General features: G+C 62.7%; 121 protein-coding genes (1 of these 121 only partly in view). 36 read left to right on the top strand and 85 right to left on the bottom strand.

Annotation, left to right across the window (positions count from 1 at the left end; genetic code table 11):
• The 14 genes from Q0603_RS17170 to argS form a co-directional block, all read right to left on the bottom strand.
• Positions 1–129: the beginning of a LysM peptidoglycan-binding domain-containing M23 family metallopeptidase gene (locus tag Q0603_RS17170; protein WP_298727979.1), read on the bottom strand. It extends 1,113 nt beyond the left edge of the window; the window shows 129 of its 1,242 coding nt (coding positions 1–129); the start codon lies at positions 127–129; its stop codon lies beyond the left edge, outside the window.
• 63 nt (positions 130–192) lie between these two features.
• Complete coding sequence (locus Q0603_RS17165) at positions 193–837, bottom strand: protein-L-isoaspartate(D-aspartate) O-methyltransferase (RefSeq protein WP_298727977.1); 645 nt, start codon at positions 835–837, stop codon at positions 193–195.
• Between the two features lie 3 nt (positions 838–840).
• Complete coding sequence (gene surE / locus Q0603_RS17160) at positions 841–1,596, bottom strand: 5'/3'-nucleotidase SurE (RefSeq protein WP_298727975.1); 756 nt, start codon at positions 1,594–1,596, stop codon at positions 841–843.
• Positions 1,597–1,598: 2 nt separating this feature from the next.
• Entirely contained in the window at positions 1,599–2,882 is a 1,284-nt protein-coding gene (gene serS, locus Q0603_RS17155; RefSeq protein ID WP_298727973.1) for a serine--tRNA ligase, read from the bottom strand.
• A gap of 26 nt (positions 2,883–2,908) precedes the next feature.
• On the bottom strand, positions 2,909–3,754 hold the full coding sequence (gene tatC / locus Q0603_RS17150; protein WP_298727971.1) for a twin-arginine translocase subunit TatC: 846 nt from the start codon (positions 3,752–3,754) through the stop codon (positions 2,909–2,911).
• Positions 3,751–4,182, bottom strand: coding sequence for a Sec-independent protein translocase protein TatB (gene tatB / locus Q0603_RS17145; protein WP_298727969.1), 432 nt, complete (start codon positions 4,180–4,182; stop codon positions 3,751–3,753). Before tatB ends, tatC begins: the two co-directional genes overlap by 4 nt.
• A gap of 67 nt (positions 4,183–4,249) precedes the next feature.
• Entirely contained in the window at positions 4,250–4,495 is a 246-nt protein-coding gene (locus tag Q0603_RS17140; protein ID WP_298727967.1) for a twin-arginine translocase TatA/TatE family subunit, read from the bottom strand.
• 107 nt (positions 4,496–4,602) lie between these two features.
• Positions 4,603–5,652 (bottom strand): ABC transporter ATP-binding protein, encoded by a 1,050-nt coding sequence (locus tag Q0603_RS17135; protein ID WP_298727966.1) that lies wholly within the window; start codon positions 5,650–5,652, stop codon positions 4,603–4,605.
• An 8-nt stretch (positions 5,653–5,660) separates the two neighbouring features.
• On the bottom strand, positions 5,661–6,773 hold the full coding sequence (gene scpB, locus Q0603_RS17130; RefSeq protein ID WP_298728057.1) for an SMC-Scp complex subunit ScpB: 1,113 nt from the start codon (positions 6,771–6,773) through the stop codon (positions 5,661–5,663).
• 3 nt (positions 6,774–6,776) lie between these two features.
• The gene (locus Q0603_RS17125; protein WP_298727964.1) at positions 6,777–7,664 is read right to left on the bottom strand and encodes a ScpA family protein; all 888 of its coding nucleotides are present in this window, start codon (positions 7,662–7,664) and stop codon (positions 6,777–6,779) included.
• A 30-nt stretch (positions 7,665–7,694) separates the two neighbouring features.
• Positions 7,695–8,390, bottom strand: a complete 696-nt coding sequence (locus Q0603_RS17120; RefSeq protein WP_298727961.1) for a site-2 protease family protein — start codon at positions 8,388–8,390, stop codon at positions 7,695–7,697.
• A complete protein-coding gene (gene nagZ / locus Q0603_RS17115; RefSeq protein WP_298727959.1) occupies positions 8,387–9,433 on the bottom strand; it encodes a beta-N-acetylhexosaminidase in 1,047 nt (348 codons plus the stop codon). Before nagZ ends, Q0603_RS17120 begins: the two co-directional genes overlap by 4 nt.
• Entirely contained in the window at positions 9,420–10,319 is a 900-nt protein-coding gene (locus tag Q0603_RS17110; protein ID WP_298727957.1) for an SPOR domain-containing protein, read from the bottom strand. The genes nagZ and Q0603_RS17110 overlap by 14 nt, the downstream gene beginning before the upstream one ends.
• A 3-nt stretch (positions 10,320–10,322) precedes the next feature.
• Positions 10,323–12,074, bottom strand: coding sequence for an arginine--tRNA ligase (argS, locus tag Q0603_RS17105; RefSeq protein ID WP_298727955.1), 1,752 nt, complete (start codon positions 12,072–12,074; stop codon positions 10,323–10,325).
• 157 nt (positions 12,075–12,231) lie between these two features.
• Here argS and erpA point away from each other — a divergent pair, with 157 nt between their 5' ends.
• From erpA to Q0603_RS17090, 3 genes are all read left to right on the top strand, one after another.
• Positions 12,232–12,621 carry an iron-sulfur cluster insertion protein ErpA gene (erpA, locus tag Q0603_RS17100; protein WP_298727953.1) on the top strand — a complete coding sequence of 130 codons (390 nt, stop codon included), beginning with the start codon at positions 12,232–12,234 and terminating at the stop codon, positions 12,619–12,621.
• Positions 12,622–12,783: 162 nt separating this feature from the next.
• A complete protein-coding gene (gene xth, locus Q0603_RS17095; protein ID WP_298727951.1) occupies positions 12,784–13,560 on the top strand; it encodes an exodeoxyribonuclease III in 777 nt (258 codons plus the stop codon).
• A 30-nt stretch (positions 13,561–13,590) separates the two neighbouring features.
• Positions 13,591–14,493, top strand: coding sequence for an alpha/beta hydrolase (locus tag Q0603_RS17090; RefSeq protein WP_298727949.1), 903 nt, complete (start codon positions 13,591–13,593; stop codon positions 14,491–14,493).
• Here Q0603_RS17090 and Q0603_RS17085 read toward each other — a convergent pair.
• A complete protein-coding gene (locus tag Q0603_RS17085) occupies positions 14,490–15,464 on the bottom strand; it encodes a glycosyltransferase family A protein (protein ID WP_298727947.1) in 975 nt (324 codons plus the stop codon). The genes Q0603_RS17090 and Q0603_RS17085 overlap by 4 nt on opposite strands.
• A 370-nt stretch (positions 15,465–15,834) precedes the next feature.
• Here Q0603_RS17085 and Q0603_RS17080 point away from each other — a divergent pair, with 370 nt between their 5' ends.
• Entirely contained in the window at positions 15,835–16,968 is a 1,134-nt protein-coding gene (locus tag Q0603_RS17080) for a hypothetical protein (protein ID WP_298727945.1), read from the top strand.
• A gap of 18 nt (positions 16,969–16,986) precedes the next feature.
• On the opposite strand, the gene recQ is transcribed toward Q0603_RS17080, so the two are convergent.
• The 3 genes from recQ to Q0603_RS17065 all read right to left on the bottom strand — a co-directional run bounded on the left by recQ (position 16,987) and on the right by Q0603_RS17065 (position 19,822).
• Positions 16,987–18,837 (bottom strand): DNA helicase RecQ, encoded by a 1,851-nt coding sequence (recQ, locus tag Q0603_RS17075; protein ID WP_298727943.1) that lies wholly within the window; start codon positions 18,835–18,837, stop codon positions 16,987–16,989.
• A gap of 136 nt (positions 18,838–18,973) precedes the next feature.
• Complete coding sequence (locus Q0603_RS17070) at positions 18,974–19,369, bottom strand: DUF427 domain-containing protein (RefSeq protein WP_298727941.1); 396 nt, start codon at positions 19,367–19,369, stop codon at positions 18,974–18,976.
• Between the two features lie 27 nt (positions 19,370–19,396).
• Positions 19,397–19,822 carry a hypothetical protein gene (locus Q0603_RS17065; protein WP_298727939.1) on the bottom strand — a complete coding sequence of 142 codons (426 nt, stop codon included), beginning with the start codon at positions 19,820–19,822 and terminating at the stop codon, positions 19,397–19,399.
• A 19-nt stretch (positions 19,823–19,841) separates the two neighbouring features.
• Here Q0603_RS17065 and Q0603_RS17060 point away from each other — a divergent pair, with 19 nt between their 5' ends.
• On the top strand, positions 19,842–20,729 hold the full coding sequence (locus Q0603_RS17060; RefSeq protein WP_298727937.1) for a LysR family transcriptional regulator: 888 nt from the start codon (positions 19,842–19,844) through the stop codon (positions 20,727–20,729).
• Between the two features lie 415 nt (positions 20,730–21,144).
• On the opposite strand, the gene Q0603_RS17055 is transcribed toward Q0603_RS17060, so the two are convergent.
• Positions 21,145–21,672, bottom strand: a complete 528-nt coding sequence (locus Q0603_RS17055) for a DUF4760 domain-containing protein (RefSeq protein ID WP_298727935.1) — start codon at positions 21,670–21,672, stop codon at positions 21,145–21,147.
• Between the two features lie 311 nt (positions 21,673–21,983).
• On the opposite strand from Q0603_RS17055, the gene Q0603_RS17050 reads away from it, so the two are divergent.
• Positions 21,984–22,292 (top strand): SemiSWEET transporter, encoded by a 309-nt coding sequence (locus tag Q0603_RS17050; RefSeq protein WP_298727933.1) that lies wholly within the window; start codon positions 21,984–21,986, stop codon positions 22,290–22,292.
• A gap of 326 nt (positions 22,293–22,618) precedes the next feature.
• Here Q0603_RS17050 and Q0603_RS17045 read toward each other — a convergent pair whose 3' ends face one another.
• The 4 genes from Q0603_RS17045 to Q0603_RS17030 form a co-directional block, all read right to left on the bottom strand.
• Positions 22,619–24,145, bottom strand: a complete 1,527-nt coding sequence (locus tag Q0603_RS17045) for a M81 family metallopeptidase (RefSeq protein WP_298727931.1) — start codon at positions 24,143–24,145, stop codon at positions 22,619–22,621.
• 148 nt (positions 24,146–24,293) lie between these two features.
• A complete protein-coding gene (ilvD, locus tag Q0603_RS17040; protein WP_298727929.1) occupies positions 24,294–26,051 on the bottom strand; it encodes a dihydroxy-acid dehydratase in 1,758 nt (585 codons plus the stop codon).
• A gap of 93 nt (positions 26,052–26,144) precedes the next feature.
• A complete protein-coding gene (locus tag Q0603_RS17035) occupies positions 26,145–26,999 on the bottom strand; it encodes a YihY/virulence factor BrkB family protein (RefSeq protein WP_298727927.1) in 855 nt (284 codons plus the stop codon).
• A complete protein-coding gene (locus tag Q0603_RS17030; protein WP_298727925.1) occupies positions 26,996–29,029 on the bottom strand; it encodes an AsmA family protein in 2,034 nt (677 codons plus the stop codon). Before Q0603_RS17030 ends, Q0603_RS17035 begins: the two co-directional genes overlap by 4 nt.
• 124 nt (positions 29,030–29,153) lie before the next feature.
• Here Q0603_RS17030 and Q0603_RS17025 point away from each other — a divergent pair, with 124 nt between their 5' ends.
• Positions 29,154–29,552 (top strand): hypothetical protein, encoded by a 399-nt coding sequence (locus Q0603_RS17025; protein WP_298727924.1) that lies wholly within the window; start codon positions 29,154–29,156, stop codon positions 29,550–29,552.
• Positions 29,553–29,621: 69 nt separating this feature from the next.
• Complete coding sequence (locus Q0603_RS17020; RefSeq protein WP_298727922.1) at positions 29,622–30,542, top strand: AEC family transporter; 921 nt, start codon at positions 29,622–29,624, stop codon at positions 30,540–30,542.
• 15 nt (positions 30,543–30,557) lie between these two features.
• Here the strand turns inward: Q0603_RS17020 and era are convergent, their stop codons facing one another.
• The 9 genes from era to folK all read right to left on the bottom strand — a co-directional run bounded on the left by era (position 30,558) and on the right by folK (position 38,181).
• Positions 30,558–31,484, bottom strand: coding sequence for a GTPase Era (gene era / locus Q0603_RS17015; protein WP_298727921.1), 927 nt, complete (start codon positions 31,482–31,484; stop codon positions 30,558–30,560).
• Positions 31,481–32,230: a ribonuclease III gene (gene rnc, locus Q0603_RS17010; RefSeq protein WP_298727919.1), complete on the bottom strand. Its 750-nt coding sequence runs from the start codon at positions 32,228–32,230 to the stop codon at positions 31,481–31,483. Before rnc ends, era begins: the two co-directional genes overlap by 4 nt.
• A gap of 8 nt (positions 32,231–32,238) precedes the next feature.
• Positions 32,239–33,021 (bottom strand): signal peptidase I, encoded by a 783-nt coding sequence (lepB, locus tag Q0603_RS17005; protein ID WP_298727917.1) that lies wholly within the window; start codon positions 33,019–33,021, stop codon positions 32,239–32,241.
• A gap of 69 nt (positions 33,022–33,090) precedes the next feature.
• Positions 33,091–33,525, bottom strand: coding sequence for a holo-ACP synthase (acpS, locus tag Q0603_RS17000; protein ID WP_298727914.1), 435 nt, complete (start codon positions 33,523–33,525; stop codon positions 33,091–33,093).
• 2 nt (positions 33,526–33,527) lie between these two features.
• Positions 33,528–34,280: a pyridoxine 5'-phosphate synthase gene (locus Q0603_RS16995; RefSeq protein ID WP_298727911.1), complete on the bottom strand. Its 753-nt coding sequence runs from the start codon at positions 34,278–34,280 to the stop codon at positions 33,528–33,530.
• A gap of 8 nt (positions 34,281–34,288) precedes the next feature.
• A complete protein-coding gene (pyrE, locus tag Q0603_RS16990) occupies positions 34,289–34,876 on the bottom strand; it encodes an orotate phosphoribosyltransferase (RefSeq protein WP_298727908.1) in 588 nt (195 codons plus the stop codon).
• A gap of 33 nt (positions 34,877–34,909) precedes the next feature.
• Complete coding sequence (locus tag Q0603_RS16985; protein ID WP_298727905.1) at positions 34,910–37,066, bottom strand: bifunctional (p)ppGpp synthetase/guanosine-3',5'-bis(diphosphate) 3'-pyrophosphohydrolase; 2,157 nt, start codon at positions 37,064–37,066, stop codon at positions 34,910–34,912.
• Positions 37,067–37,183: 117 nt separating this feature from the next.
• Complete coding sequence (gene rpoZ, locus Q0603_RS16980) at positions 37,184–37,570, bottom strand: DNA-directed RNA polymerase subunit omega (RefSeq protein ID WP_298727902.1); 387 nt, start codon at positions 37,568–37,570, stop codon at positions 37,184–37,186.
• A gap of 104 nt (positions 37,571–37,674) precedes the next feature.
• Positions 37,675–38,181: a 2-amino-4-hydroxy-6-hydroxymethyldihydropteridine diphosphokinase gene (folK, locus tag Q0603_RS16975; RefSeq protein ID WP_298727899.1), complete on the bottom strand. Its 507-nt coding sequence runs from the start codon at positions 38,179–38,181 to the stop codon at positions 37,675–37,677.
• 90 nt (positions 38,182–38,271) lie between these two features.
• Between folK and Q0603_RS16970 the strand changes: the two genes are divergently transcribed.
• Together Q0603_RS16970 and Q0603_RS16965 are read left to right on the top strand one after the other, a co-directional pair.
• Positions 38,272–38,934 carry an NYN domain-containing protein gene (locus Q0603_RS16970; RefSeq protein ID WP_298727896.1) on the top strand — a complete coding sequence of 221 codons (663 nt, stop codon included), beginning with the start codon at positions 38,272–38,274 and terminating at the stop codon, positions 38,932–38,934.
• A gap of 11 nt (positions 38,935–38,945) precedes the next feature.
• The gene (locus Q0603_RS16965) at positions 38,946–39,614 is read left to right on the top strand and encodes a uracil-DNA glycosylase (protein WP_298727893.1); all 669 of its coding nucleotides are present in this window, start codon (positions 38,946–38,948) and stop codon (positions 39,612–39,614) included.
• On the opposite strand, the gene Q0603_RS16960 is transcribed toward Q0603_RS16965, so the two are convergent.
• Positions 39,611–41,197, bottom strand: a complete 1,587-nt coding sequence (locus Q0603_RS16960; protein WP_298727891.1) for an ABC transporter substrate-binding protein — start codon at positions 41,195–41,197, stop codon at positions 39,611–39,613. The two genes, Q0603_RS16965 and Q0603_RS16960, sit on opposite strands and share 4 nt — an antisense overlap.
• A gap of 72 nt (positions 41,198–41,269) precedes the next feature.
• Between Q0603_RS16960 and Q0603_RS16955 the strand changes: the two genes are divergently transcribed.
• On the top strand, positions 41,270–42,811 hold the full coding sequence (locus Q0603_RS16955) for a M81 family metallopeptidase (protein WP_298727888.1): 1,542 nt from the start codon (positions 41,270–41,272) through the stop codon (positions 42,809–42,811).
• Between the two features lie 4 nt (positions 42,812–42,815).
• Here Q0603_RS16955 and Q0603_RS16950 read toward each other — a convergent pair whose 3' ends face one another.
• Genes Q0603_RS16950 through dapA form a run of 3 tightly spaced genes read right to left on the bottom strand, consistent with a single transcriptional unit; the run spans position 42,816 to position 44,901 of the window.
• A complete protein-coding gene (locus tag Q0603_RS16950) occupies positions 42,816–43,487 on the bottom strand; it encodes a sulfite oxidase-like oxidoreductase (RefSeq protein ID WP_298727883.1) in 672 nt (223 codons plus the stop codon).
• A 28-nt stretch (positions 43,488–43,515) separates the two neighbouring features.
• Positions 43,516–43,977, bottom strand: a complete 462-nt coding sequence (gene smpB / locus Q0603_RS16945) for an SsrA-binding protein SmpB (RefSeq protein ID WP_298727881.1) — start codon at positions 43,975–43,977, stop codon at positions 43,516–43,518.
• Positions 43,978–43,983: 6 nt separating this feature from the next.
• Positions 43,984–44,901, bottom strand: coding sequence for a 4-hydroxy-tetrahydrodipicolinate synthase (gene dapA / locus Q0603_RS16940; RefSeq protein WP_298727878.1), 918 nt, complete (start codon positions 44,899–44,901; stop codon positions 43,984–43,986).
• A 144-nt stretch (positions 44,902–45,045) separates the two neighbouring features.
• Here dapA and Q0603_RS16935 point away from each other — a divergent pair, with 144 nt between their 5' ends.
• Genes Q0603_RS16935 through pcaF form a run of 6 tightly spaced genes read left to right on the top strand, consistent with a single transcriptional unit; the run spans position 45,046 to position 52,781 of the window.
• Positions 45,046–47,232 carry a lytic transglycosylase domain-containing protein gene (locus Q0603_RS16935; protein WP_298727876.1) on the top strand — a complete coding sequence of 729 codons (2,187 nt, stop codon included), beginning with the start codon at positions 45,046–45,048 and terminating at the stop codon, positions 47,230–47,232.
• 19 nt (positions 47,233–47,251) lie between these two features.
• Positions 47,252–47,938, top strand: a complete 687-nt coding sequence (locus Q0603_RS16930; protein ID WP_298727873.1) for a haloacid dehalogenase type II — start codon at positions 47,252–47,254, stop codon at positions 47,936–47,938.
• Positions 47,935–48,795 (top strand): alpha/beta hydrolase, encoded by an 861-nt coding sequence (locus tag Q0603_RS16925; RefSeq protein ID WP_298727870.1) that lies wholly within the window; start codon positions 47,935–47,937, stop codon positions 48,793–48,795. The genes Q0603_RS16930 and Q0603_RS16925 overlap by 4 nt, the downstream gene beginning before the upstream one ends.
• Positions 48,792–50,525: a gamma-glutamyltransferase gene (gene ggt, locus Q0603_RS16920; RefSeq protein WP_298727868.1), complete on the top strand. Its 1,734-nt coding sequence runs from the start codon at positions 48,792–48,794 to the stop codon at positions 50,523–50,525. The genes Q0603_RS16925 and ggt overlap by 4 nt, the downstream gene beginning before the upstream one ends.
• 3 nt (positions 50,526–50,528) lie before the next feature.
• Positions 50,529–51,536 (top strand): threonine/serine dehydratase, encoded by a 1,008-nt coding sequence (locus Q0603_RS16915; RefSeq protein WP_298727865.1) that lies wholly within the window; start codon positions 50,529–50,531, stop codon positions 51,534–51,536.
• 42 nt (positions 51,537–51,578) lie between these two features.
• Positions 51,579–52,781 (top strand): 3-oxoadipyl-CoA thiolase, encoded by a 1,203-nt coding sequence (gene pcaF, locus Q0603_RS16910; protein ID WP_298727862.1) that lies wholly within the window; start codon positions 51,579–51,581, stop codon positions 52,779–52,781.
• 15 nt (positions 52,782–52,796) lie between these two features.
• On the opposite strand, the gene Q0603_RS16905 is transcribed toward pcaF, so the two are convergent.
• On the bottom strand, positions 52,797–54,614 hold the full coding sequence (locus Q0603_RS16905) for a methyl-accepting chemotaxis protein (protein ID WP_298727860.1): 1,818 nt from the start codon (positions 54,612–54,614) through the stop codon (positions 52,797–52,799).
• 453 nt (positions 54,615–55,067) lie between these two features.
• Here Q0603_RS16905 and Q0603_RS16900 point away from each other — a divergent pair, with 453 nt between their 5' ends.
• Positions 55,068–55,277 (top strand): hypothetical protein, encoded by a 210-nt coding sequence (locus Q0603_RS16900; protein WP_298727858.1) that lies wholly within the window; start codon positions 55,068–55,070, stop codon positions 55,275–55,277.
• On the opposite strand, the gene Q0603_RS16895 is transcribed toward Q0603_RS16900, so the two are convergent.
• The 4 genes from Q0603_RS16895 to Q0603_RS16880 form a co-directional block, all read right to left on the bottom strand.
• Entirely contained in the window at positions 55,278–56,258 is a 981-nt protein-coding gene (locus Q0603_RS16895; protein ID WP_298727856.1) for a pentapeptide repeat-containing protein, read from the bottom strand.
• A gap of 68 nt (positions 56,259–56,326) precedes the next feature.
• Entirely contained in the window at positions 56,327–56,860 is a 534-nt protein-coding gene (locus tag Q0603_RS16890; RefSeq protein ID WP_298727854.1) for a gamma carbonic anhydrase family protein, read from the bottom strand.
• Positions 56,857–57,906 carry an N-acetyl-gamma-glutamyl-phosphate reductase gene (gene argC, locus Q0603_RS16885; protein ID WP_298727852.1) on the bottom strand — a complete coding sequence of 350 codons (1,050 nt, stop codon included), beginning with the start codon at positions 57,904–57,906 and terminating at the stop codon, positions 56,857–56,859. Before argC ends, Q0603_RS16890 begins: the two co-directional genes overlap by 4 nt.
• Positions 57,907–57,980: 74 nt before the next feature.
• Entirely contained in the window at positions 57,981–60,323 is a 2,343-nt protein-coding gene (locus tag Q0603_RS16880; RefSeq protein ID WP_298727850.1) for a methyl-accepting chemotaxis protein, read from the bottom strand.
• A 187-nt stretch (positions 60,324–60,510) separates the two neighbouring features.
• Here Q0603_RS16880 and Q0603_RS16875 point away from each other — a divergent pair, with 187 nt between their 5' ends.
• The 12 genes from Q0603_RS16875 to Q0603_RS16820 all read left to right on the top strand — a co-directional run bounded on the left by Q0603_RS16875 (position 60,511) and on the right by Q0603_RS16820 (position 72,675).
• Positions 60,511–61,122 carry an aminodeoxychorismate/anthranilate synthase component II gene (locus Q0603_RS16875; RefSeq protein WP_298727848.1) on the top strand — a complete coding sequence of 204 codons (612 nt, stop codon included), beginning with the start codon at positions 60,511–60,513 and terminating at the stop codon, positions 61,120–61,122.
• On the top strand, positions 61,119–62,189 hold the full coding sequence (trpD, locus tag Q0603_RS16870; protein WP_298727846.1) for an anthranilate phosphoribosyltransferase: 1,071 nt from the start codon (positions 61,119–61,121) through the stop codon (positions 62,187–62,189). The genes Q0603_RS16875 and trpD overlap by 4 nt, the downstream gene beginning before the upstream one ends.
• Positions 62,186–62,992, top strand: a complete 807-nt coding sequence (trpC, locus tag Q0603_RS16865; RefSeq protein WP_298727845.1) for an indole-3-glycerol phosphate synthase TrpC — start codon at positions 62,186–62,188, stop codon at positions 62,990–62,992. Before trpD ends, trpC begins: the two co-directional genes overlap by 4 nt.
• Complete coding sequence (gene moaC, locus Q0603_RS16860) at positions 62,989–63,474, top strand: cyclic pyranopterin monophosphate synthase MoaC (protein ID WP_298727843.1); 486 nt, start codon at positions 62,989–62,991, stop codon at positions 63,472–63,474. The genes trpC and moaC overlap by 4 nt, the downstream gene beginning before the upstream one ends.
• 12 nt (positions 63,475–63,486) lie before the next feature.
• Positions 63,487–64,698, top strand: a complete 1,212-nt coding sequence (gene glp, locus Q0603_RS16855; protein WP_298727841.1) for a gephyrin-like molybdotransferase Glp — start codon at positions 63,487–63,489, stop codon at positions 64,696–64,698.
• Positions 64,699–64,730: 32 nt separating this feature from the next.
• The gene (locus tag Q0603_RS16850; RefSeq protein ID WP_298727839.1) at positions 64,731–65,180 is read left to right on the top strand and encodes an N-acetyltransferase; all 450 of its coding nucleotides are present in this window, start codon (positions 64,731–64,733) and stop codon (positions 65,178–65,180) included.
• 36 nt (positions 65,181–65,216) lie between these two features.
• A complete protein-coding gene (locus Q0603_RS16845) occupies positions 65,217–66,938 on the top strand; it encodes a RimK family protein (RefSeq protein WP_298727837.1) in 1,722 nt (573 codons plus the stop codon).
• A gap of 134 nt (positions 66,939–67,072) precedes the next feature.
• A complete protein-coding gene (dctP, locus tag Q0603_RS16840; protein ID WP_298727835.1) occupies positions 67,073–68,074 on the top strand; it encodes a TRAP transporter substrate-binding protein DctP in 1,002 nt (333 codons plus the stop codon).
• 9 nt (positions 68,075–68,083) lie between these two features.
• Positions 68,084–68,602: a TRAP transporter small permease gene (locus Q0603_RS16835; RefSeq protein ID WP_298727833.1), complete on the top strand. Its 519-nt coding sequence runs from the start codon at positions 68,084–68,086 to the stop codon at positions 68,600–68,602.
• A 32-nt stretch (positions 68,603–68,634) separates the two neighbouring features.
• Positions 68,635–69,909 carry a TRAP transporter large permease gene (locus Q0603_RS16830; protein ID WP_298727831.1) on the top strand — a complete coding sequence of 425 codons (1,275 nt, stop codon included), beginning with the start codon at positions 68,635–68,637 and terminating at the stop codon, positions 69,907–69,909.
• 10 nt (positions 69,910–69,919) lie between these two features.
• The gene (locus Q0603_RS16825) at positions 69,920–71,155 is read left to right on the top strand and encodes an MFS transporter (protein WP_298727829.1); all 1,236 of its coding nucleotides are present in this window, start codon (positions 69,920–69,922) and stop codon (positions 71,153–71,155) included.
• The gene (locus tag Q0603_RS16820; RefSeq protein ID WP_298727827.1) at positions 71,152–72,675 is read left to right on the top strand and encodes an AMP-binding protein; all 1,524 of its coding nucleotides are present in this window, start codon (positions 71,152–71,154) and stop codon (positions 72,673–72,675) included. The genes Q0603_RS16825 and Q0603_RS16820 overlap by 4 nt, the downstream gene beginning before the upstream one ends.
• Positions 72,676–72,879: 204 nt before the next feature.
• On the opposite strand, the gene Q0603_RS16815 is transcribed toward Q0603_RS16820, so the two are convergent.
• On the bottom strand, positions 72,880–73,641 hold the full coding sequence (locus Q0603_RS16815; RefSeq protein WP_298727824.1) for an SDR family oxidoreductase: 762 nt from the start codon (positions 73,639–73,641) through the stop codon (positions 72,880–72,882).
• 96 nt (positions 73,642–73,737) lie between these two features.
• Here Q0603_RS16815 and Q0603_RS16810 point away from each other — a divergent pair, with 96 nt between their 5' ends.
• A complete protein-coding gene (locus tag Q0603_RS16810; protein ID WP_298727822.1) occupies positions 73,738–74,388 on the top strand; it encodes a DsbA family oxidoreductase in 651 nt (216 codons plus the stop codon).
• 3 nt (positions 74,389–74,391) lie between these two features.
• Here the strand turns inward: Q0603_RS16810 and mfd are convergent, their stop codons facing one another.
• Positions 74,392–77,931 (bottom strand): transcription-repair coupling factor, encoded by a 3,540-nt coding sequence (gene mfd / locus Q0603_RS16805; protein ID WP_298727821.1) that lies wholly within the window; start codon positions 77,929–77,931, stop codon positions 74,392–74,394.
• Positions 77,932–77,935: 4 nt separating this feature from the next.
• On the bottom strand, positions 77,936–78,214 hold the full coding sequence (locus Q0603_RS16800) for a succinate dehydrogenase assembly factor 2 (protein ID WP_298727819.1): 279 nt from the start codon (positions 78,212–78,214) through the stop codon (positions 77,936–77,938).
• 81 nt (positions 78,215–78,295) lie between these two features.
• On the opposite strand from Q0603_RS16800, the gene recG reads away from it, so the two are divergent.
• Positions 78,296–80,404 carry an ATP-dependent DNA helicase RecG gene (recG, locus tag Q0603_RS16795; RefSeq protein WP_298727817.1) on the top strand — a complete coding sequence of 703 codons (2,109 nt, stop codon included), beginning with the start codon at positions 78,296–78,298 and terminating at the stop codon, positions 80,402–80,404.
• A 71-nt stretch (positions 80,405–80,475) separates the two neighbouring features.
• Here the strand turns inward: recG and Q0603_RS16790 are convergent, their stop codons facing one another.
• The gene (locus Q0603_RS16790) at positions 80,476–81,102 is read right to left on the bottom strand and encodes a TetR/AcrR family transcriptional regulator (protein ID WP_298727815.1); all 627 of its coding nucleotides are present in this window, start codon (positions 81,100–81,102) and stop codon (positions 80,476–80,478) included.
• 63 nt (positions 81,103–81,165) lie between these two features.
• On the opposite strand from Q0603_RS16790, the gene Q0603_RS16785 reads away from it, so the two are divergent.
• Positions 81,166–81,684, top strand: a complete 519-nt coding sequence (locus Q0603_RS16785) for a DoxX family protein (RefSeq protein WP_298727813.1) — start codon at positions 81,166–81,168, stop codon at positions 81,682–81,684.
• A 12-nt stretch (positions 81,685–81,696) separates the two neighbouring features.
• On the opposite strand, the gene Q0603_RS16780 is transcribed toward Q0603_RS16785, so the two are convergent.
• The 7 genes from Q0603_RS16780 to Q0603_RS16750 all read right to left on the bottom strand — a co-directional run bounded on the left by Q0603_RS16780 (position 81,697) and on the right by Q0603_RS16750 (position 90,609).
• A complete protein-coding gene (locus tag Q0603_RS16780) occupies positions 81,697–82,860 on the bottom strand; it encodes a benzoate/H(+) symporter BenE family transporter (protein WP_298727811.1) in 1,164 nt (387 codons plus the stop codon).
• A gap of 22 nt (positions 82,861–82,882) precedes the next feature.
• Entirely contained in the window at positions 82,883–84,886 is a 2,004-nt protein-coding gene (locus tag Q0603_RS16775) for an acetyl/propionyl/methylcrotonyl-CoA carboxylase subunit alpha (RefSeq protein ID WP_298727809.1), read from the bottom strand.
• A 14-nt stretch (positions 84,887–84,900) separates the two neighbouring features.
• The gene (locus tag Q0603_RS16770) at positions 84,901–86,433 is read right to left on the bottom strand and encodes an acyl-CoA carboxylase subunit beta (RefSeq protein ID WP_298727807.1); all 1,533 of its coding nucleotides are present in this window, start codon (positions 86,431–86,433) and stop codon (positions 84,901–84,903) included.
• Positions 86,434–86,685: 252 nt separating this feature from the next.
• Complete coding sequence (locus Q0603_RS16765) at positions 86,686–87,384, bottom strand: ATP12 family protein (protein WP_298727806.1); 699 nt, start codon at positions 87,382–87,384, stop codon at positions 86,686–86,688.
• Positions 87,385–87,458: 74 nt separating this feature from the next.
• Complete coding sequence (locus Q0603_RS16760) at positions 87,459–89,528, bottom strand: AsmA family protein (RefSeq protein WP_298727805.1); 2,070 nt, start codon at positions 89,526–89,528, stop codon at positions 87,459–87,461.
• Entirely contained in the window at positions 89,516–90,220 is a 705-nt protein-coding gene (locus Q0603_RS16755) for an HAD-IA family hydrolase (RefSeq protein ID WP_298727804.1), read from the bottom strand. Before Q0603_RS16755 ends, Q0603_RS16760 begins: the two co-directional genes overlap by 13 nt.
• A gap of 68 nt (positions 90,221–90,288) precedes the next feature.
• Complete coding sequence (locus Q0603_RS16750; RefSeq protein WP_298727802.1) at positions 90,289–90,609, bottom strand: hypothetical protein; 321 nt, start codon at positions 90,607–90,609, stop codon at positions 90,289–90,291.
• A 74-nt stretch (positions 90,610–90,683) separates the two neighbouring features.
• On the opposite strand from Q0603_RS16750, the gene queF reads away from it, so the two are divergent.
• Both queF and Q0603_RS16740 read left to right on the top strand, forming a co-directional pair.
• The gene (queF, locus tag Q0603_RS16745) at positions 90,684–91,163 is read left to right on the top strand and encodes a preQ(1) synthase (protein ID WP_298727800.1); all 480 of its coding nucleotides are present in this window, start codon (positions 90,684–90,686) and stop codon (positions 91,161–91,163) included.
• A gap of 6 nt (positions 91,164–91,169) precedes the next feature.
• Positions 91,170–91,925: a hypothetical protein gene (locus Q0603_RS16740; RefSeq protein WP_298727797.1), complete on the top strand. Its 756-nt coding sequence runs from the start codon at positions 91,170–91,172 to the stop codon at positions 91,923–91,925.
• Here the strand turns inward: Q0603_RS16740 and Q0603_RS16735 are convergent.
• Positions 91,900–92,520 (bottom strand): cysteine hydrolase family protein, encoded by a 621-nt coding sequence (locus Q0603_RS16735; protein WP_298727795.1) that lies wholly within the window; start codon positions 92,518–92,520, stop codon positions 91,900–91,902. The genes Q0603_RS16740 and Q0603_RS16735 overlap by 26 nt on opposite strands.
• A 71-nt stretch (positions 92,521–92,591) precedes the next feature.
• Here Q0603_RS16735 and Q0603_RS16730 point away from each other — a divergent pair, with 71 nt between their 5' ends.
• On the top strand, positions 92,592–93,455 hold the full coding sequence (locus Q0603_RS16730; RefSeq protein WP_298727794.1) for a LysR family transcriptional regulator: 864 nt from the start codon (positions 92,592–92,594) through the stop codon (positions 93,453–93,455).
• 30 nt (positions 93,456–93,485) lie between these two features.
• Here the strand turns inward: Q0603_RS16730 and Q0603_RS16725 are convergent, their stop codons facing one another.
• From Q0603_RS16725 to Q0603_RS16570, 32 genes are all read right to left on the bottom strand, one after another.
• Complete coding sequence (locus Q0603_RS16725; RefSeq protein ID WP_298727793.1) at positions 93,486–94,472, bottom strand: RluA family pseudouridine synthase; 987 nt, start codon at positions 94,470–94,472, stop codon at positions 93,486–93,488.
• Positions 94,473–94,503: 31 nt separating this feature from the next.
• Positions 94,504–94,848: a hypothetical protein gene (locus Q0603_RS16720; protein WP_298727790.1), complete on the bottom strand. Its 345-nt coding sequence runs from the start codon at positions 94,846–94,848 to the stop codon at positions 94,504–94,506.
• A gap of 132 nt (positions 94,849–94,980) precedes the next feature.
• On the bottom strand, positions 94,981–96,267 hold the full coding sequence (locus tag Q0603_RS16715; RefSeq protein WP_298728056.1) for a replication-associated recombination protein A: 1,287 nt from the start codon (positions 96,265–96,267) through the stop codon (positions 94,981–94,983).
• A 53-nt stretch (positions 96,268–96,320) separates the two neighbouring features.
• Positions 96,321–97,712, bottom strand: a complete 1,392-nt coding sequence (locus tag Q0603_RS16710; RefSeq protein ID WP_298727788.1) for a DegQ family serine endoprotease — start codon at positions 97,710–97,712, stop codon at positions 96,321–96,323.
• 173 nt (positions 97,713–97,885) lie between these two features.
• Complete coding sequence (gene rplQ / locus Q0603_RS16705; protein WP_298727786.1) at positions 97,886–98,308, bottom strand: 50S ribosomal protein L17; 423 nt, start codon at positions 98,306–98,308, stop codon at positions 97,886–97,888.
• Between the two features lie 36 nt (positions 98,309–98,344).
• Positions 98,345–99,361 (bottom strand): DNA-directed RNA polymerase subunit alpha, encoded by a 1,017-nt coding sequence (locus Q0603_RS16700; protein ID WP_298727784.1) that lies wholly within the window; start codon positions 99,359–99,361, stop codon positions 98,345–98,347.
• Positions 99,362–99,499: 138 nt separating this feature from the next.
• Complete coding sequence (gene rpsK / locus Q0603_RS16695; RefSeq protein WP_298727782.1) at positions 99,500–99,892, bottom strand: 30S ribosomal protein S11; 393 nt, start codon at positions 99,890–99,892, stop codon at positions 99,500–99,502.
• Between the two features lie 36 nt (positions 99,893–99,928).
• On the bottom strand, positions 99,929–100,306 hold the full coding sequence (gene rpsM, locus Q0603_RS16690) for a 30S ribosomal protein S13 (protein ID WP_298727780.1): 378 nt from the start codon (positions 100,304–100,306) through the stop codon (positions 99,929–99,931).
• Between the two features lie 189 nt (positions 100,307–100,495).
• A complete protein-coding gene (locus Q0603_RS16685) occupies positions 100,496–101,146 on the bottom strand; it encodes an adenylate kinase (protein ID WP_298727778.1) in 651 nt (216 codons plus the stop codon).
• Positions 101,143–102,489, bottom strand: coding sequence for a preprotein translocase subunit SecY (gene secY / locus Q0603_RS16680; RefSeq protein ID WP_298727776.1), 1,347 nt, complete (start codon positions 102,487–102,489; stop codon positions 101,143–101,145). The genes Q0603_RS16685 and secY overlap by 4 nt, the downstream gene beginning before the upstream one ends.
• A gap of 84 nt (positions 102,490–102,573) precedes the next feature.
• Positions 102,574–103,086, bottom strand: a complete 513-nt coding sequence (gene rplO, locus Q0603_RS16675) for a 50S ribosomal protein L15 (RefSeq protein ID WP_298727774.1) — start codon at positions 103,084–103,086, stop codon at positions 102,574–102,576.
• Positions 103,087–103,133: 47 nt separating this feature from the next.
• Entirely contained in the window at positions 103,134–103,340 is a 207-nt protein-coding gene (rpmD, locus tag Q0603_RS16670; protein ID WP_298727773.1) for a 50S ribosomal protein L30, read from the bottom strand.
• 5 nt (positions 103,341–103,345) lie between these two features.
• Entirely contained in the window at positions 103,346–103,927 is a 582-nt protein-coding gene (gene rpsE, locus Q0603_RS16665) for a 30S ribosomal protein S5 (RefSeq protein WP_298727771.1), read from the bottom strand.
• A gap of 16 nt (positions 103,928–103,943) precedes the next feature.
• Positions 103,944–104,297 carry a 50S ribosomal protein L18 gene (gene rplR / locus Q0603_RS16660; protein WP_298728055.1) on the bottom strand — a complete coding sequence of 118 codons (354 nt, stop codon included), beginning with the start codon at positions 104,295–104,297 and terminating at the stop codon, positions 103,944–103,946.
• Between the two features lie 29 nt (positions 104,298–104,326).
• A complete protein-coding gene (gene rplF, locus Q0603_RS16655) occupies positions 104,327–104,860 on the bottom strand; it encodes a 50S ribosomal protein L6 (RefSeq protein WP_298727769.1) in 534 nt (177 codons plus the stop codon).
• Between the two features lie 11 nt (positions 104,861–104,871).
• Entirely contained in the window at positions 104,872–105,267 is a 396-nt protein-coding gene (rpsH, locus tag Q0603_RS16650; protein ID WP_298727767.1) for a 30S ribosomal protein S8, read from the bottom strand.
• 13 nt (positions 105,268–105,280) lie between these two features.
• On the bottom strand, positions 105,281–105,586 hold the full coding sequence (rpsN, locus tag Q0603_RS16645) for a 30S ribosomal protein S14 (protein ID WP_298727765.1): 306 nt from the start codon (positions 105,584–105,586) through the stop codon (positions 105,281–105,283).
• A gap of 21 nt (positions 105,587–105,607) precedes the next feature.
• The gene (gene rplE, locus Q0603_RS16640; RefSeq protein ID WP_298727763.1) at positions 105,608–106,153 is read right to left on the bottom strand and encodes a 50S ribosomal protein L5; all 546 of its coding nucleotides are present in this window, start codon (positions 106,151–106,153) and stop codon (positions 105,608–105,610) included.
• A 14-nt stretch (positions 106,154–106,167) separates the two neighbouring features.
• Entirely contained in the window at positions 106,168–106,491 is a 324-nt protein-coding gene (gene rplX, locus Q0603_RS16635) for a 50S ribosomal protein L24 (RefSeq protein ID WP_298727761.1), read from the bottom strand.
• Positions 106,492–106,494: 3 nt separating this feature from the next.
• A complete protein-coding gene (gene rplN / locus Q0603_RS16630; protein WP_298727759.1) occupies positions 106,495–106,863 on the bottom strand; it encodes a 50S ribosomal protein L14 in 369 nt (122 codons plus the stop codon).
• 33 nt (positions 106,864–106,896) lie between these two features.
• The gene (gene rpsQ / locus Q0603_RS16625) at positions 106,897–107,133 is read right to left on the bottom strand and encodes a 30S ribosomal protein S17 (protein WP_298727757.1); all 237 of its coding nucleotides are present in this window, start codon (positions 107,131–107,133) and stop codon (positions 106,897–106,899) included.
• Positions 107,134–107,143: 10 nt separating this feature from the next.
• A complete protein-coding gene (gene rpmC, locus Q0603_RS16620) occupies positions 107,144–107,344 on the bottom strand; it encodes a 50S ribosomal protein L29 (protein WP_298727755.1) in 201 nt (66 codons plus the stop codon).
• 3 nt (positions 107,345–107,347) lie between these two features.
• Complete coding sequence (rplP, locus tag Q0603_RS16615) at positions 107,348–107,767, bottom strand: 50S ribosomal protein L16 (protein ID WP_298727753.1); 420 nt, start codon at positions 107,765–107,767, stop codon at positions 107,348–107,350.
• A 17-nt stretch (positions 107,768–107,784) separates the two neighbouring features.
• The gene (gene rpsC / locus Q0603_RS16610) at positions 107,785–108,483 is read right to left on the bottom strand and encodes a 30S ribosomal protein S3 (protein ID WP_298727751.1); all 699 of its coding nucleotides are present in this window, start codon (positions 108,481–108,483) and stop codon (positions 107,785–107,787) included.
• Positions 108,483–108,947 (bottom strand): 50S ribosomal protein L22, encoded by a 465-nt coding sequence (rplV, locus tag Q0603_RS16605; RefSeq protein ID WP_298727749.1) that lies wholly within the window; start codon positions 108,945–108,947, stop codon positions 108,483–108,485. The genes rpsC and rplV overlap by 1 nt, the downstream gene beginning before the upstream one ends.
• A 2-nt stretch (positions 108,948–108,949) precedes the next feature.
• Positions 108,950–109,225, bottom strand: coding sequence for a 30S ribosomal protein S19 (gene rpsS, locus Q0603_RS16600; RefSeq protein WP_298727747.1), 276 nt, complete (start codon positions 109,223–109,225; stop codon positions 108,950–108,952).
• Between the two features lie 19 nt (positions 109,226–109,244).
• Entirely contained in the window at positions 109,245–110,081 is an 837-nt protein-coding gene (rplB, locus tag Q0603_RS16595) for a 50S ribosomal protein L2 (protein WP_298727745.1), read from the bottom strand.
• A gap of 1 nt (position 110,082) precedes the next feature.
• Positions 110,083–110,376: a 50S ribosomal protein L23 gene (locus Q0603_RS16590; RefSeq protein ID WP_298727743.1), complete on the bottom strand. Its 294-nt coding sequence runs from the start codon at positions 110,374–110,376 to the stop codon at positions 110,083–110,085.
• A complete protein-coding gene (gene rplD, locus Q0603_RS16585) occupies positions 110,373–110,993 on the bottom strand; it encodes a 50S ribosomal protein L4 (protein ID WP_298728054.1) in 621 nt (206 codons plus the stop codon). Before rplD ends, Q0603_RS16590 begins: the two co-directional genes overlap by 4 nt.
• A 24-nt stretch (positions 110,994–111,017) precedes the next feature.
• Positions 111,018–111,701: a 50S ribosomal protein L3 gene (rplC, locus tag Q0603_RS16580; RefSeq protein WP_298727741.1), complete on the bottom strand. Its 684-nt coding sequence runs from the start codon at positions 111,699–111,701 to the stop codon at positions 111,018–111,020.
• 13 nt (positions 111,702–111,714) lie between these two features.
• On the bottom strand, positions 111,715–112,023 hold the full coding sequence (rpsJ, locus tag Q0603_RS16575) for a 30S ribosomal protein S10 (RefSeq protein ID WP_144257943.1): 309 nt from the start codon (positions 112,021–112,023) through the stop codon (positions 111,715–111,717).
• A 29-nt stretch (positions 112,024–112,052) separates the two neighbouring features.
• The coding region (locus Q0603_RS16570) for a hypothetical protein (RefSeq protein WP_198552046.1) at positions 112,053–112,122 on the bottom strand (70 nt) is incomplete at its 5' end.

Raw genomic sequence — 112,122 nt, 5'->3', positions numbered from 1 at the left:
TGGCGACGGACGGGAACCCGCCTGGTGGTTGAACACCACCGGTGCCGGCGCCTGCTGCCCGCAGGCGGCCAGCACACCGGCCATGGCCACCACGACCAGTCTCTGTCCTATCGCACGAATCCAACGCATCGTCTTGAAGTCTAAGCCCCTTCGGCATGGGGCTCAATCGCAGGCGGATCGCGGTTTCCCGCGTCAGCCTGCCGCTTCGCGTGCGATCCCAGGCAGCAGCGGTACGAAGCGGACTGGGATCAGGCGCTCCTCCTCCACGTCATTGCCACGCCGGGTATAGCGGATGATGTCCTGCTCGGTCGCCGACACGCTGACCGGCGCCACCATGATGCCGCCCTCAGGCGACAACTGCTCGATCAAGCTGTCCGGCCGGTGATCGGCCGCGGCCGTCACCAGGATGCGGTCGAAGGGCGCCTGCTCGGGCCAGCCCTTGATGCCGTCGCCGAGTTTGGTGGTGATGTTGGTGATCTTGAGATCCGCCAGCCGCTTTTCGGCCGACTGCAAGAGAGAGCGGTAGCGCTCAATGGTGTAGACCCGGCGCGACAGCTTGGCCAGCACTGCCGTCTGGTAGCCTGAGCCGGTGCCGATCTCCAGCACCTTCATGCGGTCGCCGATCCGCAACGCCTCGGTCATATAGGCGACGACAAAAGGCTGGCTGATCGTCTGGCCCTGCGTGATCGGCAGGGCGATGTTGTCGTAAGCGTGCTTGAGGAACTGATCGGCCACGAAACGGTCTCGCGGCACCCGCTCAAGCGCAGCCAGCACGCGCGTATCGGCAATGCCTTGCCGGCGCAGCTCCATGATCAGTTGGATGACGCGGGTATCCACGACTTAAGAGAGAGCGGACTTGAGCGCCTTCATGGTCGCCGTATGAGTCAAGTCGAGCTGCAGCGGCGTGACCGAGATCGCGCCACTATCGGTGGCGCCCAGGTCGGTCTGCCGCTTGGCCTTGTTCTTCATCCGGCGGAAACCGATCCAGTAATAAGGCACGCCGCGCGCGTCCACACGGCCGTCCAGCAAAAGATCAGTCAGATCGCGCTGGCCCTGCTTGACGACCTCCACGCCGGTGACCGATTCCGCCACCACGTCGGGGAAATTGATGTTGATCAGGATGCCCTTCGGCCAACCGGCCTTGAGCAGCTTCTTGATCAGCCCCGGCGCATGATATTCGGCAGTCGCCCATTTCACCGGATGGCCATACTGAAAGCACTGGCTCATTGCGATCGATGGCACGCCCAGCAGCGTGCCTTCCATCGCCACGGCCACGGTGCCGGAATAGGTCACGTCCTCACCCAGATTGGCGCCGCGATTGACCCCCGACAGCAGCAGATCCGGCTTCTTGTCCTTGAAGATCTCGTGCATCGCGATCATCACGCAATCGGTCGGCGTGCCGCGCACCGCGAATTTGCGTGCGTTGACCTTGCGAAGCCGTAAAGGCTGGGTCAGCGTCAGCGAGTGCGACGCGCCCGATTGCTCGAATTCCGGAGCCACCACCCAGACGTCGTTCGACAAGGTCTTGGCGATTTTCTCCAACACCTTGAGGCCCGGCGCGTGAATGCCGTCGTCGTTGGAGACCAGAATGCGCATGATCAGCTTGCCTTTTCGATCTTCTTCAAACCGCCCATATAGGGCTGCAACGCATCCGGCACGCTGATGCTGCCATCCTCGTTCTGGTAATTCTCCATCACCGCGATCAAGGTGCGGCCGACCGCGAGGCCAGAGCCATTGAGCGTATGGACGAAACGGGTCTGCTTCTCACCCGGCGCACGGCAGCGGGCGTTCATGCGCCGCGCCTGCCAGTCCCAGCAATTCGAACAGGACGAAATCTCGCGATACTGATTCTGGCCCGGCAGCCAGACTTCGATGTCATAGGTCTTGCGCGCCGCACCGCCCATATCGCCGGCGCAGAGCAGCATGGTGCGGAATGGCAGGCCAAGCCGCTTGAGCACGGTCTCGGCGGCATCGGTCATCCGCTCATGCTCTTCCACCGACTTCTCCGGCGCAACGATGCTGACGAGTTCGACCTTGTCGAACTGATGCTGGCGGATCATGCCTCGCGTATCGCGGCCGGCCGCGCCCGCTTCGGAGCGGAAACACGACGTCAGCGCAGTCATGCGCCAGGGCAACTCGCTCTCGTCGATGATCAGATCGCGCGCCAGATTAGTCAGCGGCACTTCCGCCGTCGGGATCAGCCAATAGCCGACCGTCGTGCGGAACAGGTCGTCGCCGAATTTTGGCAACTGGCCGGTGCCATAGGCGGTGGCGTCGTTGACCAGAAGCGGCGGTTGCATCTCGGTATAGCCGAATTCGGTGGTGTGCAGGTCGAGCATGAACTGCCCGAGCGCACGCTCCAGCCGCGCGAGCTGGCTCTTCAGCACCGTGAAGCGCGCACCCGCCAGCTTCACGCCGGCGGCGAAATCCATGTAGCCCAGCGCCTCGCCGAGATCGAAATGCTCCTTCGGCTTGAAACCGAAAGCCTTCGGTTCGCCATAACGGCGCAGCTCGACATTTGATTTCTCGTCCAGTCCATCGGGCACGTCATCGCCGGGCAGATTGGGGATGCGCGACAGCGCATCGTTCAGCGCTGCCTCATGCTCTTTCTGCTCGGCTTCCAGGGCGGCCAGGCGATCCTTGAGCGCGCCGACCTCGGTCATCAGCTCCTGCGCCCGGGCCTCGTCCTTCTTGGCCTTGGCGGCGCCGATCTCCTTGGACAGCGAATTGCGCTTGGCCTGCACCTGGTCGAATTCGGCCTGCGCCGCGCGGCGCTTCCTGTCGAGTTCGATCAGCGCAGCCGATTGCGGTGCCAAACCGCGCCGGGCGATCGCCTTGTCGAAGGCCTCCGGATTCTCCCGGATGAACTTGATGTCATGCATTGCAAACTACCACTCAGAACCGGTCATCAGGACGCAGAAGAGGATTGCGCCCCCTCCTTAGCCTCGTCCTTTTCGGCCTCCGCCTTCTCCGCCGCCTCTTTCTTGGCGCGATCCTTCTCGATCATTTTCACGGAGAGGATGGAAATTTCGTAAAGCAGGATCAGCGGAAGCGCGAGGCCGATCTGGCTGATCACATCCGGCGGCGTCACGATGGCCGCGAAGATGAACATGCCGACGATGGCGTATTTGCGCTTCGCGGCGAGCCCGGCCGATGTCGCGATGCCGACCCGGCCCAGCAGGGTCAGCAGCACCGGCAGTTCGAAAGCAATGCCGAAGGCAAAGATCAGCGTCATCACCAGCGACAGATACTCGCTGACCTTCGTTTCAAGCTGGATCGGAATTGTGCCGTCGCCGCCCGGCGCCTCGAAGCCGATGAAGAACTTCAGCGCCAGCGGCATGATGAAGAAATAAACGAAGGCGCCGCCAATGGCGAACAACACCGGCGTGGCGACCAGGAACGGCAGAAACGCCTTGCGCTCGTGCTTGTAGAGGCCCGGCGCGACGAACATCCAGATCTGGCTGGCGATCACCGGAAAGCTGACCAGCGCCGCCGCCCAGAAGGCCAGACGGATATAGGTGAAGAAGGCTTCCTGCGGCGCCGTGAAGATCATGCGCCGGCCTTCGGTGCCGGTCGCCTCGATCAGCGGATACATCAGGATGTTGTAGATATACGGCGCGAAGAAATAGCAGGCGACGAAGGCGACGAAGATCGCCCCGATAGAATACATCAGCCGGTTGCGCAGCTCGATCAGATGATCGAGCAGCGGCATGCGAGAGGCTTCGACCTCGTCCTCCGGTTTCTGTTCACTCACGATTTCGTCTCATCCTTGGCAGGCACGGGCGCGGCCGCGACATCGGCCGGTACTTCCGCGGCTGTCGTCGCCTCAGCGGCCTTCTCCTCAGCCGGAGGCTCCATCACCGGCTGGGGCTCGGCGAATGGATCGTCGATCTTGGTGGTCTCCTGGAAGCTCTTTTCCAGCGAGCCATCGGGGTCGATGGTCTTCTTGACTTCCTTCTCCAGCGAAAAGTCGCTGACCTGCTTGGCGGCCTTGCGCAGCTCGTCCAGCTCCGCCTCGCGCACCATGTCGTCGATGCCGCTCTGGAACTCACGCGCCATGGCCCGCGCCTTGGCCGTCCACTGGCCAACCGTGCGCAGGACTTTGGGCAAGTCCCTCGGGCCGATGACCACGAGGGCGACCACCGCGATGATACCGAGTTCTGACCAGGCAATGTCGAACATCGCCGCCTACGCCGTCCGCTGGGTTATGCCGCGGCGGTTGCACGCTCCGCCGCGCATGCTGATTCAGTCAGTTCTGCGCAGACTTGTCGGCCGGTGCGCCGGTATTGGCGGCTCCGCCGGTCGGCTGGCTCTGCTGATTGATCACCGGCGGCTGACCGGCCGGCTTCTCGTCGACGTCTTCCTTCATGCCCTTGCGGAAGTTCTTGATGCCGGAGGCAAGATCGCCGGCGACTTTCGGCAATTTGCCGGCGCCGAAGATGATCAGAATCACCAGCAGGACGATTAGCCAGTGCCAAAAACTAAAGCTACCCATACCCTTATCTCCTCCTACGAGAGGCCTGCCCGGCTTCCGCGGGGCGCCTGCCGACGCAGGGCCGCACTATGGCAGAGGTAGCGCGGGGAAGGCAATCTTTCACCCCCTCACGAGGCGGGAAAAACGAAGCAGAACTCTGGGTTAAGACCAAACCGTATTGTCGCACCCAGCGGGGGCAGCGGCCCCGCGGGCAATCGTGCCGCCAGTCTCATTCCGGCGCCTGTGATTTCCAGGCGACGATAGGCCCCCAAGGCCGTCGCACGCTCCACCGTCAGCGCCACTCCGCCTTCGTCCTGCTCCTGCAGCGCCTCGGGGCGGAACATCAGAATGGCGGAACTGCCCTCGCCCAGTTGCGGCGCCGCTACGGCGCCGAAAGGTGTATGCACCCTGCCGCCTTCAACCCGTCCCGGGATTTCATTGGTTTCGCTTAGAAAACGTGCAACGAACGGCGTGGCCGGCGCGGCGTAGACGCGATCCGGCGTGTCGATCTGCTCGATCCGGCCTGCGCGCATGATGGCAATCCGGTCGCTCATCCGCATTGCCTCTTCCGGATCATGAGTGACCAGCAGAGTCGCCGTGCCGGCCTGTTTTAGCACCGCCACGGTCTCGTCGCGGATCTGGTCGCGCAGGCGGCTGTCGAGGCTTGAGAACGGCTCGTCCAGCAGCATCACGCGCGGCTCCGGCGCCATTGCGCGGGCCAGGGCGACGCGCTGCTGCTCGCCACCGGAAAGCTGATGCGGATAGGCATCGAAATGACCGCCCAGGCCGAGCCGGTCGGCCCAGAGCTTGGCCCGCGCCCGCCGTTCGGCCTGCGGCAGGCGGCTCAGGCCGAAGGCGATATTGTCGGCCACGCTCAGATGCGGGAACAGGGCATGATCCTGGAACACCATGCCGATATGGCGGCGCTCGGTCGGGATATTGACGCCGCGGCCCGCCACCACCTCGCCGCCGATGCGCACCTCGCCCTGCTGCAGATCCTCAAGACCGGCCGCCAGGCGCAATGTCGTGGATTTGCCGCAGCCGGACGGCCCCAGAAGGCCGAGGATTTCGCCGGGCTTTACGCTTAGACTGACCTGCTCGACGGCGCGGCGACTGCCGTAACGATGGCTGACCGCGATCAGGTCCAGGCCGCTGGCTTGTCCCACCGGTTCAGCCATGGCGGAACTCAGTCATTCTGGCGGTTGGGCACGTCGTCGTCTTTGTCGGACTCGTCGTCTTTATCGGACTCGTCATCATCGTCCGCGTCATCATCGTCCGAATCATCATCGTCCGAATCATCGTCGTCCGAGTCATCGTCGTCCGAGTCATCGTCGTCGTCGGAATCCTCGTCCGCATCCTGGTCATCGGACTCGTCTTCGTCGTCCGCGCCGTCATCCTCATCGGAGGCCGCTTCCGCCTTCGGCGTCTCTTCCTCGGGGATCAGCGGCTCGAGGAATTCGCGGCCGTCATCGTCCTCATCCAGTGGATCTTCCGGCGCGACATCCAGGGCCTCTCCTGGCATCGGGATACCGCCGCTCGCCGGCAGGGCTTCCAGCAGGCCGGAAGCGCGCAGTTCCTCAAGGCCCGGCAGCGCATCGATGCTCTCAAGCCCGAAATGCACCAGGAATTCGTCGGTCGTGCCGTAGGTGACCGGGCGGCCAGGCACGCGGCGGCGGCCGCGCACCTTCACCCACTCGGCTTCCATCAGTACGTCCAGCGTGCCCTTGCTGAGGCTGACGCCGCGGATCTCCTCGATCTCGGCGCGGGTGCAGGGCTGGTGATAGGCGATGATCGCCAGGGTCTCGATGGCGGCGCGCGACAGCTTGCGCTGCACCTGACGGTGTTCTTCCAGCAGATACTGCAGGTCCGGCGCGGTCATGAAGGCCCAGCGGCCGGCGACCTTCTTCAGGATCACGCCACGGCTGCGATACTGATCCTCCAGTGCGGCCAGCACGGCCGGCACGCGGGTGCCCTTCGGCAGGCGCTTGCGCAGCGTGGCCTCGTCCAGCGGCTCGGCCGCGGCGAACAGCAGGGCTTCGGCCATGCGCACGGCGGCGGTGAAGGCCTCTTCCTTGTCGGCCTCGCTCTTCTCGCCATTCTCGTCGTCGCCGTCGCCGTTTTCTTCGTTCTGGTTATCGCTCGCGCCGGCCTCGTCGGCGCCGCTCTCACCATCTGCAGCATCGGCCTCGGCCGCAGGCGTCTCGTCGCCCTGCTCGGCTTCCGTCATTGCTTCGACGGCCACAGCTTCGTTTTCCTCTTCCGGCCGTTCGTCGACCGGCAGCGCATCATTCGACTGCATCACTTACTCTTCCGAAGGGGCCGCCGGCTGCGCATTGGCCTGGCGGCGGATGTAGATGGGACCGAAGGTTTGCACCTGCTTCAGTTCGATCAGGCCCTGCTTGGCCATTTCGAGGCTGGCGTTGAACGTCGAGGCGAGCGCCGAGCGCACGGTGAACGGATCGTCCAGCTCGGCCGGCAGGAAGGCCTGCAGGGTCGCCCAGTCGGGGATCTGCCCGATCATGTTACGCAGCCGCGCCAGCGCCTCCTCCACCGAGACGATGCGACGGCGCGCCATCTTCATGGTCAGCGCTTCGGTCGAGCCCTTGGAGGCACGGAACTCGGCATAGGCTTTCAGCAGCTCGTAGAGCGTGGCGTTGTAGACCGACTTGCGAATGACGCGCACACCTTCCGGCTTGCCGCGCAGGAACATCGCCAGGCCGACCTGGTCGCGCTGCATCAGCTGGTCGGCAACCTTGCGCATGGCCTCCAGGCGCTGCAGCTGCAGCTGCAGGCGGGCCGCCATGTCGGCACCCGACGGCTCGCCTTCCTTCTCAGGCTCGGGCACCAAGAGGCGCGACTTCAGATAGGCCAGCCAGGCCGCCATCACGAGATAGTCGGCGGCGATCTCGATGCGCACCTTGCGCAGTTCCTGGATGAAGGCGAGATACTGCTCGGCCAGCGCCAGGATGGAGATGCGCCGCAGGTCGACCTTCTGCTCGCGCGCCAGCGTCAGCAGGACGTCGAGAGGACCTTCGAAGACATCCAGATTAAGAACGAGCTGCTCGCCGACGCGAACGCCGCCTGCCCCTTCCAGGCCATCGCGCTGCGCCTGCTCGAACGGCTCGGAGGCCTGTACCTCAGCCGGAACGGCCTCAGGCGCGGAATCGGGGGTATTCGCGGGTTCGGTCACAGCGTTAAATCCAGCTTCGGGGCAGCGGTGTTAACCGCTGTGCCCGGACAACACAAGCAGGATATCCCGCAGGCCGGCAATGATCGGCATAATCAGCTCGAACAACGGGTTCCAGGCACTGCCGAATTGGCTGGCCGCAAAGGGGACGACCAACAGCAGAATCAGCAAAATGACCATGCCATAGCGCTCCAGCCGGGCCAAGGGCCGTGCCAGCACCAGCGGCAGCCAGCCAACCGCCACCCGCCCGCCATCCAGCGGCGGCAAAGGTATCATATTAAAAACGCACAATATCAGGTTGATAAGAATAGCATTTTGAAGATTCATCGCGATCCAGGTGCCAAGCGTCTCACTGAAATACGGCACCAGATGGAACAGCAGCATGGCCGCATAGGCCTGCCCCAGATTGACCAGCGGCCCGGCAATCGCCACCACCGCCATGTCGCGGCGCGGCGACGGCAGGTTCCAGAAGTTCACCGGCACCGGCTTGGCCCAGCCGAACAGGAACGGTGCCCGCAGCAGCAGCAGCATGCCCGGGATCAGGATCGTGCCGACCGGATCGACATGGCGCAGCGGATTGAAGCTGACCCGCCCCTGCCGCAGGGCCGTGTCATCACCCAGTTTCCAGGCGACCCAGCCATGGGCGGCCTCATGCAGGGTGATCGCCAGCAGAACCGGCAGCACCCAGGCCGAGGCTTCGAAGATGAACCCGACGATATCGCCGCTCACGCGCCTGCCTGCTCCATCAGCCGGCCATAGCGCTCGCGCTCGGCAGCGCCAAACGGCGCGGGCTTGGCCGGCAGGCTGGCACGGGCGCGTCCGATCCGCTCCGCCGCCGCTTGCGTCATCGCCGGCAGAGCCGCCAGCAGCGCCTGCATCTCAGCGAGGTCGCCCGAGCAATGCAGCACCAGATCGCAGCCTGCCGCCAGCGAGGCAGCACCCGTTTCGGCCGGCGCGCCCTTCAGCGCCTTCATGTTGAGGTCGTCGGAAATCAGTACGCCGTCGAAGCCGATATGGCCGCGCACGATCTCGGCGATCACCTTCGGTGACATGGTTGCGGGCTGCGCCGGATCAATGGCGCTGTAGACGATATGCGCCGTCATCGCCCAGGGCGCGTCCTTCAGGGCCTTGAAGGGGCGGAAATCGCTGTGCTGCATGGTGGTGATATCGGTATCTACCACCGGCAAGTCCAGATGGCTGTCGATATGCGAGCGGCCATGACCCGGAATATGCTTGATCACCGGCAATACGCCGGCATCCGTCAGGCCGCGCATCACCGCCCGGCCGATCGCCGCGACGGTTTCCGGATCGCGGCCATAGGCGCGGTCACCGATTACGTCATGCGCACCTTCGATCGGCAGGTCGGCCACTGGCGCGCAATCGACATCGATGCCCAAAGCCGCCAGTTCCGCGCCGATCCAGCGCGAATTCAGATAGGCCGCTTCTTCGCCAGCCTGACGGTCGCGTTCGAACAGCGCGCCGAACACTGCACCTGGCGGGAATTTCGGCCAATGCGGCGGTTTCAGCCGGGCGACGCGGCCGCCCTCCTGATCGATCAGCACCGGGGCTTTATCGTTGCCGACAATGCCGCGGAAATCGCTAATCAGCGCTTTGACTTGCGCGGGATTGTCGATGTTGCGGGCGAACACGATCAGGCCGAGCGGCTTGCGCACGCCGAACAGCACGCGCTCTTCCGCCGTCAGTTGCAGGCCCTGACAGCCGACGATGACGGGCGCGTAGGCGCTCCAGTCGGTGCGGTCAGCGGCCGACAACGATGCAGCCCTGGTTCTTGGCAGCGAGCTGCTGGCACACCGCCTGCGCCGCAGCACGGTCCTTCAGCGGCCCGGCCTGCAGGCGAATGAAGGTCCCCTTGTTCGGAATCTCGACACGCTCATAGGAGGGCGACAGATCGCCCAGGATATCGGGATATTTCTTCTGCAACTGGCTCCAGGTCGACTGCGCCGCAGCCTGATCCTTCAGCGAGGCGAGCTGGACCTTCGCCGTGCCGCCTGGCGAAGCGACTCTTGCCGCCGGCTTCGGCGCGGCAGCAGTCTGCGTGCTGGCCGGCTTCTCAGTTGCCTTCTCTGCTGTCTTTTCAGCTGCCGTCTCAGCAGACTGGTCAGCGGACTTGGTCTCTGTCGAGCCAACAACGCTCGGGCTCGGCACTGGACTCGGGGCCGTGGTCTGGTTCGGCACGCCGTTGGTCGGCCGCATCGGGATCGTTATCCCACCATTCGCAGCGCCATTGCCCGTGGGCGCAACGGCCACGTTGGGCTGCGGCGCGGACGGAGCTGCAGTCGGCGCGGGCGGCGCAATGGGACGCTCAGGCGGCGGCAGCAGACGCTCGGTCTGCGGCCCCTGCTGATTGGTGTTGCCGGTGATGCGCTCGTAGATCTGCTTGTCCTGATTGGGCACCTGCATGCCACCGGGATTTTCCGGCGCCACCTTGGTCGGGCCCTGATCGGCGCGGATCAGCGGCGGCGCGCCGCTGGCGCCGCGCTTCACGCCTTGGTCATAGGCGAACCAGATGCCGATACCGAAGGCGGCCACCGCGCCCAGCGCAATCGCCGCAGTGATCATCTTCTTCGGATTGCCGGGAGCCTGTTCCGTTTCGCTCGGAACCGGCCGCGCATTCCGATCGGTACGCAGATCACTCATCACTCACCTCATTTCCTCGACGGGCGTCACACCCATCACCGACAAGCCGGAGGCGATCACCAGCGCAACGGCGCGCAGCATCGCCAGGCGCGCACGGGTCAGGTTCAGATCGTCCGGCAGAAGGAAGCGCACGCTGGTATCGTCGCGCCCCACATTCCACAGGCCATGGAAGGCCGCCGCCACATCCTGCAGATAGAAGGCAACGCGGTGCGGCTCATGCGCCTCGGCGGCGCTTTCCACCAACCGAGGCCAGTTGGCTAGCAGCTTGATCAGGGCCAGTTCCGAAGGATGATTGAGCAGGCTCATATCCGCCTGCGCCAGCGCACCGTCTCCGGTGTCGATCTGCGGCACTTCGCCGGCCGCATTGCGCAGCACCGAGCAGATGCGCGCATGGGCGTACTGCACGTAGAAGACCGGATTGTCCTTCGACTGTTCGGTCACCTTCTTGAAGTCGAAATCGAGCTGCGCGTCGTTCTTTCGCGTCAGCATGATGAAGCGCACGACATCTTTGCCGACTTCATCCACAACGTCGCGAAGGGTTACGAAAGTACCGGCCCGCTTGGACATTTTCACCGGCTGGCCGCCATCCAGCAGATTGACCATCTGCACCAGCTTGACGTCCAGATCGGCCTCGCCGTTGGAAATCGCTTTTACGGCGGCCTTCATGCGCTTCACATAGCCGCCATGATCGGCGCCCCAGACGTCGATCATCTTCTTGAAGCCGCGCCGGTACTTGTCGTCGTGATAGGCGATATCGGCGCCGAAATAGGTCCACGAGCCGTCCGATTTCTTCAGCGGGCGGTCCGTGTCGTCGCCGAATTCGCTGGCCTTGAACAGTTCCTGCGGCCGCGGCTCGTAATCGTCGGGCACCTTGCCCTTCGGCGGTTCCAGCACGCCGGTATAGATCAGGCCACGCTGCTTCAGCCGGTCGAAGGCATGCTGCACCGCGCCGGAATCATGCAGCGCCTTTTCCGACGTGAAGATCTCGTGATGGATGTTCAGTGCGGCGAGATCCTCGCGGATCACCGCCATCATGGCGTCGGTCGCTTCCTGGCGGAAAAGCTGCAGCCATTCCTGCTCGGGTGCGGTCTTGAACTTGTCGCCGTATTTCTTGGCCAGGGCCTCGCCCACCGGCTTCAGATAGTCGCCGGGATAAAGCCCTTCCGGGATCTCGATGGTCTCGCCCAGCGCCTCGCGGTAGCGCAGATGCGTCGAGCGGGCCAGCACGTCTACCTGCGCGCCGGCATCGTTGATGTAATATTCGCGGGCAACCTGATAGCCGGCCTTGGCCAGCAGCGCCGCCAGGGCATCGCCAAACACCGCGCCGCGGCAATGGCCGACATGCATCGGGCCGGTCGGATTGGCCGAGACATATTCCACATTCACCGGCTCGCCCGCGCCCAGGTCGCTGTCGCCATAGGCCGTGCCTGCCTTGAGGATCACGCCCACCTGGCGCTGCCAATAAGCCGTGTTGAGCCGCAGGTTGATGAAGCCGGGACCGGCTATCTCCACCGCCTCGACCGCCTCATGGGCTTCCAGCAGCGGCTTGATCTGCTCGGCCAGCGCCCGCGGCGCCATCTTGGCCGGCTTGCCCAGCACCATGGCCACGTTGGTCGCCAGATCGCCATGCGACGGATCGCGCGGGGGCTCGACGGTGATGGCGGACAGCGGCAGTTCACCGGCCAGCACACCCTGTTCGGAAAGACGCTGCACGGCCGCCATGATGGCGCGGCGGAATTCAGTAAAAACGTTCATTTCGGAAGGCTTTTTCTTAATCGTCCTGATTCGGGGCGGACACTACCGACTGCCTGCCTGAGCCGCAACACGCCCCGGTTAAATTGACTTCCGCGCGCGGTTCCCTAAATTGCTGATAGAGTGTGGCAAATTATTGGTAAACCGAGTGTAAATGCCGATGACCGAGACAGCACAACCTGAAGCCAAAACGGCATCTGCCGCGCCGGCCACCTTCAACGGTGACCCGGTGGGTCTGACGGCTTCGGCTGCGCGTCGCATCCGCAAGGTGGCCGAGGCCGAGGGCAACCCGGCGCTGGCGCTGCGGATCAGCGTTTCCGGCGGCGGCTGCTCCGGCTTCCAATACGCCTTCTCGCTCGACGAGACGGAGACCCAGGACGACATCGTCATCGAACGCGACGGCGCCAAGGTCTATATCGACAGCATTTCGCTGGAATACCTGCGCGGCGCTGAGATCGATTTCGTCGAAGACCTGTCCGGCGCCGGCTTTCAGATCCGCAACCCGCTGGCTTCCTCGTCCTGCGGCTGCGGCAATTCGTTTTCGATCTGATCTGCCCCGCCCAGCCTATACCAACCTATAAACGTCATGCTCGGGCTTGGCCCGAGCATCCCCGAGTTCTTTTTCTATCCAAAGAATAAAACTCGGGGATGGCACGCCCAGGGCGTGCCATGACAATTTGTGTTGTCTGGTATTTCCCCTGATACTCCTGCCATGCGAATCACCACCTGGAACGTCAATTCGATCAAGGCGCGGCTGAACAACGTGACCGAATGGGTCCGGGCGGCCAGGCCGGATGTCATCATCTTCCAGGAGATCAAATGCCAGGATGCCGACTTCCCCTCGCTGGAATTCCAGTCGATGGGCTACAGCGTCCATGTGCATGGCCAGAAGAGCTATAACGGCGTCGCCATCCTGAGCCTGCAGAAACCCGATGCCGTGCGCAACCGCCTCGACGGCGACGAAACCGATGAGCAGTCCCGCTATATCGAAGCCGATATCGCCGGCATGACGATCTGCGGCCTGTATCTGCCGAACGGCAATCCGCGGCCTGGCGAAAAATATGAATACAAGCTGCGCTGGATGCAGCGCCTTTATCGTCGTGCCCAAAAGCTGCTCGAAGACGAGCGGCCTTTCCTGATGGCGGGCGATTACAACGTCTGCCCCACCGATATCGACGTCTACGATCCGGAAGCCTTTGCCGAAGATGCGCTTTGCTGGCCGGATACGCGGCGCGCTTTCCGCAGCCTGATCAATCTCGGCCTCACCGAAGCCTGGCGGGCGCTGCATCCCACCATTCAGGACTATACCTTCTGGGATTACCAGGGCGGCTGCTGGCCGAAGAACCAGGGCCTGCGCATCGATCATTTCCTGCTATCGCCGCAACTGGCGGACAGGCTGGTGAGCTGCGAGATCGACCGCAATCCGCGCGCCAAGGAAAAAGCCTCGGATCACGTGCCGGTCACCTGCGAGATCGCCGACGCCGCATGATCTCATAAGGCGGCAGAGAAAAACGACCCGATGCCGAACCTGCCGCTCTTCCTCGTCATCCTGCTGCTGCGGCTGGCTGGCCGCACCCGCAAATTCCGCAGTGCTGAAGACCTGCATCGCGAGGTTGCCAAGGAACGCCGCGTCCATAATCCCGTGCCCCCGGCGGATATCGCCAGGCGTTTCGCCGTCACGCATCGGGAAATTCATGGCCGCAGCGTCTATACGCTGGCGCCGCGTGGCGCTTCCTCCGGCGTATATGTCTTCTATCTGCATGGCGGCGCCTATGTCTCCGGGATCACGCCGTTTCACTGGCGCTTCCTGGCGCGGCTGATCGAGGACACGGGCTGCACCGTCACTGCGCCGCTTTATCCTCTGGCACCGGAAGCCAGTCACCGCGACGCGCATCCCTTCGCGCTTGAAGCCTACCGGCAGCTCGCGGCCCAGGCGCCGCCCGACAAACTCATTTTGATGGGAGACTCCTCCGGTGGCGGGTTCGCCTTGGCTCTGGCGCAGACGCTGCTCGAACAGGGCCTGCCGCAGCCGCGCAACATCGTGCTGATCTCGCCCTGGCTCGACATTACCGCAAAGAATCCCGATATCGCCAAGGTGCAGCCGCATGATCCCTGGCTGCGCGTGCCTGGCGCATTGGAAGCCGCGCGGCTCTGGGCCGCCGGAGCCGATCCAAACGATCCGAAACTCAGCCCGATCAACGGTCCCCTCAAGGGCCTCGGCCACCTGACCTTGTTCATCGGCACGCGCGACATCCTGCTGCCCGATTGCCGCAAACTGCGCGACCGCGCAAAAGCTGAAGGCGTGCCGCTGTGTTATGTCGAAGCGCCCGGCATGATCCATGTCTGGCCGATCCTGCCGGTCCGCGAGGCCAATGCGGCGATCCGCCAGATCGCGGGCATCGTCAAAGGTAATTGCGATTAAGCCGCTGTACGGCGATCGGAAGCACGGGGTGCCGGCCGTCGCATCACTGCGACTTCGTGCCTGCCTGCATCGCTCAGCATGTATTTGAGCTGCGCCCGCGCGCGCTGCAGCTTGAACGACCAGGCCATCAGATACAGCAACGGCTTCAGCCGCACCGCACGCGGCCCGAATTCCTCTATTGTATGCGTGAGGAAATGCAGCTCGCGCGGCGGCATCAGGTTGCGCAGGACGCCTTCCAGGCTGACCCGCAATTCGGGAAAGCGGTCCGGGTAATAGCGGCCCAGATCGCACTGGCCCTTGGTCACGCGCAGGATCTTGGTCAACTGCTCGCGATAACTGCGCGGCAGGTGATAGACCATCTGTTCCGGCGAATAGCGCTGGCGGAACCCGGCCGCATGGACGCGCCCGCCAAATTCCACATCGCCGCCGGAGCGCAGCCTTGGGTCAAAACCGCCGACATGCTCGATCACCGCGCGGCGGACGAACAGATTGGCCGTGGGACCGAAACGCGCGTGGCGGAAATGGCCTTCGACGGGAAAGGCGTTCAGCCAGTCGAAGACATGGCCGGGTGTCTCCACCGTATGCCGCGGGATCACAACCGGCCCGCAGACGTAATCGGCCTCGCGCAAGGCAGCGATGCCGGCTTCGATCCAGCCCGGCTCAACCATCGCATCGGCATCGACGAAGCCGATCCACTCGCCCTTCGTCAGCACCAGTGCGCAGTTGCGCGCCATGTAGGAGCCGCCATTGGGCATAACGGCCGCCTCTTCCACGTCGTAAGCCGCGGCGATGGCGGATGCATCGGGATCGGCGCCGTCATTGCCGACAACGATCTGCACAGGTATCTGCTGCCGGGCCGCCTTCAGCGAGGCGAGCGTGCGCCGCAGGCCTTCGGCATCCTTGCCGACCGGCACGACGATGCTGAGCAGTCCGGGCATCGCCGCATGCTGAAATGCTACCGGCGCACTCATGGCAGACGCCAATGGAGGACGAGGACCTGGGGAGTCCGGAAAAACATGCCGACCACGTTTTTTTAAGTTTCAGATTTGAGGTTCAGATGATTCGTTCCTGCAGTATGGCGGATCGGCGGAACGCCGTGTTCTGATCATTTGGTGACTAGGATGAGCGCAAGCATTGCGGCGGTTTCAGCGGTTGAATTCAACTGTCCCGCGACAGCGATCGGCGCATCGCCGGAAAACCGCGCATTCTGAAAAACGCAGGAAGAAGAATATTTTACCGAGGCTCCGCGGCATAAACGGTTAGTAACTTTTTTCGCGTCATGCTTCTCCCACATCATCCCGCTCAAGAGACGACGCGGCAGCAGCAAGAAAGAGGGAAGCTATGCTGTCCAGATTCTTGCTCATCGCCGCCTTGCTCGTCGCCCTCTTCGGCGTCATCGCTCCCCTGTCCGCTCAGCACCTCCCGCACGTCCCGGCGCGCGCGAAAGTCTGCCCGCTTTTCCTCACTCTCGACGATCCGGCCTATTGCAGCCTCGGGATTTCGCCTTCCGGCCTTGCCGCCACCTCGCGGCCGGCGAAGTTCCTCGCCGATGGCTCGCGGCTCATCGCGCTCGATCAGGCGATCCTCGATTCTGCCAGCCCCACGCCGCTGCTGACCTCAGGCCCGCAGCAGCCCTTCACCTATCATCCGCTGGGCCTTACCGTGATCCGCTCGGAAGCAACTGCCTGGGACAATCCCGGCCCGGTCAGCGTCTTCCGCGCCTCCAACAGCATGACAGCCTCCTACGATCTGCCGGCGCTGGAAAAGATCCCGCTGTTCAGCGGCCTGCGCGTGACAACCGACAGCAACATGAGCAAAGCCGCAGATGAGTTCAGCGCCGAGACCAAGACCAATTCCGCCACCAGCCGCATCGGCCTGACTTACGAAGACCGTGGCGTGACCATCGCCGTCAATCCGGATGTCGCCTTCAACTGGGGCGATGCGATCGCGGATGAGACCCGCTTCGGCCTCACCAACCTGATCTCAGCCCAGCTTGCGCCCGATCTAACGCTGACGCTGATCAGCGGCTATGACAGCTTCTCCTACAGCGGCGATCCGCTGCGCAACTACAACGCCATGCGCAACCGCATTGCCGTCAGCTACCGCTATCCCGGCGGCACCCGGATCGGCGCCTTCGCCCGCATCCGCAACGAGCAGGCCTACGATGAGGACCGCACCCTGATCGGGCCGGGCCTTTCGGTGACCGCGCCGCTAGGCACGACGCTCGATCTCACCACCACCACGGAACTGAACCTGACCGAGCGCGAGATGCGCGGGGACACCGATGTCTCGGTTTCGGAAGACGGCCATCTGCACAGCTTCGGCCTGCGGCTTGACTGGCGGCCGCTGGCTCTGGCCAGCCGCGCCGTCACCATCATGGCCGCCTATACGGTGAATTACGACAGCACGCTGCGCGACACGGACGCCGAGTCCGTGCAGAATCTCGCGCGCCTTGGTCTGGCAATGAAGTTCTGAAGCCTAGTCGGCCTAGAACTAGTCGGCAGCGTCCCGCGCCGGCTCATGCGCCAGCACCACATCCAGGAAAATCTGCCCGAAGCGTTCCAGCTTGGCGGCACCGATGCCGTGGATGGTGCTCATCCGGTAGAGATTGGTCGGCCGCTTCACGGCGAGTTCCAGCAGCGTGCGGTCGGAGAAGATGAGATAGGCCGGCTGCTGCAGTTCTGACGCCAGCCGCCGCCGCAGATCCTTCAGCGCCGCCAGCAGGCGCTGATCCTCGCCCGAGAGCAGCACTTCCGCCGCCGCCGAGGCCGAGCCGCCGCGCGCAGCCTTGCCGGAGCGTCTGCCCGCCTGCAGGCTGTCGCGCCGCAGCTCCACCTTCGCCTTGCCGCGCAATACCTCACGGCCCGCCTCGGTAATGAACCAAGCGCCATGGCCGGCAATGTCGAGATCGATCAGGCCTGCGCCGTAAAGCTGGCGGAAAATCGAGCGCCAGGCATTGGCGTGATGCTCCTTGCCGACGCCGAAGGTCGGCAGCCTGTCATGCTCCAGCCGCAGGATCGCATCGGTCGCATTGCCCAGCAGGATCTGCACCAGATGCTCGGTGCCGAAACGCTGGCCGGTGCGCATCATGGCCGACATCGCCTTCTGCGCCTCGACCGTGCCGTCGAACAGTGCCACCCCTTCCTGGCAGAGATCGCAATGACCGCAGGGCTCGGCCTGCTCGCCGAAATAGGCGAGCAAGGTCTGCCGGCGGCAGCGCGGGCTTTCGCACAAAGCCACCAGCGCGTTGAAGCGCTGACGCTGCACCCGCTTGCGCTCGTCGCTCGCCTCGCCCTCCTCGATCTGCAGCCGCCGCAGCCGCATGTCGTCCAGGCCATAGAGCGTCAGCGTCTCGGCCGGCAATCCGTCGCGTCCCGCGCGGCCGATCTCCTGGTAATAGGCTTCCACATTGGCCGGCATGTCGGCATGGCAGACGAAGCGCACATCGGGCTTGTCGATGCCCATGCCGAAGGCGACAGTCGCCACCATCACCACGCCGTCCTCGCGCAGGAAGATGTCCTGGTTCTCGTCGCGCTGCGCCTTGTCCATTCCGGCGTGATAGGGCAGCGCGCGATGCCCCATGGCGGCGAGATCGGCCGCCATCTGCTCGGTGCGCTTCTTCGACAGGCAATAGACGATGCCGCTCAAACCCCGCCGCGCGGCGATGAAATCGCCGATCTGCTTGCGCGCATTGGCCTTGGGCTGCATCGCCAGATGCAGGTTGGGCCGGTCGAAACTGCGGATGAAGGTCTTCGGCTGGCTGGCGCCGAACAGCTTGGCGACGATATCGGCCCGCGTCGGCGCATCGGCCGTCGCCGTCAGCGCAATCGTCGGCACGTTTCCCAGAGCCGCCCGCACCTCGCCCAGAGCCAGATATTCCGGCCGGAAGTCATGGCCCCATTGCGAGACGCAATGCGCCTCGTCGATCGCCAGCAGGCAGGGCTTCACCCCCGCCAGCAGCGCGAGCGTGCCATCACGCACCAGCCGCTCCGGCGCGATATACAGAAGCCGCAGGCTGCCCTCGCGCACAGCGCGCAGCACCCGCGCATTCTCTTCTTCGCTGTTGGAGGAATTGAGGCTCGCGGCGCTGACGCCATAGCCCTGGAGCTGCCGCACCTGATCGCGCATCAGCGCGATCAGCGGCGAGACCACGACGGTCAGGCCGCCGCGCACAATGGCCGGAAGCTGATAGCAGAGCGACTTGCCCGAGCCAGTCGGCATCACCGCCAGCACGTCTTCGCCATTCAGCAAGGCGGCAACGATCTCCGCCTGGCCGGCACGGAAACTCTCGAACCCGAAAACCTGATGAAGCGCGGCCTCGGCCGCGGCGAAGCTGGATGACATCCCGACCGCATCTGCGGCACCGATTCGCCGCGTGTCATCCTGGATAGCAAAATTCGCCCCTTGCCGCGACCGCTGCAGCGGCTTTGCTCCGCCTCACAGGCATCAATGCGGCGCGATTTGGCGAACAACCGCCGATTTACAGCTCTTCGATCCTGTCGATGCGGTCCGGATAGAAGGCCAGATGATTCCTGATCGCCGCCATGGCGGGATAAGGCTCTTCGTAGCTCCAGACGGCATTCTCCGCCTCTGCCCCATCCGCCACCAGGCTGTAATAGGCGGCATCGCCCTTATAGGGGCAATGCGTGGCATGATCGGTGCGGCGCAACGCCGTCATGTCGGCATCCTCGCGCGGAATGTAGAGAACGGCCGGATAGCTCGCCTCCTTCAGGCTCAGCGCGCGCGTGCTGTCGGCCACGACGCGGCCCCTGAAATGCACGCGCACGTGCTTGGGATGCGGCGTGATCGCGATCGGATGGTCGGACCCCGGTTCTTTATGCTCGGGTTCTCTATGTTCTGCATGCTTTGCACTCATGGCTTGCGCTCCTGGGGTTGGCCTCCGCTACTCAGCGCAGGTAGAGCGCGCGGCATGCAAATCCAGAGCCTCCTGTCTCTTTGATCGCCTTCCGAACAGCCACGAGAATCCGGCGCGGATCATTCGGACCATCCGAGCAAAGGCCGCATCGATAGCCTGCGCACGCAAGGCCAGCGCGCGGTCGCGGTAGTAATCCATCTCGGCGGCGGGAATGCCGCGCATCAGGCCGTAGCGTCCTGCCATGCCGGCGCCTGACATACTGGCGCCTGGCATACCGGCACCTGGCTCGCTGCCGCCCGGATAACCGCTCCTCAAATGACGTCTGCCCGCATGGCCGCAATATTGGTCAGGCTGCTTCATGGCGCCCTCCGCTTCATGCCGCTTGTTGGCGATTGCATGAAGGGAATATTGCGCAGCCACCCCAATCACGTAAAATGAATAATAATGATGCAATCCATCAGAAATTGAGAATATGGAACTCTCCGACCTGCATGTCTTCCGCACCGTTGTCGAAGCCGGCGGCATCACCCATGCGGCCAAGCGCCTGCACCGCGTGCAATCCAACGTCACCGCACGCATCCGCAAGCTGGAAGAGGATCTGCAGGTGCAGCTTTTCGTGCGCGAAAGCCGCCGGCTGCAGCTCACGCCGGCCGGACGCACCCTGCTCGGCTATGCCGATCAGCTTCTTGGCCTCGCCGCACGCGCCCGCGAGGCGCTGCACGACACGACGCCGCGAGGCCTGTTGCGCATCGGCACGATGGAAAGCACCGCCGGTGTGCGGCTGCCGGCGCCGCTGGCGGAATATCACCGCCGCTATCCCGAGGTGCAGATCGAACTGGAGATCGGCTCGCCGCGCACTCTGATCCCGCGCCTGCTCGACGGTACGATGGATGTCGCACTGCTGGCCGAGCCTTTCGAAGGCGGCATCGCGGCGCTGGATGCGCGCTTCGATCACCGCGTTGTTTTCGTGGAAAACCTGGTGCTGGTTTCGGCCGCCAATCATCCGCCGATCCGGCGGCCGCAGGATGTGAAGGTCGGCACGGTGCTCGCCTTTCATCCTGGCTGCTCTCACCGCGAAAGGCTGCTCGCCTGGTTCACGCGCGGCGGCGCCAATCCTGGCCGCGTGGTGGAGCTCTCTTCCTATCATACGATGCTCGGCTGCATCGCGGCGGGCATGGGCGTGGGCCTGATGCCAGCCAGCGTGCTGCAGAATTTCAGCGGTAGCGACCGCCTGCGCACGCACAAGCTCCCGCCGCCCTTTCACAAGGCGCAGACCGTGATGCTCTGGCGCAAGGAAATGCCAACGCCGAAAGTGCTGGCGCTGGCGGAGATACTGGAGAAGGGGCGGGCAAGTGCGTAAAGAATGGTGAACGATTGGTCGGGCTGTTGACTGAAAGGAAACAACAGGTAGCCATCACTTAGCTTCCGGCCATACAATCTCACACATCTTGTCGAACCCCGCACAACACGCACGTCTTAAAGCCAAATTGATCGACGTATATGTAGGCAGATCTACATCGAGCAACCTGACATTTTCCCAAGCTCAATGACCTTAAGTTTCCGCAGGTACTATGCCAAAGTCGATTGACTTGCTTTGTAATACGCTTGCCTAGCTTTCTGATCGCCGTCCCATTCGTCCACACCCGATGATGCAAGCGTCATCGGAACGTACAAGGCCGTCAACCACGCTTGATTGAAAAGATCTAGACTTGCTTGTTCCAAACTCTCGGAAGCAGGGGCATCTATTATATCATAATTCAATTGTTCTCGTGTTATCAGCTTTTCCAATTCGCATCTTCTCTCCGACGCCTTTCAAATTTGTCACAAACTTTGTTGTATTCGATAAAATCTGTTGTCAGGCATTCATAATATTCTTTGAAAATTCTGTTATCGACATTTCTCAATTCCTTCCGTCGATTAATCATTATGGATCCGAGATGCTCGTATATGATGTCCTCGTCATACATTCCTTGCTTTAGGCCGATACTAATAGCCTCAAAAAAATTCAGCACAGTGCGCACAGAATCCCCTAGCTCTTGCTCCCTACTTGGATCAAAAGAGATTCGTTTTTCACTTATATTGTAGAAGATTCGCGCAGAAGCACTGATCACTGGATCGCTATCGTAGCGATCGCATGCCTGCAACGTTGCCCACAGTTTCTGCTGTCGAATTGCATTGCGCAGCTGCTGCCATGCGACTACTACCAGCAAAGCTGTAAAGAAAGTTGTCAATAAGGCGACATAGAAATTTCCGATGTCAACGGCGAAGCAATAACCGAAAAGGCATTCTTCTCTCGTCGGCATGCTTTCCCCGCCAGACGGTTAGTTTGTACTTTTCTTATTCCCTAGGGCATCAATCTAATATCGATCCCGTTATCTCCGCCAGCTTGTAGTGATTCCTATTGCGATCACACGATCTACGCACATACGCCTTCAGCCAATGAATACAATGTTATGTGGGGCAAGCTGTGGGGGATGTACTGGAAATACAAGAGTAACGCGCGGACGCCCGGTAACGGATTTAGTATCGCCCTAGGCACGCCTTTCCCTTGGAACGCGCCTCCTTTCCCCGCGTTGCTGTGAGGCATGTCCACGCTCAGCATTCGAGGGAAGCCTTGCCCATAGACATCGTCACCCTGCTCGGCGCGCTGGCCGGAACGGCTTCCACCATCAGCTTCGCGCCGCAGGCCTGGAAGGTGATCAAGTCGCGCCAGACCGCCGACCTGTCGCTGCGCATGTATCTGATCACCGTGACCAGCTTCGCGCTCTGGCTCGCCTACGGCATCTCGCTCGGCGAATGGCCGCTGATCGTCAGCAATGGACTGTGCCTGCTGATGTCGGGTTTCATCCTAGTGATGAAGCTGGCGCCGCAGAAGGTGAAGCACGAGATCGCCGACACGGTCGATCCGGCGGCGAGGGACTGAACGGCCCGGGCATGACGCCTTTCACAGACGACGCCTTGCCTGTGACCTTGTACTCGGCGCCACCCTCACCCTCCCGCCGCTGCGCGGCGGGTCCTCCCTCTCCCGCAAGCGGGAGAGGGTAATGGCGCGCTTCATTCCCTCTCCCTGGGAGATGAAGGGAGAGGGTCTTGCGCTCCCTCTTGCCACCCGGCCGCCTATCGCTGGTTGCATGCGCGCCGCGGCTTAGGGTGGCCCAGCGCATCACACCAGCCTGCCCCGCGCAAACACGGCCCCGGCGTCCCGCTCCCGGGCCGCCGCCGCCTTTGCTCCAGCCGTGAAGCCCGCCGTTATGCCGGCTGGTGCACCCGCCCCTTTGGGCTCAGCCGCATGCCGGCCCGCAGCCGCTTGTAGGGCAAGGTCTCGGCCCGCTCGATGAAGGCGCCGGGGCTTTCCACGGTCAGGATCTCCTCGGCGATATCGGTGAAGTCGCCGCGGAAATGCACCGTGCTCTTGACGCCGACGATCTGGCGCTGGCCCGGCTCGATGCCGAGATGGCGATACATCTCCTTGTCGGCCGCCTGCACGCGAATCGAGTTGACTACGAGGTCAACGCCGCCCCCATTCGGTGTCGGGCACTGCAGCCGCGCCATCGGGCCGAGCGCCATGCGCGTGCCCTTGTAGAAAGGCCCCGTGCAGAGGAATTTGCCGTCGCCGAGCTTCGCCACCTTGAAGCGGTTGCGATAGGGCTGCGCGCCGTCGAACATTTTGCCGCCGACGGCGATCTCGATCTCGCTGCCCTCGCCCGCCTGATGCGCGATCTTGGCCGCTTCCGGGTCGCAGAGCAGGCCAAGCGTCGCATCCGGCACGCCCTGCCTGATCAGCGCAGCCAAGAGGCCCGTGGTGTCCGAAGTCGCGCCGGCGCCGGGATTATCCTGCACGTCGGCCAGCACGATGGACTTGCGCGCGCCGCCGACGATCAGCCGGCGCGCCTCCTCGATGGCCTCGTCCGGCGACAGCAGCCGTGTCCTGAACTCCGCCTCACGCTCGGTGATATGGCGCGCGAGATCGTCGGCGGCCTTGTCGGCGGCTTCCTGCGTGTCGGCATAGGCGACCACCGTCGGCCCGCATTCGGCGATATCGGCCGGATGGAAGCCGGGCGAAAAACTGAGCGAGCTGACCGCGCCGCGCTCCATGTCGCCCAGCAGTTCGTAGATGCTCCTGCACGGCTCGATGAAACTGCACTGCGCCGTCAGCGGGATCAGGAACGGCAGGCGGCGGTGCGCTTTGGCCTGGCGCTTGCGCTCGCCGGTCAGCAGCTTCTCAAGCTGCCGCGCAACCCGGCCGCCAGTTACCGCCATGTCCAAATGCGGATAGGTGCGGTAGGCGATCAGCACGTCCGCATGGCGCACCATCGCCTCGGTGACGTTGGCGTGCAGGTCGAGGCTGACACCGATCGGCAGGTCCGGGCCGACGACCGCGCGGATACGGCGCAAGAGCTCGCCCTCGCCATCCTCATGGCCCTCGGTGACCATGGCGCCGTGCAGGTCGAGATAGATCGCGTCGATGCGGCCCTTCAGCGCCGCGATGCCGTCGACGATCTTCTTGGCCACGTATTCGAAGGCTTCGGTGGTGACGTAGGAAGAAGGCTGCGCCGCCGCCCAGACGATCGGCTCAAGCTGCCAGCCCTTGGGCTTGGCGCTGGTGATGAAGCCGCCGATGGGAATGTTCATCGGCTCGAAGACCTCGAAGATCGCCTTGCCCTCGGTCAGCGGCGGCCAGCCCTCGCCTTCGATGAACTTGTCAAGCGTCGCGCGGTGCGGCGCAAAGGTGTTGGTCTCGTGCTGGAAGCCGGCAATGGCAATGCGGAAGGTCATGGAGTGTCAGCCTGGTATTTTGTTGTTTGGATCAAGCTTAGACAGGATGCCGAAATGCTGTCCATGCAAAAAAGAAAGGCGCCCGAAGGCGCCTCTCATGCAAAACCCGTCATGCCCGGGCTCGACCCGGGCATGACCAATGGGTGGCTCAGATATCCGCGTAGCAATGCGTCTCCGCCTTGCCGCCCGGATGGGTCACGGCGCCGTCATGGGCATCGCCCACGGTCTGCGCGTATTTCCACAGCGCGCCGGACTGGTAGTCGGTCTTGCGCGGCTTCCACTTCTTGCGGCGACGCGCGAATTCGGCGGCGCTGACATCGACGTTGAGAATGCCCTTCTCCGCGTCGATGGTGATGATGTCGCCGTTCTTGATCAGGCCGATCGGGCCGCCGACCGCCGCTTCCGGGCCGACATGGCCGATGCAGAAGCCGCGCGTGCCGCCGGAGAAACGCCCGTCGGTGATCAGCGCGACCTTCTCGCCCATGCCCTGGCCGTAGATGGCCGAGGTGGTGGACAGCATCTCGCGCATGCCCGGACCGCCCTTCGGGCCCTCGTAGCGGATGACGATGACGTCGCCTTCCTTGTACTTGCGGGCCTGCACGGCGGCGAAGGCCTCTTCCTCGCTGTCGAACACCCGCGCCGGGCCGACATGGCGCAGGCGGGTCATGCCGGCGACTTTGACGATGGCGCCGCGCGGCGCGAGGTTGCCCTTCAGGCCGACAACGCCGCCGGTCGGCGTGATCGGATTGGTGATCGGACGCACGACATCCTGGTTCTTCGGGAACTTCACGCCCTTCAGGTTCTGCTCGATGGTCTTGCCGGTCACGGTCAGGCAGTCGCCGTGGATGTAGCCGCCCTTGAACAGCTCCTTCAGCACCACCTGCACGCCGCCGATCTCGTAGAGATCCTTGGCGACGTAGCGCCCGCCGGGCTTGAGGTCGGCGATGTAGGGCGTCGACTTGAAGATCTTTGCCACGTCGTCAAGGTCGAACTTGATGCCGGCCTCATGGGCGATGGCCGGCAGGTGCAGCGCGCCGTTGGTCGAGCCGCCGGTCGCGGCCACCACGCGGGCGGCATTCTCCAGCGACTTGCGGGTGACGATGTCGCGCGGACGGATGCCGAGCTTGAGCAGCTCCATGATCTGCCGGCCCGAGGCTTCGGCATACTGGTCGCGGGTCTCATACGGCGCCGGCGCGCCGGCCGAACCGGGCAGCGCCAGGCCAATGGCTTCCGAGACGCAGGCCATGGTGTTGGCGGTGAACTGGCCGCCGCAGGAGCCGGCAGACGGGCATGCGACGCATTCCAGCTCGTGCAGGTCGCGGTCGTTCATCTTGCCAGCGGCATGCTGGCCGACCCCCTCGAAGACGTCGACCACGGTGACATCCTTGCCGCGGAAGCGGCCCGGCAGGATCGAGCCGCCATACATGAAGATCGAGGGAATGTTGAGCCGCACCATGGCCATCATCAGGCCCGGCAGCGACTTGTCGCAGCCCGCAAGGCCGACGAGGGCGTCATAGCAATGGCCGCGCACGGTGAGCTCGGTGGAGTCGGCGATCACCTCGCGGCTGATCAGCGACGACTTCATGCCCTGGTGGCCCATGGCGATGCCGTCGGTCACGGTGATGGTGGTGAATTCGCGCGGCGTGCCGCCGGCCGCCTTCACGCCCTTCTTCACCCACTGGGCCTGGCGGCCGAGCGTGATGTTGCAGGGGGCGGCCTCGTTCCAGGTGGTGACCACGCCGACGAAGGGCTGATGGATTTCCTTCTCGGTCAGACCCATCGCGTAGTAGTAGCTGCGATGCGGTGCCCGCTCGGGACCTTCGGTCACATGGCGGCTGGGCAGCTGGGACTTGTCGATCTTCCCACCTTTTTTCACGGCCGCTTTCTTGGCTGCCTTCTTCTTCATGGCGCTGGTCACTCCCTCACAAGGCTCAAAACCGGGCCCGGAGCATACCCAGACATGACGCAGCCGACCAGTGCCAGCTTGGCCACAGCCGCCCTATTCCGGCACCAAAGGCGGCTTCCTGATCCCTTGTAGCCGCAGCAGGGCGGCATTCAGCTCGGCGCCGAAGATGAACAGCACGGCCGAGACATAGAAGAACAGCAGGGTGATGATCACGCCGCCGAGACTGCCATAGGTGGCACGGTAATCCCCAAGATTGGCCAGATAGAGCGAGAACAGGCTGGCGACTGCGATCCAGAGGAGTGTGGTCGCCAGCACCCCCGGCAGCAGCGCCCGCCATCGCAGGCAGCGGCCCGGCAGCCAGCGGTGCAGCGCCATCAGCGCCAGAATCACCACCACCACGGCGATGCTGTAGCGCAGCATGCTGTAGGCCCAGACATCCTCGGGACTGAGCGGGCTGATCCACAGGATGCCGCGCCAGATCACCGGCCCAAACACCACCAGGAGGGACAGCACCAGGAAGGCGATGCCGCCGATCACCACTGCGCCGATGCTGCGCGCCTTGCGCTGCCACCAGGGCCGCGGCTCGTCCACCCGGTAGGCATTGTTCAGCGCGATCCGCAGCGCGTCGAAGCCGTTCGACGCCACCCACAGCGCGCCCACAAGGCCCAGCGTCAGCAGCCCGCCATCGCGAGATCGCAGCACCTCGTCGATGACCGGCCGCAAGGTCTCCGCCACATCGGGCGGCAGCATGTCGAAAGCGGCATCGACCGACGCCATCCCGTCGCCATAGGTGCCAATGAACCCGGCCAGGGCGGCGAGGAAAATCAGGAACGGGAAGATCGCCAGCAGGCCGGTAAAGGCGATATGGCCGGCCAGCTCCATCGCCAGGGTATTCACCATGGCCATCCCGGCCTGCCAGACCGCTTGCAGAAAACGCCGGCCGATCATCGCCGCTGCTTCTGCTCCTGCTCATGCAGGAGCGCGGTGCAATCGCTGTCCTGCTCCAGGCCCGGCTCGATGAAGGCCAGGATGGATGCCAATGGCGTCAGCAGCACGCCGAGTGCAATCGCGCCAGCCACGCGGGCGCCAAGCGGTGCGGCCTCCACCCCAACTGCAGGCCGGCTGAACGGCCCTTTCACCGTGATCGGCGTCCGGGCACTGAACAGGCTCGGGTCTTTCGGATGGGCGGACAAGGTCAATCCCAGCTGTTCGTCCTTCAGGCTGACCCGCCCGTCCGCCGTCACGGTCGTATCCGTGGTGTCGAGCACGAATATCTGCGGAGCTATGATGCCATCGCGGATCTGGAGATCAACGACGAAGCAGCGTATGGGAACGGTCTTGTCACCGGCCGCCCAGAAACCAGCCGCTTCCTGGATATCGATACCGACGAGTTCGAGGGCCAGGTTGGACAGCGCGCCTTCGTTCATCGACAGGCGGATATCGCCATTGGCGCTGCCCAGCGACTTGCGGATCGTGTCGCCTGTCCCGCTCATGCCGATGCGGCCTTCGATCTGGCCGCGGCCGGCATCCGGCAAGCCAAGTTCGGCCAGCACGCGCTGGAGATCGAAGCGGCGCAGGCGTATGTCGTAATCCGTGCGAACCGGATCGCGCTTGGCATCGATGCGGATATCGGCATTCAGGAAACCGCCCGAGATGCCAAGACGCAGCGGGTGGATGTGCAGAACGCCATCCTGCATATCGAGCGTGAGATCCACTGCAGTCAGCGGCACGCCCGGCGCTTCCACCTTGTCGCCATGGAACCTGACCTTGGCATCGGTTTCGCGGATCTGCTGCGTCGCCAGTGGCGCATCCGGTAACACGCGCGGCGGCGGGGCTGAGGCCTGCTGCGTGCGGCCTTGCGGTGCTTCCTGCGCATCGGACGAGCGTTGCTGCCGTGCCGCTGGAGACGGCTTCGGCTCGTCCTTGATGCCGATCAGCGGGCCGATATCGCGGTAGTCCAATCGCTTCGACTTCAAGTCCGCCTCGATGCGCAAGCGTTCGCCGCCAATGTCTAGGCTGACACGCCCGCTGAGATCGCTTTGGCCCACTTTGCCGTTGAGGCTTTCGATGATCCAAATCGGACCGTCCCGCTGCAGCCGTCCTTTCAACTCGTATCGCGGCGTAGCGGGAACCGGCACGCTGGTCAGGCGCGTGAGCAATCCCATATCCGGCCCCGCCAGCAGCACGTCCAGATCGGTGCCCTCGAACTTGATGGGATCATCCAGAGTGCCTGAAATGCGCGCCCGCGTTTCGCCGGCGATCATTTCAATGGTCAATGGATACGGCTCCTCGCCCTCGCGCAGCGCCAGCAGCGACCCGCCTCTTACATTCAATGTAAACGGTTCGCCGCGGAGATTGCCCCGTCCAGTCAGACGCAGTTCCTCGCGGCCTTCCGAGCCATCGCCAACTGCGGTGGAAATTTTCGAGTTGATATCCAGCTCGGCTTTTTCATCGCGATAGATCAGCACACCTTCGTCAATTACCAGCAGACCAATCAGGGGCATTTCATCGCGCTCATCCGGTGCGGCGGCATCGGCCGCTTCTTCGGCGCCGAAGGTCCAGTTGGAAGCGCCGTCCTTCCGGCGCTCGAGCGACAGCTTGGGCTTGATCAGGTGGATTTCCGGCAGCACAGTGCGCCCGCGCAGCAATTCCGGCAGCGAGACAACGACCTCCACCTTTTCGGCGGCCAGCAATTCCGGCTCGCGCCCCCATTCGGCATTGGCGATATGGATTTCCTTGACGACGATCCGCGGCCGCAGAGTCTTCTCGCCGGAGATTGCACCGATCTGCACCTTGCGGCCCGTCTGCTCGCTCAAAATCCGCTCTGCGGGGCCATGCAGCCAGTCCCACGAGAACGCCCAGACCAGGATAGCCAAGACAAGGATCAAAAGAGCCAGAGCGATCAGGATCCAGTGCCACCACCTTCGTGGCCAGTGCCCTGTTTTGTCTGCATTGCCGTCAGCTTCAGACGCGGACATCCGCCCTGTTCCCGTAGAATTGAACCTGTCGTTATGGTTAACCCGGGAATGGGCGGGTGGGTTGCTCAGAAAAATTAACTGCCATTTAAGAAACGTTAACGGTGTCTGATGACATTTCTGGTATATGGGTGCCCATGCTGAAATCGTTGTCCCCCGCTACGTCGTCCTGACTAGGCTGGCGGATAGCTGGATTCCGCGGGCTTCCCATGCCAATCCCGAGACTGCCGAGGCCGAAGCATTCCGCTGGCGCCGCATCTACGGCCCCGCGCATACCCGCGTAGCCGAATACTGGGTACCGGAACGGCCGCATCATCGCGTGGCCACTGCTGCTCCGACCACCCTTCCCGCGCCGTTGAATCTGTCCGCGACAGACCTTCCGGTGGTTTCCGCCACAGTGCTTCCTGTGGCCGCGAAATGCGATTGCCTCCCCTGGCGTGAAACCGCCCTGCGCGCCTTCGGCCTCTATCTTGGCTTCTGCCTCGCCGACCGGGCGCTCGAACTGCTGATCCTGCTGGCCGGCTAAACAATTACGGTATCGGGACGCATCGGTTAAAGTGCGGGATCGTTTTTCGATTCCCACCGGTTTCCTCCCATGCTTTCGGTCGTTTTCGCCATCGTTCCGATCTTCCTGCTGATCGCCATCGGTACGGTGATGAAGCGAGGCAATTTCCCCGGCGATGCCTTCTGGCCGCTGGCCGACAAGACCACCTACTTCCTCTTCTTCCCCGCCCTTCTGATCGACAATCTTTCGAACGCAAAGCTTGGCGATCTGGACCCTACCGGCATGCTCGGCGCGCTGTTCATCGCGCTGCTGCTGCAGGCTGGACTGGTCTATCTGCTGCGGCCTCTGGCCAAGGTGGATGGACCAGGCTTTACCTCCGTCTTTCAGGGCGCGGTACGCTTCAACACCTTCGTCGGTCTTGGTGCAGTGGCCGCACTGGAGGGCGGCGCAGGCATCACGCTTTTTGCTGTTGCCATCTCGCTCGCGATCCCGGTGATCAATGTCATGTGCGTGCTGACTTTGGCCCGCTACGGCGCCCATGGTCAGGGCAGCAGCCTGAAGGATCAGGTCCTCTTCCTGATTAAAAACCCGCTGATTATTGCGTGTCTAATTGGCATTGCGCTCAACGTCCTGGATTTATCGCTGCCGCCCGGCATCGCGCCTGTGTTCAAAATGCTGGGCAGCATGGCTGCGCCGATGGGTCTGCTGACGGTCGGCGCCGGCCTGCAATGGGAAGCGGCGCGAGCCGGCGGACGCGCGGTCGGGCTTGCCTGTGCCTTGAAGCTGCTGATCTACCCGGTGGTGCTCTACGCCTTGAGCCGCGTCTGGGGACTTGGCTCTTTGGAAACCAAGGTGCTTGTCCTGTGGGGCACCATGCCGACGGCGAGCGCCAGCTATATCCTGGCGCGGCAGATGGGCGGCGACGCGCCTCTGGCGGCAGCGATCATCACGGTGAGCACGATCCTTGCCTTCATCACCGTGCCGATCTTCATGCTGATGATCGGGGTCTGAGCGCCTTCTGGAAAATCAAGCTTTGGGGAAATCGAGCCCCATGGCCTCGTAGCGCTCCGGATCGTCGCCCCAATCCTCGCGGACCTTGACGAACAGGAAGAGATGGACGCGGCGCTCGAACTGCTTCTCCATCTCCAGGCGGGCCGCGGCGCCGATACGCTTGATCATCGAGCCCTTCTCGCCGAGGACGATTTTCTTCTGTCCTTCACGTTCGACGAAGATCACCTGTTCGATGCGGGCCGAGCCGTCCTTCTGATCCTTCCAGTTTTCCGTCTCGACGGTGGTGGCGTAAGGCAGCTCGTCATGCAGGGCACGATAGACCTGCTCGCGGGTAATCTCCGCCGCCAGGAAACGCATCGGCACATCGGCCAGCTGATCTTCCGGGTAAAGCCACGGTCCCGCCGGCATCAGCTTCGCAAGCGCACGCCGCACGTCATCCACGCCGCTACCTTTTGACGCCGAAATCATGAAGGTCTGCTCGAAGGGATAGGCATCATTCAGTGTCTTCGCCAATCCGAGCAGCTTCTCACGCGCGATAGTGTCGATCTTGTTCAACGCCAGAAGAACGTTCTTCCGCTTGCGCTCGTTCAACGCATCGACGATGGCGCGGCTTTCGTCATCAAATCCCTTCGCGGCATCGATCAGAAGCAAGACAGCGTCGGCTTCGTCGATCCCGCTCCAGGCTGCCGCCACCATGGCGCGATCCAGACGGCGCTTCGGCTTGAAGATGCCCGGCGTGTCGACGAAGACGATCTGCGTTTCGCCTTCCATGGCGATAGCAGTAATGCGTGCCCGCGTGGTCTGTACCTTCGAGGACACGATCGAGACCTTGGCGCCGACAAGCTGGTTCAGCAGCGTCGATTTCCCGGCATTCGGCGCGCCGACAATGGCGACGTAACCGCAATGGGGCGACGTCGGAGAACTGGGTGTCTCGCTATTCATGTTTTTGAGATATCAAGCTTGCTCAACAAACGCCCGGCGGCTTCCTGCTCGGCAGCACGCTTCGAGCCGCCTTTGCCGGTTTCAGGCTCGCCATTGCCTAGGCGCACGGATACGGTGAAATGCGGCTCGTGCGGCGGGCCTTCCTGGCTGACCACCTCGTAGCGCGGCGCGGCCATGCCGCGCGCGGCCGCCCATTCCTGCAGCGCGGTCTTGGCGTCTTTCGCCGCGCCCGCAGAGAAATCGCCCAGCATCGGCTCCATGTAGCGGCGCACAAAGCGCTCGGCCACTTTCAGCCCGCCATCGAGATACAGCGCCGCTACCACAGCCTCGCAGGCATCCGCCAGGATGGCCGGCTTGCCCGCGCCGCCGGAATCGCGCTCGGACCGCGAAAGCTGAATGAAATCGCCAAGACCAAGGGACTGGGCAAAGCGGGCAAGACTGTCCTGCTTCACCAGCGCGTTGTAACGCAGCGCCAGTTCACCCGCTTCGGCCTGCGGGAAACGCTCGGCCAGCAAGGTGGCGACGATCAGCCCCAGCACCCGATCGCCGATGAATTCCAGGCGGTTGTAGTCGCGCATCGGCGGGATCGCGTCGGCGTTTTTCTGCCGGGCGGATTTCGATCGGCTGCGCCGCGGATTGGCGGACGGATGGACCAATGCCTCTTCCAGCAGCTTGGGATCGTTGAAGCGATGGCCAAGCGTCCGCTGCAGGTTCTCAAGAGCCGTTATACGAAGATCAGCAGTCACGCAGCGCCTCAGTCGATGCCGGTGAACATGCGGTTCCAACGCAACGCGCCGAACCATGTCCAAGGCTTCAACAGCGAGGCGCTGGGCTCGATGGAAATCCAGCGCACTTCAGCACGGCCAATCAGCAGCTCGGCTGGTACATATCCGACACCGGCGGGATTTGCGCTTGCCGATACGCGGCTATCCAGCGAATTGTCGCGGTTGTCGCCCATTACGAAATAATGGCCGGGCGGAACGGTGAAGACGCCGGTATTGTCTTCCCGGCTGAAGCTGTAGAGGTTGAGGGTGCGGTAGGTTACGCCGTTGGGAAGCGTCTCTTCCCATTGCTCGTTGCGCTCGATCACATTGCCGAAACGGTCGCGGCGCTCAAAATCCTCGACGCGGCGGCGCTTCACCGGCTCGCCGTTGAGATACAAAACGCCATCGCGCATCTGCAGCTTATCACCGGGCAGGCCCACCACGCGCTTGATGTAATCCACCGAGGTATCGAGCGGGAAGCGGAACACCACCACATCGCCGCGCTTGGGCTCGGAGCCGAGGATGCGGCCTTCGAAAAGCGGCGGGCTGAACAGCAGCGAATAGCGGCTGTAGCCATAGGCGTATTTCGAAACGAAGACGTAGTCGCCGACCAGCAGCGTCGGCAGCATGGACTCTGACGGGATATGGAACGGCTCGTAGGCAAAGGTGCGGATGCCGAGCGCGATCAGAATGGCATAAACCAGCGTACGCAGGCTCTCCCACAGATCCCCGCCACGCGTCTTCGCCTTCGCCACAGTCTGCTCCTGGTCCATATAAATCAATCCTTTAGGTCCGGGACCGGCCCGGACGGGCAGCATCAAGCGGGCAACCGCCGGGCAAAGTCAAGCACCCGTCCCCGCCGGTCCCTCCGACAGCGATTTAGGCCGTGCGGAGATGATGACGATGGCCTGGGCCAGCGGCGGCTCATCGGTCAGGGAGACATCGATCTGCGCCTCGTAGCCGGGTGGCAGCAGGGTCTGCAGCCGGGCCAGCGCCCCGCCGGTCAGGGCCATGGAGGGCTTGCCACTGGTCAGGTTGACCACCCCCATATCGCGCCAGAAAACCCCCTTGCGGAACCCGGTGCCCAGCGCCTTGGAACAGGCCTCCTTGGCGGCGAAGCGTTTGGCATAGGACTCGATCCGGGTCAGGCTGCGGCGCTCGGAGCGGGATTTCTCGACCGGCGTGAAGACGCGGTCCAGGAACCGGTCGCCAAAGCGCGCGATGGTCTTTTCTATGCGCCGGATGTCGATCAGATCAGAGCCGATGCCGATGATCATGTTCAGGCGCTCAATGCCTTCGCGCCGCGCGCATCATCCATCAGCGCCCGCATGCGCCGGATCGCGCCATCCAGCCCGCCGAAGATCGCCTCGCCGATCAGGAAATGGCCGATGTTGAGTTCGACGATGGTGGGAATGGCTGCAATTGGCCCGACCGTCTCAAAGCTGAGGCCGTGGCCGGCATGGCATTCCAGGCCGATCTCAGCCGCATAGGCGGCGGCCTCGCGGATACGCTCCAGTTCCCCCTGCCGGGCCGCGCCATCCACTTCGCAATAGCGGCCGGTATGCAGCTCGACCACCGGCGCGCCCAGCGCCTTGGCGGCATCGAGCTGCTGCTTCGAGGGCTCGATGAAAAGCGATACCCGAATGCCAGCAGCAGAAAGCTGGCGGATCATCGGTGCCAGATGATCATATTGGCCGGCGGCATCAAGGCCGCCTTCCGTGGTGCGCTCCTCGCGGCGCTCAGGCACGATGCAGGCAGCATGAGGCTTGTGCCGCAAGGCGATGCCAAGCATCTCGTCGGTGGCAGCCATTTCCAGGTTCAGCGGCAGATCGATTTCCGCCATCAGGCGGTCGATATCCGCATCCGAGATATGCCGGCGATCCTCGCGCAGATGCGCCGTGATGCCATCGGCACCGGCGGCAGCGGCCATCTTCGCGGCGCGGATCGGATCGGGATGCCTGCCGCCACGCGCATTCCTGATCGTGGCGACGTGGTCGATATTGACGCCCAGTCGAAGCGGCAGCGGTTTCATGGCGCCCCCTATTTCAGCCCGCGGGAACCGGGTTTCACGGCAGGCAACTTCCGCAGTTCCGGCGGCAGTTCATCCTCGCGGTAGGACGGAACCTTGAAGCCACAGAGAGTGAAGAGCGGCACGCCGAGTTGCACCTCACCATCGGAACGGTCGACGATGCAGGATGCGGCTACCACCTTGCCGCCATTGGCCTCGATGCATTCGATGCATTCGCGACTGGACTTGCCGGTGGTGACGACGTCTTCGGCCATCAGTACCCGCGCGCCCTGCGGAATTTCAAAACCGCGGCGCAGCGCAAAAACACCTTCCACGCGCTCGGTGAAGATGGACGGCACGCCAAGTTGCCGCGCCAGCTCATATCCCACCACCACGCCACCCATGGCGGGAGAGCAGACCAGATCAACCGGTTTCGGTCCCATCGCGGCGCAGATCTTGGCGGCCAGCGCCTTGCACAGCGCCTCCGCGCGCTCTGGGTGCATCAGGACGCGGGCCGACTGCATATAGACCGGGCTGTGCAAGCCGGAGGTCAGCAGGAAATGCCCCTCGAGCAATGCGCCGGACTCACGGTAATGCTGCAGAACTTCCTCACGGGTCATAGTCGGCTCGGCCTCGTTGTCAGGGATCATTATTCAACCGCGCGCACGCTCCACCGAACTGATTACGGAGGTTGCGCGCAGGGCGGCGATGATATTGGACAGGTGTTTTACATCCCGCACTTCGATATCGACGAACATCTCGAAGAATTCCGGGCTGCGGTTTGTGATCTTCAGGTTGGTGATATTGCCTTTGTGCTTGGCAATCACGGTGGTAACCGTGCTCAGCGCGCCGGTTTCATTGTTGATGACAAGGCTGATGCGGCCCACATGACCTTGCGCCTTCTCGCCGTCGGAGGGCGCATCCCAGGCGAGATCAAGCCAGCGTTCGGGCTGTTCGGCGAACTGCTCCAGCGCATCGCAGTCGATGGTATGGATGGTCACACCCTTGCCGGTGGTGACGATGCCGACGATGCGGTCGCCGGGCAGCGGATGGCAGCAGCCCGCGAAATGCATCGCCATGCCGGGAATGAGGCCACGGATGGGAATGCCGCCGGATTTTGCTTCCGACTGGCGGGGGCGCGGCTGGATCGGCAGTTTGTCGGCTGTGTCTTCCTCTTTCTGGCCGGGGAAGACGATGTGGATCACCTGCCGCGCGGTGATATTGCCCTCGCCGACGCCGACATAAACGTCGTCGGCATTGCGCAGCTTGAGCACCTTGACGACTGGCCCGAGTGCCTTCTCCGAAACCGACGCGTCATGCTCGCGGAAGGCTTTTTGCAGGATCGCCTTGCCGAGCTCAAGATACTGTCCGCGCTGCTGCTGGCGGATGAAACGGTTGATGCAGGACTTGGCGCGGCCGGATTTGACGAAATTGAGCCAGGTTGGATTTGGCGCCGGAACTTTGGAACGCAGGATTTCCACCTGGTCGCCATTGCGCAGCACGGTCCGCAGAGGCACGACGCGGCCATTGACCTTGGCGCCGACCGCCGTGTCGCCGACATCCGAATGCACCGCGTAAGCAAAGTCGACCACCGTCGCATCGCGCGGCAGCGCGATCAGGTCTCCCTTCGGCGAGAAGCAGAAGACCTGATCCTGGAACATATTGAGCTTGGTATGCTCCAGGAATTCTTCCGGATCGGAGGTCTGTTCTAAGATTTCCAGCAGCTCACGCAGCCAGCGATATTGCCGCGCCTCGGCTTCAGGCGCTTCCTTGCCGTTGTGCTTGTATTGCCAATGCGCGGCAACGCCGAGCTCGGCGACGTCATGCATCTCCTGTGTGCGGATCTGAATCTCGATCCGCTTGTTTTCGGGACCGATCACCGTCGTATGCAGGCTGCGATAGCCGTTCTGCTTCGGCGTCGAGACATAATCCTTGAAACGCCCTGGCACCGACGGCCAGGTCTGATGCACGACGCCAAGCGCGTGATAGCAGGTCGCGACATCGCGCACGACAACACGGAAGGCCATGATGTCGGAGAGCTGCTCGAACGCGATGTTCTTGCGCTGCATCTTCTCCCAGATGGAGTATGGTCGCTTCTCGCGTCCGGAAACCCAGGCGTCTATCCCCTGCTCTGCCAGCGTCCGCTTCAGTCGGTCGACAATGCGGTCGACCATGCTGCCGCCTTCGGACCGCAACTGGTCCAGTCGCGCAATGATCGAAGCGCGCGCGTCGGCATTCAACTCGGCGAAGGCCAAGTCTTCCAGTTCCTCCTTCAGTTCCTGCATGCCGATGCGATCGGCCAGCGGAACGAAGATCTCCATGGTTTCCTTGGCGATGCGGCGGCGCTTCTCCGGGTCCTTGATGAAATGCAAGGTCCGCATGTTGTGCAGCCGGTCCGCCAGCTTGACCAGCAGCACCCGGATGTCGTTCGACATCGCCAGCAGCAGCTTGCGGAAATTCTCCGCCTGCCGGGTGCGGTCGGACTGCAGTTCGATGCGGGAGAGCTTGGTGACGCCGTCGACCAGCCGCAGGACATGTTGGCCAAAGTTCCGCTCGATTTCCTCCGGAGTCGCCACCGTGTCTTCGAGCGTGTCATGCAACAGTCCGGTCGCGATGGCGGTGGCGTCCAACTTCATGCCGGCCAAAATGCCGGCGACCTCGACCGGGTGGGAAAAGTAAGGATCGCCGGAGGCGCGCTTCTGTGAGCCGTGGGCCTTCATCGAGAACACGTAGGCGCGGTTCAGCAGGTCCTCGTCCGCATTGGGATCATAGGCGAGAACCTTCTCAACCAGCTCAACCTGACGCATCACTCGAGGGCGCATGTCTCCGCCCGTTCTCCCGCTTCCGGCAAACGGTTAATCCTAAACGTTAATTTTTGATCGAAACGTCGGCGGGAACAAGCCCGCCGACACCGGAAAAACGAGGTTTTACTCCTCGTCAGCCACTTCGGGCTCGTCGCCGCCTTCGTCGCCGTCGGCTTCTTCAATCGACATGCTGTCGGCCAGGTCCTCGGTATCCTGCTGGACACCGGCCCATTCACCCGACTGCATCAGGGCGGCCATGTTGTCCTCTTCAGGCTCGTCGACCTCGACATGCTTCTGCATGCCGCCGATCATCCGCTGCCGCAGACCCTCGATATCGACGGTTTCCTCAGCGATTTCGCGCAGGGCGACGACCGGATTCTTGTCGTTATCGCGATCCACCGTCAGGGCCGCGCCGGACGAAATCGCCCGCGCGCGCTGCGCAGCGAGCAGAACCAGCTCGAAACGGTTGGGGATCTTGAGAACGCAATCTTCAACTGTGACGCGGGCCATGGCTTACCCTCAAGGAAACGGCTAAAGCGGGTCTTATAAAGGGCGCTTCACCCCGGTTGCAAGCCCTCCGTGACCGCTGCAATCTGATGTTGGCCGGGAAGAAATTACATCAACTTATTGATATTTAATGGCACTGCCCCCGAAATCAAGGTTTCCAGGCCGGCCCCAGTGGCTGGATGGCGCCAGTTTGGGGCGATTTCCTGAAGGGGCAGCAGGACAAAGAGCCGGTCCTGCAGCCGGGGATGAGGCAGAATGGCCCCCACCGGGGCTCCGCTGACCCGCCCGCAGTAGTCGATCAAATCCAGATCCAAAACCCGTGCCTCCCAGCGCTGCCGCCGCACCCGGCCGAAAGCGGCTTCGACCTGATGCAACAACTGTAGGAGTTCATCGGGCGGCAAACTCGTTTCAATCTCGAATATGCCATTGATGAAGTCGGGCTGATCGGAAGCAGGTTGCGGAGAAGAACGCCACCATGACGAGCGCCGCCGGATGACGATGCCCTTTTCAACGAGCATCGCAGCAGCAGCTTCCAACGTTTTTTGCGGCGAGCCATGATCGCTAGGGAGATTCGCTCCCAATGCAATATAGATGCCGCCTTCTGTTGCAGACATTTTCTGCTTGCCTTAAACGCTGTGCCCTCTAAGACATCTTCTCATACGACGTAAGCGTCATTGTACCAAAGCAATACGACAGGATTCGTGATGAAGTTTTACACACAGGAGCGCATTGCGCTCTTTATCGATGGTGCCAATCTTTATTCCGCTGCACGCACTTTGGGATTTGAAATCGACTATCGCCGTCTGCTCGACACCTTCCGCAAAGAAGCGCACCTGGTGCGCGCCTTCTACTACACAGCGCTGGTGGAGGATCAGGAATACTCACCTCTCCGCCCCTTGATCGACTGGCTGGACTATAACGGGTTCACCATGGTGACCAAGCCGGCCAAGGAATACACCGACGCGGCCGGGCGGCGGAAGATCAAGGGCAACATGGATATCGAGCTGGCAATCGACGTGATGGAGATGGCTCCGCATGTGGACCATGTGGTGCTGTTCTCCGGCGATGGCGATTTCCGCCGCCTTGTCGACGCCGTGCAGCGCAAAGGCGTGAGGGTCAGCGTGGTCAGCACTACCAAGACGCAGCCGCCGATGGTGGCCGATGAACTGCGACGCCAGGCGGACAACTTCATCGAGCTGCAAGACCTGATGCCGAAGATCATGCGAGATCAGGCAGCACGAGAAGCCTCGCGCACGGCCGGCCTGCAGGCCACGCTGCGCACCGGCCAGGCCGCCTCCAGCGCAGCATCCGCCGTGGACGATTTCGACGAAATCGACACGGCCGATCCCAGAAAGCACCTGCGCTGACCAGACCGGCAATGACCAGCCTGCCTGCGCCCCCCAGCCGCGATTGCAGCCTATGCCCTCGTCTGGCCTCCTTCCGCGAGGCCAATCGCGCTGCCTATCCCAACTTCTTCAACGCACCGGTGCCGTCCTGGGGTGATACGCAGCCGGCCCTGCTGATAGTCGGTCTGGCGCCTGGCCTTAAAGGCGCCAATCGCACTGGGCGGCCGTTTACGGGGGATTATGCAGGTGATCTGCTCTACAGCACCTTGATCAAATACGGCTTCGCCAAAGGCGTATTCCGTGCCGATCCCAATGACGGCCTGCAACTGGTGCGATGCCGCATCACCAATGCGGTGAAATGCGTTCCGCCGGAAAACAAGCCGACGCCGGCAGAAACCAAGACCTGCCTGAAGAATTATCTGGAGCACGAACTGGCGGCGCTGTCTACCTTACGCGCCATTCTCGCCCTGGGCCAGATCGCTCATGTGGCGGTACTGGATGCGCTCAAGGTCAAACGGAGCAGCGCTCCGTTCGGTCATGGCGCGGAGAACAGGCTGCCGAATGGCGTGACCTTGTTCTCCAGCTACCACTGCTCACGCTACAACACGAACACGGGCCGTCTCACCGAGGCCATGTTCCATTCGGTCTTCGACCGGATCGTTGCCGCCGCGAATGCGGCGGCAACACCCCAACCTGCTTAGGAAGCGCGCGGCTTCATCATCAGAGCGTTGAAACGGCGCTCCGGCCGCGGGGTGATGACGATCTCCCGCTTGCTGGCCATTTCCCAGTTGGGATGGAAGACCGGGATAATGGCCTGCGTTTCGATTGACGCTTCGATGGCCTGCTGCACCAGCGGCTTCCGCTTCACCGGATCCATCTCGGCTTGCGCCTTCTCGATGATCGCATCGATGGCCGGATCCGAGAATTTGGTGCGGTTGGCAGTACCGTAGATGCCGCCCGGCGTATGCACCAGCGCGCGGGGACCGATGGAAGCCTCTTCGGTGCCATACTGCGCCATGAAGGCCGAGTATTCCTGCTTCGAAGCCTGGCTGAAGAACACCGTTCCCGGCAGAGCCTCGACATGCACCTGCAAGCCAAGACGGGTCCAGGTCTGGCCAACAGCCTGAGCGATATCGCGATCCTTCGGATAACGGTCGCCCGTGGCATGCAGGGTGATCTTGAAACCATTGGGGTAGCCGGCCTCGGCAAGCAGAGCCTTCGCACGATCAAGATCGAAAGGATCGACCTTGAGCTTGGTGCTGGTGCCATCAAAGCGAGGCGGCAGGAACTGAGATGCAGGCGTTGCTGCTCCATCCAGCAGGCGATCGACGATCAATTGACGATTGATCGCCAGCGACAAAGCCTTGCGAATGCGCTTGTCACGCAGAGGATTGCCCTTCAGCGGCGGCTGACCATCCTTGGCCGAAACGAAGGGGCTTTCGTCGCGGACAGCGTCGAGTGCAATATACTGAACTGTCGCCGCAGGGCCGCTGGTGATGGTGAAACGCTGGTCCTGGCGGATGCGCGGCAGGTCGATTGTCGGCACCTCGTCGATGGCATCAACGTCACCGGCCAGCAATGCAGCGATTCGGCCGGCATCGCCCTTGATCACCCGCTCGGTCACCTGCGCCCAGGGTTCCTTCGGCCCCCAGTAATTGTCGTTGCGGACCACCGTCAGGTGCTGGCCATTGACCCATTCGGCATACTTGTACGGCCCAGTACCGACCGCCGCCGTACCGGCGTTGAAATCGGCCGTCGAGGCCGTTGCGAATTTCTTTTGAATGATGAATACGCGAGCAAGATCGTGCGCCAGGGTCGGCGTCGGAGTTTCCGTGTGGAAGCGAATCCGGTGATCGCCGAGCTTTTCTGCACGCGAGATCGTCCGTGTGAATTGCGTAAAGGGATTCGGGCTGTTCGGAACGTTCGGCACGCGCTCCAGCGTGGCGATCACGTCATCGGCGGTGAACGGCGTACCGTCATGGAACTTAACGCCCTGCCGCAGTTCGAACTCCCACGTCTTCTCATCCACAAGACGCCAGGAGGTCGCCAAGGCGGGCACCAGGTTCAGTTCGCTATCCAGCGCAGTTAACGCGTCGAAAATAAGCTTATGCGACGACCCTTGCGGGAATCCGTTGAAGAAATGCGGATCAAGGGTATTCAGCTCCAGTTTGGTGCCGATGCGCAGATGAGATGTCGTTTGTGCAAACCCGTGCGGTGCAAACGTACCGGCGGCGAAAGCGGCCAACGTTCCGCCCATGAACAAGCGACGTGATACAAGAAACATTCCAGACATCCCTCTCTTTTGATATCGTCCCCGACGCTATTGGTCGCCTTCGTGCAGCAGGATGTCAATCATATGATACGGTCTAAGCCCATTACATCTCGTCATACGCCGCGTATTGCGGTGGGTGGCTTCATGCTGGAGAGCAACGGCCACGCTCCGGTATCGACCAGAGAGGAATTCGCCGCGAATGTCCTGCTCGAAGGCAAAGACCTGCTCGCAGATCTTGCGCAATCCAACCCGCGCAGTCCAACGACGCTGACGGGTTTCGCCGCTGAAATGAATGCCACAGGCGACTGGGAATGCGTGCCTCTGATCATGGCCGCCGTCGGCGCGTCGGGACCGGTGGATCAGACGTTTTTCGACTGGGTGGTCGAGCGTCTGCGGACTCATCTGAAGGCAGCCGGACCGCTCGACGGCATTTTCCTGTCACAGCACGGCGCGGCGACGGCAACGGGAGATATCGATCCCGATGCCACGATTTTTCGCGCGGTTCGCGAGATTGTCGGGCCGAACGTTCCGGTCGTGGCCACTTTGGACCTGCACGCCAATGTCAGCGCTGATATGGTGAAGCTGGCCGATATCCTCGTCGCCTATCGCTGCAACCCGCATACCGACATGCCGGACCGCGGCGCCGATTGCGCGCGCCATCTTCGGGCAATGCTCGGCGGCATGCGCCCTCATGCTGCGTTCGTGAAGCTGCCGTTCATCCCGCCTTCCACCAGCCAGAACACGAAGTCAGGCCCCTATGCCGACGTCATCGCCTACGGCCAGAGCAAGCTTGATAACGAAGTGATCGATGTTTCGGTCTCGTCCGGCTTCTCGCTGGGCGATACCCCGAAAAACGGAATGTCAGTGATCGTCACCGCCACCAATGGTGAAAGAGCCAAGGCGGTTGCGCGCGACGTTGCAACCTTTGCCTGGTCGCAGCGCAAGCGCTTCACCACCAATCTCACTCCGCTTGCAGAGGCCACGCAGATGGCGCTGGCCTGCGGCCAGGATCCCAGCCGCCCCGCGCTGCTCTTTGCCGACGTAGCTGACAATCCTGGCGGCGGCGGACGCGGCAACACCACCTACATCCTGAGTGCCTTCCACAAGGCTGGCGTTACCGGCTGCGCCATCGGTCCGGTTTTCGATCCTGAGCTGGCGGCCGAAGCCCATCGCCTCGGCATCGGCGCCACTTTCCAGGCCAGGTTCAACCGCAGCGAAACGACGACCTTCTCCGAGCCCTTCTCAGCGCAGGGCAAAGTCATCGCATTGAGCGATGGCAAGTTTGTCGGCCGCCGCGGCATGGCGGCAGGGCGCAGCATGGATATGGGACCTGCGGCCATCGTCGCCGTCGGCGGCATCCAGGTGGTGGTAACCACCATCCGGCATCAGGCGCTCGATCCGATGTTCTTCGAAACCTTCGGCATCGAGATTCCGAAACTGCGCAGCCTGGTGGTGAAGTCACGCGGTCATTTCCGCGCTGGCTTCGATGAGTTCTTCCCCGACGACTGCATCATCGAGGTGGATGTACCGGGCCTGACCACGCCGGTACTGCAGAACGTGCCCTGGCGCCAGGTGCCGCGGCCGATCTATCCGCTGGATCCCGACATGGAATGGGCGCCGAACTGAGGCTTCAGCCGTAGCGTTCTTCCTTCCAGGGATCACCGGTATTGTGATAGCCCCTGACTTCCCAATAGCCAGGGGCGTCACGATCCAGGAAGGCGATGTGCTTCACCCATTTTGCCGACTTCCAGAAATAGAATTGCGGCATCACGATCCTGACCGGACCGCCATGCTCGCGCGTGAGCGGCTGCCCGTCCCAGGAATGCGCCAGCAGAACATCGGAAGCGGCAAACATCTCCATGGTCACGTTGGTGGTGTAGCCATCGTAGGACTGGAAAACGATATGCCTGGCCTCCGGCTTAGGCCGGACCAGCTTGAGGAAGTCGACGGCCTTCACACCGGTCCAGCGGTTGTCATAGCGGGACCAGGCGGTGACGCAGTGAATGTCTGAGACGCTGTCGCTCTGCGGCAGATCGAGGAAATCGTTCCAGGTCAGCTTGACCGGGTTCTCGACGAGGCCGCCGGCGGTCAGCTGCCAGCGGTCCAGCTGGATATTCGGCTGTACGCCGAGATCGAGCACCGGCCAGTCGCGCACTAGGCGCTGGCCCGGCGGCAAGCGGCTCTTCTGCGGCGACGATACTTCGCCGGTCAGCAGGCGGCCCTCCCTGGCCCATTGCTGTTTGGAGGCGACCAGCTTGTCCTTGATCTGGCCGAGCAGACCGGGCTTGTAATCGTCACTCATCGGCACCTCCAGATCCTGGATGCGCGGATCAGCCCTTCTCGCGCATCAGGCGATGTTTCTCGCGCTGCCAGTCGCGCGCCTTTTCGGTCTCGCGCTTATCATGCAGCTTCTTGCCGCGAGCCAGGGCGATCTTCACCTTCGCCTTGCCGCGCTCGTTGAAATATATGGTCAGCGGCACCAGAGTCACGCCGCCGCGCTTGAGGCTCCCGATGAGTTTACCGATCTCCTTGCGCTTGAGCAGCAGCTTGCGCTGCCGCCGCGGCTCGTGGTTGAAGCGGTTCGCCCCGTGGTATTCAGGAATGTGGGAGTTGATCAGCCAGATCTCGCCACCCTGTTCGGTGGCGTAGGCGTCCTGGATGCTGGCACGGCCATCGCGCAGGCTTTTGACCTCCGAGCCGAGGAGAACCACTCCGGCGTCGAATATCTCGTCCAGATGATAGTCAAAGCGCGCCCGGCGGTTTTCGGCCACCGTGCGCGGTTGCTGTGCCATGAATGTCTACTTCTTCTTTTTGGCCTTGGCTTTGGCCTTCGACGCCTTGGGACCCTGCAGCCCCAGCGCCTTTACCACGGCCTTCACCTTGGCCTGGGTTTCCTTGGTCGGCTGCACCAGCGGCAGACGGACCTCGGCCGAGCAGATGCCGAGCAGCGAAGCGGCATACTTCACCGGGCCCGGATTGGCCTCGATGAACAGAACATTATGCAGCGGCATCAGCTTTTCCTGGATCGCCAGGGCCTTGGCATGATCGCCGGCAAGGCTGGCTTCCTGCATCTGAGCGACCAGCTTGGGCGCAATGTTGCCGGTGACCGAGATGCAGCCACGGCCGCCATGGGCGTTGAAAGCAATCGCGGTGGCATCGTCGCCGTCCAGCATGCAGAACTTCTCGCCCGACGCCGCGCGCTGCTTCAGCGGCCGCAGCAGGTCACCGGTAGCATCCTTCACGCCGCGGATGCGCGGCAGCTTGGACAGCGCCGCCATCGTCTCCACCGACATGTCGATCACGCAGCGCGGCGGGATGTTGTAGATGAAGATCGGAATCCGGGTCGCGTCGTGGATCGCCTTGTAATGCGCATAAAGGCCGGCCTGGGTCGGCTTGTTGTAGTACGGCGTGACAATCAGCGCCGCATCAGCACCGGCTTCCTGCGCGTGTCTGGTCAGCTCGATCGCCTCGTCGGTCGAGTTCGAGCCGGTGCCGGCCATGACCGGAACACGGCCATGCGCGGCTTCAATGCAGATCTCCACCACGCGCTTGTGTTCCTCATGGCTCAGGGTCGGAGACTCGCCGGTGGTGCCGACCGGAACCAGACCATGCGTGCCCTGGGCGATCTGCCACTCGACAAAATCGCCGAATGCTTTTTCGTCCACCTTACCGTTTTTAAACGGGGTGATCAGTGCGACGAATGAGCCCTTGAACATCGGCGTATCCTTTGTCTTGCGCCAAAAATTGAGACGGATAAGTCGCGAACATACCCGCGCCCGTCTTGCCCTTCAAGTGCAAGCCGCGCTTTTGCCCAAGGCGGGCGCCTGCTATCATCTATTTGGTTTCACGAAAGATTCGACGTGCACAGACGCCGCCTTGCCGACTTGACCCGCATGGCCAGCCGGACCGCCCGGACGGCGTGTTTCGCTGCCGCCTTCAGCGCCACCGCCGCCGTGGCCGGCGTTCCTGTGCCGGAAGCCAAGCCGAAGATCGGCGAAATGGCAGCCCTGTCCGAGGTCACGGCAATTGCGCCTGCGAAGATCGCGCCATTGCCAGCCAGCAAACCGCTGCGCGGCACCCCGCCCGCTCGGCCGGAGCAAACCCAGCTGCCTGCGCATCACACCCTGCTCAGCCGCTCGGATCGCGAGATCGGCAAGAAGGCAATGCAGGAGGCCGCCGCCGGCCGCTTCGATGCGGCCCGCCGGGTAGCGGCCCAGGCCAAAGAGCCCCTGGTGGCGGAACTGGTCCGCTGGCTGTGGCTGCAGACCTCCAACAGCGGCGCGTCCTTCGAAGAGATCGCTGCCTTCATTGAAACCAAGCCCGACTGGCCGGCCCGCGAGTCCATGCTGCGCCGCGCCGAGGAAAGCCTCGATGGCTCGGTCGGGGATAGCCGGATCCTGTCCTGGTTCGAGGCCCATCCGCCGCTCACCGGCCTGGGACTGTTGCGGCAAGGCGAAGCACTGGCCCGGCAAGGCCGGGAGGCAGAGGCCTTTGCAGTGCTGCGCCGGGCCTGGATCGAGGGCAATCTCGCGCTCAAGGACGAAAAGGCACTCTGGTCGGAGTTCGGCCAGCGCTTCGCGGCAGCGGACAACGCCGCCCGGGTCGACCGTCTGCTGTGGGACGGCAATCTCGAAGCGGCGCGACGGATGCTGCCCCGCCTCGACACGGAGACCCGGAAACTGGCTGAGGCGCGGATCGCGCTCGCCTCGAACACCCCTGGCGCCGACAAACTGGTGGCGGCCGTTCCAGCCCATCTGCGGGATGATGGCGGCCTTGCCTATGACCGTCTGCGCTGGCAGCGCCGCCAGGGCATGGACGATGTGATCGAAGCACTGCTCTACAACGCGCCGGACGATCTTGGGCGCGCCGAGAAATGGTGGGTGGAGCGGCATTTCCGCGCGCGGAAGGCAATCGGTGAAGGACGGGTCTCGGAGGCCTACCGGCTGGCGGCAGGACATGGCCTCAAAGGCGGCGCCGCGCTGGCTGACGCGGAATGGCTGGCCGGATGGATCGCCCTGCGTCTGCTGCAGGAGCCGCAGACGGCCCTGAAGCATTTCACGGCCCTGGTCGACAATGTCAGTTATCCGATCAGCGTGGCCCGTGCGGCCTATTGGCTCGGCCGCACCCAGGAAGCGCTCGGCGACCACGAGGCCGCGCGCAGCCAATATAAGCAAGCGGCCCAGCACAACACCACCTTCTATGGCCAGCTTGCCGCGCTGAAGCTTGATCCCGGCGGCAGGCTGCGGCTCCCAGACACGGCCTCTCCATCCATGGAGGCACGTCAGGCCTTCGATCGGCGTGAGGTCGTGCGGGCTGCGCGCATCCTGGTAGAATTGGATCAGGAAGAGCGGTTGCGGCCCTTCATCCTTCGCCTCGTGCATACCGCCGAGACCCCGGAGCAGCATCAGTTGGTTGCCGAATTGGCGCGCAATCTGCGGCGGGTCGATCTGGCCGTGATGGCGAGCAAGCGCTCCGCCCGGCAGAACATCATCCTTGTTCGCGAAAGCTATCCGCTGGTGGAACCGATGCTGCGGATGACGACACCGGAGACCGCTTTGGTCCTGGCCTTGTCGCGGCAGGAAAGCGAGTTCAACCAATTCGCCGTATCCTCCGCCGGCGCGCGGGGCCTGATGCAGCTCATGCCCGCAACCGCGAAGGGCGTTGCGAAAGATCTGAAGCTCGGCTTCCAGCAGGCGAAGCTCACCAACGACGCCACTTACAACGTGCAGCTTGGCACGCACTATCTGTCCGGTCTGCTGCGGAACTGGGACAACAATTACGTGCTGGCCCTGGCCGCGTATAATGCGGGCGAAGCCCGCGTGCGCCGCTGGATCCAGGAATGGGGCGATCCACGAAACAGCTCGGTCGATGTCATCGACTGGATCGAGTTGATCCCCTTCTCCGAGACGCGCAATTATGTGCAGCGCGTGCTGGAAGGCGTGCAGATTTATCGAGCGCTTTTGAGTACCGAGCCGCCGCTGCTTGACCGGCTGAATGTCGATATGCGCGGCTCACTGCAACAGGTCTGTAACACCACCACCTGCTGAACCGCTCCGGGAGAACCTTATGAACAAGGCTTCCGCCAGCATCAAAGCCTGCGTTTTCGATGCCTACGGCACCTTGTTCGATGTAAATGCCGCGGCTCGGGCTTTGTCTCAGGAACTTGGCGATGAATGGCTGCCGCTGGCAGAGACCTGGCGCACGAAACAGCTCAATTATTCCTGGCTGCGCAGCCTGATGGGCGCGCATGCCGATTTCTGGCAGCTTACAGGCGATGCGCTGGACTTCGCCCTCGAAAGCCGCGGCTTAAGCACCCCCTCACTCCGGCAGCGCCTGCTGGATTTGTACTACAATCTGGCCTGCTTCCCTGAAGTCCCCGAGGTGCTGCGGCAACTGAGAAAAGCCGGCTTCAAGACAGCCATTCTTTCCAACGGCACGCCAGCAATGCTGGAAGCCGCCTGCCGGTCCTCGGAAATTCTCGATCTCTTCGACCATGTCATTTCCGTCGAAGAAGTCGGAATCTACAAGCCAGATCCGCGCGTATACAGCCTCGTTGCCAGCCGGTTCAGTCTCGCACCGAACGAAATTGCCTTCCATAGCAGCAACGGCTGGGACATTCATGGCGGCAAACGCGCGGGCTTCTTTGCCATCTGGGTCAACCGCAGCGGCCAGCCTCTCGAGCGCCTGCCCCATCCGCCTGACAGAATCCTGCAGGACCTTACCGCCGTGCCGTCCATCCTGGAAACCGCATGACGCAATTCACCGAGCATTACTTTCACGCCCAGGATGACGTGCGGCTCTATTATCGCGATTACGGCAACCGGCGTTCCTCCCGCACGCCGCTTCTCTGTCTCTCCGGCCTGACCCGTAACAGCAAAGACTTTCACGACATAGCCTGCCGCCACGCCGAAACGCGCCGCGTCATAACGCTGGACTACCGTGGCCGCGGGCGCTCGGCATACGATCCCAATCCGCAAAACTATCAGGTGCCGGTTTATATCAACGACGTGATGCACCTGCTCGCGGTCACCCATGTCCATCGGGCGGTCGTACTGGGAACCTCCATGGGCGGCATCGTGGCCATGGGCGTGGCGGTTGCAATCCCCACTGCCCTTGCCGGCGTGATCCTGAATGACGTCGGACCTGAGATCAGCGAGACGGGCCGCCGCCGCATCGCCGGATATGTCGGCACCCAGGTTCATGTGCCCGATTATGATGCCGCGGCAGATCTATGGCGCCAGAATTATGCCGGCGCCTATCCTCGACTGGATGGCGAAGGCTGGCTGAAGCTGGCAAAAGCGACATTCACGGAAGATCCCCAGCGCAGCGGCCTGCGCCTGGATTACGACCTGAATATTGCGGTACCACTGCGTGAGCAGGCCCATGAACCGCTGCCGGATCTCTGGCCTTTGTTCCGGGCTCTGCGGCACGTTCCCCTTCTCGCCCTGCGCGGCGCTTTCTCAGATATCCTGACCGCCGATACCTTCGTCCGCATGAAGCGCGAACATGCAGGCATGATCGCCGTCACCGTGCCGAATGTCGGCCATGTTCCCATGCTGGACGAGACGGAAGCGCAATCTGCCATTGATGCCTTCCTGACAGATCTATGATGCGCCGTCTGATCCTTGGCTTCCTGATCCTGCTGCATGGTGCCTCAGCAGCAGCGCAAACCACCCTGGCACCGGAAGCCGCGACCGGGCGACTGGCCAAACAAGCCGTCGAGGCCTCTCGGCAAATGGTTGCAGCGGCCCATCCCTTAGCTGCGCAGGCCGGACTGGATATCCTGCGCCGTGGCGGCAGTGCGATAGATGCTGCCATCGCGACGCAGGCGATGCTGAACCTCGTCGAACCGCAATCTTCCGGGATCGGCGGCGGCGCCTTCATCCTTTACTGGGATGCCAAACAGAATCTGCTATACGCCTATGACGGACGCGAGACCGCACCGGCGGCCGCAACGCCAATGCGTTTTCTCAACCCCGATGGCGAACCGATGGCTTTTGCCGAGGCGGTGGTCGGAGGCCGCTCGGTCGGTGTTCCTGGACTGCTGCGTGTGTTGGAGATGGCGCATCGTGCCCATGGCCGGCTGCCTTGGGCCAATCTGTTCACGGCAGCCATCGAGACCGCCGACAACGGCTTCCCTGTCACGCCGCGTCTGCATCAATTGCTGAAATCCGATCCCGCCTTGCGACGCGATGCGAAAGCGCGTGACCTGTATTACGACACCAACGGTGAGCCGATTGCCATTGGAGCCCTGCTCCGCAATCCCGATCTTGCCGACAGTTTCAGGCGCATTGCTGCCCTAGGCGCGGACGGCTTCTATCGCGGTCCACTGGCTGAGGCGATTGTCGCAGCGGTCACCACGCATCCGCAGAATCCCGGCGACATAACTCTGGCGGATCTGGCCAATTATCAGGCCAAGGCCCGCACACCGCTTTGCGGCCGCTTTCGCCTGTTTACGCTGTGCGGCTTCCCGCCACCCAGCTCAGGCGGAATCGCTACGCTGCAGATTTTGGGCATCCTGGAAGCTCTCGGCCCGGCCCAGCCGGGACCAGTCGCGGTGCAGGACATCCATCGCTACAGCGAGGCAGCGCGGCTGGCCTTTGCCGACCGCGATGCGTATGTGGCCGATCCTGACTTCATTACCGTGCCGACGAACGGTCTGGTCGATAAGGCCTATCTCGCCGAACGCGCCAAGCAAATTCAGCCAGACAGCAGCATCGGCATAGCCAAGCCCGGGAGCCCACCGGGCCGCCGCGGCGCCATACCGCCGCTTGGCTATGGTCCGGCCGAAGCTGGTACGAGCCATATCTCGATCGTCGATCCAGAGGGCAATGCCCTGGCCATGACCACGACCATCGAAAGCGCCTTTGGCGCACGGCTCATGGTCGGCGGCTTCCTCTTGAACAACCAGTTGACCGACTTCTCCTTCCGGCCCGAGCGAGATCGCCGGCCCGTGGCTAACCGCGTGGAGGCGAACAAGCGCCCCCGCAGCTCGATGGCTCCCACCATTCTGTTCGACCCGAATGGCAATCTGTATGGCAGTCTGGGATCGCCGGGCGGCAGCGCCATCATCAACTACGTCACCCGAACAATCTGGCTGCACCTGGACAAAGGTTACGGTCTGCAGGCGGCCTTTGACCTTCCCCATTTCGGGAGCCGGAATGGGCCGACAGAGATTGAAATGGGCGCGCCGCCGGAATGGGTAGCCGCATTGGAAGCGATGGGACATCAGGTCAGGACACTGGAAATGACCAGTGGCCTGCATGGTATAACCAGAACCATACGAGGCTGGCTTGGCGCCGCCGATCCGCGTCGTGAAGGAATAGCAGTCGGAGATTGAAAAATGAACGCGCCCACCAAACTCCCCCCGCTTCCCACCATCGCGGATGTCGAGGATGCGGCCAGACAGCTGCGCGGGGTGGCGGTTAGGACGCCGCTGCTGGAAAGCCCGCTGCTGAATGAGAAGCTTGGCGGCCGGCTGCTGGTGAAGGCTGAACCTCTGCAACTCACCGGCTCATTCAAGTTTCGTGGTGCTTACAACCGCATCAGCCGGCTTTCGCCCGAGGAGAAGAAGCGCGGCGTTGTCGCCTTCTCGTCAGGTAACCATGCGCAGGGCACCGCTTATGCAGCTAAAATCTGCGGCACGCCCGCGGTCATCGTCATGCCGGCGGATGCGCCCGCAATCAAAATCGCCAACACCCGCGCCTATGGCGCCGAGGTGGTGCTCTATGACCGCTACAAGGAAAGCCGCGAGGAGATCGGCAATCGTTACGCCCGCGATCGCGGCATGACCTTGGTGCCGCCTTTCGACGACCCCTACATCATTTCAGGCCAGGGTACCGTGGGGCTGGAGATCCTAGCTCAATGTGCCGAGCGCGATGTCACGCCCGATGCCGTCCTGGCGCCCGCTTCAGGCGGCGGCCTGATCTCCGGCATTGCGCTGGCCATCAAAAGCCGGCTGCCTGATTGCCAGGTCCACTGCGCGGAGCCGGACAAGTTCGACGACATCGCGCAATCACTTAGAAGCGGACAAATCCAAAGCCATGACGGCAGCGGAAAAACCTTCTGCGATGCGTTGATGGCACCTCATCCGGGCGACATCACCTTTGGCGTCATGTCCGCCAATCTTGCGCCAGGCGTCACGGCGACCGATGCAGAAGTCGAAACGGCCATAGCCACAGCCTTCCATTACCTCAAGCTGGTGATTGAGCCGGGCGGCGCCGTCGCGCTTGCAAGCGTCCTGAACGGCAAAGTGCCGTGCGCTAACCGCACCATTGTCGTTGTCGCCTCCGGCGGAAATGTTGACTCCGCGCTGTACTCGGCCATCATCGGCCGCACATCACCCGTGTGATGCGACATTCCAGCCCGGACGAGAGACCCTAGGGAGAGACAAATGACCGAGGCTTTTATTTGCGACGCCATCCGCACGCCCATTGGCCGTTATGGCGGCGCGCTTTCAGCCGTCCGCGCCGACGATCTCGCGGCCATCCCGATCAAGGCATTGATGCAGCGTAATCCTGCGGTGGATTGGGAAGCGGTCGACGACGTCATCTATGGGTGCGCCAATCAGGCCGGTGAAGACAACCGCAATGTTGCGCGCATGGCGCTGCTGCTGGCGGGGCTGCCGGAAAAGGTGCCGGGCGCCACGGTCAATCGCCTGTGCGGCTCCGGCCTGGAAGCCGCGAGCGCCGGCGCCCGGGCAATCAAAACTGGCGAGGCCGACCTGATCATCACCGGTGGCGTCGAAAGCATGAGCCGGGCCCCCTTCGTCATGCCCAAGGCAGAGACGGCCTTTTCGCGCACCGTGGAAATACACGACACCACCATCGGCTGGCGTTTCGTCAACAAGCTGATGAAGCAGAAGTACGGCGTCGATTCCATGCCGGAGACGGCGGAGAATGTCGCCGAGCAGTTCCGTATCAGCCGCTCCGATCAGGATGCCTTCGCCCTGCGCAGCCAGCAGCGGGCGCTGAATGCCATCAAGCTTGGGCTGTTTGAAGCCGAAATCACCCCGGTGACGATCCCGAGCCGCAAGGGCGATCCGGTCGTGGTCGACCGCGACGAACATCCGCGCGAGACCACCATGGAGGCGCTGTCGCGCCTGCCCACGCCGTTCCGTCAGGGCGGCACGGTCACTGCCGGCAACGCGTCAGGTGTCAATGACGGCGCCGCGGCTCTGATCCTGGCCTCGGAAGCAGCCGCCAAGAAGCATGGCCTCACCCCCCGGGGACGGATCATCGCTACCGCGGTGGCTGGCGTGGCGCCGAGAATCATGGGGATTGGCCCGGCTCCGGCGACGGAGAAGGTGATGGCAAAAACCGGCCTCTCGATCCGAGATATGGATGTTATCGAGCTGAACGAGGCCTTTGCTGCGCAAGCCTTGGCTGTGCTGCGGGAACTGAAAATCCCCGACGATGCCACTTATGTGAACCCCAATGGTGGCGCCATCGCGCTGGGCCATCCGCTCGGCATGAGCGGCGCCCGGCTTCTGACCACGGCGCTGAACCAGCTCGAACGCACCGGCGGGCGTTATGCGCTTTGCACAATGTGCATCGGCGTCGGCCAGGGTATCGCAACGGTGATCGAGCGGGTCTAACCCGCTCGATTTTTTCTAGATCTTATAGCCGATGCGGAAGCCGCCCCAGTGGCGGCCCTGCACGATGATCGGCGCCGACATGTCTTTCATCAGGACAAACACGCCGCCGCCCATATCCCGCCGGTAGCATTGCAGCAGGTAAGGCTTGGTATTGCGCCCGCAGGCCAGGCCAACCGGATCGTTGAACATGCGCCGGTTACGAGAGTTCGCTGCATTCCAGACCGGATCGCTGCCCTGCGGCTGGCAGTATTTGAGGTTATGCGTGGGCAAGAAGCCGTTCCGGTCCACCGCCGCGCAGAATGAGATCGCGGAATTCGACTCCAGCAGCGGTTCCTGAATCTTGGGCAGATAGCTGTCGGTGAACTTCACGAAGCGGGTCATGAACTGCTGCGGATTCGTGCCCTTGATCGGCACGTAATTCTCGTCGAAGAAGTCTTCGAGCGTCATTTCCCCGCGCGCAATGGCTGCTTCGAAGATACTGCTGATTTCCGCTGCCGCCTTCTGCGCCGCAAGAAGGAAGGGCCGGTCCGCCGGCGTGGTGACAAAGGCGATCTGCGTCGCCAGATTGGCGACCTGCTGGTCGATATCCTGAATGGCGTTGCCGGTACGCTGCACGACCGACAGATAGCCGCGCGTCGCCGCGTTGATGTCCATCAGGGCATGGCTGACGCCATCTACCCGGCTCGATTGCTCGGTGCTGGCCTGTTCGATTTCGTCCAGCTGCTGCCCCATGGAATCGATGGCTTCCGCGATGCGGCTCAAAACCGTTCCCGTCTCCCGCACCAGGGTGACGCCGGATTTCACCTTGTCGCTCGACTGCTTGATGATGGCGCCGATGTCCTTCGACGCGTTAGCCGAACGCTGCGCCAGCGCGCGCACCTCCTGCGCCACTACGGCAAAGCCCTTGCCCGCCTCGCCTGCCCGCGCCGCTTCGACTGAGGCGTTCAGCGCCAGCAGATTGGTCTGGAAAGCAATCTCATTGATCAAAGAGGTGATCTCCGAGATGCGCTGAGACATCTCGGCCATCTCGTTCATTGCCTCGATTGAGCGGTTTACCACCTGCACGCCGCTTTCGGCGGCGCTGCGGGCCTCGCCAGCCTTCTGGCTGGCACGTTTCGCGGCGGCCTCGTTGGCGCGGGCGGCTTCGCTGAGGCTGGCGGCGTCGGCGGCAGTCCGGTCAAGGCTTTCCGATTGCGCTTCCGCGCTCTGGGCTAAGCCTTTTGCTTCCTTGTTCAGTTCCACCGTTGCGCTGGAAATCGAATTGGCGGCCTGGACAATGGTGCCGATCACATTGCCCAGCCGGTCGATTGCCTGCATGGCCGCTTCGCGGATGACGGCGAAATCGCCGCCATGATTGCTTTCAATCCCTGACGACAAGTCGCCCTCGGCCATGCGGCCGAATAATGTCTTCAACTCGCTGACGACGTCATCCAGGGTCTCGGCCATCTGGTTGAAGCGCTCGGCAAGCCGATGCCCAGCGGCCTCGCTGGCACTGCCGCTGACCCGCTGATGCAGAATTCCCTCGCCCATGGCGGAGCAGAGCTCAGCCATGTCGTCAAGAATGGCGCTATCGGCGCGGCGGATCTGTTCAATCTCGGCCTCCAGCTGCGCGATGCGCTGCTGCAAGGCTACCTGCTTGTCCTGTTCGACTCGCCAAAGGCCGTTCAGGCGCATCAGGATGTCGCGCAGCGGCTTAGGCTGCGTTCCCAGTTCCGTCTCGGACGCTGGCCAACGGCTGAGAATGTCGGTCAGCCCTCCAGCTGTGGCCAATGACGTGATGAGAAGAATCTCGGCGAGAAGGAAAGGCAGCCCAACTGCCAGCGCCCATGTCAACGATGCGACATCCACCCTGTATACCGACCACACCCAACCGAGAACGATGCCAATCGCGATTGCGATAGCCAGACCAATCCGAAAGCCCGCCGGTAGAGCAGACAGAATCCGCATAATCCCTCCCCAGGCCGAGGGTTCCCCCCTCGTTTTCGTTGCCTCACAGATGACGCGAATTGCAACGGTATTATTCGATTATTGCGTTCATCAGTCTATCTTAAAGGAGATTCACGTGTAGGCCGAACAGCGTAACAATCGCGGTTAAGGTTGTTCGACTTTGGTCGAAGCGCAGCGGCCGCCCCGTCCAAGCGTTTCATGTACGCCGGACGGCAAGCGGGCTTCGCCACGGCGGCCGTCGTCTCACCAAAGCAGAATGGCAAGTGCTGAGGGAATTGAGCGGCGCCGGTATAAGCGAGGGGTTACCTTTCCCTAACCTTTTCCCGTCATTCTGGCAGAATGACCACCGATGCTGAGATATGGCGGGCCGCCCGGGACTTGATTGCCGAGCAAGGTCCACACCGCGCCGAGGCCTACGCGTATCGCCAGATCAACGAGATGGCGACGAGCGGCAATTTCGCCGGCAATCTCGTCTGGCGCCGGATTCACCGCGCCATCAAGGGCCTGAACAACAGCGCCAGCAAAGCTGCCTCAGCCACCAGACGCTGATCATCCTTTCCCGTCGCTTTGCACGACGGGCAGACCGCGGGCACCCTCCACCAAAGCGCCACGCAGATCAGCCTCGGCCAGATTGGCGTACATCAGGTTTGCTTCGCGCAAATCGGCGCAAATCAACTGTGCTCCATGCAGATTTGCATTCGACAGATTGGCCTTCCGCAGATCGGCGCCATTCAGGTTGGCCTTGATCAGATGCATGCGGGATAGATACCACCCTGCCAGGATTGCGCGGCGCCCGGCCTGACCTTCGGAATCAATCCAGGCTTGGTGGTCGCGCAGCACCTGATCAAGCACCTCTGGCGAAATCTCCTGCGGAATCTTCGCGCCGGTACCCTGCAGCTGTTTCATCAATTCGGCATTGAAGTCCGCAAGCTGGAAATTGGCATCGCGCAGCTTTGCATTCTTGAACTGCACGTTGGTGAGCGTGGAATACGAAAAGTCGGCCCCTTCCAGATCCGCATTGTCGAGGATCGCCCCGTCCAATATGGCACCGACGAAGGACGCGCCAAGAAGCTTTGCCTGGCTGAGATTGGTATTGTGCAAGACCGTATCGCTCAAGGATACGACGCCGCCTTTGCCATGCGGCTGAACCGGCGGCTCAGTCAGCGGCCGCATATCGGCATTTTCGAACCGGGTCCCCTTCAGGATCGCGCGCGACAGGTCCGCACCGCGCAGATTGGCCCAGACGAAACGGGCATTTGTCAGGTCCGCGCCGGAAAAATCGCAGCCGGTAAGCACCGCCTGGCTGAAATCGGAATTGCGCAGATCGGCACAATAAAAACGGCAGCCCCGGAAAACGGCCCGCTGGAGATTCATGCCGACCAGCTTGATGCCGGTGAGATCGACGCCAACCAGGGTCAGCTGCTTGCCGCGATTGAGCTTGCCCAGGCGCCCGGACAGAAAATCCCCATGCGCCTTGATCTGGTCGTACAAATCTTCAGGCCAGTCCGTATGTGCGGCGTCGGTGGTCATCATCCCATCCGTTAGGCCAGTCAGGCCAAAGAGGATGGTACGGTTACACAGCCGTTTTCAAGAATTCGTTAAAGCCCGGAGGCGAGCTGATCGCGGTAACTGGCCGCCAGCTTCGCGTAATGCGCTGCAGTGTTGTAGATATTCTGCAGTTCGTCCGTATCAAGACGACGCATCAGCTTGGCCGGACGGCCGGCCCATAATTCTCCGCGCCCGATGCGCTTTCCAGGGGTCAGCAACGCCCCCGCCGCCAGCATGCCTTCACTTTCGATCACGCAGCCGTCCATGACGGTAGCCTGCATGCCGACGAAGGAATTGTCTTCCAGTCTACAGCCGTGGATGAGTGCCAGATGGCCGATCGTCACGCCGGAGCCAATCACCGTCGCATAGCGGGCGCGCGTGACATGGACGATGCTGCCGTCCTGGATGTTCGTGCCCGCGCCGATGCGGATGCTGTTTACATCACCACGCAAAACGCAGCCAAACCAGATCGAACTTCCAGCACCGATTTCGGTATCGCCGATAACCGTGGCGTTAGGCGCAACAAAAACGTCTGGAGCAATAACCGGCGTTTTGTCACCAAATGGCAGGAGCAGCGGCTTCACGGGAACAGGGCAATCTGATCCAGGCCCGTCGTTTCCGGCAGGCCGAACATAACGTTGAAGTTCTGAATGGCCTGGCCGCTGGCACCCTTCATCAGGTTGTCGATCACGGAAAACAGCATCGCACGGCCCTTCACCCGATCGGCAAAGACACCGATATGGCAGGAGTTGGTGCCACGCACATGGCGCGTCTGCGGCGAAACACCCTGCGGGACGATCTGCACAAAAGGCTCGTCCTTGTAGCGCTCGACAAGCGATGCGCGCAGGTCGTCGGCGCTGACGCCAGGCCGCATCCTGACATAGATGCTGGACAGCATGCCGCGGTTCATCGGCATCAGATGCGGCGTGAAGCTGATGGCAATCTGCCGCCCGACAGCCTCGGACAGAATCTGCTCGATCTCCGGGCCATGCCGATGCGAAGCAACGCCATAGGCGTGGATGCCTTCGGCGACTTCGCAGTAGAGCGAGCCTTCCTTCAGCGCGCGTCCCGCGCCCGAGACGCCTGACTTCGCGTCGATGACGATATCGTCCGGGTCGATCTGATCGGCAGCCAGAAGTGGAATCAGCGGCAGTTGCGCCGAGGTTGGATAGCAGCCGGGATTGGCCACCAGCCGCGCCTTGGCGACCGCGGACCGGTAGACTTCCGTGAGGCCGTACACTGCCTCTTCCTGCAGCTTTGGCGCGCGATGCTCGTGGCCGTACCACTTGGCGTATTCAGCGGTATCCCGCAGCCGGAAGTCGGCCGAGAGATCGACGATCTTCAAATGCTCGGGCAGGCCAGCAATCACCTCCTGCGTGGTGCCATGTGGCAAGGCGCAGAAGACGGCATCGACGCCGCTCCAGTCCACTTCCTTGATGGTAACCAGCTTGGGCAGCCCAAGGCCAATGAACTGCGGGAAGACTGCTTCAATCCCCTCACCGGCCTTCCGGTCGGCCGTCAAGGCGACGATGCGGACGCGCGGATGACGCAGAAGAACTCGAAGCAGTTCAGCCCCGGTATACCCGCTGGCACCCAAAATCGCGACCCTAATGGCATCGGCCTTAGCCATACCGACCTCCTAAGAAAAAACGTCGCATCGGTATAACGCGCCAACCGGACGGGTCAAACGCTAAATTGTCACCCTCAAACGCGGAATTGTCCCACCAATTCCGCCAGTTCCTGGGCCTGACGGGCCATGGCCTGCGCCGAGGCCGTGGTTTGCTCGACCAGTGCCCCGTTGCGCTGGGTCATCTCGTCCATATTGGCAACGGCGGTATTGACCTCTTCCAGGCCCACCGCCTGCTCGCGGCTGGCGGAAGAGATTTCGCCGACGATATCGGCCACCTTCTTCACCGCCGTGACGATCTCCGACAGGCTTTCGCCAGCCAGGTTGACCAAGCGGGCGCCTTCGCGAACTTCGCCGGTGCTGGCCTGGATCAGCGCCTTGATGTCCTTCGACGCATTCGCCGACCGTTGCGCCAAGGCGCGCACCTCCTGCGCAACGACGGCAAAGCCCTTGCCCGCCTCGCCCGCACGCGCCGCTTCGACCGACGCATTCAGAGCAAGGAGGTTTGTCTGGAAAGCGATTTCATCGATCAGGCCGACAATGTCGGAGATCTTCCGTGCGCTTTCCTCGATCCGGCTCACCGCAGCGACGGCATCCTGCACGACGCTGCCGCCCCTCTCAGCCGTGTTGCGCGCCGACATGGCAAGCTGGTTGGCAGCCTCAGCGTTATCAGCGTTCTGCTTCACAGTCGCGGTAATCTCATGCATGGAGGCTGCCGTCTGCTCGAGGCTGGCTGCCTGCTGCTCGGTACGTCCGGCAAGGTCGTTGCTGCCCGAGGAGATTTCAGCCGCTGCGTCGCGAACCATGGCGGCCGCGCCGGTCACCTGTCCCACGGTCTCCGCCAGTTGCTGCGCGGTCCGGTTGGCATCCTGCTTCAGCCGATCGAACACACCGGCGTAATCAGCCGTGATCCGGTGGGTGAAGTCGCCGGTCGCCATGGCACCCAACGCCTTGCCCAGGTTGTCAAAGACATCTTCTACCGTGGCCAGCAAGGCGTTCACGCGCTCGCCCAGCCGCGCCATCATGCCTTCCAGCTGATGGGTATCGATCCGGGCCGACAGATCGCCGTCGGCAGCCTTGCCGACCACCTCGCCGACGGCGCGATCCAGCAGTTCTTCCTGTGCCCGCCGCTGCTCCTCGGCGGCCTGACGGTTGCGCTCGACCTGCTGCTGCAGTTGCTCGTTCTCCAGACCATTTTCCTTGAACACCTGTACGGCTCGCGCCATGTCGCCGATTTCGTCGCCACGATTGCGGTCGGGAACTTCAGTCTGCCATTCGCGATTGGCCAGTCGCCCCATGGCTGCGGTCAGGAAGGTCAGCGGATCGGCAATCCGGCGGCCGATATAGAGCCAGCCGACAAGGAAGGCTGCCAACAAGCTGGCGACCGCGACGGCGACCAGGATCGTCTTGCCGCCGGTGCTGGTCTGCTTGGCCTCGGTGGCTGCACCGACGACGCCCTGATTGGCTTCCGCAACCACCTTCTCGGCCGCAGCGCCAAGCCGTTGGGCCGCTTCGCGGCTGGCTTGCAGGGCGCGGCGGCCCTGTTCGAGCGCGGACAATTCCTGCTCACGCAGGCTGATCACGCCAATACCCGGACTGCCGAAATCCAGCACGGCGACAGCCGCCTTGGCGAGATCCTTATTGGATTTGACCTTCTCGATGAATTCCAGCCCGCGTTCGACCTTACCGGCAGACAGTTCATAGCGCCGGGAAATCGTCTGCAATTCGTCCATATTGGCCGCTTGCGCACCGACCGCCAGCAAACCAACGGTGTTATTGACCTCGGCAATCAGATTGGTGATGCCCTGCAGCATCAGCAGCTCGGTATTGGCAAGCTTGCCCAGCGCCTCCGACACCTTGTTCATGTCTCCGGAGCTGGTGGCCGAGGTCATGCTGGAGGTCAGTTCGAAAACCGCATCATCCACCATCGGAGCGGCGATCTGCAGGAACTGGCCGTGGATCGTGGTGAGCTTTTGCGTCTCCTCGATGCGGAATTGCGTGGTCCGCACCCGGGCATCCACAACCTGCCGCAACTGGCCGATGCTGCTGAGAAGGGTTTTGGTCTCCTTCTCGATCGTCTCGACGCCTTCGCCGCTCATCGTCGCGCTGATCACGTCCAGCGCCTTTTGGATATTCTCCTCTTTCTGCTGGATGCCGGCGACGAGCTGTTGGATTTCCTTTTCGTCCTGAGCCGTTACCAGGTCAGGCGCTACACCCGCTATATCGGCCACCCGTTCGGCCAGATTGAGGGCGGCGATAACAGTCGGAACGCCTTCGTCGGTGACCACCGTAATGGCGCTATCCAAACGGGACAGGGCAAACCATCCGGCAGCGGCAGAGACGAGCGCAAAGGAAGCAATGGCCCCGACTGCAATGTATAAACGCTGCCTGATTCCGACCTTCTGGAACGGAGCGGGCATATTAAACGCCATAACGAATCCCCCCTTATTACGCTCTCTCTACGGATTGTTCTGTTTTTTTCGTTTTCTCGCAACACAATGATTTGCTGGCAGAAAATGGAAGTAAGCCACAAACGCACAGGCTGTATGCTGTGCCTGTCGCCAGCTGGCGGGGATATGGTAGGCTGCCGCCACAAGGTAGGCCGACATGCTCGTTCTGATCGATAATTACGACAGTTTTACCTGGAATCTGGTTCACTACTTCGGCCGGCTCGGCCCGGAAGTAAGGGTGTTTCGCAATGACGAAACAACACCCGAGAACATCCTTAAGTTGAATCCGGCCGGCATCGTGCTCTCTCCCGGTCCCTGCGACCCAGATCGCGCAGGTATCTGCCTGCCGATGATCGCGCAGGCCGCCGAGCGCAAGCTGCCGGTTTTCGGGGTCTGTCTGGGCCATCAGGCGATTGGCCAGGCTTTCGGTGGCAAGGTGATCCGCGCGCCGAAGCCGCTGCACGGCAAACTGAGCCGCATCCGCCACAACAACGAAAGCGTGTTCGCGGGCCTGCCGCAGGATTTCCTCGCCACGCGCTATCATTCGCTGACCATCGATCCGGCGACGATCCCAAACGTGCTGACGATAACAGCGCGGTCCGAAGACGGCGTGATCATGGGCGTCGCGCATCGCGACCTGCCCATTCACGGCGTGCAGTTCCACCCCGAAAGCATCGCGTCCGAGCACGGACTTGCGATGCTGGCGAATTTCGTGCGCTATTGCGGCCTTCCTGTGAACGAGAAGGCGGTTCACGAGCAAGCGGCATGAGTGGAGACGTAACGGAATTCAAGCGCCTGCTGGCGCTGGTGGCGGGCGGCGCCCGCTTGAGTGTTGACGACGCGCGGACGGCTTTCGACATCATGATGTCGGGCAATGCCACGCCAGCGCAGATGGGCGCTTTCCTGATGGCGCTGCGGGTCCGCGGCGAAACCGTGGATGAGATCACGGGCGGCGCGATGACCATGCGCGACAAGGTGCATGGCGTCACCGCCCCCGCCAATGCCATCGACATTGTCGGCACCGGCGGGGATGTGAAAGGCACCTGGAACGTATCGACCTGTTCGGCCTTTGTGGTCGCAGGTTGCGGCGTGCCTGTCGCCAAGCATGGTAATCGGGCTGTCTCGTCCAAGACCGGCGCGGCTGATGTGCTGACGGTTCTGGGCGTCAATATCGATTGCGACTTCCGCCTCATCGAAAAGGCAATCCGCGAGGCGGGCGTGGGCTTTCTGATGGCGCCGCGCCATCATGGCGCGATGCGTCATGTCGGACCCACACGCGTAGAGCTTGGCACCCGCACCATCTTCAATCTGCTTGGACCGTTGAGCAATCCGGCGCTGGTCAAACGCCAGTTGCTCGGCGTCTTCGACCGCCAATGGGTTCAGCCCCTGGCCGAGGTGATGGGCAAGCTAGGCGCCGAGAAGGTCTGGGTGGTTCATGGCTCCGATGGCCTGGACGAGATCACCACCACTGGGCCGACCTATGTTTCGGAAATCGCCAACGGTAACCTGCGCCACTTCGAGATCACGCCGGAAGAAGCCGGCTTGCCCCGCGCAAGTCTCGAAGAATTGAAGGGCGACGAGCCTACCGCCAATGCGGTGGCTCTGCGGGCAGTGCTGAATGGCGCGCCGGGTGCCTTCCGGGATATCGTCCTACTGAATTCGGCCGCGGCTCTGATGGTCGCCGACACAGTCAAGGATCTGCGGGAAGGTGTAGAATTGGCGAGGCAATCCATTGACAGCGGCCGGGCGCGCGCTGCCCTCGCCCGCCTGATCGAAATCACACATGAGCCGCCCCCGGAAAACCCGGAGACGGAAGACAAGGCCGACAAGAAATGAGCGACGTTCTCGCCAAGATCTGCGCCGACAAGTACGAGCATATCGCTCGCCAGAAATCCCTGGTTTCGACAGCAAATCTCGATCGCGCCGCCCGCGCGACGCCGGCACCGCGCGGCTTTCAGCGCGCGTTGCAAAATGCCGTCAATGCAGGTGGCTATGGCCTGATCGCTGAGATCAAGAAAGCTTCGCCGTCGAAGGGTCTGATCCGCGCGGATTTCGATCCCCCCGCCCTGGCCCGCGCTTATGCAAAAGGTGGCGCGACCTGCATTTCGGTGCTGACCGATGAGCCCTATTTCCAGGGCAAGGATGAGTATCTGCGGCAGGCGCGTGCCACGGTCGATCTGCCGATCATCCGCAAGGATTTCATGCTTGATCCTTATCAGGTGATCGAGGCGCGCGCTTTGGGCGCCGACTGCATCCTGCTGATCATGGCCGCGCTGACCGATACGCAAGCGGCAGAACTTGAAGCCGCTGCCAATGATTACGGTCTGGACGTGCTGATCGAAGTCCATGACGGCGCGGAACTGGATCGCGCGCTGAAACTGAAATCCAAACTGATCGGCATCAACAACCGTAACCTGAAGACTTTACAGGTTGATCTGGCGACGACCGAGGCTTTGGCTGCACGCGTCCCATCGGAGGCTCTGCTGGTCGCTGAGTCCGGCCTTTACACCAAGGCCGATCTTGATCGGATGGCGCGCTGCGGGGCTTTCTGTTTCCTGGTGGGCGAGAGCCTGATGCGGCAGGCCGATGTGGAAGCAGCCACCCGTCTGCTGCTGACCGGGAAGGAGCTGGCTGCATGAGCGGCAAGCCCGGCTTGACGCATCTGAATGCCGCCGGCGAGGCGCATATGGTGGATGTCTCGGCCAAGGCGGAAACCGAGCGTGTCGCCAAGGCTGGTGCCCGCATCCTGATGGAAAAGGCCACCCTTGATCTGATCCTCTCGGGACAAGCCGCCAAGGGCGACGTGCTGGCGACCGCGCGGATCGCCGGCATCATGGCCGCCAAGCGCACGCATGACCTCATCCCGCTCTGCCATCCGTTGGCGCTGAGCCAGGTCACCGTGGACCTCATTCCGGTGCCGGACAAGGCCGCAATCGATGTTGTTGCAACCTGCAAGCTGAAGGGACGGACTGGCGTGGAGATGGAGGCCCTCACGGCTGCCAGCGTCGCTGCCCTCACGGTTTATGACATGGCCAAGGCCGTGGATCGCGGGATGCGCATCACCGATATCCGGCTGCTTCATAAATCCGGCGGCAAATCCGGTCGCTTCGATCAGGAATAAGGGCGATTGGCCATGATCTCCGTCGCCGAGGCACGAACCCGCATTGTCAACGCCCTGCCGATCATGCCGGCGGAGACAGTTCCGTTGTCTGCGGCGGCGGGGCGCGTGCTGGCCGAGGACGTCGTATCCCGCCGAACCCAGCCCCCCTTCGATGTCAGCGCCATGGATGGCTGGGCCTGCCGCCATGCCGATCTGGCAAAGATCCCGGCGGTGTTGCAGCCGGTCGGCGCAGCCGCGGCAGGCGGCCGTTACGAGGGCATTGTCGGCCCGGGCGAATGCGTCCGCATCTTCACCGGTGCCCCTCTGCCGGATGGCGCCGATGCCATCGTCATCCAGGAGGATGCCGATCTTGGCGCCGATGGCCGGCTGACCGTGCGGGAAGCCCCTCAGCCTGGCCAGTGGATCCGGCGCGCCGGACTGGACTTCGCCGAAGGACAGGCCCTGTTGAAGGCCGGACGCCGGTTAAGCCCGTCAGATGTGGCGCTGGCCGCCGCTATGAACGTCCCCTGGCTGGCGGTCCGCCGCAAGCCGCGCATCGCAGTGCTGGCCACCGGCGATGAGCTGGTCCGTCCGGGCGAGCCCATCGGTCCCAACCAGATCGTCAGTTCGAACAATATCGGCCTTGCCGCGCTGATCGAGGCCGAGGGCGGCCAGGCTGTGGACCTCGGTATTGCCCGCGACACGGAAGCCGATCTGCGCCTGAAAGCGAGTGCCGCAATGGGGTGCGATCTGTTGCTCACCCTGGGCGGCGCCAGCGTCGGAGAGCACGACCTGATCCACAAAATCCTGGGCGGCGGCGGTGCTGGAATCGATTTCTGGCGCATCGCAATGCGTCCCGGCAAACCGCTGATGTTCGGCCGGGCGACACTCGACAGCGGCCTGTCCCTCCCGCTGTTGGGCTTGCCCGGCAACCCGGTATCTGCTCTGGTCTGCGGCTATAATTTCCTGGTTCCCGCACTCCACGCGATGCAGGGGCTTCCTGCCGAGGTGTCGCTGGAAACGGCGATTACGGGGTCTGATCTTGCCGAAAACGATAAGCGCGAAGACTATCTCCGCGCAACGCTGCACCGCAATGAAGACGGTCGCCTGATCGCCACCGCCTTCAGCAAACAGGACAGCTCCATGCTCCGCCTGCTCAGCGAAGCCGCCTGCCTGATCGTCCGGCCGCCCCTAGCCCCAGCCTTAAAGGCTGGCGCAAAAGTGCCGATCTTCCGCTTGCGCTGATGCCGACAGGCCCTGGCGTTCGCCCCAGCCGTTTGGACGATCTGGACGCGCTTGAAGCGCTTGAAAATCGCTGTTTTACAGCTGACCGGATGTCACGCCGCAGTTTTCGCGCGGCGCTGCGCAGCCCCCGCGCCGCCATCCTTGTAGTTCCAGGCGCATCCCCCGTCCAATTGAGCGGCGCGGCGGTCCTGTTCTTTCGGGCCAACTCCGAAACCGCCCGGCTCTATTCGATTGCCGTCGCGCCGGAAGCCCGTGGCCAGGGCGTTGGCAAGCGGCTTCTCTCGGCAGTGGAACGTGCCGCCCGCATACGCGGCGCCCGGGCCATCCGTCTCGAAGTGAGCGTCAGCAACAAAAGTGCTCTCGCCCTGTACCGAAAAAGCGGCTATGGAATGAAAGAGCGTATCGCACATTACTATGAAGACGGGTCCGACGCTTGGCGGCTGGAGAAGCCGGTGCACCGTGGGAAGGCCCGAGGCCCCTAAGCTGGAACGAGGCAGTTCGGGACACTTCCCGCCGTCATGCACATCATCGTCGTCGAACGCAAAACCCATTTCCGCTACCGCAATCCGGGCTGCCTGGTCCTGAACAATCGCGAGTTCATCACCCGCCCTGAACTTGTGCAGGACAAGCGCGCAAAGATCATCAATCTCAGCAAGGATTATTCCTACCTGGGTTATGGCTATTATTGCTCTCTGCTTGCTGAAGCGCGCAGCCAGAAGGTCATTCCATCGGTCAAGACCATTCTCGAACTGCGTGAGCGCAGCATCTACAGTCATGCGCTGCCGGAACTGGACGAGCTTCTTCGCCAGCAGATCAAAAAGCTGGTGATGATCCCGACAGCGCCGTTCACGCTTCACGTCTTCTTCGGCCGCACCGACGACCTGCGCTTTCCCGATCTGGCAAGGCGGGTTTTCGATGGGTTCCGCTGCCCCATGCTCAAGCTCAGCATCTCGCCGGAAGACGGCTGGCATATCGCCTCGATCCGCCCCATGTCGCTGAGCGATCTGAAGCCGGAACAGGAAGAATTCTTCGAGCATGCGCTCGAATCCTACACGCGTTCAAGCTGGCGCACGCCGAAAGCCAAGCCTGCCGCCAAATACAGCCTGGCGATCCTGCACAATCCGGCTGAACCGCTACCGCCTTCCGACCGCCGCACCTTGCAGAAATTCGTCCGCATCGGCGAACAGATGGGCGTCGAGGTCGAACTGATCGAGAAGAAGGATTACCCCGAACTGGCGGAATATGATGCGCTGTTCATCCGGGAAACGACAGCGCTTGATCACCACACCTATCGTTTTGCCAAGAAGGCGGAGAACGAAGGCATGGCGGTGATCGACGATCCGACTTCGATCCTGCGCTGCACCAACAAGGTTTACCTGGCCGAACTCCTGAAGGCCAACAAGATCCCCACGCCAAAGACCGTGGTTCTGGATAACCGCGGTATCGAGGCGATCGAGCAGGAAATCCCCTACCCCATCATTCTCAAAATACCGGATGGATCTTTCTCGCGCGGTATCCTGAAAGTCGAGAACCGCCAGCAACTCGCCGAGGCAGCAGCGCGTCTATTGCGGGAATCCGACGTCATTCTGGCGCAGGAATACCTTTACACCGATTTCGACTGGCGCATTGGCATCCTGCGCGGACAGCCGATCTATGCCTGCCAGTACTTCATGTCGCGCGGCCACTGGCAGGTCGTAAAACATGGCGATGGCGGGCGCTTCACCGAAGGCGGTTTCCGCACCCTGCCCATCGAATCAGCGCCGCCGGAGATCGTCGAGGCCGCACTGAAAGCAGCCAATCTCATTGGGAACGGTTTCTACGGCGTCGACCTCAAGCAAACCGACAAGGGCATCGTCGTGATTGAAGTGAACGACAATCCCTCGATCAATCAGGGCGAAGAAGATGCCGTGCTGAAGGACGAGCTCTATCGCCGCATCATCCAGGAGTTCATCCGCCGCCTGGAGGAGCGCCCCGGCACAAACGCCGAGGCAGCGACTGTCATGCCAGGAACGGCCGGCGCTGCTCCTACACCTGTAAACGGCCATATCAGTCCGCCATCGCCGGCACAGATCGCAGCCCAAGTCGCTGCGAAGGTGTCGGCTGAAATAGCGGCCAAGATAGCAGCAGAAGTTTCCAGCCAGGTGATTCAAACAGTCTTAGGGGCGGCACGCCCCCAATTCGTTCCCTCGCCCCAAGGACCAGAAGAGCCCCCTCTGCCCTTGCCCATCACACAGAAATAGCAGCCTGTAATCGTAACACAGCCAACATGGCAATCCCCCTGCGCATTGCCACCCCACCTTCATTGTTGTTGGCATGCGCCCGATAAATTAGTATGACCGCCAACGACATATAATTTTGGAGGAGGAAACCGATCATGAAAAACCCGATTCGCATCGGAGCTGTCGCTGCGGCGGCTCTGCTTCTGACAACAGGCTTGGCCCAGGCGGCCGATATCACACTGAAGGCCTCGCACCAGTTCCCGGGCGGCAAGGGCGACGTACGCGACGAAATGGTGCAGATGATCGCGCGCGAAGTCGCCAAGGCCAATGTCGGCGTCGACATCAAGGTCTATCCGGGTGCCAGCCTGGTGAAAGCTTCCGAGCAGTGGAACGCAATGATCAAGGGGCAGATCGATATCACGTCCTTCCCGCTTGATTATGCCTCGGGCCAGCACCCGCAATTCGGTGCCACACTGATGCCGGGCCTGGTCAAGAATCACGATCATGCCAAGCGCATCAACAACTCCCCGTTCATGCAGGACATCAAAAAAGTGATCAATGATGCCGGCGTGATCGTTCTGGCCGACGCTTGGCTGGCGGGTGCCTTCGGTTCAAAGAAAAACTGCATTCTCGAGCCGGATGATGCCAAGGGACTGAAGGTCCGCTCGGCGGGCGCGACCTTTGCCGAAATGTGGGCCGGCGCTGGCGCATCGATCATCTCGATCCCATCCAATGAGGTCTACAACGCGTTGCAGACCGGCGTCGCCGATGCGACCGATACTTCTTCCGGCAGCTTTGTGTCCTTCCGCCTCTACGAGCAGATCACCTGCCTGACGGCGCCCGGCGATAACGCGCTTTGGTTCATGTACGAACCGGTCCTGATGTCGAAACGCAGCTTCGACAAGCTGAACGACGCCCAGAAGAAGGCCATCATGGACGCCTCCAAGAAGGCCGAGGAATTCTTCGCCGCCGAGTCGAAGAAGCTGGACGACGAGCTCGTCGCTGCTTTCAAGAAGGCCAATGTCAAGATCGTTACTATGACCGAAGAACAGGCCAACAAGTGGCGTGAAGTAGCAAACAAAAGCTCCTACCGCACCTTTGCCGACAAGGTTCCGGGCGGCAAGGAGTTGATCGTCAAGGCTTTGCAGGTTCGCTAGGCCACATCTATGGAGCGTTTCGCATCTTTCGTGCGGATGCTGTCACGGATCAGCGGGGTGTTCTCCATCCTGCTGATCCTCATCAGCATTCTGGTTGTCTGCCAGATGATTTTTCAGCGCGTGGTACTGGAACAATCGACCGTCTGGCAGACGGAATTCGTCATATTCTGCCTGATCGCAGCTACCTTTGTCGGCGCCCCCTACGTGCTGCTGACACGCGGCCATGTGAATGTTGATCTGCTACCTCTCTTCATGGGGCATCGCACACGCGTGGTATTGGCACTGGTGTCAGCGGTCCTTGCGCTCATCTTTTGTGCCGCGGTTCTATGGCAGTCCATCTTTTGGTGGCATGAGGCATTCGTCACCGATCGCCTGACCAGTTCCATGTGGCGTGCCCGCGTCTGGATCCCCTACCTCTCCGTGCCCGTGGGAATGGGGCTGCTGTGCCTGCAATACATCGTCGATATCTGGGCGGTCGCGACAGGTCGCGACATGCCTTTCGGTCTTAAGCCTGAGGATCGCCCGTGAACGAACTTCAGATTGGCGCATTGATTTGCGCCGTGACGATACTTGTCCTCGCGACCGGTATTCCCATTGCCTTTGGCCTTGGCATTGTCGCTCTTCTATTCCTGGTCACCCTTGAAGGCTGGAGCAGCCTGGATTTCCTCGCCGAGACCCTGTTTGCCGGGCTTGAGGATTTCACGCTCGTATCGATTCCGATGTTCATCATCATGGGCGCGGCGGTGGCATCTTCCCGGGCAGGGGGTGACCTGTATGAGGCGCTGAACCGCTGGCTGAACCGCGTTCCCGGCTCCTTGGTCATCTCAAATTTGGGCGCCTGCGCGCTGTTTGCGGCATTGACGGGCTCTTCACCGGCCACCTGCGCCGCCATCGGCAAGATGGGTATTCCGGAAATGCGCAAGCGCGGCTATTCCGCCGATCTGGCGACGGGTGCCATTGCCGCTGGCGGTACGCTTGGCATTCTCATCCCGCCCAGCGTCACGATGATCCTCTATGGCATCGCATCGGAGACTTCGATCGGCAAGCTGTTCCTCGCCGGCGTGTTCCCTGGCCTGTTGCTGACCGGGTTGTTCATGGTCTGGGCGCTGTTCATCAGCTGGAAGCGTGGTGAGCGTCCGGCCGATTTTGCTCGTCGCTACACCATCACCGAGAAACTGGCGCTGCTGCCCCGTGTGGTGCCCTTTATGGTCGTCATCGCCGGCGTGGTTTACGCCCTCTATGGCGGCATCGCGACGCCCTCTGAAGCGGCAGGCGTTGGAGCACTGCTTTGCCTGCTGATGGTGGTCCTCATCTACAAGGTTTGGCGGCCAGTGGATCTCTGGGCCATTTTGCGGGACGGGATGCGCGAATCCGGCATGATCCTGATGATCATCGCCACCTCCATCCTGTTCGGCTACATGATGGCGAGCCTTTACGTCACGCAGTCGATTGCGGAGTGGATTGCGGCGCTGGAGATCAACCGATGGTTCCTGATGCTGCTTATCAACATTCTGCTATTGATTGCCGGCTGCTTCCTGCCGCCTGCCGCGATCATCCTGATGACGACGCCCATCCTGGCGCCAATCATCGCCAATGCGGGTTTTGATCCCGTATGGTTCGGCGTCATTCTGACGATCAATATGGAACTCGGGCTGATCACCCCGCCGGTCGGATTGAATCTATTCGTCATCAACGGTATCGCACCGGATGTGCGGCTTCCGGTGATCCTCAAGGGCGCGCTGCCGTTCATGGCCTGCATGGTGCTGGCGATCATCCTGATCTGCATCTTCCCGGAGATCGCCACATGGCTGCCGGAAGTTCTGATGAGCCCTTAAGGGATTGGTCATGCCAGTCGCCTGGCGTATCCTGATATGCGCCTGCCTCACCTACATCATCAGTCAGTTCTACCGCTCTGCGAATGCCGTGATCGGCCCGGATCTGATGGCCGAGCTGCGGCTGACCCCGGATGATCTTGGCATTCTCACCGGCGCCTTCTTCCTGACCTTCTCGGTCAGTCAGGTGCCGGTCGGCATCGCGCTTGATCGCTGGGGGCCACGGCGAACCATCCTGACCACGCTCTGCATCGCTTTGATCGGCGCCCTGGCTTTCGCCATGGGACGCAACCTGACCGAACTGACGCTGGCGCGCATCGTCCTTGGCTTCGGCTGCGCCGCCCTGCTGACAGGGCCATTGGTGCTGTTTTCACGCTGGTTCCCGGCGGATCGTTTCGCGCAGATGTCCAGTATCCTGATCGCGGTGGGCAATCTCGGCGTGATCGCTTCCACTGCACCTTTGGCCTGGTTCACGGCGGCCTTCGGCTGGCGGAATGCCTTCTATGTCTCGGCGGCGATGACCGTTTTGCTGCTCCTTCTGTCGCTATGGGTCATTCGCGATCACCCCGATCCCACAAAGGCCCGGCCAGCCGCCAATGAAACGCTCGGACAAACCTTGCGCGGCATCGGCACCATCATCCGGCATCCGGCTTTCCCGCATCTTTTCGTCATCATCTTCACCGCCTATGCCACTTTCATCACCATTCTGGGGCTGTGGGGCGGGCCGTTCCTGCATGACGTCTACGGCATGGACGCCAAGGCGCGCGGCAATGTCCTGATCTTCATGGCTATTGGCGCAGCGCTTGGCTATTTCATCTGGGGGCCGCTGGACCGTGTCTTCAACACGCGGAAATGGCTGCTGGCCGCCGGGCTTGGCGCACATCTGGTCTGCCTCTTTACTATCGCGCTCGTCCCCGGATTAAGCGCAATTACGGTCACTATCCTGTTCACGCTGATGGGCGTCATGAACGGCTGCGTCGTGATGATCTTCGCCCATGCCAGCTCGGTATTCCCGCCCGAACTTACCGGCCGCGGCATCACCACCCTGAACATTGGCACCATGGGCGGCAGCGCCGTTCAGCAGATTCTCACCGGATATTTCATGACCTGGCAAACCCCTGCGGGCGGCGTGCCCGATGAGATGGCCTACAGGCTCATGTTCGGCCTGCAGGGCTTGATATTGCTCGCGGCTTTGCTGTTCTATCTTCGAACTCCAGACGCCAAGCCAAAGCCGATCGCTCGAGCATGACTGAACCTGTTTCGCTGCGTTTCAATATTGCCCGCTACTGTCTGGCCGGGAATGTCCGTCGCCACCCTGACAAGGTTGCGATGATCCTTGTCGGCGCCGACCGCGAATTCCGCATGACGTTCGGGGAAGTGGACCTTGCTGTCCGCAAGCTGGCCGCAGGTCTGCAAAGCCTCGGCCTGCCGACCGGCAGCCGGATCATGATCCGCATGGCGAACGACGCCGATTATGCTCTCACCTATTTTGCCACCATGGCAGCCGGCTACGTGGCGCTGCCCTCATCGGCGCAGCTCACCGCCGGTGAGGCGGCCTATCTGCTCGAAAACTCCGGCGCCGCAGCCGTGGCCGCCAGCGCTGAATTGGCACGGGATCTGCGCCTGCCGGAAGGTGTCGTGCTGATCGATCCCGCGCGGCTTGCCGAACTGAAGGCATTCGATCCACTGCCCGATTACGCCGATACCGCCGCCGACGATCCGGCTTATCTCGTCTACACCTCCGGCACGACCGGAAAGCCCAAAGGCGTGCTGCACGCGCATCGTGCCGCCTGGGGACGGCGGCCGATGCATCAGGGCTGGCTTGGCCTGCAGGAAAGCGACGTCATGCTGCATGCGGGCGCGTTCAACTGGACCTACACATTGGGCGTTGGCCTGGTGGACCCTTGGGCGGTTGGCGCCACGACGGTTCTCTATAACGGCCCGCGCGACGTGCAGGTATGGCCGAAGCTTCTGGAGAAGCATCGCGCCACCATGTTCGCGGCCGTCCCGACGCTGTATCGCCAGATCCTCAAATACTGCGATCTCTCGGCCTACGACCTTTCGGCCTTCCGCCATGGTGTTACCGCCGGTGAGGCTTTATCGCCTGCTCTTCTGGCCGAGTGGCAGGAACGCACCGGCAAGCCACTCTACGAGGCATTGGGCATGTCGGAAATCTCCACCTACATTTCGACCGGCCCCGGCATGACAATCAAACCGGGCAGTCCCGGCAAGCCGCAGCCCGGCCGGCGGGTCGCCATTCTGCCGCCTGACAGCGACAGTACAACGCCCTTGCCCACGGGCGAGATCGGCCTGCTGGCCGTACACCGCTCGGATCCCTCCCTCATGCTGGGCTACTGGAAGCGTCCGGAGGAGGAAGCGCTGGTCTATCGCGGCGAATGGTTCTGCGGCGGCGACCTGGCCAGCCTCGATGCCGATGGCTACCTGTGGCATCACGGCCGCAACGACGACGTGATGAATGCCATGGGCTACCGCGTCTCCCCGGTCGAGGTCGAGATGGCCCTCGCCGAGCATCCGGCCATCGCTGAAGTTGCCGTCACCGAATTGCGTGTCCGCAGCGACGTCTCGGTCATCGCTGCCTTCCTGGTGCTGCGCGAAGGCCAGACCGTCGACAAGGACGAACTTTCCAAATTCGCCGAAGCCCGCCTCGCCGCTTACAAATGCCCCCGTGAGTGGCGCATCGTGACCAGCCTGCCGCGCACTGCAAATGGCAAGGTGCAGCGGAAGAAACTAACCGAACTGACCGCCTGATCTGGCCGCGCCCTAGACTGGCACCGGCTTTGCAATCCCCAGGCAAATTGCCACGCAGGCCGTTAACCGACGCTGATCGACCGTCTCTCGACCGTCTTCGGCGGGCGCATGACCTTCGGCCCCGCGACTGCGGTGGCCGAAAGCCAGCAGATAGTGCGCCGCACGGGATTGGCTGAAGTCAGGTCACCAAGTTCTGACCGCCCCTTACGTCACCGACAATCCGTCATCTGCCGCGATGATCGCACCGTTGATGAACCGCGCCTCATCGGACGCCAGCAGCAGCAGCAGGCCATCCAGATCCTTGGGCTCGCCGACGCGCTTGCGCGGCAGCATCTCCATCAGCTTCTGGCCGCCCGGTGTCGCCCAGTGATCGCGGTTGATCTCGGTCTCGATATAGCCCGGGCAGATTGCGTTCGTGTTGATGCCATAGCGCGCCCATTCCAGCGCCATCGCCTTGGTCATCTGCACCACGGCCGCCTTGGACATGCAATAGACCGATAGCTGGCCGAGAACGCGCAATCCCGCCACCGAGGCGATGTTGATGATGCGGCCCGCCTTCTTCTGGGCGATCATTTCCTTCGCCGCGGCCTGAGCGACGAAGAACGCTCCCTTGGCATTGGTGTTCATCACGAAGTCGAAATCATCTGGCGTGATGTCCACAATCTTACCCTGCCGGCTGACGCCGGAATTGTTCACCAGGATGTCGACACCGCCGAGCTTGCCGGTCACTTCGGCGAAAGCGCCTTGGATATTGTCATAGTCGTTGACGTCGAGCTTGACGGTTATCGCCTTGCCGCCGCCAGCTTCAACCTTCTTGGCCAAGGCTTCCAGCCGGTCGACCCGCCGTGCGGCAAGCGCCACCGTGGCCCCGGCGCCACTCAGCACCTCGGCGAAACGCTCGCCCAGGCCGCTGCTGGCCCCCGTGATCACTGCGACCTTGCCTTTCAGGCTAATTCCCTGAGTCATCGATTCCTCCACTTTTTACCGGTCGGGATCGTCCAGTTTCATGAAAAGCCGGTCAAGGGGCTGGTCGGACCGTCCGCAGCGCGCTACCGTAGTAGTATGCGCATCGAAATCGTCTCCGACGTCATCTGCCCGTGGTGCTTCATCGGCAAGCGCCGCTTGGAAAAGGCTCTGGCCCAGCGCCCAGATCTGGACTTCGAGATTGGCTGGCGGCCCTTCCAGCTGAATCCCGACATGCCCAAGGAAGGCGCCGACCGGAAGAGCTATCTTGAGGCGAAATTCGGTGGCCCTGAGCGCGCGAAGGAAATCTACGCCCGCGTCACCGCGGAAGGTGCCAAGGAAGGCATTCCATTCGACTTCGACGGCATCAAGCGCACGCCCAATACGCTGGCCGCCCATAGCGTGCTGCGCTGGGCCTTGAGTACGGGCGCGCAAACCGAGCTGAAGGAACGTCTCTTCCGCCTGTACTTCCTGGAAGGCCAGGATATCGGTAATCATCAGGTGTTGGCCGATGCCGCAGAAGCCGAAGGAATGGACGGCGCGCTCGTCAAGCGACTGCTGGACGAAGGCCATGATGCCGATGTGATCCAAGCTGAGGATCAGATGGCCCGGCAGCTTGGCATCACTGGCGTGCCCTTCTTCATATTCGAACGGCGCTATGGCGTGCCGGGCGCCCAGGACCCGGAAGTCCTGCTGCAAGTGATCGACAGGGTTGCAGAGGAATCGGCCACTAACGTGAGCCAACCCTAAGCGTTAAGCCGCCTTTTTCGCTTTCATCGCAATCTCGCCCAAGCGGGATGCAATATGCATGACCCCCTTCAGGCGATCGGAGGGCTGCGGCCAGTCGTGAATGAACACGACTTTATGATCCGGCCGTAGCTTGGCCTTGCCGCGTTCGGACTGGATGAAAAGCACCAGTCCAGCCGGATCGGCAAATTTGTTGTCGCGGAAGGTCAGCGTCGCCCCCTTCGGGCCAGCTTCGATCTTGGCGATATTGGCATCGCGGCAATGCTTCTTGATAGCGACGATGTCCAGCAGATGCTGCACTTCTTCGGGCAATGCTCCAAAGCGATCAATCAATTCTGCGGCAAAAGCATCGATCTCTTCGCGGCTCTCCAGTTCCGCGACGCGGCGATAAAGCTGCATTCGCAGATTGAGGTCCGCAACATAGGATTCCGGGATAAGCACCGCCGTGCCGATCTGGATTTGCGGCGACCATTTCTCGCCGCCAAGACCTGTCTCACCCCGCGCCGTCGCGCGTGCCTCGGCGATCGCCTCCTGCAGCATCTCCTGATAAAGCTCGAAACCCACTTCCTTGATATGGCCGGACTGCTCCTCGCCCAGCAGATTGCCCGCGCCTCGCAAATCCAGGTCATGCGATGCCAGACTGAAGCCGGCACCAAGCGTATCGAGGCTTTGCAGAACCCGCAGACGCTGCTCGGCACTGGGATTCAGCATCCGGCCCGGCTGATAGGTGAAGTAGGCATAAGCCCGCAGCTTGGACCGACCGACACGGCCGCGGAGCTGGTACATCTGTGCCAGACCGAACAGATCGGCACGGTAGACGATCAGGGTATTCGCAGAAGGGATATCCAGGCCGCTTTCGACAATGTTGGTCGCCACCAGCACATCGTAGCGCCGGTCGTAAAAGGCATTCATCACATCGTCGAGTTCACTTGGCGCCATCTGACCATGAGCCATGACGGCCTTCAGTTCCGGCACATGGTCCCGTATGAAGGCCATGGCCGTCTCGAGATATTCTATTCGCGGGCAAACGAAGAAGCTTTGCCCCCCGCGGAAATGCTCGCGCAACAGCGCCTCGCGAATGATCACCGGATCGAAAGGCGTCACGTAAGTCCGCACCGCCAGGCGATCCACCGGTGGCGTGGCGATCAGACTCAGTTCACGCACACCGGACAGGGCAAGCTGCAAGGTGCGCGGGATCGGCGTTGCCGACATGGTCAGCACATGCACCTCGGCGCGAAGCTGTTTCAGGCGTTCCTTATGCTTCACGCCGAAATGCTGCTCTTCATCGATGATCAAAAGCCCGAGATGCTTGAACTCGATGGTCTTAGACAGGACAGCATGCGTGCCGATGACGATATCGACAGTACCGTCCTTGAGCCCCTGCTTGGCAGCCGCCGCCGTTTTGGCCGAAACCATGCGAGACAGTTGCTCGATCCGGATCGGCAGGCCTTGGAAACGCTGCACAAAGGTCCGGTAGTGCTGCCGCGCCAGCAGCGTAGTCGGGCAAACCAGCGCCACCTGCTGTCCCGCCATGGCCGCCGTGAAGGCGGCCCGCAGCGCCACCTCGGTCTTGCCAAAGCCGACATCGCCGCAAATCAGGCGATCCATCGGCTTTCCGCTGGCGAGATCATCCAGCGTTTCTTCGATGGCGCGAAGCTGGTCGTCGGTTTCATCATACGGAAACCGGGCACAAAATTCCTCGTAGAGTCCATCCGGCGGCACGACCCGCTCGCCCTGACGCAACTCGCGCTGAGCGGCGATCTTCATCAACTCGCCCGCCATCTCCTTCAGGCGCTGCTTCATGCGCGCCTTGCGGTTCTGCCAGGCGACGCCGCCCAGCTTGTCGAGCGTTACTTCGGCTTCGGGTGAGCCGTAACGCGACAGCATCTCGATATTCTCGACCGGCAGATAAAGCCGGTCGCCGCCATCGTAATGCAGCAGCAGGCAGTCGTGCGGCGCGCCGGCCACATCCAGCGTAACGAGATCCTTGTACTGGCCGATGCCGTGATCGATATGGACCACATAGTCGCCAGGCTGCAGGGCGCTGGCCTCGGCAATAAAGTTCTCTGCCCGGCGCTTCTTCTGGCGAGGACGCACCAGGCGGTCGCCGAGGATATCCTGCTCGGCCACAACGCAGAGATCGACGGCTTCAAAGCCATGCTCGATCGGCAGCACCGCGATCGCGGCGACGCTCTTCGGCAGGGTATCGAGTTCGACCGCAGCTTCTATAGGCTGCGGCGCCTCGATACCGTGATCTTTTAGCACCAGGGCCAGACGGTCGCGGGCACCAGGCGAGAAGGTCGCAAACAGCACACGCCGCCCGGCAGCCACCTGCTTCGCCAGATGACCGCCTAATGCGTCGTAGACACCGATACCTGCGGCTACCTTGTTCTCTGCTGCCTGGGCGGTCTGAGCCCGCTCAGGCGCGAAATCACGGCCCGGCCGGCCGCCGAGATCTACAACCGTAATATCCGGCCCGCCAACAGCATCGAACGGATGCAGCTGTCCAACCGGGAACCTGTCCAGCCTTTGCTGCCATTCGCCGGCGGTCAGATACAGCCTCTCGGGCGGCAGCGGCTTATAGGGCGCGCCGCCCTCTTCCAGGCCGCGCTTCATCGCGGCGAGACGGGCGTCGTAATGGTCAGCAATTGCCTTGAACCGCTCATCGGCCGCATCGCTGGATAACGGGTCCAGCGTCACGACAGCCTGTGGCAGGTAATCGAGAATGGTTGCCATTTTCTCGAAGAAAAGCGGCAACCAATGCTCCATGCCGATCTGACGGCGGCCGGCCGAGACAGCTTCGTAAAGCGGATCTTCCTTAGTGACGGTGCCGAAGAGTTCACGATAGCCGCTGCGGAACCTAGCAATTGCATCCGGATCGAGCGGCACTTCGCTCATCGCCGTCAGCGACAACGCATCGACGGTATCGATCGTGCGCTGATTGGCGGGATCGAAGCGGCGGATGTTCTCCACTTCGTCGCCAAAGAAGTCCAGGCGATACGGTGCTTCGCTGCCGGGTGGAAAAAGATCGATCAGACCGCCGCGGACGGCGAACTCGCCCGGCTCCAGTACGGTGGAAACGCGGTTATAGCCATTCCGGCTCAGATACTCGACCAGGACTTCCGGCTTGATCCGTGCGCCTTTCGTGGCGCTGAAGCCCGTGCTGCGCAAATAATCCGGCACCGGCAGGCGCTGCAATGCGGCATTCACTGTCGTCAGCAGCAGCCATGGCGCATCGGGTCGCTCGCCGCTAAGCCGGTTGAGCGTATCCATCCGCCTGGCCGCGATCTCGGCGTTCGGCGAAACGCGGTCATAAGGCTGGCAGTCCCAGGCCGGCAGGGTCAGCACGGGCAGCTCTGGGGCGAAGAATTTCAGTGCCGCTTCCACCGTTGCCATGCGGGCATCGTCGCGGCAGATATGCAGCACGCCGCAGCCCTTCTGCCGCATCGCCAGCGCGATCAGCAAGCGCGCATCCTGACCTTCCGGTGTGCCGGCCAGCGCCCAGCGCCCCGGCCGGGTCAGTATGTCCGGCAACTGAAAGGTCATGACATCAAAACGGCAGCTTGTAGGCCTTGAGCAGTTTCATCACCCCGTTATCGAGATGCGGCGGCACCGGTTCGCGTCCGATGGCCCAGGCATAAATCTGGGGATCGTCGTAATTCTTCAACAGCGTCTCGTACTGATCGAGCTCCTGCTCAGTGAAGGTCGGCAGATGCTGGCGGGCGAAGCCGCCCAGCAGGATATCGACCTCCTTCATGCCGGTATAAAGGCTGCGGTGCAGCAGCCGCTTGCGGCGGGTTTCGATATCCTCGCGCTGAATCTCGGTCATAAGGCTGTCTCCGGGGCAGAGGCAGGATATAGTACGCAAGCTCTCGGATTCTCAAGGTTTCCGCCGAAATTTAACCTCGCCATGCGACCGGAATCGCTGTTTCCCGCCTTTGTGCCGATCACCAGCCTGAAAGGCTGCGGGCCGCGGCTTGCGCCCCTGATCGAGAAACTGGCGGGCGGCCGCGTGCTGGACCTGTGGTGGCATCTGCCGAGCGGGCTGATCGACCGCCGCTACCGCCCCAGCATCGCCGAGGCGGAGCCAGGCCGCATCGCCACGATCACGCTGACCATCGAACGGCATCTCCCGCCCCGCACCTCGCGCCTGCCCTACAAGATTATCGGCCATGACGGCAGCGGCAGACTCACCTTGGTCTTCTTCAACGGGCGGGAGGACTTCCTCAAGCGCAGCCTGCCAGAGGGCGAGCAGCGCGTCGTCAGCGGCATGATCGAACTGTTCGATGGCCAGCCGCAGATGACGCATCCGGACCGCATCGCAACGCCGGAAGAAGCCGACCAGCTTGCCACCGTAGAGCCAGTCTATCCGCTGACGGCGGGCCTGGCGCCCCGCACGCTGGCCAAGATCATTGATGGCGCGCTGGCCAAGGCGCCGGAATTGCCGGAATGGCTCGATCCGGCATTCCAGCGCCAGCAGAAATGGCCCTCCTGGCGGGAAGCGCTGTTGACTGCTCATCGGCCGGAAAGCGCCGCCGATCTGGAAAAAGATGCACCAGCTCGGCAGCGCCTGGCCTTCGATGAGCTTCTAGCCAATCAGCTTGCGCTTCTGCTGGTGCGGCGGCGCTTGAAGCGGCTGTCCGGCCGCCCGATGCAAGGTGACGGGCGTCTGCGCGATCAGCTGGAAAAGCTGCTGCCCTGGCCGCTGACCGATGCGCAGCGGCAGGCCAATGCCGAAATCGCTGGCGATATGGGCTCGAACAAGCGCATGTTGCGGCTGCTGCAGGGCGATGTCGGCAGCGGCAAGACCATGGTGGCGCTGAACGCCATGCTGCTGGCGGTGGAAGCCGGCGCGCAGGCGGCCTTGATGGCGCCAACCGAAATCCTCGCCCGCCAGCATGCCGAAACGCTGATGCCCTATTGCCGGCAGCTAGGCGTGACACTGGCGCTGCTTACGGGACGCGATAAAGGCAAGGCGCGCGCGGCTTTGCTTGAGCGCTTGGCCAGCGGCGAGATCGACATTCTGGTCGGCACTCATGCGCTGTTCCAGGACGATGTGGTATTCCACGATCTGGCCTTGGCGGTGATCGACGAGCAGCATCGCTTCGGCGTCGGCCAGCGCCTTTCGCTGGCTGCCAAAGGACAGCGCGACAAGGGGGGCGTGGATGTGCTGGTGATGACCGCGACGCCGATCCCGAGGACGCTATCGCTGACCGCCTATGGCGACATGGATGTTTCCAAGCTGACCGAAAAGCCGCCGGGCCGCACGCCAGTCGATACGCGCACCGTCGCCGCCGACCGCTTTCTCGACGTGGTCGCCGCCGTGAAGCGCAAGATCGCCGCCGGGGAACGGGTCTACTGGGTCTGCCCGCTGGTGGAGGAAAGCGAACAAAGTGATCTCGCCGCCGCCGCCGAGCGGCATTTTGCGCTGAAAATGGCGCTGGAGCCGGAGCTGGGCGAAGGCAGCGTCGGCCTTGTGCACGGCCAGATGAGCGTCGCCGAAAAGGACACCGCCATGGAGGCTTTCGCCAGCGGGCGGTCGAAACTGCTGGTCGCCACGACGGTGATCGAGGTCGGCGTCGACGTGCCCGAAGCGACCCTGATCGTCATCGAACATGCCGAGCGTTTCGGTCTGGCGCAGCTGCACCAGCTGCGCGGCCGGGTGGGACGCGGCGGCCGGCCGGGCGCCTGCCTGCTGCTCTATTCCGGCCCGCTGGGCGAGACCGCCAAGGCCCGGCTGAAGATCCTCCGCGAGACGGACGACGGCTTCCGCATCGCGGAGGAAGACCTGCGGCTGCGCGGTGCCGGTGAAGTGCTGGGCACCCGCCAGAGCGGCCTGCCCAACTTCAAGCTGGCCGACCTGGCGACCCATGGCGACCTGCTGGCGGCGGCGCGGGACGATGCCCGGCTGATCCTGGAGCGCGATCCGGATCTGGCCTCCGAACGAGGACAGGCCTTACGGGTTCTGTTGTACCTGTTCGAGCGGGATTCGGCGATCCAGTATCTCAGATCCGGCTAAGTGCCTGACGATCCAGGAAGCCCTTCAATCCTCCGCGATCTCATTGCCGACCAATCGGTGCCGGCCGTCAGTCAGGTCGGTCTATGCAGGCCCCGGCTGATCCGGCGAGCGGCCTCCTTGACCCGCCGCGCCGCCTCCCGCTCGTCGGCGCCTTGAGCGATCCGGCCGTCCAGCATCAGGACGGCCAGGCCATGGACAAAGCTCCAGGCCGCCGTCATCACCGCCTCACGGTCTGACGCCCTGCCCTGGGAAGCGGCGATGGCCTCCTGCAGCACGGCAAAGCTGGCGACCGCCTTCTCACGCAATTCCGGATGCGGCGACAGATCCGCGAGTTCAGGGCCGAACATCAGCCGGAACAGCGCCGGATGGCGGCGGGCAAAGCTGACATAGGCCAGCGCCATGGCTTCCAGCCGCGCCGCGGGCGTCTTCGCTTTGCCCGCCTCCAGCGCCGCCTTGAAGGCAACGAAGCCCTCCGCCGCGATGGCAGCCAGCAAGGCGGTCTTGTCGGCAAAATGCGCGTATGGCGCAGCCGGCGACACGCCCGCCGACTGAGCCACCTGGCGCAGGCTGAGACTGGCCGCACCATGCTTTTCCAGCAGATCGAACCCCGCGGCCACCAGGCATCGGCGCAGATCACCGTGATGATAGGCCGATTCCGGCTTGCGCCGGCGCAGCGACGGATTTGTGACGACGGTCATCTTAACACCGCTCAGATTTCTATATGAACACTGTCAAGATTAACCTGGACCGCGGAGTCTGTCATGCTGTTCATCATCTTGATGATCGTCTTTGCCCTGCTGGCCTATATCCCCCAATTCTTCCTTGGTGACCGCCGCGACCTGCGAATGGCCATGCGCCACGGCATGGCGGGCGCTTTCCTGTTCACCGGCACCGATCATTTCCTCCACGATCTCGACCGCTACGTGCCGATGATGCCCGACTTCCTGTCGCCCTGGGGGCTGGAACTGATCTGGTTCACTGGCGCAGCCGAAATCGCCGGCGCCATCGGCCTGATCCTCCCTCTTTCGCTTTATGCCCGGTTCGGTCTGCCGGATTTGCGCATCTGGGCAGGCATCTGCATTGCCGTAATGCTCTGCTTCCTGGTGATTGCCAATATCAACGTTGCCATGCAGGGGGCGAGCTATGCAGGCGTCGGCGATGCCCTGCCCGGCTGGTATTACTGGGTCCGTCCGGCGCTACAACCGCTGATCATCCTGTGGGCTTTGTATGCGTCTGGGGCCATCCGCACCGGGCAGCGCGGCCAGGTGATCGCGGCCTAGCCGCGTGTGGTATCAGGAGCGCCGCCAGCGCGTCAGCGCCAAAATCGTACCACCAGCGATCAGGCCCCAGAAGGCGCCGCTGATACCAAAGAAGGTCAGGCCGGAGGCCGTCACGATGAAGGTGATCACGGCAGCTTCGCGGTCATTCGCATCGGACATGGCCCCCATCAGCGACGAACCGAAAGCGCCCAGCAGGGCAAGGCCTGCCACCGCCTGGATCAGGATCGGCGGCGAGGCGCTGATGAAGGCGGTCGCCGCAGCCGCGAAGAGGCCAAAGAGCACATAGAACACACCCGCGATCACCGCAGCCCAGTAGCGCCGCTTCGGATCGGGGTGCGCGTCAGGCCCTGCGCAGAGCGCCGCCGTGATGGCGGCGAGGTTGACCGCATGGCCGCCCAAGGGCGCAGAAAGCAGGCTGTAGATACCCGTGGTGCGGAACAGCGGCCCCGGATCAGGCCGGTAGCCATTGGCGTTCATCACGGCAATCCCCGGGATGTTCTGCGACGCCATGGTGACGATGAACAGCGGCAGCGCAATGCCAATGATCGCCGGCAGTGAAAATGCTGGAACGACCAGCACTGGATCGGGCCGAAGCGAGCCAAGGGCATCAGGCGAGACTTCCGTCGTTGTCGCAATCAGCGCAATGGTGACGACCACCGCGGCGGGCACGGCAAACAGCCGTTTGAATTTCGCCACGACCGCCCAGACGACAACGATTGCCAGGCCCATCAACGGAAACTCCGCCACAGCGCGCACCGGCGCCAGACAAAGCCCGAGCAGCACGCCTGCCAGCATGGCATTGGCCAGGGCTGGCGGGATGCTGGATACCCAGCGGCCGAGCGGCTTCCACAGGCCAGCCAGCACGATCAGCAGGCTGGAAACGATGAAGGCGCCGACCGCAGCGGCAAAGCCGCCCTCCACCGCACCGGTGGTGGCCAGCAAGGCGCCGCCCGGTGTCGACCAGGCGATGCTGATCGGCAGACGTGTCTTGAGACTGAGCCAGATGGCGCAGAGGCCCATCGCGATGGACAGCGCCATCAGGCCAGACGCCGCCTCGGCCTGGCTGGCGCCGACGGCATTAAGGCCCTGCACGATGACAGCGAAGGAGCTCGCAAAGCCGACAAAAGCCGAGAGCAGCCCTGCAGCCAGGGCCTGAATCGATAAGTCCTGTCGCATCTGCTCTGGGCCGCTTAGATGATCAGGCGAATTCCAGGATCACCTGATCGACGGCGAGGCTGTCGCCCTTCTTGGCGTTGATCTTCTTCACCGTGCCGTCGCGCTCGGCGCGCAGCACGTTTTCCATCTTCATGGCTTCGACTACCGCCAAGGCCTGCCCCGCCTTCACCGGTTCGCCCTCGGAGACATTGATCGAAACCACCAGCCCCGGCATCGGACAGAGCAGGAATTTCGACATGTCGGGCGGCAGCTTCTCGGGCATCAGGCGCGCCAGTTCAGCCGCGCGCGGCGTGCGCACAGCGATATCCAGCTCGGCACCGCCATGGACGATGCGCAGGCCATCCGGGCGCTGCGCCACGCGCGCGACCACGTTGCGGCCGTTCACGGTGCCCCGGAAGAAAGGCTCGCCCGGCTTCCAGGCGCTGCGCACCTTGAGCGTCTTACCCTTTTTCACCTTCACGTCAAAGCCGCCGTCGGCCTCGACGACGGTGAGCGGATATTCCGTCTTGTTCAGCACCGCGACCCAATCGGTGCCGGGCGTCCAATCAGGCAGGCCGAGCTTGCCGCCCAGATGACGGGCACGATGCTCGTTGCGGATATGCAGGAGCGCGGCCACCGCCAGCATCGCCGTCTGCTGCTCTTCCGGCAGCACGGTGCCGGAATAGCCGTTCGGCCATTCCTCGGCGATGAAATTGGTCGAGATATTGCCGGCACGGAAGCGCGGATGATCCAGCACGGCCGACAGGAAGTTCACGTTATGCCCGATGCCGGCGATCCAGGTCTCGTCCAGCGCCGCCGACAGTGTCGCAACCGCCTCATCGCGGGTTTCGCCATAGGAGCAGAGCTTGGAGATCATCGGGTCGTAGAACATGCTGATCTCGCTGCCCTCGACCACGCCGGTGTCGTTGCGGATCACATCGGATTCCGGCGCAGTACGCCAGCGCACCAGACGGCCGGTGCTGGGCAGGAAGCCGCGTAGCGGATCTTCGGCGTAGATGCGCGCCTCGATGGCCCAGCCGTTCAGCTTCACATCTTCCTGCTTGATCGACAGTTTCTCGCCAGCGGCGACACGGATCATCTGTTCGACCAGATCGATGCCGGTGATCAGCTCGGTCACCGGATGCTCGACCTGCAGGCGGGTGTTCATCTCCAGGAAGTAGAACTTCCGGTCCTTGCCGCCGACAATGAATTCGACCGTGCCAGCGCTGTCATAGTTCACCGTCTTGGCAAGGGCGACAGCCTGCTCGCCCATGGCCTTGCGAGTGGCCTCGTCGAGGAACGGGCTTGGCGCCTCCTCGATCACCTTCTGATGCCGACGCTGGATCGAGCATTCGCGCTCGCCCAGGTAAATCACGTTGCCGTGCTTGTCGCCGAGCACCTGGATTTCGATATGACGCGGTTGCTCGATGTATTTCTCGATGAAGACGCGGTCGTCGCCGAAGGAGTTCTTCGCCTCATTGGTGGCCGAGGAGAAGCCCTGCGCCACCTCTTCCTTCGAATGGGCGATGCGCATGCCCTTGCCGCCGCCGCCGGCGGAGGCCTTGATCATCACCGGGAAACCGATCTCGGTGGCAATTTTGATGGCCTCTTCAGTCGAGGCGATGGCGCCGAGATAACCCGGCACCGTCGAGACGCCCGCCTTCTGCGCCAGCTTCTTGGATTCGATCTTGTCGCCCATGGCGTAGATCGCATCCGGATTGGGGCCGATGAAGGCAATGCCGGCATCCTTCAGCGCCGCAGCGAATTTGCGGTTCTCCGACAGGAAGCCATAGCCCGGATGCACGGCCTGCGCGCCGGTCTTCTTGCAGGCATCGACGATCTTCTCGATGACCAGATAGCTTTCCGCCGCCGGCGCCGGACCGATATGCACGGCCTCGTCAGCCATGCGCATATGCAACGCGCCATCATCGGCATCGGAATACACCGCCACCGTTTTGATGCCGAGCTTGCGGCAGGTCTTGATGACGCGGCAAGCGATCTCGCCACGGTTGGCGATCAGGATCTTGTCGAACAGCTTGGTTGCCATGATACGCGCCACCCTTACAGCGGAATGTTGTCGTGCTTCTTCCAGGGATTCTCCAGCTTCTTCTCGCGCAGCATCGCGAGCGAGCGGGCAATCCGGTAGCGCGTATTATGCGGCATGATCACGTCGTCAATGAAACCGCGATGGCCAGCGACGAAGGGATTGGCGAATTTCTGCCGGTATTCCTCGGTACGCGCGGCAATCTTGTCGGGATCGCCGATCTCGGCGCGGAAGATGATCTCCACTGCGCCCTTTGGTCCCATCACTGCGATCTCGGCTGAGGGCCAGGCATAGTTCACGTCGCCACGCAGATGCTTGGAGGCCATGACGTCGTAAGCGCCGCCATAGGCCTTGCGGGTGATCACAGTGACCTTCGGTGTAGTCGCCTCAGCATAGGCAAACAGCAGCTTGGCGCCATGCTTGATGATGCCACCATATTCCTGCGCGGTGCCAGGCAGGAAGCCGGGCACGTCGACGAAGGTGACGATCGGAATGTCATAGCAGTCGCAGAAGCGCACGAAGCGCGCGCCCTTGCGGGAGCTGTCGATGTCCAGGCAGCCCGCCAGTACCATCGGCTGGTTGGCGACGATGCCCACCGTCTGGCCACCGATGCGGGCAAAGCCGGTAATGATGTTCTTGGCGTAATTCGGCTGGATCTCGAAGAAATCGCCCTCGTCGACCACCTTCTCGATCAGCTCCTTCATGTCATAGGGCTTGTTCGGGTTCGGCGGCACCAGCGTATCGAGCGAGGCTTCCTGGCGGGTGATCGGATCCCAAGTCTCTCGGATCGGCGCCTTCTCGCGATTGTTCAGCGGCAGGAAGTCGAACAGACGCCGGGTCTGCACCAGCGCCTCGACGTCATTTTCATAGGCGTTGTCGGCAACCGAGGACTTGGTGGTATGCGTGATCGCGCCGCCAAGCTGCTCCTGCGTCACCACTTCCTGCGTCACCGTCTTCACGACATCCGGACCGGTGACGAACATGTAGCTGGAATCCTTCACCATGAAGATGAAGTCGGTCATCGCCGGCGAATAGACCGCACCGCCGGCACAGGGGCCCATGATGACGGAAATCTGCGGCACCACGCCAGAGGCTAGCACGTTGCGCTGAAACACCTCGGCATATCCGGCCAAGCTGTCGACGCCTTCCTGGATGCGCGCACCGCCGGAATCGTTGAGCCCGATCACCGGTGCGCCGACCTTCATGGCGGTGTCCATGATCTTGCAGATCTTGCCGGCATGGGCGGCCGAGAGCGAACCGCCGAAGACGGTGAAATCCTGACTGAAGACGAAAGTCGGGCGGCCGTTGATGGTGCCGTAGCCGGTCACCACGCCATCGCCCGCCACCTTCTGATCGGCCATGCCGAAATCGGTGCAGTCATGCTCGACGAACATGTCCCATTCTTCGAAGGAGCCGGGATCGAGCAGCAGCTCTAGACGCTCGCGCGCGGTCAGCTTGCCCTTGGCGTGCTGCGCATCGACGCGCTTCTGCCCGCCGCCCTGACGGGCCTGCGCGCGCTTTTCTTCCAATTGGCGGATGATGTCTTGCATGCAACTCCCCCGTTGACCGGGCCTTTCGGAACGAATCCTTCGGGCGTCCTGCCCGGCCAGCACGTGACATGGCTGTTACAATGGCGTCGGGGTGAATAGCATATCGCCGCGACCGGCAAAATAGTTGGCGCTGCGCTGCAGAAGCACAAGGGATAAGAGCGGGTTATCGCAACTGATATATGTGTTCAGCCTGCCCTGGCTGACCTAGGGGCAAGCTCTGAAAGGCAATGCCGCTGCGGGTTTTGGTGCCTTTTAAGCGCGCAGAAGCGAGAGAAAACGGGCCACTGCCGCCAAATCGGCCTGCAGCGACGCCCGGCGGGCGGCTGCCTCGGCATCCTCACCCCACAGCTCGGCCTGGTACAATTCATCCAGAAGGCCCGCCCGGTGGGCGGCATCGGCATCGATCAGTCCTTCCAGCATGGCGAGGCCGATCACCACCGATCCGGTGGTGGTGGTGATGGCATGCAAGGCCGTCAGGGTCATCGGGTCGTAGCCCGTGCAGATCCGCTCCAGACGCGGCTTCAAAGTCTCCGCCTGCGGCACGGCAACGACGCCCTGCGTGACCTGGAACTGGATGTCGTAGCGATCCCAAAACCAGTCGAGCAAAGGCTGCCACACCTCAGCCTGGCGGGCGACCAGCTCCTGCGGCGCTTCCGCACGGTATGACAGAAGATCGGTATCGCCGTAGCGCACGATTTCGCTGATCGCACCGCTCGGGTCCTGGGCGACGCGGTCGATGGCTGTCGCGACCAGCCGGGTCAACGGCATCTGCAGCGGCTTGATCTCGTTCTGCTGCTCTTGCCATTCGGCGGCAATGGCCTCGGCCAGGGGAAAACTCGCCAGCACCATCTCGGTCTTCGCCGGCGTCTTCAGCGGACGACCGTCTAGCAGCACGATGGCCGTCCCGTCCGGGCGACGCTCGGCCACTGCGTTCTTATAGAAGCGTTTCATGGCGCGGCTTATAGCGGCAGCATTCCAGTGAGGCAATCTACGGCGCGGGATCCGTACACTTGCTCGGCCCTCAATCAGCGGCCCAGCAGGTTGCCCAATCCGCGGCGCAGATTATCGACCGGATTGCTGTTCTGCTGTTGCTGCTGCGGCTGCGAGGATTGCAGGCTCTGCGGCGTCGCCTTGCCCTCGGCCAAGGCGATGGCCTTGGTGCAAGCCGTCTCCGCGCTGTCACCGCGATCACCCAAGGCCGGCGACAGAAGCGCAAGCGGTCCCAGAGCCGCAACGCCCGCTGCTGTGCCGATTACGCTCTTGGCCAAAGCAGCCGGATCGGGCGCAAAGCTCGGATCGGTGAAGCTGCCGCGCACGCGCACCGCTGGCAAAGCGGAAGCGAGCGATACGCTGCGCGAGGACGGCACCAGCCGCAGATCGAGCTGCTCGCTACCGAGATTGACGCTGCCGTCACCGGCAATGGTGATGCGGCCGGTCTCGGCGAGGAATGCCTTCGGCGTCGCGACGCCGTTCTTGATGTCGAGGCCGGTAACCACGCAATAGAGATCGGTCTTCGCGGTGGCGCGTCCCAGAACGCCGACGGCATCGGCGAGCTTGGGCAGGAAGCGCTGCATGTATTCTTCCTTCAACTCGCCCTTGCCGACCTTGAGCACGGCCTTGCCGTTCAGTCCGGCCATCAACTGGCGCACGCTGCCGCCGCGGCTGGTCACGTCGAGATCGATATCGACCGGTGCGCCGCGGCGCACGATGTCGGTGATCTCGTTCTTCTGCAGATAGTCGCTGAGCACGACGCCCGCGGTGGTCAGCTTCACGGCGAGCGTCTTGGCGCCGCCATTGAGCGTGATGTCGCCATTGATCGTCCCGCCGGCCAGGCCGAAGCCGACAGGCTTCACGGTCAGCACGCCGTCCTTCAGGGTAAGGTTCAGCGACAGATTCTGCGCCTCGAATTTCGGCGCCACGAACCGGTCGGCCTTGTAGGCGACGACGGCATCCACCGCGGTCAGACCATCCAGCGGCAGCGGCTCGTCACTGAAAACGCGGCCATCGGACTTCGCTGCGGAAGCGCTGGTCCCGCCACTGCTACCGCCGCCGCCCGCTGGGGCGTTGCTGCCCCCGGTGTCCAGCAAAGACGTGACGTCGAAGCTCTTGGAGGCCAGATCCAGCTTGAGCGACGGCCGGGTGCCGCCGAGCGCGATTTCGCCGCTGCCCGCAAGGTCGCTCTGCGCCAGGGTCGCGGTCAGCCCTGAGAAAGCATAACGCTGCGCGCCGCTATCCTTGATTTTGGTCTGCAGCTTGACCGGCACCGCGGGAGCGCTGGCGCCAAAGGCCGAGGCCATCTTGGCCAGGTCGGGAACATCAGCGCCGACATTCAGATCGATCCCCTTGGCCAGCATCGGCTGCGCCAGGGTGCCATCGACCGTCGCAGTCGCGCCGGGCACGCGGACCGTCATCTTGACCGGCCAAGGGCGGCTCGGCGCAGAGAGTTCGGCCAGACTGCCCAGCGTGCCTTCGGCTTCGACCCTGTGGGTGTTGATCACCGCAACCAGACGCGTGGCCAGCAGTCCGCTCCCCTGCTCCTTCACCGACAATTCGTTCAGCAGAAGATCATTGCTGGCGCCGCTCTGCGCATCGCGATGCGCCAGCTTCACATTTTTCAACAGCACATTAGAAATTACGGGTAGGTCACTGACCTGGTGTTGATCTCCGGCTGCCTTCTGCTCCTGCGGTGCGGCCGGCTTAGCCTCGGACTTGGCGGCGAATTCCCAGTTCGCCTGGCCCTGCCGGTTCTTCTCCAGCAGAAGATCGACATCCGACAGAACCAGGCGGTCGATCTTGATCTGCCGCCGCAACAGGGCAAAAAGGTCGGGCTCGGCGGCGAACTCGCCGATGGTGGCCATATGAGGACGGCTGCCCCATGGCGCATTGGCGAAGGTCACACCATTTACCGCAACGGCAGGTAACGGAAAGATCTTCAACTCAAGATCGCCCGCGATCTCCAGCTTGCGACCCGTGGCGTTTTCGACCGCGGCGACAATCTGTGGCTTGAAGCGGTTCACATCGACGGTCAGCAGCGCCACCACCGCAGCAGCTATCAGGACCACCAGACCAAGCAGAATCCATTTCACAGCGCGCATGGGGCATCTCCCATCATCTCAACAACCAGATCAGGAAGTTCGGCGAAGCTCTTGATAATCTTTGCCGCCCCCGCTGCCAACAGAACATCCTCGTCGTGATATCCCCAAGCTACGCCCACCGCGGCCACGCCGGCATTCCGGGCCATCTCAATGTCGTAGGTGGTATCGCCGACCACGATCGTCGAGGCTGGCGCCGCGCCGGTCTCCGCCATTGCCTGCAGCACCATATCCGGTGCCGGTTTGCCGGCCGCGACCACGTCATTAGTCTGCAAGGTCACGAACCGGCCGGTCAGGCCATGGGTCGCCAGCGTGTAATCCAACCCGCGCCGCGCCTTCCCGGTGGCGATCCCGAGCAGAAAGCCGGCCTCTTCCAGACGATCTAGGGCTTCGACCAGGCCCGGAAAGATCGGCTCGTGATGGTCCGGGTTGAGGCGCTGGGCGATGGCAGCCGTCTTATAGGCCTCGACCACGGCCGCCGCGGCTACCCCCGCGGGCAAGAGGCTCTGGATGGCGACCGGCAGCGGCAGCCCCACCGTGCGGCGGATCATCTCGGCCTGCGGCAGGGGCAGCCCCAGAGCCGTGAAGGCCGTGTGCATGGCGGCCACGATGTGGTGCTGACTGTCGACCAGGGTGCCGTCGCAATCAAAAATCACCAGACGCGGCGGCGTGAAATCAGAAACGGCTGTAACCATACCCTAAAATCGCATGCCCGGCCGTTTGGCTCAACCTAGCCAAGCCCCTGTAAGCAACCCCCTGGCGGCTAGCGATCCCGCTTGCGCTGATCCTGCTTCCTCTGGTCCCGCTTCAGATCTTCCCGGCGCTGGTCTTCCCTGCGCAGATCGTCTTTCAGCAATTCTTTGCGCAGATCCTGGCGGCGCTGATCGGACTGCTCATCGGCCTTCTTTTCGTCTGCCTTCTTTTGGCCGGGTCCGGGGGAGTGAATGCCCGGGCTTTGCGGCGCCTGAGGAACGATCAGGCTGGGTTTGCTTGGTGCTGCGGGCGAAACCGGCTGCTGCTGCGCTGGCGCCGGGCCTGACACCAGGAGCAGGCCACTCGACAGCAAGGCTGGCAGCCTCTTCATAAGTGATTGAGGATGATGGGACGAAGCAGCGGCGCAGAGATGCATTTGCCGCCGCATTATGGCAAGAAAAGCGCATGAAAAAAGCAAAGACCACCCCTTCCCGCATCGCCGGCCTGACTCAGCTCGGCCAGCCAACCCGCCAGCCCCAGTCGCCGGATGAAGCCGTGCTGGAAAAAGCACCCAATCCGCATCCCGGCACACTGTATCTGATCCGCTTCACCCAGCCGGAATTCACGAGCCTCTGCCCGATGACCGGACAGCCGGATTTCGCCCATCTGGTCGTCGACTATGTGCCCAATAAGTACATCGTGGAATCCAAGTCGCTGAAGCTGTTCTTCAACAGCTTCCGCAATCATGGTGCCTTTCATGAGGATTGCACGCTGATGATCGCCAAGCGCCTGCAAGCAGCGATCCAGCCGCGCTGGCTGCGGATCGGCGGCTATTGGTATCCGCGCGGAGGCATGCCGATCGACGTATTCTACCAGACGGGCAAACCGCCCGCCGGGCTTTGGCTGCCGGATACCGGCGTGCCGTCCTATCGCGGCCGCGGTTGAGGCGTCATGACGATCCGCCGGGCGGCCATCCTGATGCTTCTCGGCTTCGCCGGTTGCTCCGGCCTTGAAGCCTCCGTCCGCGACCTCAATCGCAGCCTCTATCGAACCTGGGCTGGCGATGATCGTCCCGCGCGGGCGGAAACGGGTGGCGGCGGTGGCGAGTACACGCCGTGTTTCAGCCGCGAGAGCGGATTGCTGTATCTCAGCCAAACCGGCCGCTGCGCGCCGGGCTATGCCGCCATTCCCATCGAACAGGCCGCCAGCCAGTTCGGCACCACAAGCGGGTCGCGAACCACCGGCCGTTCGGCACCGGAGCCGCCCCCCCTGCCGCAGCAGACTTATGCACCTGCCACCGCAGCGCCGCCTGCGACGGCCACGGCACCGGCTTCCGGCCCCGCGGGGACCGGTCAGGCGCTTTGCTACAATGATCAGCAGGGGCAGGTCTTTGGCGCCGCAAGCTGTCCGCCCGGCAGCCGCTGGGTAACCGCGGCCGAGGCCGAAGCGTTGCAGCAGGCTCAGCTTGCCGGCGCGTCCTGGTGCTATTTCGCCAGCCGTCGGGTGCTGTACCGCAGCCGCGCCTGCCGGCCGGGCGACCAGACGCTCGACGTGGCCCAGGCCGACCGGCTTTGGGAAACATTGCCCGCCGACCGCCGGCCGCGGCAGCGGCCGGCGCAAACGTCGGGCGGCGTTCCGCCTGTACCGCCGGTGCAGGCCTCCCCACGCGGCGGCGTCAGCGCTACGCCGCTGCCCGCACCTCAATAGCATCGGCACTGGGCAGGATCGTAGCGAAGCGATCGCCAAGTTCCGCCAGCGCAATGCGATGCAGATCCGCCGCCGCGATCACTGCGCCGCCAAGCTGATCGGGTAGGTCGCGGGTCGCGCAGGCAGAAGCCACCACACTGACCCGGTAGCCATGGTCCAGCGCGCTGCGGACGGTTGCGCTGACACACATATGGGTCATGAAACCGCCGACGATCAGTTCGTTACGGCCGGTCTTCTGAAGCACCTCATGCAGATCGGTTTTGGCAAAGCTGTTCGGCAGCGTCTTGGGCACCACCCGCTCGCCATCCAGGGGACGGATGGTGGAGATGAAGGCGCCGCGCGGACCGTTGGGATCAAATAGCGCGCCACCGGGCCGACCCATCTGCTGGATGTGGATCACGGGTGCGCCAGCGGCGCGAGCAGCGGCGAGAAGCTTGGCGATCTCGCTGACCGCGGCATCGATACCGACGAGCGGCAGACCGCCGTCGCTGGCATATTCCTGCTGATGATCGATCAGCAGCAGAACGGATTTCTCCCACGTTACAGGCAGCTTCGGTGCGCCGGCGAGTTCAAGCAGGGTCTTCGGACGGGTCATAGGAGCTCCTTTATCCAACGACTAAGATTTAGCCGATGGCTCCCTCTGTGCAAATTGAGTATGTTTTATCCATGACTGTTCAAAATCGCACAGATCAGCCTGACTGGAATGACCTGCGCTACGCTCTTGAACTGGCGCGTCATGGCAGCCTTTCGAGCGCGGCGCGCACCTTGGGGGTCAACCATGCGACGGTGGCGCGCCGCATCGCCGCCCTGGAAGCAAGCCTCGGGATCACCCTGTTCGACCGCAATCCACGCGGCTATCGCGCCACGCCGGCAGCCGAGCCGGTCCTGGCAGCCGCCCAGCAGGTCGAAGCGCCGCTGCTGCGGCTGGGTCGCCAGATGGCGGCGCGCGGGGCCGACGAGATCGAGGGGCTGGTTCGCATCACCGCCACCGAGGTGATTGCCAGCCATACGATTGCGCCAGCTCTGGCCGGGTTGCAGCGGCGCTGGCCCAAACTGCAAATCGAAATCGTGGTCGAGCATCGCACGCTCAGCCTGGCCCGGCGGGAAGCCGAGATCGCGATCCGCTGGGCTCGTCCGGAACGTGGCGAAATCTACGCGACGCGGCTGGGGGCTGTTCCCTATCACCTGTATCGCAATCCCCTGGCGGCCGATCCGGGCGCCATTGCCGCGTTCGATGAGAGCCTGGCCGAGTTGCCGGAATCGCGTTGGGTGCGTCAGTCAGGTATGCGCCAGACGATCCGCAGCAACAGCATGCTGTCGCTGATCGCGGCCGCCCGCGCGGGTGCCTGCGCCATACTGCTGCCCGACTATGTCGGCCGCAGATATCCGGAGATCATCCCCGATCCGGGCAAGCCGGCAATCACACGGGAACTATGGCTGCTGGTGCATCGCGACCTGCGCAAGGCGCCGCGCATCCGCGCCACTGTCGACTTCCTGGTTCCGGAGATCCGGAAATCTTTGCGCGGCTAGCGCGATCTGCCTTTGCACATAGGCTAATGCCTATTCCAGCCACGCATCGGTGCTTTTCTCGATCTCCAGACCGAGAAAATCCCAGGTAGCGGCCATGTGCGCCGGCAGCGGCGCCCGCACTTCCAGGTTTCCGCCATCGGGATGCGGCAGGCGAATGCCGCGGGCATGCAGATGCAGCTTGCGGCTGACGCCGCCGGTCAGATAAGCCTCCTGCCCGCCATACTTGCCGTCGCCAACAATTGGCGTTCCGATTGCGGCGCAATGGACGCGCAGCTGGTGCGTCCGTCCCGTCAAAGGCGCCATGGCCAGCCAGGCGGCACGGCGGCCGGCAGTATCGATGGTGCGGTAGAGCGTAACGGCATTCTTGCCGTCTTCCTCGTCGGCCACCATGCGCTCGCCAGCGGCGCCCGGCAGCTTGGACAGCGCCAGGACGATCTTGCCCTGCCGCTGCTGCGGCACACCGACCACCAGCGCCCAATACAGCTTATGCGCATCGCGCGCCCGCAAGGCCTGAGCCAGCTTGGCCGCTGCAGAGGCGCTGCGCGCCAGCAGCAGGACACCCGAAGTATCCTTATCAAGGCGATGCACCAGGCGTGGACGTTCGGCCGCGCCGAACCGCAGGTAATCCAGCAGCCCGTCGAGATGTTCGCTCTGGCCGGTGCCGCCCTGCGTCGCCAGCCCGGGCGGCTTGTTGATGACGAGGACGGAATCATCCTTGTGCAGGACTGCAGCCTGCAATTCGGCCACACGCTCCGGGCTGGCTTTCACTGGCTTGGCGGCACGCGGCTTCCCGGCCTCGTCCTTGGGCGGCTCACCCAGCGGCGGAATGCGGATGGTCTGGCCCGGCTCCAGCCGCGTGGAGGCCTTGGCACGGCCGCCGTCCACACGGATCTGCCCGGTCCGCAGCAGCTTCTCCAGTCGGCCATGGCCAAGCCAGGGATAATGACGCTTGAACCAGCGATCGAGACGCAGGTCGGTTTCACCGTCGGCGACGGTTTTCGTGATCACTTGAGACATGGCGCCACTATGCTCCGTGCGAGCCGATCTGTCACCGCCAGACGCGGCGGACCCGATCAAGTTCCTGTGGCTCCTCAGGCGGCGGTGGCGGTGGTTCCGCGGCGGCCTTCTGGGCAGCACGCTGGCGTGCCTTTTGCGCCTGGCGCTCGATCCATTCCTGGCGCATCTGCTCGTGCCCTTCGAGCGACTGCACCTCCAATTCACAATCCGAGGCGACCTGATAGATGATCTGCCGGGTAACGTTCTTGAACAGCGCCAGCCGCTCGTAGAAGCAGTCCTCGCGGGTCGGAATCTTACCCGGCGTGTAATAGACTTTCTCCTGGCTCGGGACCATCACAAGACCGATGAATCCCGCCACCATTAACAAAACGAGCACTACGAAACTCAAGATGCCGAACCGCGGCAGCATTGAATCAGTTGCCTTCAAAGGAAATCCCCGCTTTCCAATTTTAATATTCTACATCAGATACGCGAGGCGCGCATTGCCGCAGGATGGTTAACTGCCGGCCTATGACTCGCCTTCGGTCCGGCGCGCGCGCAACTTCTGCCAGTATTCCAGTCTTTTAATGATTTCGCGCTCAAAGCCGCGTTCGACGGGACGGTAGAAGGTTTGCCGCCGCATCTCGGCCGGAAAGTAATTCTGGCCTGAGAAGCCCTCGGCGGTGTCGTGGTCGTAGGCGTAGCCTTCGCTATAGCCCAGCTCCTTCATCATCTTGGTCGGCGCGTTCAGGATATGCATCGGCGGCATCAGCGAACCGTATTCCCGCGCCGCGCGCTTCGCCGCGCCGGCAGCAACATAAACCGCGTTCGATTTGGGCGCCGTCGACAGATAAATGACCGCCTGCACCAGCCCGAGCTCGCCTTCGGGCGAGCCGAGAAAGTCGTACATCTCTTTCGCAGCCAGGGCCTGAACCAGGGCGTTGGGGTCGGCCATGCCGACATCTTCCGCGGCGAAACGCACCAGACGGCGTGCGATGTAAAGCGGGTCTTCTCCGCCCGCCAGCATGCGCGCCAACCAATAGAGTGCGGCATCGCAATCAGAGCCACGCATGGATTTATGCAGAGCCGAGATGAGGTTGTAATGCTCGTCCTGGGTCTTGTCGTAAAGCGGTGCGCGCTTTTGCAGCGTTTCTGCCAGCCTGGCCGGATCAAGCGGGGTCTCGGTTTCGATAGTGAATATCTGCTCAGCCAGATTAAGCAGATACCGGCCATCGCCATCCGACATGGCCCGCATGGCGGCGCGCGCTTCCGGCGTCAGCGGCAGGGCACGGCCTTCGATTTTCTCCGCCCGCTGCAGCAGCGCTTCAAGCGCTGCATCATCCAGGCGATGCAGCACGATGACGGAAGCACGGGACAGCAAGGCCGAGTTCAACGCAAAGCTCGGGTTTTCCGTAGTCGCGCCAACCAGTACCACGGTGCCGTCCTCTACATAGGGCAGAAAGCCGTCCTGCTGCGCGCGATTGAAGCGATGGATCTCGTCCACGAACAGCAAGGTCGCCTTGCCCGCAGCGCGGCGCTTACGCGCCTCATCGAACGCTTTGCGAAGATCGGCAACGCCAGAGAACACCGCCGAAAGCGGCACAAAGACCAATCCCGTCGCATCTGCCAGCAGGCGCGCAATAGAGGTCTTGCCGGTACCCGGCGGACCCCAAAGGATGAGGCTCGCCAGCCGCTTGGTCTGCACCATGCGCGCCAGTGGCCCCTCGCCTTTCAGCAGATGGTCCTGGCCGATGATCTCGTCGAGCGATTTGGGGCGCAGCCGGTCTGCCAGCGGAGCGGTCGGCATGGTTTCCATGCCTGCCGCGCTGAACAACGTCTCTCCGGTGCCGCCCGCCTGGCTCATGGCATTTACGTCCGCACCGAGAAGGACAGCAACTGGCCGCCGCGTTTCAGGACCAAAGACCATTGATTGGTGCCACGCAACAGGCCCTGCAGCTCGCGCACCGTGCCGACATCGCGGTTGTTGACCTTGACGACGATATCGCCTGGGCGAATACGCAGCCGTGCCGCCGGCGAGCCCGGCGCAATCTCTGTCACAATGACGCCGGTTTCGAGCGTATTAATGCCAAGCTCTTCGGCGAAGGCCGGTGAAAGATTGGCAACGGTCGCGCCGGCCAGAGGCTGATTGCCGCTCAAGAGCGTCACATCGCGCGGCGGCACTTCCGGTGCTTCCGCCAGCATGACCCGCAGCGCGACGCGCTGGCCGCGCCGCAGCACATCCAGCGTGGCGGTCTCCCCCAGCTTGCGCGTCGCGATGCGGAACTTCAGCGCCTCGGGGTCGCTGACCTCTCGTCCGTCTATGGCAAGCACCACATCGCCCGAGCGCAATCCCGCACGATCCGCCGGGCCGCCGGGATAGACCTCCGCGATCAGTACGCCAGCAGGACGCGTCATGCCCAGACCTAGTGCAATCTCGTTGGTCACGGCTTCGCCGCTGGCACCGAACCAGGGCCGCTTGATGCCCTTGCCGGCAAGCGCGCTGGCCACGGTGGAAGACACGAGATTGGACGGAATGGCAAAGCCGATGCCGACCGAGCCGCCAGTGCGCGTAAAGATAGCGGTGTTAATTCCGGCCAGCTTGCCGTCCATGGTCACGAGCGCGCCGCCGGAATTGCCCGGGTTGATCGCAGCATCGGTCTGGATGAAGGACTGTGCCGCCAGATCGCCAATGCCTGTGCGGCCAAGCGCCGAAATGATGCCCTGCGTGACCGTCTGGCCGACACCGAAGGGATTGCCAATGGCAACGACCAGATCACCCACTTGCAAACTGTCAGAGTCCTGAAACTCCAGGAACGGCAGGCTTTCCCCGGCTGCATCGATCCGCAACACTGCCAGATCCACCCGTGGGTCGGCCGCGATCAACCGCGCCTCGAACTCGCGCCGGTCGGCCAAAGCCACGACAATTTCAGTTGCGCCCTCGATGACATGGTTGTTGGTGACGATGACGCCGTCGGCCTCGATGATCACGCCAGAGCCGAGCGACTGGGCGATGCGCTCACGCGGCTGCCCGAGCGGGAACTGGTCGCCGAAGAAATGCCGAAAGAAGGGATCGTTGAACAGCGGAGATTGCTGCACGCGCTCGACCCGGCGGGAATAGACGTTGACCACTGCCGGCGCGACGCGCTGCACCAGCGGGGCAAAGCTCAGCTGGATTTCGGCGCGGCTTGCAGGCAGCCGGGTCTGAGCCGAAAGCGGCGCGGCAATAATAGCCACCAGAAAGAGGATCAGGATGCGCAGCATGGTCTATCCGGAAGCAGCATCGGTTAAATAAGGATGTTTCCGAAAGGTTTTCAATGACCCGCAGGAATTAACTCGGCCGCACGGCTTCCGCACCTTGGCCAATACAGTCCTGAAAACGAAAACGGCGGCCGGGAAACCCGACCGCCGCATTGATCTCAGCTTATCGCAGATCGTCAGGCCGCGGCTTCGGCCTCACCGGCTTCCTGCACCGGGCCCGAATCCTTGCCCTTCGCAGCCGGATCGCGGTCAACCAGCTCGATCACGGCGAGCGGAGCCGCATCGCCATAGCGGAAGCCTGCCTTCAGCACGCGGCTGTAGCCGCCGTTGCGGCTGGCATAGCGCTGGTTCAGCGTCGAGAACAGCTTCTCGACGGCGGCCTTCTCCGGCAGGAAGGACAGAGCCTGGCGGCGGGCATGCAGGTCGCCACGCTTGCCCAGCGTGATCAGCTTGTCGATCAGCGGCTTCAGTTCCTTGGCCTTCGGCAGCGTGGTGGTGATCTGCTCATGCTTGATCAGCGAAGCAGCCATATTGCCGAACATCGCCCGACGATGGGCGCTCGACTTGTTGAGCTTGCGGCCGGCATTGCGGTGGCGCATGTCTACTCTCCTCGATCCTTAATTCGGCGGGCAGGATCAATACTGATCCTGCAGCTTCTTCGCCAGTTCTTCGATATTCTCAGGCGGCCAGTTGGGGACATGCATACCAAGATGCAGGCCCATCTGCGCCAGGACTTCCTTGATCTCGTTCAGCGACTTGCGACCGAAGTTCGGCGTGCGGAGCATCTCGGCTTCGGTCTTCTGGATCAGGTCGCCGATATAGACGATGTTGTCGTTCTTCAGGCAGTTCGCCGAGCGAACCGACAGTTCGAGTTCGTCGACGCGGCGCAGCAGGTTCGGATTGAACTCCGGCTCGGCCGCGGTCTTCTCGCGGGTCTCGGCCTTCGGCTCTTCGAAGTTGATGAAGAGCTGGAGCTGATCCTGCAGAATGCGTGCGGCGTAGGCCACAGCGTCTTCCGGCTTGATCGCGCCGTTGGTCTCGATCTGCATGGTCAGCTTGTCATAGTCGAGGATCTGGCCCTCGCGGGTGTTCTCGACCTTGTAGGAGACCTTGCGGACCGGGCTATAGAGGGCATCGACCGGAATCAAGCCGATCGGCGCATCTTCCGGACGGTTAGCTGAAGCCGGGACATAGCCCTTGCCGGTCTCGACCGTCAGTTCCATGCGGATGCTGGCGCCGGCATCGAGCGTGCAGAGCACATGGTTCGGATCCATGACTTCGATGTCATGGCCGGTCTCGATCATCTTGGCCGTGACTTCGCAGGGACCCTGCGCGTTCAGGTGCATCCGCTTCGGGCCTTCGCCGTGCAGCTTCAGCGCCATCGACTTGATGTTCAGGACGATATCGGTGACGTCTTCGCGCACGCCGGGAATAGACGAGAATTCATGCAGCACGCCGTCGATCTTGATCGAGGTAACGGCAGCGCCCTGCAAGGACGACAGCAGCACGCGGCGCAGCGCATTACCAAGCGTCAGACCAAAGCCGCGCTCGAGCGGTTCGGCGACGATGGTCGCGGTCCGCCCCGGCACGGCACCCGGCTCGATCACCAACTTGTTAGGCTTAATCAGATCGGTCCAATTCTTCTGGATCACCTTAACCTCGTTCGGTTGTGGCGGGCGCGGCGCTCCGCCTAGACCACCTCGGTTGCGGCAACGGCCGCCCCGCAGATAGTTGGTGGGCGGCCGGCCTCGTACTTCTTGTCGCGCCAGCTTTCGCCGCGCGAGACGCTGTTAGATGCGGCGCCGCTTCGGCGGACGGCAGCCGTTATGCGGGATCGGCGTCACGTCGCGGATGCTGGTGATGACGAAGCCGACGGCCTGCAGAGCGCGCAGAGCGGATTCGCGACCCGAACCCGGCCCCTTCACTTCCACCTCGAGGGTGCGAACGCCATGCTCGGCAGCGCGCCGGCCAGCCACATCGGCGGCGACCTGAGCGGCATACGGCGTCGACTTGCGCGAGCCCTTGAAGCCCTGGCTGCCGGCCGACGACCAGGCGATCGTGTTGCCCTGCGCGTCGGTGATGGTGATCATCGTGTTGTTGAACGATGCATTCACATGCGCAACGGCAGAGGTGATGTTCTTCTTTTCCTTGCGCCGGGGGCGCGCGGCCTTGTCCTTGACCATGGAGATCCTGCAGTCCTTCGAAAACGGAGCGAGAGTTTAGCGGGTGGCCTTCTTCTTGCCGGCGATGGCGACCGCCTTACCCTTACGGGTACGGGCGTTGGTGTGAGTGCGCTGGCCGCGCACCGGGAGGCCCTTGCGGTGACGCAGGCCGCGATAGCAGCCGAGATCCATAAGACGCTTAATGTCCATCGCGACTTCGCGACGCAGATCGCCCTCGACCTTGTAGTCGCGGTCGATCGTCTCACGGATCTGCAACACTTCGGCGTCGGTCAACTCATTGACGCGACGTTCGGGCGGCAGGCCGACCTTCTCGCAGATTTCTTTCGCCTTCACCCGGCCAATGCCGTAGATGTAGGTCAGTGCGATCTCGACCCGCTTGTTGGTCGGGATGTTCACGCCAGCAATACGCGCCACGCTATTTCTCCTCGAATCACACGTTCCAGCCGACCGGAACGTTTACCTTGGGCGACCAAAGGCTGCAAGACAAAAACCAACGTAGTCAAAGACTTACGTCGGGATCCGCCGCCTCTTTCCTGCTCGCGCCCGCTGCCCAAGGGGCGCGATTATAGAAACTTCCTCTACTCAGTCAACTACTTAGTGCCACTACAGGGAGGCTAAAACCGCCTCGATCTGCCGTGTCACCTCGTCGATTTCCGCCATGCCGTCGACCTGCCGCAGGATACCCCGCCCCTCGTAATACGGGAGCAAGGGAGCAGTCTGCTCGTGGTAGGCTTTCAGGCGGGAGACCACCGTCTCCGCCTTATCGTCGGCCCGGCGAGTGAATTCCGTGCTGCCGCAGACGTCGCAGACCCCGGGGGTCTTCGGCTGCTTGAAGGTGTCGTGATAACCGGCACCACACTTCGAACATGTAAAACGGCCGGTGATGCGCTCGACCAGAACGCCGTCATTGACCTTCATCTCGATCACGGCATCCAGCTTCAGCTTGCGCTCAGCCAGCATCTTGTCCAGAGCCTCGGCCTGCTTGGTCGTGCGCGGGAAGCCGTCCAGGATGAAGCCCTTACGGCAATCCGGCTGGTCGATGCGCTCGGCGATGATGCCGACGACGATCTCGTCGGACACCAGGGCCCCGCTATCCATGATGGCCTTGGCCTTCTGGCCGATGGCCGTGCCGGCCTTGACCGCGGCGCGCAGCATGTCGCCGGTCGAAAGCTGGACCAGCCCGTGATTGGCGGTCAGCCGCTGGGCCTGGGTCCCTTTGCCGGCACCCGGCGGTCCAAGCAGGATCAGCCTCATTTGCGCGCTCCCCTTAGCTTGGCCTTCTTGATGAGGCCCTCATACTGGTGTGCCAGCAGATGCGATTGGATCTGCGCCACCGTATCCATGGTGACGCTGACGACGATCAGCAGCGACGTGCCGCCAAAATAGAACGGCACCGAATACTGCGAGATCAGGATTTCCGGCAGCAAGCAGACCGCTGAGATGTAGATCGCGCCAATGACCGTCAGGCGGGTCAGCACGTAATCGAAATGCTCCGCGGTACGCTGGCCCGGGCGGATACCGGGGACGAAGCCGCCATGCTTCTTCAGGTTTTCGGCCGTGTCGTTCGGATTGAACACGATCGAGGTATAGAAGAAGCAGAAGAACACGATCAGCGCGACATAGGTGACCATGTACAGCGGCTGGCCATGGCCAAGCAGCGTGGTAATGGTCGTGATCCATTCCGGCGCGCCGGAGCTGGCGGTGAACTGCGCAATCGTCACCGGCATCAGCAGCAAGCTGGAGGCGAAGATCGGCGGAATCACGCCGGAGGTGTTCAGCTTCAGCGGCAGATGCGAGCTCTCACCGCCGAACATGCGCTGGCCAACCTGGCGCTTGGGATACTGCACCAGGATGCGGCGCTGGGCACGCTCCATGAAGACGATGAAGGTAATGACGGCAACGACCAGCACCAGAAGGATCAGGATGAAGAAGGTGCTGAGCGCGCCGGTGCGGCCGAGTTCCAAGGTCGCCGCCAGAGCACGCGGCAGCTCGGCGATGATACCGGCGAAGATGATCAGCGAAATGCCCTGGCCGACGCCGCGCTGGGTAATCTGCTCGCCCAGCCACATCAGGAACAGAGTGCCGCCCGTCAGCGTGATCACTGTGGTGATGCGGAAGAACATGCCCGGGTCAATCACGGCGCCACCCCGGCTGCCGCTCATGCCCTCAAGGCCAACGGCGATGCCGTATGCCTGAACCGCCGCCAAAAGCACGGTGCCGTAACGAGTATACTGGTTCAGCTTTTTACGGCCGGTCTCGCCTTCCTTTTTGAGCGCTTCAAGCTGGGGCGATACCGCGGTAAGGAGCTGAACAATAATCGAGGCCGAAATATACGGCATGATGTTCAGCGCAAAGATGGTCATGCGCTCCAACGCGCCACCGGCGAAGACGTTGAACATGCCGAGAATGCCGCCCGCCTGCTGACGGAAGATATCCGCCATGATCATCGGATCGATGCCGGGAAGCGGGATATAAGTCCCGAGGCGGTAGACGATCAGTGCGCCGATCGTGAACCAGATGCGCTTCTTCAATTCGGTCGCCTTGGCGAAGGCCCCCAAATTGAGGCTGGCCGCCATGCGTTCCGCTGCCGATGCCATGACCGATCCCTAAAATCCGACCGCGTGAACCTCAAAAGGCGACGGGGCGCAACCTGCCCCGTCCCCCTGCCCGGTATGGGCGACTTACTTCTTGCCCTTGGCCTTCTTCTCGGCCTTCGGCTCGGCTTCGGCCTTGGCCGGAACCAGCACGGTGATGCTGCCGCCAGCCTTCTCGACCGCCGCCTTCGCGGTTGCCGAAGCACCGCTGACGGTGATCGTGATCTTGCTCTTCAGCTCACCGGTGCCAAGCAGGCGAACGCCGTCGGACTTGCCCGAGCACAGACCGGCCTTGGCCAGAGCAGCTTCGTCGATCGGCTGGGCAGCATCGAGCTTGCCCTTCTCGATCGCGGCCTGCAGGCGACCGATATTCACCACCTCGAAATTCGCCGGATTGAGCGCATTGAAGCCGCGCTTCGGCAGACGGCGATAGATCGGAGTCTGACCGCCTTCAAAGCCCTTGATGCTGACGCCAGTGCGCGCCTTCTGGCCCTTCACGCCGCGGCCCGAGGTCTTGCCCTTGCCCGAGCCGATGCCGCGGCCGACGCGCATGCGCTCCTTGCGGGCGCCCGGATTGTCGGCGATCTGATTGAGACGCATGTTCCTAACCCTTCCGCTCGGACCGGCAAAAGCCGGTCACTGGATCCTTAGCCTTCGACCTGCAGCAGATGCTGCACCTTGGCGATCATGCCGCGCACCGAGGGAGTATCCTCCAGCTCGCGGGTCTGATGCAGCTTGCGCAGGCCAAGTCCGACCAGGGTCGCCTGCTGATCGGCCGTACGCTTATGCGCCGAACGCACCCAGGTAACCTTCACGGTCTTGCCGCTAGCAGCCTTCTTCTTGGTAGCAGCCATGGACCTTACTCCTCAGTCTCGCTGCGGCGGCCGAGGATATCGGCAACCTTCTTGCCGCGCTTGGCCGCGATGTGACGCGGCGCATTCAGGTTCTGCAGAGCAGCGAACGTCGCCTTCACCATGTTGTGCGGGTTCGACGTGCCGATCGACTTGGTCACGACGTCGGCAACACCGAGCGTCTCGAACACGGCGCGCATCGGACCGCCCGCGATGATACCGGTACCAGCCGGAGCAGCACGCAGCACGACCTTACCGGCGCCATGACGGCCCTCGATGTCGTGATGCAGCGTACGGCCTTCGCGCAGGTTCACGCGGATCATGTTGCGCTTCGCATGCTCGGTGGCCTTGCGGATCGCTTCCGGCACTTCGCGGGCCTTGCCCGAACCGTAGCCGACGCGGCCCTTCTGGTCGCCGACGACGACGAGAGCGGCAAAACCAAAGCGACGACCGCCTTTCACCACCTTGGCGACGCGGTTGATGCTGACCAGCTTGTCGACGAGTTCGTTCTCGCCGCGCTCCCGGTCGCTCCCGCGCTCACCGCGATGGTCGCCCCGCTCGCCCCGTTCAGCTCGTTGAGTAGCAGCCATTGTACCCAAACCTTTCTCAGAAATTCAGACCGGCTTCGCGGGCAGCCTCGGCGAGCGCCTTGATGCGCCCGTGATAGAGGTAGCCACCACGGTCAAAAATCACATCGGTGACACCGGCGGCCTTGGCGCGCTCGGCGATCAGCTTGCCGACCTCGGTCGCGGCCTTGGTGTCGGCACCGGTCTTCAGCGTGCTGCGCAGACCGGCTTCCAGCGACGAGGCAGCGGCCAGTGTCACGCCCTTGGTGTCGTCGATGAGCTGCGCATAGATGTAGCGCGAGGAACGATGCACGCTCAGGCGCGGACGGCCATGCGCCGCAGCGCGAATCTTGGTCCGGTTCCGCTGCTTGCGGCGCTCGTTCAGAGCGTTCAGGCGAGTCTTCATGCTCATAACAGCATTCCTTACTTCTTCTTGCCTTCCTTACGCAGGATCGTCTCGTCGCTATACTTGATGCCCTTGCCCTTATACGGCTCGGGCGGCTTGACCGCGCGGATCTCCGCAGCGACCTGGCCAACGAGATGCTTGTCTGCGCCCGAGATCTTGATCGAGGTGGGCTTTTCCACCTTGATCTCGATGCCGGCCGGGATCGGATAGATGACTTCGTGGCTGAAGCCCATGTTCAGCTGCAGGTTCTTGCCCTGCATCGCTGCACGAAGGCCGACGCCGTTGATCTCCAGCTCGCGGGTGTAGCCGTCCTTGACGCCATTCACCAGGTTGCTGACCAGCGTGCGCTGCATGCCCCACATGGCGCGGGCGCGACGGGTGGCCTGGCGCGGCTTGACGGTGATCTTGCCGTCGGCCAGTTCGACCGACAGGTCGTCAACAACCGTCAGCTTGAGCTCACCCTTCGGGCCCTTGGCCGTCAGGGTCTGTCCCGCCAACTGGACCTGCACGCCTTGCGGCACCGGAACCGGATGCTTGCCGATACGCGACATGGTCTAACTCCTTAGAACACGCGGCAGAGGACTTCGCCGCCGACATTGGCGTTGCGAGCCTCGTTATCCGACATCACGCCGCGCGGGGTCGAGAGGATCGAGATTCCGAGGCCGCCACGAACCTTGCCCAGATCGCTGATGCCCGAATAGACACGGCGGCCCGGCTTGGAAACGCGGTCGATCACCTTGATGACCGGCTCGCCCTCGTAATACTTCAGCTCGATGCGCAGGTTGCGCTTGTTGCCATCCTCCAGCAGCTCATAGCCGCGGATGTAGCCTTCCTTCTTCAGCACCTCAAGCACGTTCATACGCAGCTTCGAGGCCGGGCACTCGATGGTGTTCTTGCCCGCCTGCTGACCGTTACGGATACGGGTCAGCATATCGCCAAGGGGATCGGTAAGAGCCATGCTCTTCTCCTCCTTACCAGCTCGACTTGACCATGCCGGGGATCTGGCCGCTCGAGGCCAGTTCACGCAGCATGTTGCGCGACAGCTTCAGCTTGCGATAGGTGCCGCGCGGGCGCCCCGTCAGCTCACAGCGATTACGCACACGGATCTTGGCCGAATTACGCGGCAGTTCGGCCAGCTTCAAAGCCGCCTCAAACCGCTCCTCCGGAGACACACTCTTGTCCTTGATGATGGCCTTCAGCTTGTTGCGCTTGGCCGCGAACTGCGCCGCCAGCTTGGCACGGCGCTTGTTCTTCTCGACGGCACTCGTCTTCGCCATATTCAGCGATCCTTTCTCGGCTCAGTTCTGGAACGGCATGCGGAAGCCGGCCAGCAGAGCCTTGGCCTCCTCGTCCGTCTTCGCCGTGGTGCAGATGATGATGTCCATGCCGCGCGGCGTATCGACCTTGTCGTAGTTGATCTCCGGGAAGATCAGCTGTTCCTTGAGGCCGAGCGCGTAGTTGCCGCGACCGTCAAAGCTCTTGCCGTTCACGCCGCGGAAGTCGCGGACGCGCGGCAGCGCGATGTTGATCAGACGGTCCAGGAACTCGTACATGTGATCGCGGCGCAGCGTGACCTTGCAGCCGATCGCCTGGCCCTGACGGAGCTTGAAGTTCGCGATCGCCTTGCGGGCCTTGGTCAGCACCGGCTTCTGACCGGTGATCGCTGCCAGCTCGGCAGCAGCCTGCTGAACCTTCTTGGAATCCTGCGCGGCTTCACCGACACCCATGTTGATGACGATCTTTTCGATCTTCGGCACTTCCATGGGGTTCTTGTAGCCGAACTTCTCAATCAGCTGCTTGCGCACCTGATTTTCGTACATTTCCTTCATGCGGGGAGCAGCCATTGCACCACCCTCCATCAACGGTCGATGACTTCGCCGGAGCGCTTGGCAAAGCGCACCTTGCGGCCGTCATCCAGGAACTTGAACCCAACGCGGGTCGGCTTGCCGTCCTTCGGGTCGGCCAGCATCACGTTGGAGATGTGCAACGGCGCCTCGCGCTCCTCGATGCCGCCGGCCGAAGCCCGGCTCGGCTTGACATGCTTGGTCACCTTGTTGGCGCCGGCAACGACGACGCGGTTGGTCGCGCGCTCAACGCGCAGCACCTCGCCGGTCGCACCCTTGGAGCGACCCGAGATGACGACAACCTTGTCGCCTTTCTTGATCTTGAACTTCTCGGCCATGGCTCAGAGCACCTCCGGCGCCAGCGAAATAATCTTCATATGGCCCTTACCACGCAGCTCGCGGGTTACCGGGCCGAAAATACGGGTGCCGATCGGCTCCTGCTGCTTGTTGATCAGAACGGCCGCATTGCGGTCGAAACGGATCGCGCTGCCATCCGGACGACGGATTTCCTTCGCCGTGCGGACGATCACCGCACGATGCACGTCGCCCTTCTTCACGCGGCCGCGCGGAATGGCATCTTTCACGGAGACGACGATGATATCGCCGACCTGGGCCGTCTTGCGCTTCGAGCCACCCAGCACCTTGATGCACTGGACTCGGCGCGCGCCCGAATTGTCGGCGACGTCGAGATTGGTTTCCACCTGGATCATTGGACCTATACCTCGCTAACTATCTGTGTCGTCTCAGGAGGCGTTCTCGACGACGACCCATCGCTTCAACTTCGAGATGGGCTTCGACTCTTGAATCCACACGATTTCGCCCTCCTTGTGGGCGTTCTTCTCATCGTGGGCGTGATACTTCTTCGAACGACGGATGAACTTCTTGTACACGGGATCCATGATCCGCCGCTCGACCTTGACGACGACGGTCTTGTCACCCTTGCTGCTCACCACGACGCCCTGCAATACGCGCTTCGGCATCTTTCTCTCCTTACGCCTGCTTGCCGACAGCCTGCTGACGCAGGGCCGTACGCACACGGGCGATGTCGCGACGCACCTGTTTGACGCGCGCGGTATTCTCCAACTGACCAGTCGCCTTCTGGAAGCGCAGATTGAACTGCTCCTTCTTCAGGTCGACGAGCTTGGTGGTCAGCTCATCCTTGGTCTTGCCGACCAGTTCGGTGGCCTTCATGACTTACGCTCCCTCACCCAGACGGGTGACAACCTTCGTCTTGATCGGCAGCTTGGCAGCACCGAGCGCAAACGCCTCGCGGGCCAGGCTGGCCGGAATGCCGTCCAGCTCGAACATGATGCGGCCCGGCTTGACGCGGCACACCCAAAGCTCGGGCGAGCCCTTACCGGAACCCATGCGGACTTCAGCCGGCTTCTTGGTCACCGGCACATCCGGGAACACGCGGATCCACATGCGGCCCTGGCGCTTCACGTGACGGGTGATCGCACGGCGGCAGGCCTCGATCTGGCGGGCAGTAACGCGCGCCGGTTCCAGAGCCTTCAGGCCGAAGGCGCCGAAATTGAGGTCGGTACCGCCCTTGGCGACGCCCTTGATACGGCCCTTAAAGGCCTTGCGGAACTTAGTACGCTTCGGTTGCAACATCTCTCGTTACTCCCGGATCAGCCCTGACGGCCCTGATGGCTGCCCTGGGCCTGCTCGGCCAAGCGCTTGTCCTGAGCCATCGGGTCGTGAGCCATGATCTCACCCTTGAACACCCACACCTTCACGCCGCAGGTACCATAAGCGGTCTTGGCGGTGGCGCGGGCGAAGTCGACATCGGCGCGCAGCGTATGCAGCGGCACGCGGCCTTCGCGATACCACTCAACGCGGGCGATCTCGGCGCCACCCAGACGACCGCCGCAGTTGATGCGGATGCCGCCGGCGCCCAGACGCATCGCCGACTGCACGGCGCGCTTCATGGCGCGACGGAAGGCAACGCGGCGCTCGAGCTGCTGGGCAATGTTCTCAGCCACCAGCTTGGCATCCAGTTCCGGCTTGCGGATCTCGACGATATTGAGATGCACTTCCGACTTGGTCATCTTGGCCAGGTCGGAACGCAGCTTCTCGATGTCGGCGCCCTTCTTGCCGATCACCACGCCCGGACGCGCCGAGTGAATGGTGATGCGGGCCTTCTTGGCCGGCCGCTCGATGACGATACGGGCGACGCCAGCCTGGGCCAGACGCTGCTCGAGATACTTGCGGATCTGCAGATCCTCATGCAGCAGGCCGGCATATTCCTTGTCGTTGGCGAACCAACGGGAATCCCAGGTGCGGTTGATGCCGAGACGGAGCCCGACCGGATTGACTTTCTGACCCATTACGCCTGCTCCCCACTCTGCTGAGCCTCAGCCTTCTTCGGAGCCGCCTTCTTGGCGCCCGTCGACTTGGCCTTGGCCGGAGCCTTCTTCTCTTCCTCGCGCTCGCGCACCACGATGGTCAGGTGGCTGAACGGCTTCAGGATCTTCGCACCGCGGCCACGCGCGCGGGCATGGAAACGCCGCATCACCAGGCCCTTGCCCACGCTCGCTTCGGAGACGACCAGACGGTCGACGTCGAGCTGGTGATTGTTCTCAGCGTTGGCGATCGCCGACTGCAGCACCTTCTTCACATCCTTGGCGATGCGACGCTTGGAGAAGGTGAGTTCGGACAACGCCGCCTCGACCCGCTTGCCGCGGATCAGGCCGGCGACCACACCGAGTTTCCGCGGGCTGACACGGATGTTCCGCCCCACGGCCATCGCCTCGTTCTCGCCGAGGCGGGATTCGCGCGCCTGCTTGCTCATGGTTACTTCTTCGCCTTCTTGTCGGCGCTGTGACCATGGAAGGTACGGGTCGGCGCGAACTCGCCGAACTTATGCCCGACCATCTCCTCGGTTACCAACACCGGGATGAACTTGTTGCCGTTGTGGACGCCGAAGGTCAGGCCGACGAACTGCGGCATGATCGTCGAACGCCGCGACCAGGTCTTGACGACCTCCTTGCGGCCCGACGAAGCAACCTTGTCGGCCTTCTTCAGCAGATACCCGTCAACGAACGGGCCTTTCCAGACAGAACGTGCCACGATCTACCTCCTAGCCCGATCAGCTATGCTTGCCCGACGGGCGGCGGCGCAGAATCATCTTCTGCGTCCGCTTGTTGCTACGCGTGCGCTTACCCTTGGTCGACTTACCCCACGGGGTCACCGGATGACGGCCACCCGAGGTACGGCCTTCACCACCACCATGCGGGTGGTCGATCGGGTTCATGGCAACACCGCGAACGGTCGGGCGAATGCCCAGCCAACGCTTGCGGCCAGCCTTGCCAAGCTTGGTGTTCTGGTTGTCGGGGTTCGACACCGCGCCGATGGTGGCCATGCATTCGGCCTGCACCAGACGCTGCTCACCCGAGGCCAGGCGCACCAGGGCCATGCCCTGATCCTTGCCGACCAGCTGCACGAAGCTGCCGGCCGAACGTGCCATCTGACCACCCTTGCCAGGCTTGAGCTCGACATTGTGGATGATCGTGCCGACCGGGATCGCCTTCATCGGCATCGCATTGCCCGGCTTGATGTCGGCCTTCTCGCCGGCCACCACGCGGTCGCCCACCTTCAGGCGCTGCGGCGCCAGGATGTAGCTCAGCTCGCCATCGTCATACTTGATGAGAGCGATGAAGGCAGTGCGGTTCGGGTCATACTCGATCCGCTCGACCGTGGCGCCGACATCGAACTTGCGCCGCTTGAAGTCGATCATGCGATAGCGGCGCTTGTGGCCACCACCGATGTGACGGGTCGTGATACGACCAAAGTGGTTACGACCGCCAGTCTTCTTCAGACCTTCGGTGAGTTCCTTGACCGGACGGCCCTTGTAGAGCTGCGAACGGTCGATCAGGACCAGACCGCGGGTCGAAGGCGTAACCGGCTTATAATTCTTCAACGCCATGTCAGATCCCCGTCGTCACGTCGATCTTGTGGCCTTCGGCGAGGGTGACCATCGCCTTCTTCCAGTCCGAGCGACGGCCCGGCTCGCCACGGAAATACTTCGTCTTGCCCTTCGCCCGGAGCGTGTTCACGGCCTTGACCTTGACCTTGAACAGCGCCTCGACGGCCGCCTTGATCTGCGGCTTGGTGGCATCGAGCGGCACCTTGAAGGTGACCTGGTTGTACTCGGAAGTACGCGTCGCCTTTTCGGTGATCACCGGTGCGAGGATCACATCGTAATGGTTGATCGTGCTCATTTCAGGCGAGCCTCCAGAGCCTCGACCGCGGCCTTGGTCAGAACCAAGGTGTCACGGCGCAGGATGTCGTACACATTGGCGCCCTGCTCCGGCAGGACATCGATGTTGCGGAGCGAACGGACAGCGCGGGCGAAATTCTCGTCCAGCGCCTTGCCATCGATCACCAGCGCGCTCTCAAGGCCCAGGCCCTTCAGCTTGCCGGCGAGTTCCTTGGTCTTGCCGACCTTCAGCACCGCCTCGTCCAGCACCTTCAGCTTGCCTTCGGCCAGCTTGGTGGACAGAGCGGTCTTCAGGGCCAGCTTGCGGACCTTCTTCGGCAGGTCGATGGCGTGACTGCGCACGACCGGGCCGAAGGCCTTGCCGCCGCCGCGGAACTGCGGCGCGCGGATCGCGCCGTGACGGGCGCCACCAGTGCCCTTCTGCTTGATGATCTTGCGGGTCGAGCCTTCGACCTCGCCATAGGTCTTCGTCTTATGCGTGCCCTGCTGGCGCTTGGCAAGCTGCCAAACCACATAACGCTGCAGCAGGTCGGCGCGCGGCGGCAGGCCGAACACGTCCTTGGACAGCGCAAGCTTGCCCGAGTCCTTGTTCTCCAGCGTGGTCACCGCGACTTCGATGGTCTCAGCCATGGTCCTCTACCCTTACTTCGCGGCGGCCTTGAGAGCGGCCGGCATCGGCAGGTCCTTCGCACGCGGCTTCTTCACCGCGTCGCGGACGAGCACATACTGGCCCTCAGAGCCCGGCACGCTACCCTTCAGCATGATCAGGCCGCGTGCGGCGTCAGTGCGCACGACCTGCAGGTTCTGCTGGGTGCGCTGACGGTCGCCCATGTGACCGGCCATCTTCTTGCCCTTGAACACCTTGCCCGGATCCTGGCGCTGACCAGTCGAGCCGTGGCTGCGGTGGCTGATCGACACACCGTGGCTGGCTTCCAAGCCGCGGAAATTGTGCCGCTTCATGACACCGGCGAAGCCCTTGCCGATCGTGGTGCCGGTCACGTCGACGAACTGGCCGACGATGAAATGCTCGACCGACAGTTCGGCGCCGACTTCGACCAGCGCGTCGGCGGGAACACGGAATTCCGCCAGCTTGCGCTTCGGCTCAACATTGGCCTTGGCGAAATGGCCGCGCAGGGCCTTCGAGACGTTCTTCGGCTTGGCGGCATCGACGCCGAGCTGGAGGGCCGTGTAGCCGTCCTTTTCCTCGGTGCGCTGCGCCACCACCTGACAATTGTCCACCTTCAGAACGGTGACGGGCACGTGCGTGCCGTCCTCCGTGAACAGCCGGGTCATCCCCAGCTTGCGTGCAACCAATCCGGTCCGCATGGGCCCAATCCCCTTAGAGCTTGATCTCGACGTCCACGCCGGCGGCAAGGTCGAGCTTCATCAGCGCGTCCACCGTCTGCGGGGTCGGGTCGACGATGTCGAGCAACCGCTTATGGGTGCGGATCTCGAACTGCTCGCGCGACTTCTTATCGACGTGCGGCGAACGGTTCACAGTGAACCGCTCGATATGAGTCGGGAGCGGAATCGGGCCACGCACGCGCGCCCCGGTACGCTTCGCGGTGCTGACGATCTCGCTGGTGCTCTGGTCGAGCACGCGATGATCGAAAGCCTTGAGGCGGATGCGGATATTCTGACTATCCATGGTCCTGTGTCCTACTATGCACTCGTCGCTTACGCGATGATCTTAGCGACGACGCCGGCGCCGACGGTGCGGCCGCCTTCGCGGATCGCGAAGCGCAGG

This window comes from uncultured Ferrovibrio sp., from assembly GCF_937960835.1.
Taxonomy (GTDB): Bacteria; Pseudomonadota; Alphaproteobacteria; order Ferrovibrionales; family Ferrovibrionaceae; genus Ferrovibrio.
Note: the sequence above shows the minus strand (reverse complement) of the source record. Positions and strands in the feature narration are given on the sequence as shown.

Bases quoted from the DNA above. Each gene is read 5' to 3' on its own strand.
- surE (WP_298727975.1), bottom strand. From the start codon at position 1,596: ATGCGCATTCTGGTCTCCAACGACGACGGCATTCACGCGCCGGGCCTC.
- serS (WP_298727973.1), bottom strand. From the start codon at position 2,882: ATGCATGACATCAAGTTCATCCGGGAGAATCCGGAGGCCTTCGACAAG.
- tatB (WP_298727969.1), bottom strand. From the start codon at position 4,182: ATGTTCGACATTGCCTGGTCAGAACTCGGTATCATCGCGGTGGTCGCC.
- Q0603_RS17140 (WP_298727967.1), bottom strand. From the start codon at position 4,495: ATGGGTAGCTTTAGTTTTTGGCACTGGCTAATCGTCCTGCTGGTGATT.
- Q0603_RS17135 (WP_298727966.1), bottom strand. From the start codon at position 5,652: ATGGCTGAACCGGTGGGACAAGCCAGCGGCCTGGACCTGATCGCGGTC.
- scpB (WP_298728057.1), bottom strand. From the start codon at position 6,773: ATGCAGTCGAATGATGCGCTGCCGGTCGACGAACGGCCGGAAGAGGAA.
- Q0603_RS17110 (WP_298727957.1), bottom strand. From the start codon at position 10,319: ATGAGTGATCTGCGTACCGATCGGAATGCGCGGCCGGTTCCGAGCGAA.
- argS (WP_298727955.1), bottom strand. From the start codon at position 12,074: ATGAACGTTTTTACTGAATTCCGCCGCGCCATCATGGCGGCCGTGCAG.
- erpA (WP_298727953.1), top strand. From the start codon at position 12,232: ATGACCGAGACAGCACAACCTGAAGCCAAAACGGCATCTGCCGCGCCG.
- xth (WP_298727951.1), top strand. From the start codon at position 12,784: ATGCGAATCACCACCTGGAACGTCAATTCGATCAAGGCGCGGCTGAAC.
- Q0603_RS17090 (WP_298727949.1), top strand. From the start codon at position 13,591: ATGCCGAACCTGCCGCTCTTCCTCGTCATCCTGCTGCTGCGGCTGGCT.
- Q0603_RS17085 (WP_298727947.1), bottom strand. From the start codon at position 15,464: ATGAGTGCGCCGGTAGCATTTCAGCATGCGGCGATGCCCGGACTGCTC.
- Q0603_RS17080 (WP_298727945.1), top strand. From the start codon at position 15,835: ATGCTGTCCAGATTCTTGCTCATCGCCGCCTTGCTCGTCGCCCTCTTC.
- recQ (WP_298727943.1), bottom strand. From the start codon at position 18,837: ATGTCATCCAGCTTCGCCGCGGCCGAGGCCGCGCTTCATCAGGTTTTC.
- Q0603_RS17070 (WP_298727941.1), bottom strand. From the start codon at position 19,369: ATGAGTGCAAAGCATGCAGAACATAGAGAACCCGAGCATAAAGAACCG.
- Q0603_RS17060 (WP_298727937.1), top strand. From the start codon at position 19,842: ATGGAACTCTCCGACCTGCATGTCTTCCGCACCGTTGTCGAAGCCGGC.
- Q0603_RS17055 (WP_298727935.1), bottom strand. From the start codon at position 21,672: ATGCCGACGAGAGAAGAATGCCTTTTCGGTTATTGCTTCGCCGTTGAC.
- Q0603_RS17045 (WP_298727931.1), bottom strand. From the start codon at position 24,145: ATGACCTTCCGCATTGCCATTGCCGGCTTCCAGCACGAGACCAACACC.
- ilvD (WP_298727929.1), bottom strand. From the start codon at position 26,051: ATGAAGAAGAAGGCAGCCAAGAAAGCGGCCGTGAAAAAAGGTGGGAAG.
- Q0603_RS17035 (WP_298727927.1), bottom strand. From the start codon at position 26,999: ATGATCGGCCGGCGTTTTCTGCAAGCGGTCTGGCAGGCCGGGATGGCC.
- Q0603_RS17030 (WP_298727925.1), bottom strand. From the start codon at position 29,029: ATGTCCGCGTCTGAAGCTGACGGCAATGCAGACAAAACAGGGCACTGG.
- Q0603_RS17025 (WP_298727924.1), top strand. From the start codon at position 29,154: ATGGGTGCCCATGCTGAAATCGTTGTCCCCCGCTACGTCGTCCTGACT.
- Q0603_RS17020 (WP_298727922.1), top strand. From the start codon at position 29,622: ATGCTTTCGGTCGTTTTCGCCATCGTTCCGATCTTCCTGCTGATCGCC.
- era (WP_298727921.1), bottom strand. From the start codon at position 31,484: ATGAATAGCGAGACACCCAGTTCTCCGACGTCGCCCCATTGCGGTTAC.
- lepB (WP_298727917.1), bottom strand. From the start codon at position 33,021: ATGGACCAGGAGCAGACTGTGGCGAAGGCGAAGACGCGTGGCGGGGAT.
- acpS (WP_298727914.1), bottom strand. From the start codon at position 33,525: ATGATCATCGGCATCGGCTCTGATCTGATCGACATCCGGCGCATAGAA.
- Q0603_RS16995 (WP_298727911.1), bottom strand. From the start codon at position 34,280: ATGAAACCGCTGCCGCTTCGACTGGGCGTCAATATCGACCACGTCGCC.
- pyrE (WP_298727908.1), bottom strand. From the start codon at position 34,876: ATGACCCGTGAGGAAGTTCTGCAGCATTACCGTGAGTCCGGCGCATTG.
- rpoZ (WP_298727902.1), bottom strand. From the start codon at position 37,570: ATGGCCCGCGTCACAGTTGAAGATTGCGTTCTCAAGATCCCCAACCGT.
- folK (WP_298727899.1), bottom strand. From the start codon at position 38,181: ATGTCTGCAACAGAAGGCGGCATCTATATTGCATTGGGAGCGAATCTC.
- Q0603_RS16970 (WP_298727896.1), top strand. From the start codon at position 38,272: ATGAAGTTTTACACACAGGAGCGCATTGCGCTCTTTATCGATGGTGCC.
- Q0603_RS16965 (WP_298727893.1), top strand. From the start codon at position 38,946: ATGACCAGCCTGCCTGCGCCCCCCAGCCGCGATTGCAGCCTATGCCCT.
- Q0603_RS16960 (WP_298727891.1), bottom strand. From the start codon at position 41,197: ATGTTTCTTGTATCACGTCGCTTGTTCATGGGCGGAACGTTGGCCGCT.
- Q0603_RS16955 (WP_298727888.1), top strand. From the start codon at position 41,270: ATGATACGGTCTAAGCCCATTACATCTCGTCATACGCCGCGTATTGCG.
- Q0603_RS16950 (WP_298727883.1), bottom strand. From the start codon at position 43,487: ATGAGTGACGATTACAAGCCCGGTCTGCTCGGCCAGATCAAGGACAAG.
- smpB (WP_298727881.1), bottom strand. From the start codon at position 43,977: ATGGCACAGCAACCGCGCACGGTGGCCGAAAACCGCCGGGCGCGCTTT.
- dapA (WP_298727878.1), bottom strand. From the start codon at position 44,901: ATGTTCAAGGGCTCATTCGTCGCACTGATCACCCCGTTTAAAAACGGT.
- Q0603_RS16930 (WP_298727873.1), top strand. From the start codon at position 47,252: ATGAACAAGGCTTCCGCCAGCATCAAAGCCTGCGTTTTCGATGCCTAC.
- Q0603_RS16925 (WP_298727870.1), top strand. From the start codon at position 47,935: ATGACGCAATTCACCGAGCATTACTTTCACGCCCAGGATGACGTGCGG.
- ggt (WP_298727868.1), top strand. From the start codon at position 48,792: ATGATGCGCCGTCTGATCCTTGGCTTCCTGATCCTGCTGCATGGTGCC.
- Q0603_RS16915 (WP_298727865.1), top strand. From the start codon at position 50,529: ATGAACGCGCCCACCAAACTCCCCCCGCTTCCCACCATCGCGGATGTC.
- pcaF (WP_298727862.1), top strand. From the start codon at position 51,579: ATGACCGAGGCTTTTATTTGCGACGCCATCCGCACGCCCATTGGCCGT.
- Q0603_RS16900 (WP_298727858.1), top strand. From the start codon at position 55,068: ATGACCACCGATGCTGAGATATGGCGGGCCGCCCGGGACTTGATTGCC.
- Q0603_RS16895 (WP_298727856.1), bottom strand. From the start codon at position 56,258: ATGACCACCGACGCCGCACATACGGACTGGCCTGAAGATTTGTACGAC.
- argC (WP_298727852.1), bottom strand. From the start codon at position 57,906: ATGGCTAAGGCCGATGCCATTAGGGTCGCGATTTTGGGTGCCAGCGGG.
- Q0603_RS16880 (WP_298727850.1), bottom strand. From the start codon at position 60,323: ATGCCCGCTCCGTTCCAGAAGGTCGGAATCAGGCAGCGTTTATACATT.
- Q0603_RS16875 (WP_298727848.1), top strand. From the start codon at position 60,511: ATGCTCGTTCTGATCGATAATTACGACAGTTTTACCTGGAATCTGGTT.
- trpD (WP_298727846.1), top strand. From the start codon at position 61,119: ATGAGTGGAGACGTAACGGAATTCAAGCGCCTGCTGGCGCTGGTGGCG.
- trpC (WP_298727845.1), top strand. From the start codon at position 62,186: ATGAGCGACGTTCTCGCCAAGATCTGCGCCGACAAGTACGAGCATATC.
- moaC (WP_298727843.1), top strand. From the start codon at position 62,989: ATGAGCGGCAAGCCCGGCTTGACGCATCTGAATGCCGCCGGCGAGGCG.
- glp (WP_298727841.1), top strand. From the start codon at position 63,487: ATGATCTCCGTCGCCGAGGCACGAACCCGCATTGTCAACGCCCTGCCG.
- Q0603_RS16845 (WP_298727837.1), top strand. From the start codon at position 65,217: ATGCACATCATCGTCGTCGAACGCAAAACCCATTTCCGCTACCGCAAT.
- dctP (WP_298727835.1), top strand. From the start codon at position 67,073: ATGAAAAACCCGATTCGCATCGGAGCTGTCGCTGCGGCGGCTCTGCTT.
- Q0603_RS16835 (WP_298727833.1), top strand. From the start codon at position 68,084: ATGGAGCGTTTCGCATCTTTCGTGCGGATGCTGTCACGGATCAGCGGG.
- Q0603_RS16825 (WP_298727829.1), top strand. From the start codon at position 69,920: ATGCCAGTCGCCTGGCGTATCCTGATATGCGCCTGCCTCACCTACATC.
- Q0603_RS16820 (WP_298727827.1), top strand. From the start codon at position 71,152: ATGACTGAACCTGTTTCGCTGCGTTTCAATATTGCCCGCTACTGTCTG.
- Q0603_RS16815 (WP_298727824.1), bottom strand. From the start codon at position 73,641: ATGACTCAGGGAATTAGCCTGAAAGGCAAGGTCGCAGTGATCACGGGG.
- Q0603_RS16810 (WP_298727822.1), top strand. From the start codon at position 73,738: ATGCGCATCGAAATCGTCTCCGACGTCATCTGCCCGTGGTGCTTCATC.
- mfd (WP_298727821.1), bottom strand. From the start codon at position 77,931: ATGACCTTTCAGTTGCCGGACATACTGACCCGGCCGGGGCGCTGGGCG.
- Q0603_RS16800 (WP_298727819.1), bottom strand. From the start codon at position 78,214: ATGACCGAGATTCAGCGCGAGGATATCGAAACCCGCCGCAAGCGGCTG.
- recG (WP_298727817.1), top strand. From the start codon at position 78,296: ATGCGACCGGAATCGCTGTTTCCCGCCTTTGTGCCGATCACCAGCCTG.
- Q0603_RS16790 (WP_298727815.1), bottom strand. From the start codon at position 81,102: ATGACCGTCGTCACAAATCCGTCGCTGCGCCGGCGCAAGCCGGAATCG.
- Q0603_RS16785 (WP_298727813.1), top strand. From the start codon at position 81,166: ATGCTGTTCATCATCTTGATGATCGTCTTTGCCCTGCTGGCCTATATC.
- Q0603_RS16780 (WP_298727811.1), bottom strand. From the start codon at position 82,860: ATGCGACAGGACTTATCGATTCAGGCCCTGGCTGCAGGGCTGCTCTCG.
- Q0603_RS16775 (WP_298727809.1), bottom strand. From the start codon at position 84,886: ATGGCAACCAAGCTGTTCGACAAGATCCTGATCGCCAACCGTGGCGAG.
- Q0603_RS16770 (WP_298727807.1), bottom strand. From the start codon at position 86,433: ATGCAAGACATCATCCGCCAATTGGAAGAAAAGCGCGCGCAGGCCCGT.
- Q0603_RS16765 (WP_298727806.1), bottom strand. From the start codon at position 87,384: ATGAAACGCTTCTATAAGAACGCAGTGGCCGAGCGTCGCCCGGACGGG.
- Q0603_RS16760 (WP_298727805.1), bottom strand. From the start codon at position 89,528: ATGCGCGCTGTGAAATGGATTCTGCTTGGTCTGGTGGTCCTGATAGCT.
- Q0603_RS16755 (WP_298727804.1), bottom strand. From the start codon at position 90,220: ATGGTTACAGCCGTTTCTGATTTCACGCCGCCGCGTCTGGTGATTTTT.
- Q0603_RS16750 (WP_298727802.1), bottom strand. From the start codon at position 90,609: ATGAAGAGGCTGCCAGCCTTGCTGTCGAGTGGCCTGCTCCTGGTGTCA.
- queF (WP_298727800.1), top strand. From the start codon at position 90,684: ATGAAAAAAGCAAAGACCACCCCTTCCCGCATCGCCGGCCTGACTCAG.
- Q0603_RS16740 (WP_298727797.1), top strand. From the start codon at position 91,170: ATGACGATCCGCCGGGCGGCCATCCTGATGCTTCTCGGCTTCGCCGGT.
- Q0603_RS16735 (WP_298727795.1), bottom strand. From the start codon at position 92,520: ATGACCCGTCCGAAGACCCTGCTTGAACTCGCCGGCGCACCGAAGCTG.
- Q0603_RS16730 (WP_298727794.1), top strand. From the start codon at position 92,592: ATGACTGTTCAAAATCGCACAGATCAGCCTGACTGGAATGACCTGCGC.
- Q0603_RS16725 (WP_298727793.1), bottom strand. From the start codon at position 94,472: ATGTCTCAAGTGATCACGAAAACCGTCGCCGACGGTGAAACCGACCTG.
- Q0603_RS16715 (WP_298728056.1), bottom strand. From the start codon at position 96,267: ATGGAAACCATGCCGACCGCTCCGCTGGCAGACCGGCTGCGCCCCAAA.
- Q0603_RS16710 (WP_298727788.1), bottom strand. From the start codon at position 97,712: ATGCTGCGCATCCTGATCCTCTTTCTGGTGGCTATTATTGCCGCGCCG.
- rplQ (WP_298727786.1), bottom strand. From the start codon at position 98,308: ATGCGCCACCGCAATGCCGGCCGCAAGCTCAACAAGTCGAGCGCCCAT.
- rpsK (WP_298727782.1), bottom strand. From the start codon at position 99,892: ATGGTCAAGGACAAGGCCGCGCGCCCCCGGCGCAAGGAAAAGAAGAAC.
- Q0603_RS16685 (WP_298727778.1), bottom strand. From the start codon at position 101,146: ATGAGGCTGATCCTGCTTGGACCGCCGGGTGCCGGCAAAGGGACCCAG.
- secY (WP_298727776.1), bottom strand. From the start codon at position 102,489: ATGGCATCGGCAGCGGAACGCATGGCGGCCAGCCTCAATTTGGGGGCC.
- rplO (WP_298727774.1), bottom strand. From the start codon at position 103,086: ATGCGTCTCAATCAGATCGCCGACAATCCGGGCGCCCGCAAGGAGCGC.
- rpmD (WP_298727773.1), bottom strand. From the start codon at position 103,340: ATGGCTGCTACCAAGAAGAAGGCTGCTAGCGGCAAGACCGTGAAGGTT.
- rpsE (WP_298727771.1), bottom strand. From the start codon at position 103,927: ATGGCTGCTACTCAACGAGCTGAACGGGGCGAGCGGGGCGACCATCGC.
- rplF (WP_298727769.1), bottom strand. From the start codon at position 104,860: ATGTCGCGTATCGGCAAGCATCCGGTTCCGGTGCCGCAAGGCGTGCAG.
- rpsH (WP_298727767.1), bottom strand. From the start codon at position 105,267: ATGGCTCTTACCGATCCCCTTGGCGATATGCTGACCCGTATCCGTAAC.
- rpsN (WP_298727765.1), bottom strand. From the start codon at position 105,586: ATGGCGAAGACGAGTGCCGTCGAGAAGAACAAGCGCCGTGCCAAGCTG.
- rplE (WP_298727763.1), bottom strand. From the start codon at position 106,153: ATGGCTGCTCCCCGCATGAAGGAAATGTACGAAAATCAGGTGCGCAAG.
- rplX (WP_298727761.1), bottom strand. From the start codon at position 106,491: ATGGCCGAGAAGTTCAAGATCAAGAAAGGCGACAAGGTTGTCGTCATC.
- rplN (WP_298727759.1), bottom strand. From the start codon at position 106,863: ATGATCCAGGTGGAAACCAATCTCGACGTCGCCGACAATTCGGGCGCG.
- rpsQ (WP_298727757.1), bottom strand. From the start codon at position 107,133: ATGCCGAAGCGCGTATTGCAGGGCGTCGTGGTGAGCAGCAAGGGTGAC.
- rpmC (WP_298727755.1), bottom strand. From the start codon at position 107,344: ATGAAGGCCACCGAACTGGTCGGCAAGACCAAGGATGAGCTGACCACC.
- rplP (WP_298727753.1), bottom strand. From the start codon at position 107,767: ATGTTGCAACCGAAGCGTACTAAGTTCCGCAAGGCCTTTAAGGGCCGT.
- rpsC (WP_298727751.1), bottom strand. From the start codon at position 108,483: ATGGGTCAGAAAGTCAATCCGGTCGGGCTCCGTCTCGGCATCAACCGC.
- rplV (WP_298727749.1), bottom strand. From the start codon at position 108,947: ATGAGCAAGCAGGCGCGCGAATCCCGCCTCGGCGAGAACGAGGCGATG.
- rplB (WP_298727745.1), bottom strand. From the start codon at position 110,081: ATGGCGTTGAAGAATTATAAGCCGGTTACGCCTTCGACCCGCGGTCTG.
- Q0603_RS16590 (WP_298727743.1), bottom strand. From the start codon at position 110,376: ATGAGCACGATCAACCATTACGATGTGATCCTCGCACCGGTGATCACC.
- rplC (WP_298727741.1), bottom strand. From the start codon at position 111,701: ATGCGGACCGGATTGGTTGCACGCAAGCTGGGGATGACCCGGCTGTTC.
- rpsJ (WP_144257943.1), bottom strand. From the start codon at position 112,023: ATGGATAGTCAGAATATCCGCATCCGCCTCAAGGCTTTCGATCATCGC.